Here is a 115,343-nt window from a genome sequence, read left to right on the forward strand (position 1 = left end):
CGGCCAGCACCAGGGGTTCTGTTTGACCGTCAACCAGACGGCAATGACACCGAGGGTGGCGGCAAACAGTTCAAGCCCGGACATGGGGGTTCCTTGGGAGAAGTCGAGAGGAGGGGGATTGTAACGGGTAGGCACGGAGTTTGAAGATCAAAAAATCGCAGTTTTGTGGCAGATCTTACGCCGTGTACATATCCCCATCGCGCGGCCCGACTGCTATCCACTCCGGTTTCTTGTTCCTGTAATAAATGATCGTCAACCTCCAACCGCACGTTGCCGGACAGGCCTGGAAGACCTCAAGTCCATAAACGCGGCAGCGTTAATCGGGCTTGTCTGATAGGATTTCGGCCCCGCGCGGAAAAACCTGAGTCCAAGATGATTTTTCACGGAATTTTTATGGTTTTGTGGGGGAATTGTGCGCGCGGGACTTCATCTGCACTGATCACAGTGGCGTTCTGAAAATATTAACGGGGCATGCCGTTGGCGCATCGCTTCTTGGGGGATTGATGGATCTTTGGACCGCCTTTCAGGCATTGATACTTGGCGTTGTTGAGGGATTGACAGAGTTTTTGCCCATTTCCAGTACCGGGCACCAGATCATCGTGGCCGACCTGCTCGACTTCGGGGGTGAGCGGGCCATGGCCTTCAACATCATCATCCAGCTCGGCGCGATCCTGGCGGTGGTGTGGGAGTTTCGCCGCAAGATTTTCGATGTGGTCGTCGGCTTGCCGACCCAGCCAGGCGCTCGACGCTTTACCGCGAACCTGCTGATCGCCTTTATGCCCGCGGTGGTATTGGGGGTGATTTTCGCCGACCTGATCCACCATTACCTGTTCAACCCGATCACGGTGGCCACGGCGTTGGTCGTGGGCGGTGTCGTCATGCTGTGGGCTGAACAGCGTCAGCATGAAGTACATGCCCACACCGTCGACGAAATCACCTGGAAAGATGCCCTGAAAATCGGCTTTGCCCAGTGTCTGGCCATGATCCCGGGCACCTCGCGCTCCGGTTCGACGATCATTGGCGGTTTGCTGTTCGGCTTGTCGCGCAAGACCGCCACCGAGTTCTCGTTCTTCCTGGCGATGCCGACCATGGTCGGCGCGGCGGTGTACTCGGGCTACAAGTATCGCGACCTGTTCGTGCCGGCTGATTTTCCGGTGTTCGCCATCGGCTTCGTCACTGCGTTCATCTTCGCGATGATTGCCGTGCGCGGCCTGCTCGTGTTCATCGGCAGTCACAGCTACGCGGCGTTCGCCTGGTATCGCATCGTGTTCGGCCTGTTTATCCTCGCCACCTGGCAGTTTGGCTGGGTTGACTGGACCGCTGTCCAGCCATGAACGATTCCAGCGCGCGCAACAACCCCGGACGCCGGTCCGGGGGCGAGATTCGCCATCTCCGGCTGAAACTGCTGGTGTTTGCGATCCTGTGCGCGCTGCCGCTGTCAGGTTCGATGACGATGTGGCTGGGTGGCATTTCGCGGGTGCCCCTGGCGGCCTATGGCATCGTCAGCGTGCTGGCGTTCCTGTTGTACGGGAGCGACAAGCGCAAGGCTCGGCTCGATCGCTGGCGCGTACCGGAGAACGTGTTGCATGCGGTGGAACTCGCCGGTGGCTGGCCAGGCGCCTTGCTGGCCCAGCAGGTGTTTCGGCACAAGACGCGCAAGCTTTCGTTTCAGCTGCTGTTCTGGGTGATCGTGCTGCTGCATCAGGTGTTCTGGATCGATCAGTTGTTTCTGGGGGCCTATCTGATGGACTTGCCACATTGATCATGAGCCGCGGACGCTTTAGTTATTGCCGCCGGACTTTGATCTATTGTAGGGATTATTTACACTCTTCGTGCCAGATGCATTGTCAGCTTTTGTTGCTGTGAAACACAGTTACAACTGGGTGTTATGACGCCAGTTGTCTCCGTGCTAGTTTGCAATAACTTTAAATGCCTGGGGTTGGCAATGAAACTTAAAGCGATTACCACCGCCTGTGCCATGCGTAAGTTGGCACGATTTATTTCAAGTAAGCCCGCGAAAAAAGTAGCTTATGTCAGAAAGCGGTCTGTGATGCTGGGTGCTCCTGACCTTAGCGAGCTTTCAGATGAAGTATTGCTCGGCTATCTGGAAGCCAATGAAAGTCTGATGGGAAGATTTGTCGAGCAGTACGAAACAAAAAAACATACCATCACGCCAAGACTGGTCCTGAATAAAAAATTACTCGCGTTGACCAACGAGTTTGTCAACGTCGCCGTCGTGGCGGGAGTAGAGTCTATCCTGCTTGCCCTGGAATCCCGTGATAACGTGAGGCCTGCGCACAGTCAAGCCATAATCACCGCCATGGATTCGTTGTTTGACGACAGGGATCACCTGCAGGAAAAGCTCCAGTCCCTTTCCTCACTGATTAAAAATCCGGAGCTGGTTTCAGAGATTATTTATACCGACGTCAACACTTATAATAATGTTTATCATCCGGTTACCGGTAGCGACAGTCAGGTCGACAGTCTGGAATTAGAAGGGCTCTATGGCACCGCTTTTCTAGAATTCATGGGCGTGGATTTATGCATGTTGATACATGAGCGCTGCTTGGAGGCTAACAAGGTTTATATACCCAAGGTTTCCGGTTTTAATTATGAGTTTTACTTGTATGTTGTTCTGCACGAGCTTGTGCATTTGCTGCTCGATGCTGATGATAATTCTTACGTTTACAGCGATAAGGATAAGGTGCAGGATTATAATGTTTACTCAGTCGCCAACCTGAAGGCACATGAGATTAATAACGCAGACAACTACGTCACTTTAATTTTTGTTGCTTTGGCTGAGTTGCATAAGGAAGGACGCATGGACCTCTGTCGGTTCTAGCTTTGCTTCTGTTGCGCCCTGATGCCTTTTATAGCAACAGGCCGACCTGGGTGCGCTTGGGCAACTTGCGCACCACCAGTTGGTGGGAACGTTGCAACAAACCTTGCAGCTCTTCGGCGCCCAGCGGGTAGGGCGTTGCCATGATGATCCACTGCGCCCGTGCCAGATAAGGTGCCGGATGAATGCCCGGACGGTCGCAATGACCGAGAAACAGATCCTTGTCGACCTTGAACGCCAGGGATGCGCCCCGCAGGTTCTGCAAGGCGAACATCTTGTTTCCGGCAATCGAAAACACCCGCACGCCACCCCACTTGTAGTCTTCCCGCGCGCCGGGCAGCGCCAGGCAGAACTTTGCGACATCGTCTTCACTCATGCGTGCGGCCTTCATAGCAATCGCTCCCCACAGGCGTTGAATGATTCGATCAAATGGTCGATCCAGGCGCGCACCGCCGGCATCACCCCGCGCCGATGAGGGTAGACCGCTTGCAGCCAGCCGCCAGGCAATGACCAGTCAGGCAGCAACTGCACCAGTGAGCCGTCTGCCAGTGCCTGCTCGCAATACATCATCGGCAACATGGTAAAGCCCTGGCCGGCCAGGGTGCAGGCCTTGCGTACGATGAAATCGTCGATACCCAATCGCGCTTCGAGGCTTAACTCAACGCTTTTGCCCTGTTGGTCAAGCATGCGGATATGCACCATGCGATCGGCTTCCAGCGCGCCGAGCACCGGCAGGGTTTTCAGGTCTTCGGGGTGGTTGATCTCACGTCCGTGCAGGAAGGCGGGACTGGCGACCATCGCCATTTGCGCCTGACGCAGGCGCCGGGTGACCAGCAACGGGTCTTCGTCGCCCAACTCGCGCACGCGCAGAGCGACGTCGACGCCCTCGGTCACCAGGTCGACCCGACGATTGAGCAACATGACCTCCAGTTGAACCTGGGGAAACTTCGCCAGGAAATCACTGATAACGGTCGGCAGCATTTCGTGGGCCAATCCCACCGGGCAGGACACCCGCAAACGCCCGCGGGGTTCGCTGGACATGCTGGCCACGGCCTCATCGGCCATCTCGGCTTCCAGCAGCATGGCCTGGCAGTGCCGCAGATAACGCTCGCCCACGGCCGTCAACTTGAGTTGGCGGGTAGTACGTTGCAGCAAGCGAGCACCCAAGCGTTCTTCCAGCTCGGCGATCCGCCGCGACAGTCGCGATTTGGGAATCCCGAGCAAACGCCCGGCCGCTGCGAAGCCACCGGCTTCGACCACCTTGGCGAAATAATAGAGATCATTGAGGTCTTGCATACTGTCCACTCGACTGTTCTATCAGTGGGACGAACTATCGCATTGTTGCCATCTAATCAGCTATTGGTTTCGCCTGTAGGATTGTCTCCATCAGATCGCCATGAGCGGTCCTCACTTGGAGATCCCACATGAAACTGTTGCATATCGATTCGAGCATTCTTGGTGACAACTCGGCTTCCCGTCAGCTGAGCAGCGAAGTCGTTAAGGCCTGGCAAACCGCCGAGCCGAGCGCCGTGGTGACTTACCGTGACCTGGCTGGCGATGCCATCAGCCATTTCTCCGCCGCCACCCTGGTGGCTGCCGGTACCACGGCAGAACTGCGCAATGCCGCGCAACAGCACGAAGCCGAACTGAGTGCCCAGGCGCTGGCTGAATTTATCGCCGCCGATGCCGTGGTGATTGCCGCCCCGATGTACAACTTTACCATCCCGACTCAACTCAAGGCCTGGATCGACCGCATCGCCGTTGCCGGCCAGACCTTCCGCTACACCGAAGCCGGCCCGGAAGGCCTGTGCGGTAACAAGAAAATCGTGATCGTTTCGACTTCCGGCGGCCTGCATGTCGGTCAGGCCACCGGCGTTGCTCACGAAGAGTATTTGAAAGTCATGTTCGGCTTCCTCGGTATCACCGATATCGAGTTCGTCCGCGCCCACGGCCTGGCTTACGGTGATGAAGTGCGTACCAAGGCCATGAACGATGCCCAAACGCACATCAGCGAGCAGTTGTTCGTCGCTGCGTAAGGCTTGCGTAAAGACGTCAAACAGCACGGGCAACAGCCAAAAAACTCTGTATTCTGATCACGCAAGTGCCAGATGCGGAGTTTTTTGTTTCTGGCTGTTGCCAGTCCTGGCCCGGGTTATGCAGTCGAGGGTTACTGTCTCCGGTCAAGCAACAAGGTGGGGCATCCCATGGTGCGTCTTTGTGCAAGCTTACTGATGTGTCTGCTCGGCAGCCTGAATTCAGTGCACGCCGCACCTGCGCCGCATCCGCACTGGAGCGTCGGCTTCCATGAGATGAGCTTTCTCGATCCGCTCGACCTGCAGCCGATGCGCGCCATCGCCTTCTATCCTTCCAGCGACAAGGAACACACCAGCACACTCGAGGGCTATACCGTCGAAGCCGGTGAAGACACTCGCGTCGCCATCGGTCGTTTCCCGATGCTGATGTTGTCCCATGGCAACACCGGAACCCCGCTGGCCCTGCACGATCTCGCCACCTCGCTGGCGCGCAAGGGTTTCGTCGTGGTAGCGGTGATCCATCCCGGCGACAACTCCAGGGACCATAGCCGCCTGGGTACCTTGAGCAATCTGTACGGCCGACCGATCCAGATTTCCCAAGCCATCACAGAGACCTTGGGCGATCGCATGCTTGCGCCCTTCGTCAACGCCAACCAGGTCGGCGTGATCGGCTATTCGGCGGGTGGGGAAACTGCATTGATCCTCTCCGGTGCGACGCCTGACCTGGACCGTCTGCGCCGCTACTGCCAGGAGCGTCCGGATGATCGCGATGCGTGCAACACTCAAGGCGAATTGATCGTTGACCGCGATGACCTGCAGCCGGTGGCTGACCCTCGGGTTCATGCCTTGCTGCTGATGGCGCCGCTGAGTCTGAAGTTCGGCCGCCATACCCTGGCTGATGTGCACGTGCCGGTACTGCTGTACAGCGGCGACGGCGACAAACTGGTGGCATTCGACAAGAACGCCGCAGCGCTGGCGCGCAAACTGCCGATCGCGCCGGACTTCAAGTTGCTGGCCGGGGCCGGGCACTTCGTGTTCATGGCGCCTTGTACCGAAGAACAACTGGCGGCGATGCCTGCCCTGTGCACTGACGCTGACGGCGTCGATCGCAAGGACATTCACCGCACCATGACCTCTGAAGCCAGCCGGTTCTTTTCCCATGCACTGGGCAATTCAGGCAGGGCAGGGATGCAAACTGCCGATCAATGAAGGGTGATCGACAGTTTTTGTTATCGGTAAACCTACTGTACAGCCTGAGCGATCAGGCCTGTATCGGCTTGGTCGCTTTTATTCCAGTTGAGCGTTACACCGTGCAGTTTGAGAGGGTTATCCGTTGGGTTTTCCGGGCGCTGAACGTTGTTGTTCGCGGGTTCAACGCTGAAAGGGCAGCACGGACTACCAATGTCGCCCGGGCCACCGATGTCCCAACATACACCGTTATGGCAGAACTGCTGTTGAGCCGAGTTTTCCGCATGTGCAGTGGAGTAAAAGGTAAATGCCAGCGGGACCAGGAGGGCTAAAGGCAATATGCGCATTTTCAATGTTCCTTGTTGTCGATTTCCGTAAGTGCAGCGCAAGACATTCTGGCGAAGTCAGTCATTAAAACAACGCTGGCACTTTGCATTAATCGAGTAGAAATGTTGCATGTTGCTGGCATTTGAAGTGGCTTCGTTTTTTTGTAACTTGCCTGTTCCAGCGGGCTTTCAACTCATTGCACGTGCGGCTCGTCGGGACAGCAACAACGTCAGGCCAAGTCCGCTCACCGACAACAGCGCCGCACTGAAGAAAATCCACGAATACCCCAGGTTCAAGGCGATTGCCCCCATCAACGGTCCGGCAATCGCCAGCGCCAGGTCGAAGAACACCGCATAGGCGCTCAACCCCGCGCCGCGACTGGAATTGGGCACCTGCTTGATCGCCTCCACACCCAGTGCCGGGTACACCAACGACAAGCCGAAGCCGGTCAGCCCTGCGCCGATCAATGCATAAGTGGTCGAGGGCGCAAGCCACAGCAGCACCAGGCCCAAGGTTTCGATGCTCATGCAGGCAATCGCCGAGGTGAATCCACCAAAGCGGCCGATGCTGGAAATGAACAACAGCCGCGCCAGAATGAAACAGACGCCGAACACCGTCAGGCAGTAGGCCGCGCCCGCCCAGCCGCGGCTGACGTAATACAAGGTGATAAATGTGGTCAGGGTGCCGTAGCCGATGGAGGCCAGGCTCAGGCTCGCGCCAAACGGCGCAATGCGCCCGAACACCGCCCGGAATGGCAGGCGCTCGCCGCGAATCACCGGCACCGAGGGTTTGTTGCGAATCAGCAGCAATGCAGCCAGCGCCAGCAGTGACAGGACAATCCCCAGGCTTTCAAAGCCGTACTCGGCGACCATCACCACCCCAAGCGGTGCGCCAAGGGCGATGGCGCCGTAGGACGCAATCCCGTTCCAGGAAATCGAGCGCGCGGTATGTTCGGCACCGACCTGACCCATGCACCAACTGATGGTGCCGACCCCAATCAGGCCTTGGGCGATCCCCAACAGCAGGCGGCCGGCGATCAGGATCAACAGACTCAACAACGGAAAGCTTTGCAGCAACGTCGACAACAGCGTCAGCACGCCGCTCAACACGATCCCCGACAAGCCGTACACAATCGCCCGCTTGGTGCCAATACTGTCCGACATGCGCCCGGCCATGGGGCGGCTGAGCAGAGTAGCCAGGTACTGGCAGCCGATGGTCAACCCCGCGACGATCGCGCTGAAACCCAGCTGTTCGTGGACATACCCCGGTATCACGGCAATCGGCAGGCCAATGCACAGGAAGGCAATGAAGGTATAGAAGACGATGGAAACGATCTGCAGGGTGATCGCCATGGAGCTTTGCGGGGGCAGTTGCTGCATAGACATGAGAGCTCGTTCGCGGGCGGCGGTAGGAGAACTGCATCATGGCTTGGGTCGGAAATAAAAGGAAGCAGGCTAACTATATTCATTGAGCTTGAGGGCCTCTTCGCGGGCAAGCCTCGCTCCTACAGGATCAAGGTCGTCCACAACAATTGCGCACGACGCAAATCCTGTAGGAGCGAGGCTTGCCCGCGAAGAGGGCCTCTGCACCGAAAAATATTCAGCCCTGAAATGCAAAAAGCCCCGTCACAAGGACAGGGCTTTTCAGTTTCAGCAGCTATTTAGAACACAACGCCCTGGCTACGCAGGTAATCGTCATAGGTGCCGCTGAAATCGATCACGCCGCTAGGGCTGAGTTCGATAATGCGGGTGGCCAGAGACGATACGAACTCACGGTCGTGGCTGACGAAGATCAGCGTGCCCGGGTAGTTCTCCAGCGCCAGGTTCAGCGCCTCGATCGATTCCATGTCCAAGTGGTTGGTCGGTTCGTCCATGATCAGCACGTTCGGCTTTTGCAGGATCAGCTTGCCGAACAGCATGCGACCTTGCTCGCCGCCGGAGATGACCTTGACCGACTTGAGGATCTCGTCGTTGGAGAACAGCATCCGGCCGAGGGTGCCGCGAACGATTTGCTCGCCGCCCTGGGTCCATTGGCCCATCCAGTCGAACAGGTTGCAGTCGTCTTCGAAGTCGTGCGCATGGTCCTGGGCGTAGTAGCCCAGTTCCGCGGCGTCGGTCCACTTCACTGTACCGGCATCCGGGGTCAGTTCGTTGACCAGGGTGCGCAGCAGGGTGGTTTTGCCGATACCGTTCGGGCCGATGATCGCCACGCGCTCGCCGGCTTCAACAACGAAGCTGAAGTCCTTGAACAGCGGCTTGCCGTCGAAGCCTTTGGCCATGCGCTCGACGATGACCGCCTGGCGGTGCAGCTTCTTGGTTTGTTCGAAACGGATGAACGGGCTCACACGGCTCGAAGGCTTGACCTCGGCCAGTTGGATCTTGTCGATCGCCTTGGCGCGGGAGGTCGCTTGCTTGGCTTTCGAGGCGTTGGCCGAGAAGCGGCTGACGAACGATTGCAGTTCCGAAATCTGTGCTTTCTTCTTGGCGTTGTCCGACAGCAGTTGCTCGCGGGACTGGGTCGCCACGGTCATGTACTCGTCGTAGTTGCCCGGGAACAGGCGCAGCTCGCCGTAATCCAGGTCAGCCATGTGGGTGCACACGCTGTTCAGGAAGTGACGGTCGTGGGAGATGATGATCATCAGGCTGGAGCGCTGGGTCAGGATGTTTTCCAGCCAGCGGATGGTGTTGATGTCCAGGTGGTTGGTCGGTTCGTCGAGCAACAGCACTTCCGGATCGGAGAACAGCGCCTGAGCCAGCAATACGCGCAGTTTCCAGCCTGGGGACACTTCGCTCATCGGGCCGAAATGCTGCTCGATGCCGATACCCAGGCCCAGCAACAGTTCACCGGCACGGGATTCGGCGGTGTAGCCGTCCATTTCGGCAAACTCGGTTTCAAGTTCCGCCACGGCCATGCCGTCTTCTTCGGTCATTTCCGGCAGCGAGTAGATGCGATCGCGCTCGGCCTTGACCTTCCACAGCTCTTCGTGACCCATGATCACGGTATCGATCACGGTGAATTCTTCGTAGGCGAACTGGTCCTGGCGCAATTTACCCAGGCGCACGTTCGGCTCGAGCATAACCTGGCCGCCCGACGGCTCGAGGTCGCCACCGAGGATTTTCATGAAGGTCGATTTGCCGCAACCGTTGGCGCCGATCAGGCCATAGCGGTTGCCCGCGCCGAATTTGACCGAAACGTTTTCAAATAGCGGCTTGGCGCCGAACTGCATCGTGATGTTAGCTGTAGAGATCAAAGGTTTTTCCTGCGAAGCTTTAAGAGTAGCAAGGGTTGCGGCAGTACCGATTCAGTACCCGTTTCCGATATCCGAACCACGGCAAATTCATCCCGGTCAGAAGCGGAAGGTCCATCTGGCAATAAGTGGACAGCAGCATAAGGAGCGCTTGGCCCGAGTCGAAGTGCGCTGAGGCGGGGTTCATTCCCGTCATCAACCAAGGGGGGCGCATAATGTTTGGCGGCGATTGTACTGGTCTGGCTCTTTAAGCGATAGGGCGTTGAGGCCGTACGGCCGCTTTGAGGCCATCAGCGGGCAGATTTTCACCCCTGAATGCTAACAGCTTGTTACAAGAGGAGGCTAAAATGCCATCTTTGCTCCTGAGGCCGACAGTCGGCCTGCGCTCAGGGGCGCGCCGCCGGCACCGCCGTTTCGATATCAGACGCTGCACAAGGCCCCTCGCCGCAACGCATCCAGGGGCCGCAGTTTGTTCACTTCTGACGTGTGACAATTTTCGTGAAACTCATCATTGCTGTTATTTATGTTGTATCGATCGCGTACGTTCATCTGCGCGGGCACGTGCGCCACAAATTGGGCCGCCAGCTGAGTGATCACTCGACGTTTCTGGCACCGGTCAATTGCTTCCTTTATCTGTTCTCGAAAATCCCCAACAGGCCTTATCTCGACACCGCCGATTTCCCTGACTTGAGTCCGTTGCAGACCCATTGGCAAGACATTCGCGCCGAAGGCCTGCACCTGCTCCGCGCCGGCGAGATCAAACGCTCCAACCAGTACGACGATGTCGGCTTCAACTCGTTCTTCAAGACAGGCTGGAAGCGCTTTTATTTGAAGTGGTACGGCGACAGCCACCCTTCGGCGATGAAACTCTGCCCGCGTACCACTGCACTGGTGCAGAGTATCGGCTCGATCAAGGCTGCGATGTTCGCCGAACTGCCGCCGGGCTCCAGGCTGGTCCGTCACCGCGATCCGTACGCCGGTTCCTATCGTTATCACCTGGGTCTGGACACGCCGAATGATGCCGGTTGCTACATCAACGTCGATGGCGAGCACTACCACTGGCGCGATGGTGAGGCGGTCATGTTCGACGAAACCTTCATTCATTACGCCGAAAACACCACCCAGCACAATCGCATCATTTTGTTCTGCGACATTGAGCGGCCAATGAAGTATCGCTGGGCGACAGCGTTCAATCGCTGGTTCAGCCGCACTGTGATGGCGGCGGCGGGCGCGCCGAACGCTGTGGGCGACAAAACCGGCGCCATCAACCGCCTGTTCGGCAGAATCTACAAGCTTCGCCTGCGGGGCAAGGCGCTCAAGAAGCGCAATCGCAAGCTTTACTACCTGGAGAAATGGGCGATCCTGGGTGGGTTGCTGGCATTGTTCGTGCTGATCTGAGTTCAGCGTTGTTGCATACGGCCTCATCGCGGGCAAGCCCGCGATGAGGCCGGAACATCCACGAAAAATCGTAAGTACCTGATAATCGATCAGCCACTCGAACGCTTTGAAGTTTTTTTGGCCGGCGCCGGCTTGTCGCTCGATTTAGCTTTCGCTGCAGGTTTGGCAGCCGCCTTGCCCCCCAAACTACGCTTGAGCAGTTCAGTCAAATCAATCACATCCGCCGTCTTGCGTTCCTCTTCACCCGTCGCCGTTTCCACGTCCTCGATCTTGCCTTCATGGGCCTTTTTCTCCACCAGCGCCATGATCTTGTCTTCGAAGCTGTCGCGATAGTCTTCAGGGCTCCACTCGGCGCTCATGTCCTCGACCAGCCGTTTGGCCATGTCCAGCTCGCCCTTGACCAACGTCGGGCTGGTGACTTCGCTGCCCAGTTCGAGCGTGTCCAGACTGCGCACTTCGGCCGGCCAGCGCAGCATCACCAGGACCATGGCCGACTCCAGCGGCATCAGTGCGGCCAGGTGCTGGCGCGTATGCAAAACCACATGGGCGAGGGCGACCTTGTTGGTTTTGCTGAGGGTTTCGCGCAACAGCGCGTAGACCTTGCCGCCGCGTTTATCGGGTGCAAGGTAGTAGGGGGTGTCGATGTTTTGCAGGGGAATCTGTTCACTGTCGACAAAGGAAAAGATGTCAATGGTTTGCGTGGACAGCGGGTGCGCCGACTTGATCTCCTCTTCACTGAGCACCACGTAGCGACCCTTTTCGTACTGCACACCTTTAACGATGTGCTCCTTGGTAACTTCCTTGCCGGTGACCTTGTTGACACGCTTGTAGCCCACCGGCTCCATGCTCCGGCTGTCGAGCCAGTCGAAATCCACCCCTTGGGACGAGGTCGCCGAGACCAGTGCGACGGGGATATGCACCAGCCCGAAACTGATTGCGCCTTTCCAGATTGCCCGTGCCATCGTCGTCTTCTCCCAAGTGATGATCAGGTGACCCGTGGCCCGGCGCAAAAGTTTCAGCCGCTTTGGGCCGCGTCTCCTGGGCGGATCAGCGGTACGGTCAAAGGGTGTTACATCTGCCGGGGAGGTTTTGATTAACAAATGCGAACCCCGGGCGTAGCGTGCTATCGAAGACTCTATCCACGCTGACGTCGAGAGGCTCCCAATGAACCGATTAATGCTGGGCATCACCGCGTTGGCATTGAGTGGCGTGCTGAGCCAGCCAGCCCAGGCAGACGCTTCATCATTACGGCTGGCACAGAGCCCGACAGGCCATTCAAGCAACCCCTACAACAGCCCGATTCGCCGGGCCAATCCCAACAGCATGCAGGGCACCCAACCCGGCGCTCCGACCATTCGCGGGCCAAACACCGTACCTGTGCCGCGACCACCGACCCTGGACAACGGCGGGATCGGCAACCGCTATCCCCAGAACCGAACGGTTCCGGCCAACCCACCGACATTCATACCCAATCCGCCTCATCGAGACGCAGGCACCAGCAACCGTTGAACGGCAAGACGCAGGTCTGCCAGCCATTCTGACGACAAAAGGAATCGTGCATGTTGCGTAAAACCCTCCTGGCCACACTCTGTGCCAGCACATTGATCACTGCGGCCGCACCTGTGTCCGCCGCCCCCGCCCAAGAATTAAAAAGTGAACAGGGCACCCTCGAAGTCACCCCGATCGTCGAAGGCCTCGATCACCCCTGGGCCTTGGCGTTTCTGCCCGATCGCCAGGGGATGCTGGTGACCGAACGCCCCGGCAACCTGCGAGTGGTCAGCGCTGACGGCAAACTGTCGGCCCCGCTCGACGGCGTGCCGAAGGTCTGGGCCAAGGGGCAGGGCGGCTTGCTCGATGTGGTGCTGTCGCCCGATTTCAAGCAAGACCGCACGGTCTATCTGTCTTACGCCGAAGGGGGCGGCAAGGGCGACAAGGCCGGGACGGCGGTCGGCCGCGGGCAATTGTCGCAAGACCTGAAGACAATCAACAACTTCAAGGTGATCTTCCGCCAGGAGCCCAAACTGTCGGTCGGCAACCACTTTGGGTCGCGCCTGGTGTTCGACCGCGACGGTTACCTGTTCATCACCCTGGGCGAGAACAACGACCGGCCGACGGCCCAGGACCTCGACAAGCTGCAGGGCAAGGTCGTGCGCATCTACCCCGACGGCAAGGTACCGGACGACAATCCCTTTGTCGGCCAGGCCGGCGTGCGTCCGGAAATCTGGTCCTATGGCCAGCGCAATTCACAAGGCGCGGCGCTCAACCCCTGGACAGGCGTCCTTTGGGAAAACGAACACGGCCCCCGGGGCGGCGACGAGATCAACATTATCGAGCGTGGCAAGAATTACGGTTGGCCCCTGGCAACCCACGGCATCAACTATTCCGGCCTGCCGATTCCGGAAGCCAAGGGCAAGACCGCCGAAGGCACCGTCGCGCCACACCATGTCTGGGAAAAATCCCCTGGCCTGAGCGGCATGGCGTTCTACGATGCCGATCGCTTCAAGGCCTGGCAACATAATGTGTTTATCGGCGCGCTGGTCAGTCGGGAGTTGATTCGCTTGCAGTTCGACGGCGACAGGGTGGTTCACGAAGAACGCTTGATGGGTGAACTGAACAAACGCATTCGTGATGTGCGGCAGGGGCCGGACGGGTATTTGTATGTGTTGACCGACGAGGATGACGGGGTGCTGTACAAGGTCGGCCTGAAGTGAAACATCCTCCTGCCGAAGATTCAGCCCGACGGTAGTGATATAGGTCAAAGAACCCGTGGTGTGGCCTTGCGTGTGTGTGGCGTCGGCAGATACTGAGTCAGCGTCGTTACAATTTTACCGCCGTGAATCTTGCAAATTGCAAGGCCGCAATAGGCCTTTGTTGCATTTTGCATGAAAAGGTCTGCTGTCACTACCTGCATGTCATTGAAATAACCGATGAGCTGCACGGCGAAATTCGCGGCATGTTTTATGCTGTAGCAGGCCTTGAGCTGACCGGCTTTTCTTTGAGTCAGCGGCTAAACCGCAAAACGGTCAGATGAAGACTTGATAGAGCCTGCAAGAAACATGAGCGGGGAATTTAGTACTGATCGACGTGGATGTTTGATTGGCATTCTCAAATTAAGGAGAGGGTCGTAATGTTTCTTTCTGCCTTGGAACTTCGAAACATCATCGAAAGCAGTTTTCTTCCGAAACGTTGTCAATGTACGCTGTCGCCAGACCTGTCGATGACCGTCAAAGTGTATTCCGATCGTACAACCGATCACCTCGATCTGATGGTGACCGGGATAAATGCCAAACAGCTCAACGGCTGCAGGGAAATCAACGACCTGATTGCCGAGTTGCGTGTAGACATGCAAAACAGGGCCGATGTCCAGACGCTGCATCCAGCCAGAAAAGCGCTTTAAACCTACGGTTTCAAGACTCGCGCCGGGCCTGGAGAAAGTCCAGGCCCGGCGCCAGTCCAACCATCAGCAAGCCATATGCCCGGACCGGCATGGCGATCGAGCCATAAGCCGATGTAGCCGGACTTCCTCGTTAGCTTTGCATGCTGCAAGCGTCGGACAGTTTTCGATAAGTGATTTGCGCAGGTTTGCCTGACGTGTCGATGTACTTCATTTCAGCGGTGATGACTTCGCAATACAGGGTCGAGGGCTCGGTCAGTGAGATGACCTTGGCCACGTGCAATGGCATCCCGTAGTAATACGCAGGGATTTGGGCTGGGGTCGAGGACGTATCGTCGGCCAGCGCAAGACCGGCAAAGGCGGTGCAGGCGAGGGCGGCTGTCGACAGCAAGGCGCGCGTGTTCATGAACGATCTCCAGTGCAGGCGAAGAGTCAGCTCGACTTAGGGTCGAACCTGCCGCACTGGGCGTCAGAGAGTTCTGAGGGCGTGCGGTCCAGTAAAGTTTTGGACCACAGCATTAAGAGATGGTTAACCCGGCTGAATGCCACCTGTCGGCAGTTTTCTTTCAGTCCATTGCCAACTGATGCCGATACGGCAAATCCGGCCCGGTCTTGCTGCACGTCAGCGCCGCCGCCTGCACCGCAAACCTTAGCATCCCGTCAATCTGCTCACGCCCCAATTGTTGCAGGCCTTCAATCGAATCCAGCCGCTGCTCGGTCAACCAGGCAATCAGCGCCGCCTGGAACGTATCGCCAGCGCCCACGGTATCGGCGATTTTCACCGAACACGCCGGCACCGACCACGAACCGTGATGCTTGCTGAACACGGTCGCGCCCTCACCGCCACGCGTCAGGAACACCAACTGACAGCGATGCGCCAGCCAGCCTTCGATCACCCGCCGGGGATCCTGCCCGGGATACAACAGGCTCAAGTCTTCATCGCTGACCTTGATCAGATCGGCATGCTGAACCAGCTCGGCAATTCGCCAGCGCCAGCGCTCGATATCCGGTTCAGGGTTCAGGCGCACGTTCGGATCAAGACTGATCAGGCGTTGACCGCTTTCCCGGCGTACCAACGCCAGCAACGTGTCGGCAATCGGCTGCACTACCAGGGAAAACGAGCCGATGTGCAGCCCACGCACTTCAGGTCCCAGCGCCGGTAGATGCTCCGGTTGCAGCTGCCGATCCGCACAACCCTCCCCACGGAAGCTGTAGTGGGGCGAGCCATTGGTGCCGACGGCCACCATCGCCAGGGTGGTGGGTGCCGCAAAATCCACCTGGTAATCCAGGCTTACCCCTTCATCCTGCAGCACCTGCTGCAAGCGCCGGCCGAGGTAGTCGGTCGATAACCCGGCCAATAGCGCCGACGCCACACCCAACCGACGTAATCCCACCGCCACGTTGAACGGCGAACCGCCGGCAATTGCCTTGAAATTCACGGTCGACGCCGGGCCGCTGGCCTCGTCTTCGCTGAACACATCGAACAGCGCTTCACCACACACCAAATACATAGTTGTTCGCTCTTTAAAGGATGGTGACATGTTGTTGATAGCGTTCGTAGGCCAGCTCACAGGCCGCCACATTGTCTGCAATCGGCAGGGTTTCGCTGGCCGGATCGAGCTTCACGCAGCGCTCGCACAAGTCCGCCAGGCTGTGTTCATCGCCGTTTGCCCAAGACATGCACCACGCCGCCTGAATCGCAGCGCCCAGCGCCGCGGCTTCGCTGTGCCCGGTGCAGATCACGGGCGTGTTCATGATGTCCGCGACCATCTGCCGCCACACCGGGCTTTTCGAGCCGCCGCCGATCAGGCGGATGCTGCGGCTTTGCAGGCCGTTGCGGCGCAACAGGTCCAGCCCATAACGCAAACCGAAGGTCGTACCCTCCACCACGGCGCGACACAGGTTGGCCTGGGTAAGGTTGGTCATGGTCAGCCCCAGCAGGCTGCCCGTGGCATGGGGCAGGGCAGGCACCCGTTCACCGTTGAGAAACGGCAGCATGCACACGCCTTCGGCACCGATCGGCGCCTGCGCGACGAGTTCGTTGAAGCGCAGGATATCCAGTTCGAACAACTCGCGGATCACCCCGGTGGCATTGGTCAGGTTCATGGTGCAGATGAGCGGCAGCCAGCCACCGCTGGATGAACAGAAGGTCGCGACCGAGGCGTCCGGACTGACATTTGGCTGGTCGGCATAGGCGTACACCGTTCCCGAGGAGCCGAGGCTCATGGTGATAGCGCCGGGCTTGATGTTGCCGGTGCCGATGGCGCCCATCATGTTATCGCCACCGCCGCTGGACACCCATGCCCGCGGGTTGAGGCCCAGGTGCTCGGCGATGTCCGGCAGAAGGGTGCCAACGGCCTGGTGAGCGTCGATCAGTTCCGGCAACGCGGCTTGCAGGCGGCCGCTGGAATCGATGTCGCGCAGCAGTTGCAAGTCCCACTGGCGGGTGCGCACGTTGAAATAGCCGGTGCCCGAAGCATCGCCATACTCGCTGCAACTGCGGCCGGTGAGCCAGAAATTGAGGTAGTCGTGGGGCAGCAGGATGCGAGCGATGCGGGAAAAAATTTGCGGGTGCTGTTCTTTGGTCCAGAGCAGCTTTGAAACGGTGTAGCCCGGCGCAATGACCACGCCGAGCCGTTCCAGCGAGCCTTTTTCGCCGCCCAGGTGGGTCAGCAGGCGGTCGTTCTGCGCAGTGGATTCGGTGTCGCACCAGAGTTTGGCCGCACGCAATACCTGGCCTTGATCATCGAGCAGGACCAGGCCGTGTTGCTGGCCCGAGACGCCGATGCCGAGGATGTCCTGGCCGTCGACGCCGGCCGCGATCAGCGCCTGGCGAGTTGCGCAAGTGAATGCTTCCCGCCATTGCGCCGGGTCCTGCTCGCGCCGGCCATTGGCGCCGCTGATCAGGCTGTGCGCAGCGGCGCCCTGGCCGAGGACCTCACCGCTGTGCGCATCAAGGATGAGGGCCTTGGTGCCTTGGGTGCCGCAGTCGATGCCGAGGAAGAGTTGTTGGTTTGCCATTGAGGATCCTTGGTGTGTCAGGTCGATCTCAGTGAACCTATTCGCCGGCTTGCCGGCGAAGACGGAAGCGGATTCACCACCGCATTCAAGCCAGCACCCGCTCCAGGGTCCGCGTCACCCCAACCTCGCGCAAGCTGTTGCAGCACCACTCGAACGCCGCCACAAACTCCGGCGAATGAGGTATCGCGGTACCAAAAATCTCCTCGACCGCCAACAACCGCTGGGTGATCAGCGCATCATCGGCCACCAATGCCTGACAAAACGCCGCACGCGGATCCGGAATCGAGTACGTATCGCTCTGCTCATCCACCCCCTTCAAATACAACGCCCAGGCCGCCACCACCAACGCCGCACGCTTTGTCTCCCGGCCATCGACAATCAAGCGATTGATGGTCGGTACGGTGAATTTTGGAAACTTCGACGAACCGTCGGAGCACACACGCTCCAGCTGATCGGCAATCGCCTGGTTGGAGAACCGTGCGACCAGGGTGTTCTTGTATTCGGTCAGGTCGATTCCCGGCACGGGCGACAGCTGTGGCGTCACGTCCAGATCCATGTACGCGCGCATGTACCGGACAAACAGCGGGTCGTTCATGGTTTCGTGGACGAAGCGGTACCCCTTCAGGAACCCCAGGTACGTCAGGGCCAGGTGGCTGCCGTTGAGCAGTTTGATCTTCATGTCTTCGTAAGGCGTGACGTCGTCGGTAAACTGCACGCCGACCTGTTCCCAGGCCGGGCGCCCGTTGACGAACTTGTCTTCCAGCACCCATTGCGCAAACGGCTCACAGACCACCGGCCAGGCATCATCGACGGCGTGCTTGTCGGCCAGTTGCAGGCGATGTTCCGTGCTGGTCATCGGCGTGATGCGGTCGACCATGGCGTTGGGAAAACTGACGTTGCTGTCGATCCAGTCGCGCAACTCGGCATCGCGCAGGGCAGCAAAAGCCAGGAGTGCCTTGCGGGTAACCGCGCCGTTGTGGGGCAGGTTATCGCAGGACATCAAGGTGAATGCAGGCGTGCCGGCGGCGCGGCGCTTGAGCAGGGCGGCGCAGAGAAAGCCGAACACGGTTGTCGGTGCGTCCGGATGGGCCAGGTCATGTTGGATCTGCGGCAAATGGGCCATGAATTCGCCGTTGCTGTCATCAATGCAGTAGCCGCCTTCGGTGATGGTCAGGGAGACAATGCGAATCTCGGGGCTCGCCAGTTTGTCGATCAGCGCCTGGGCGCCGTCTTCGGCCAGCAGCATGTCGCGGATCGCGCCGATCACCCGGACTTCGGTGTCGTCGGTGTCGCCCAGTTCAACCAAGGTGAACAGGTAATCCTGCTCCCTCAGATCATCCCGGGCGCGACGGTCTTCGGCGCGCAGGCCGACGCCGCAAATGGCCCAGTCCAGGTCCTTGCCGGTATTCATCAAGGCGTCGGTGTAATACGCCTGATGCGCGCGGTGGAAACCGCCGACGCCGATGTGCGCGATGCCCTGGCGGGTGTCGCTCAAGGTGTAGGCGGGCAGGACCACCTCGGGGGCGAGGTGATGCAGGTTCGGTTTATTCAGTTTCATCACAGGCTCTCTGAATTCAGGCGGCAACGCGCAACGGACGGGTCAGCGCCACGCCGTCGGTATCGAATAAATGGCAGTGTTCGGCATCCAGGTGCAGGCTCAGGGTTTCGCCATAGCGGCTGGCCAGGTCACCGCGCACACGCATGGTCAAGGCTTCGCCGGACGCCGTCACCACGTGGCAGAAGGTATCGCTGCCCAGGCGCTCGCTGACGTCGGCGGTGACCTGCAAGCTGCAGTCGCCGGTTTGTGCCAGCTCCAAGTGTTCCGGGCGGATGCCCAGGGTGACCGCGCCGCCGACGCTCAGGTTGACGCCGCTCAATGGCAGGTTGATGCGGGTGCCGGCATCCAGCAGCACGTCGCAGCTCTGGCGCTCGACGCGGGTGACCTTGCCTTTGAGGAAACCCATCTTCGGTGTGCCAAGGAAGCCGGCGACGAACAGGTTGGCCGGCTGGTGATAAAGCTCCAGCGGCGAGCCGACCTGTTCGACCTTGCCGCCGTTGAGCACCACCACCTTGTCGGCCAGGGTCATGGCTTCGACCTGGTCGTGGGTCACGTAGATCATGGTCGCTTGCAGTTCCTTGTGCAGCCGCGACAGTTCCAGGCGCATCTGCACCCGCAGGGCGGCGTCGAGGTTGGACAGCGGTTCGTCGAACAGGAAGATTTTCGGGTTGCGCACGATCGCCCGGCCGATGGCCACGCGCTGGCGCTGGCCGCCGGAGAGCTGCTTGGGCTTGCGCTCCAGCATCGGTCCGAGTTCGAGGATGCGCGCCGCGTCGTTGACCTTTTTCTCGACTTCGGCTTTGGGCACGCCGGCCAGGTCGAGGGCAAACGACATGTTCTTGCGCACGCTCATGTGCGGATACAGGGCGTAGGTCTGGAACACCATGGCCAGGTCGCGCTTGGCCGGGCTGACTTCGGTGATGTCGCGGCCATCGAGTTCGATGGTGCCGCCGCTGACTTCTTCCAGGCCGGCGATCAGCCGCAGCAGGGTGGACTTGCCGCAACCCGAGGGGCCGACGAAGACCACGAATTCCTTGTCGCGCACTTCCAGGTCGATGCCCTTGATGATGGAAAAGCCTTCGAAGCCTTTTTGCAGGTTTTTGATTTTCAGGTTGGCCATGGTGGTGGGCCTCCGTTTGTTGTTATTCAATATGGGCCGGGCCGGGCTTTTCCTGTAGGAGCGAGCTTGCTCGCGAAAAACCCCCAGGCGCCGCGTTCTTCCAGGCAACACGCGTTATCGTTCACGTCCATCGCGAGCAAGCTCGCTCCCACAGGGGGCCAGCTTCATTTCACCGCGCCAAACGACAGGCCGCGGACCAGTTGTTTCTGGCTGATCCAGCCGAAGATCAGGATCGGCGCGCAGGCCAGGGTCGAGACCGCCGACAACTTGGCCCAGAACAGTCCTTCGGGGCTGGAGTACGAGGCGATCAGCGCGGTCAGCGGTGCGGCCTGGGACGAGGTCAGGTTCAGCGACCAGAAGGCTTCGTTCCAGCACAGGATCAGCGACAACAGCACGGTGGAGGCCAGGCCGCCCTTGGCGATCGGCAGCAGCACCCGGACCATTTCCTGCCACAGGGTCGCGCCGTCCAGGCGTGCGGCTTCGAGGATGTCCTTGGGGATGTCCTTGAAGTAGGTGTAAATCATCCAGACCACGATCGGCAGGTTGATCAGGGTGTAGATCACGATCAGCGCGATGCGCGTGTCGAGCAGGCCAAAACTCTTGGCCAGCAGGTAGATCGGCATCAGCACGCCCACCGGCGGCAGCATCTTGGTCGAGAGCATCCACAACAGCGTGCCCTTGGTGCGTTGGGTTTCGTAGAACGCCATGGAGTAGGCAGCCGGCACCGCGATCAGCAGGCACAGGGCGGTGGCACTGAACGAAATCACCACCGAGTTCCAGGCAAAGCTGAAATAGTCGCTGCGCTCGTTGATGTGCAGGTAGTTCTCCAGGGTCGGGGTGAAAATGAACTGCGGCGGCGTGGCGAAGGCGTCGATTTCGCTCTTGAAGCTGGTCAGCACCATCCAGAAAATCGGGAAGAAGATCAGGATCGCGATGGCCCAGGCCAGGGTGCCCAGCAGCAGGCTTTGCAGACGACGGGATTGTTGAAGAGTCATGGCAATGGCCTCAGGCTTTGTCGGTCAGGTTTTTGCCGATCATCCGCACCAGGACGATGGCCGCGATGTTGGCGATCAGCACCGCGATAAGGCCGCCGGCGGAGGCCATGCCGACGTCGAACTGCACCAGCGCCTGGTTGTAGATCAGGTAGGCGAGGTTGGTCGAGGCGTAGCCGGGGCCGCCGTTGGTGGTGGTGAAGATTTCGGCGAACACCGAGAGCAGAAAGATGGTTTCGATCATCACCACCACCGCGATCGGGCGGGCCAGGTGCGGCAGGGTCAGGTGCCAGAAAATCGCGATGGGACCTGCGCCATCGAGGCGCGCGGCTTCCTTCTGCTCCTGGTCGAGGGACTGCATGGCGGTCATCAGGATCAGGATCGCGAAGGGCAGCCATTGCCAGGACACGATGATGATGATCGACAGCAGCGGGTAATGTGCCAGCCAGTCCACCGGCTGCGCGCCGAACAGTTTCCAGACGTAGGCGAGAATCCCCGACACCGGGTGGAAAATCAGGTTCTTCCAGATCAGCGCGCCGACGGTGGGCATGATGAAAAACGGTGAGATCAGCAGCACCCGTACGATGCCGCGCCCGAGAAACTCACTGGCCTCCAGCAAGGCACTGATCAACACGCCGAACACCACGCTGATCAGCAGCACGCTGCCCACCAGCAACAGGGTGTTGGTGGCGCCGGGCATGAACCCCGAATCGCTGAGGAAGTAGCTGAAATTTTCCAGGCCGACGAACTGGTTTTCACCGGGGTAGAGCAGGTTGTAGCGGATCAGCGAAAAATACACGGTCATGCCCAGCGGCACGATCATCCACAGCAGCAACAGCGCCACCGAGGGGCTGACCAGGAACCAGCCGGGGTTGGCCAACCGGCTTTTACGCACGGGTTGGGGAAGGTCGATGTGAGCTTTGGCAGTTGAAGTATTCATGGCGATAGAACCGATTAAGAACAGACGACGCGGAACCTGTGGCAGCGGGCTTGCCCGCGAAGAGGCCGGTACATCCGACACATCCGCGTGACTGAACCATTGCTATCGCGGGCAAGCCCGCTCCCACAGGGGAAAGGAGCTGGCTATTTGGGATAACCGGCGCGCTTCATTTCACGTTCGGTGGTTGACTGGGCGGCGGTCAGGGCCTGGTCGACCGTGGTCTGGCCGATCAGCGCCGCCGAGAACAATTTGCCGACCTGGGTGCCCACGGCCTGGAATTCAGGAATGGTCACCAACTGAATGCCGATGTACGGCACCGGTTTGGCGCTCGGCTTGCCAGGGTCCGCCGCGTTCAGTGACTCCAGCGTCACCCTGGCGAATGGCGCAGCCTGCAGATAGGCCTCGCTGTAGGTCGAGGCCCGGGTGCCTGGCGGCACGTTGGCGATGCCGTCTTTTTCCGCAACCAACGCCCCGTACTCCTTGGAAGTGGCCCAGGCACTGAAGGTCTTGGCGGCGTCCTTGGCCTTGGAACTGGTCGGGATCGCCAGCGCCCAGGAGTACAGCCAGGCCGAGCCCTTGTCGGTGGTTTCGTGCGGCGCGTAGGTGAAGCCGACGTGTTCGCTGACCCTGCTCTGGGTCTTGTCGGTGACAAAGGAGCCGGCCACGCTGGCATCGACCCAGATCGCGCACTTGCCGCTGTTGAACAGCGCCAGGTTTTCGTTGAAACCGTTACTCGAGGCACCCGGCGGGCCGGATTTCTTCATGGTGTCGACGTAGAAATTCAGCGCGTTCTTCCATTCGGGACCGGTGAACTCCGGCTTCCACTGCTCATCGAACCAGCGCGCACCATAAGCGTTGGCGACGGTGCTGATCAGCGCCATGTTCTCGCCCCAACCGGCCTTGCCGCGCAGGCAGATCCCGTACTGTTCCTTATCCTTGTTGGTGAGCTTGCCGGCGAATTCGCCGATCTGGGTCCAGGTCGGGCGTTCGGGCATGGTCAACCCGGCGTCCTTGAACAGGTCGGTGCGGTAATAGGTGATGGAGCTTTCGGCGTAGAACGGCAGGGCATAGAGCGACCCCTTGACGGAGAGGCCTTCACGCACCGAAGGGAATACATCGTCGAGGGCGTAGCTGGCCGGCAAGTCCTTCATCGGCTCCAGCCAACCCTTGGCGCCCCAGAGTGCGGCTTCGTACATGCCGATGGTCAGTACATCGAACTGTCCGCCCTGGGTGGCGATGTCGGTGGTCAGGCGCTGGCGCAGGACGTTTTCTTCCAGCACCACCCAATTGAGCTTGATGTCCGGGTGCTCGGCCTCGAAGGTTTTCGAGAGCTTTTGCATGCGGATCATGTCGCTGTTGTTGACGGTGGCGATGGTCAGGGTCTGGGCGCCGAAGCTGACGCTGCTGAGGGTCATGCAGGTGAGGGCTAGCAGAGCGTTTACAGAAGGTTGCATCGTGCACTCCTTTTCTGCTCCCGGCGGGTTGCAGAAGGATGGTTATTGTTTTGTGTCTTCCTGCGGAGGGAAGAATGTGCACTGATTACAACGTTCAATTGATGGCGTGACAAATCATCGGTCGCACTTGAATTGATACTATTTTGCACTGGGGGTGAGGGCGAGAGGTGCTGGGGACGGGTTTTGTGCGCTCGTTCTCGATCGAATCCGTACAGGTTTTAGCTGGAAAAGTTGACTTGCACCGCAGTACCTGTGGGAGCGAGCCTGCTCGCGAAGGCGGTTTAACGTTCGAGGAATAGGGTGACTGAACGAACGATTTCGCGAGCAGGCTCGCTCCCACAAGGAGTTTGGGCGTTAGCCGAGGTTCTGTTCGGTCAAACGCTGCACCGCCAACTTGCGATAGTGCGACGGCGTCATGCCCTTCAACTGCTGAAAACGCCGATTGAAATTGGAAATATTGTTGAAACCCGACTCGAAACACACATCGGTCACCGGTTTGTCGCCGTCGGCCAATAGTTCGCAGGATTTGCTGATGCGCAGGCGATTGACGAATTCGATGAAGCAACGCCCCGTGGCTTGTTTGAACACCCGGCTGAAGTAGGTCGGCTTCATGCCCAGGTGCTCGGCCACTTCCTCCAGCGGCAGATCACGGGCGTAGTGGGCGAAGATGTAATCCACCGCCCGGTTGGTACGATCGATGTTGTGCTCGTCGGCCAACTGTGGCGTCGTGGCGCCGGAGAGCGTTTGGTAATCGTCGCAGGAGGCCAGCAGTTCCAGCAGAATGAAAAAGTGCCCGAGCCGGGTCACGCCCTTCGAATCGGCGATACGCTGCATCAGCCCCATCGCCTGGCGGATGGTGCGTTTGCAGCGGAATTCGATGCCGTACTGCGCACGCTCCAGCAACGGTGCCAGGGCCTTGAGCTCTGCGAACACCAGATGGCCGCTGTCGAACAATTCGTCGGTAAAGTTGACCAGCATGTCGCGCTTGGGCACCACTTCGTCTTCGGCGACCTGGCTGATCCAGTTGTGGGGCAGGTTGGGGCCGGTGAGAAACAAGGATTCGGGGTAGAAGTTGCCGATGTAATCGCCGATGAACACCTTGCCGGAACTGGCGACGATCAGGTGCAGTTCGTATTCCTTGTGGAAGTGCCAACGCACCAGGGGGCAGGGAAAACCATGTTGGCGATAGATGATGGACAACCCGTTGTGGTCGTCCATCAGCTCATAGGAAGGGTCGGTAACTCTGGCAGTCCGGGTCATTTCAGTGCGCTTTTGTTGTTATCGCCCGCTGATCATGCCTCGTTCCAGCCGGTTAATGCTACCCGGTGGTTCGTCATGTGATCAGACGGTTCTTCGCTTCAATCCATTGCGACATGTATTGAGTGCTCTTGTGCTGATGATGGCGCAGCATGCTGCCGGTGAAGTTATCCCTTCTGATCGACGAGAGATGCAGGCGGCATTCGTTGATTCGGGCGATCAATGCAGGGCCATGACTTGTGCGCTGGTAACGACTGGCCAGCAGTTGCAATCCTTGCGCCTGTGCATCCAGCCAGCGGGTCTTGTCTTTATAAAGTTGCACGGCGCTGTCGGCGAACGCCTGGGCCGTCCGGGCCACCGCGCCTGGCCATGGCTCGTCGCCGTGCATGGCTTCTGCGCCGATCGGCGTGGTGACATTCGGCGTACCGCAGAGCATCGCGTCAACGAGCTTGCCCTTGATGCCCGCCCCGAATCGCAACGGTGCCAGGCACACGCGCGCCGCCGACATGACTTGCAAGGCATCTTCTGCCCAGTTCATCACATGAAACCCCTGGGCCGCATTGTGCAACGCAGTCGCCTTGGGCGGGGTGTAAGCGCCGTAGATATGCAACTGAGCAGCGGGCAGCTGCTCGCGGATCAGCGGCCACAGGGTGGTTTTCATCCAGAGCACCGCATCCCAGTTCGGCGCATGGCGGAAGTTGCCGATGCTGAGAAAGTGCGCCCGATCCTCAAAGGCCGCTGGCGGTGCAGTGGGCAGGTCGACCATCAGCGGGCACCCGTGCAGCAAGTTGCGCGGCACCTTGAATTGTTCGATCAGCAACTCGATTTCCACTTCGGAAATCATCAGGTTCAAGTCACAACGATAAATCGCGGCGATCTCCCGTTTGGCCAGATCGGTCTCGGCCATGAACTCGAACTCTGCACGCAAAGCCTTGGCGAACAACTCGCTGAAATCATGGGTGTCGTCACTCGCCTTCAGGCGCTCCTTGAGGCGTTGATGGCGGGCATCGCGCAGGCTTTGCAGATCGGAAGTCTCCAGCACACGCAGGGCGTCAGGACACTGTTGTTCAACACGCCAGCCGAACTGTTCCTCCATCATGAACCGATCGAACAGTACGACGTCCGGGGCCAGTTGGCTGATGAAGCTGTCGAAACTGCTGTTGTTCAATTCGATTGGCACTTCGCGAATGCCCAGGGCCGTCAGGTCGGCCCGGTGTTCGCCAGTGCCGGCCGGACTGCTGAAGGTGATGTCCCAGCCTTGCTCCAGGAACGTCTCGAGAATTTGCATCATATGCCCGCCAGCCGCGGAAGAGCGGGGCTCGGGCCAGACGTAACCAATGACCAGGACTTTGGTTGCGCGGGGCTGACTCATGAATGGACATTCCTTGAAACGGGGCAGGGGACGAAGTCGGGGTGCGATTAAACCACAGGCGATGGCAAACCCCGCTGCCCCTTCAGGCCGATCGGGCGTTGGCGAGAATACCCTTGACCTTGTCGCGCAGCTGGTCGATGGAGAACGGCTTGCCAATCACATGCATGCCCGCAGGCACCTCGATGCTTTCGGCATAGCCACTGGCGAACAGGATCGGCAGTTCAGGACGCAGCATCCGCGCCTGCGTGGCCAGTTCGCGGCCATCCATCACCGGCAGGCCGACGTCGGTCATCATCAGGTCGATGTACTGATCTTCGTCGTTGAGAAATTCCAGGGCCTGTTCGCTGCCATCGGCCTCGAGCACTTTGAACTCCAGTTCCTCCAGCACATCGACGATCAGCATGCGAACGATGGCATCGTCTTCGACGACAAGGATGATGGACGCATCAGCGGACATAGTAAGGGTTCTCAAAGGTTGAAAAGGCGGTGGCCGGTCGATCGAAATTGCCGGGCTCTTGCATGAGTAAGTAGCGGATCCCGACAAGTTCCCGGCGCTGATGAAAAAAGGATAGCTGGCAAGGATAACCGCTCCTTCGCGCCGGAGCAGCTGAATGTAGGATTTTGCCGGAAAACCTGTCAGAAAGTTGGATCATCGTGGCGGTTTTGGGGCAAACTCCGTGGTTTTCAACAGATCGACAAGGCTTCCTCATGACATCCGCGTCTTCGGTTGACGAGCAACGATTTCGTAAACTCCTGAGCCGCAACGTGAGTCTGCCGTTGGGTGTCGGCGTGCTCAGTGCCGTGTTCTTCGCTTCGCTGATCGCTTATCTGCTGTCGGTGATCCAGTGGGTCGAGCACACCGACCGGGTGATCAATAACGCCAACGAATCGATCAAACTGACCGTCGATCTGGAAACCGGGATGCGCGGCTTCCTGCTCACCGGCGACGAGCAATTCCTCGAACCCTACGAAACGGCGAAGCCGCGGATCGCGGTCGCCTTGAGGACCTTGCTCGAACTGACGGCGGATAACCCGGTGCAGACCGACCGCCTGCACCGGCTGCAGGCTTTGCAGGATGAATGGGCCGTTTACGCCACGACAATGATCGATTTGCAGCGCGCTCGCGGCGACTATCGTAGCGCGCTCCAGGCCGGGCAGGGCAAACGCCTGACCGACGAGATCCGCAAGCAATTCGAAAGCGTGATCGACATGGAGCAGCAGTTGCGCACCGCGCGCAACGAGGAAGTACGGCGCACCACCGTCTGGAGCATCGGCCTTTATATGGTGTTCATCGCTTGTATCAGCGCATTGCTGGCCTACATCGGCCGCCGGGATCTGCTCAACCTTTCGCAAAGCTACAGTGCCAACCTCGCCGGGCAACAGGCCAGCGCCCGTCGCCTGGAGCAGCAGGCCTGGCTGCGCAATGGCCAGACCGAACTGGCCGAACAAGTGCTGGGGCAGCTGTCACTCAATGTGCTCGGGCGCAACATTCTGCAGTTTTGCGCGCAGTACCTCGGTACGGCGGTGGCCGCCATTTATGTCCGTGAAGAACACGGCGGTCTCAAGCGCGTTGCCTCTTATGGTTTCTCCCGGGAACAGGAAGCGCGTGAACAACAGATCCACAGTGGCGAAGGCATTGTCGGCCAGGTCGCGCAACAGGCTCGCTTGATCCGCCTCGACCACGTACCGAGTGACTATTTCAAGGTCAGCTCCGGCCTCGGCGAAGGCTTGCCCCATAGCGTGCTGGTGGTGCCGACCAGTGACGATGACCGGATCAACGGGGTGATCGAGCTGGGTTTCCTGCGTCCGCTCGACGAGCGCGATGTCGAACTGCTTGAACTGATTGCCGGCAACATCGGCACGTCCATCGAAGCCGCGCGCTACCGCCAACGCCTTCAGGAAGTGTTGGCCGAAACCCAGCAGCTCAACGAAGAGCTGCAGGTCCAGCAGGAAGAACTGAAGACCGCCAACGAAGAGCTGGAAGAGCAATCGCGGATTCTCAAGGAGTCCCAGGCTCACCTGGAAACCCAGCAGGTCGAGCTTGAGCAGACCAATGAGCAACTCGCCGATCAGGCGCAGATCCTGGCCGATCAGCGCGACGCCATGGACCAGAAAAACACTGAGCTCAATCAGGTGCAGATCCAGCTCGAAGAACGCGCCGAAGAGTTGCAGCGTTCAAGCAAGTACAAGTCCGAATTCCTCGCCAACATGTCCCATGAGCTGCGCACGCCACTGAACAGCTCGTTGATCCTGGCCAAGTTGCTGGCGGAAAACCCTCAGCAAAACCTCAGCGCCGAACAAGTCAAATTCGCCGAGTCGATCTACTCCGCCGGCAATGACCTGCTCAACCTGATCAACGATATTCTCGACATCTCCAAGGTCGAGGCCGGCAAGCTCGAGGTGCGTCCGGAGAACACCAGCGTCGCGCGTCTGGTGGAGGGGTTGCGCGGGATGTTCCAGCCGCTGGCCGCAGACAAGATGCTGGACCTGCAAGTCGAATTGCAGCCGGGCGCGCCGACGATGATCTATACCGACCGCCAGCGCCTGGAGCAGGTCATCAAGAACCTGCTGTCGAACGCGGTGAAATTCACCGAAAAAGGCGCGGTCAGCCTGACAGTGGCCAACCAGCCTGGCGACGGTATCGCTTTTATCGTTCGCGACTCCGGGATCGGCATTGCCGCGGACCAGCAGGACAGTATTTTCGAAGCCTTCCGCCAGGCCGATGGCACCACCAACCGCCGCTACGGCGGCACTGGCCTGGGCCTGTCGATTTCCCGCGACCTGGCGGCATTGCTCGGCGGTTCCATCAGCGTCACCAGCGAGCCAGGGCGGGGCAGTGTATTTACCCTGGTCTTGCCTCGGCAATACGTAGAACCGGGGGATGAACCGGTCGAGCCGATGAAGGCCTCACCGGTGGCCATGCTCCCCAGAGTCACGCTCGCCGCACCGGTGCCGCTGATCGCCGCCGTCGATATCCCGCGTTTCGACGACGATCGCGCAAAGGCGCCCTTCGCCACACGTTGTATCCTGGTGGTGGAGGATGAGCCGAACTTTGCGCACATCCTCTACGATCTGGCGCATGAATTGGGTTACCAGTGCCTGGTGGCCCATGGGGCCGACGAAGGCTACGACCTGGCCAGCGAGTTCATCCCGGACGCCATCCTGCTGGACATGCGTCTGCCGGATCATTCCGGATTGACCGTCTTGCAGCGACTGAAGGAGCACGCGCAAACCCGGCACATTCCGGTGCATGTCATTTCTGTGGAAGATCGCGTCGAAGCCGCCATGCATATGGGCGCCATCGGGTACGCGGTCAAGCCGACCACCCGTGAAGAACTCAAGGACGTGTTTGCCCGCCTCGAAGCCAAGCTGACCCAGAAGGTCAAGCGTGTGCTGCTGGTTGAAGACGACGACGTGCAACGCGACAGCATTGCCCGGCTGATCGGCGACGATGACATCGAAATCACCGCCGTTGGCCTGGCGCAGGAAGCGCTGAACCTGCTGCGCACCACGGTTTTCGATTGCATGATCATTGACCTGAAGCTGCCGGACATGCTCGGCAACGATCTGCTCAAGCGCATGTCCACCGAGGATATCTGCTCGTTCCCGCCGGTGATCGTCTACACCGGGCGCAACCTGACCCGGGACGAGGAAGCCGAACTGCGCAAGTATTCGCGTTCGATCATCATCAAGGGCGCGCGCTCGCCCGAGCGTCTGCTGGATGAGGTCACACTCTTTCTGCACAAAGTCGAATCCGGGTTGTCCCATGAGCGGCAGAGGATGCTCAAGACCGCGCGCAGCCGCGACAAGGTCTTCGAGGGCCGCAAAGTACTGCTGGTGGACGATGATGTGCGCAACATCTTCGCCCTGACCAGTGCGCTGGAGCACAAGGGTGCGGTCGTGGTCATTGGCCGTAACGGCCGTGAGGCGATTGAACGCTTGAATGAAATCGAGGACATCGATCTGGTGTTGATGGATGTGATGATGCCGGAGATGGACGGCTTCGAAGCCACCAGCCTGATCCGCAAGGACCCGCGCTGGCGCAAGCTGCCGATCATTGCGGTGACGGCCAAGGCCATGAAGGACGATCAGGAACGCTGCCTGCAGGCCGGCTCCAACGATTACCTGGCCAAGCCCATTGACCTGGATCGCCTGTTCTCGCTGATACGTGTGTGGTTACCGAAGATGGAACGCATTTAGTGGAAAGCATTTATCCAGGGGAGAGAAATAGCGAAATCGAATTGCGCTTGCTGATCGAGGCGATTTACCTCAAGTACAGCTACGATTTTCGCGATTACTCCGGCGCGTCGATCAAGCGTCGCGTCCACCACGCGTTGAGCCAGTTCGAGTGCGCCACCATCTCGGCGTTGCAAGAGAAGGTGCTCCACGACCCGACAGCGTTCATGCAATTGCTGCAATTGCTGACGATTCCGGTCAGTGAAATGTTCCGCGACCCTTCGCACTTCCTCGCCATCCGCCAGGAAGTGGTGCCGTTGCTCAAGACCTATCCGTCGATCAAGATCTGGATCGCCGGTTGCAGCACCGGCGAAGAAGTCTATTCGATGGCGATACTGCTGCGCGAGGAAGGCTTGCTCGATCGCACCATCATCTACGCCACCGACATCAACCCGCGTTCGCTGGACAAAGCCAAGCAAGGGATTTTCTCCATGGAAAATGTCCGCGCCTACACTCATAACTACCAGCAGGCAGGTGGCCAGCAGTCGTTTGCCGACTACTACACGGCCGCCTATGGCTACGCCATTTTCGACAAGACGCTCTGTGACAACGTGACCTTCGCCGACCACAGTCTGGCGACCGACAGTGTCTTTTCAGAGACTCAATTAATTTCATGTCGTAATGTATTGATTTATTTCAATAAAAAACTTCAGGATCGCGCTTTCGGATTGTTTCACGACTCGCTTTGCCATCGAGGATTCCTGGTGCTGGGCAGTAAGGAAACCCCGGATTTCTCGGCGTACGGCAACCAGTTCGAACCCTTGATCAAACAAGAACGGATCTATCGCAAATCATGAACAGTGCAAAGGAATTGCCGTGCATAGAGGCTATTGTGATCGGCGCCTCGGCGGGCGGCGTGGAAGCGTTGCTCACGCTCCTCGGCCCGCTGCGCCAAGGCTTCGTCCTGCCGATCATTGTGGTGTTGCACCTGCCTGAAGCAGGTCGCAGCCAACTCGCCGAAGTCTTCGCGCGAAAAGTGTCCTTGCCGGTGCTGGAAGCCCGCGACAAGACGCGGATCGAACCCGGGACCCTGTATTTCGCCGGGCCTGGCTATCACTTGTCGGTGGAGCAGGACCGCAGCTTTTCCTTGAGCCTGGAAGACCGCGTGCATTATTCGCGTCCCGCCATCGATTACCTGTTCGAGTCGGCTGCCGACGCGTATGGCCCGGCGCTGGCCGCGGTGTTGCTGACCGGCGCCAATCGCGACGGCGCGCGTGGCCTGGCCCAGGTCAAGCAGTGTGGCGGCCTGACCATCGTGCAGGATCCGGACGAAGCCCAGGTCGCGACCATGCCCCTGGCCGCGCTGGATATCGGTGCGCCAGACCACATCCTCCCCCTGCGCGGCATCGGCCGTCTGTTTGTCGAGCTGGAACGAATAGCATGCTAAGTAACATCAAAGCCAAACTGCTGATCGTCGACGATTTGCCGGAAAACCTGTTGGCCCTCGAAGCATTGATCAAGCGCGAAGACCGTATCGTCTACAAAGCCTTGTCCGCTGATGAAGCCTTGTCCCTGCTGTTGCAGCACGAATTCGCCATGGCCATTCTCGACGTGCAGATGCCCGGCATGAACGGTTTCGAACTGGCCGAGCTGATGCGTGGCACGGAAAAGACCCGAAACATTCCAATCGTGTTCGTCAGCGCTGCCGGCCGCGAGCTCAATTACGCATTCAAGGGCTACGAAAGCGGTGCGGTGGACTTCCTCTACAAGCCGCTGGATATCCACGCGGTCAAGAGCAAGGTGAACGTGTTCGTCGATCTGTTTCGCCAGAGCAAGGCGATGAAACAACAGGTCGAAGCGCTGGAGCGAAGCCGGCGCGAACAGGAAGCCCTGCTTGAACAGTTGCAGAGCACCCAGCTCGAACTGGAACAGGCGGTGCGCATGCGCGATGATTTCATGTCGATCGTCGCTCACGAAGTCCGCACGCCGCTCAATGGCCTGATTCTCGAAACCCAGCTGCGCAAGATGCACCTGGCCCGGGATAACGCCGCGGCGTTCACCCTGGAAAAGATGCACGCAATGGTCGATCGCGACGAGCGGCAGATCAAAAGCCTGATCCGACTGATCGAAGACATGCTGGATGTGTCGCGAATTCGCACCGGCAAGCTGTCGATCCGGCCGACGCGCTTCGATTTGTCGGCGCTGGTTGAAGATTTGTTACAGAACTTTGCTCCACAGATCGAAGCCGCCGAGTCCTCGGTCACCCTGCAGGCCGGGCATCCGGTGGTGGGGCACTGGGACGAGTTTCGCATCGAACAGGTGATTTCCAATTTGTTGACCAACGCTTTACGTTACGGCGCCAAGAGTCCGATCACCGTGAAGGTGTACAGTGAGAGCGGCCAGGCGCTGGTGGAGGTGCAGGATCTGGGAATCGGTATTGGCGAAGAGAACCAGAAGCGCATTTTCCAGCAGTTCGAGCGGGTTTCGGCGAAACACGCCGTCGCCGGATTGGGCCTGGGGTTGTTTATTTCAGAACAGATTGTGACCGCCCATGGCGGTTCCATTACCGTCGAGAGCCGGATTGGCGAAGGCGCCTTGTTTCGCGTTTGTCTGCCGCTGTAGGAAAACAGCCAGGTAAACGCAACCTCTGATCGACCCCACGGTCGTATCAGCAGCAATTGACCGAACAAAGGCTTCCCATGAGTGAAGATGCACAAGACGTCGTACTGATCGTCGAAGATGACCCCTCGATATTGATGGTGCTATCGGCCTATCTGTCGGGCGAGGGCTACCGGGTGCTGCAGGCCGAAAACGGCGAGCAGGCCTTCGAAATCCTGGCGAGCAAGCCGCATCTGGATATGATGATCACGGACTTCCGCCTGCCTGGCGGGATCTCGGGCGTACAGATCGCCGAACCCGCCGTGAAACTGCGACCTGAGCTGAAAGTGATTTTCATCAGCGGTTATCCGCAGGAAATCCGCGAGACCGACAGCCCGATCACGCGCAAGGCGCCGATCCTGGGCAAGCCGTTCGATCTGGATGTGTTGCAGGAGCTGATGCAACAGATGCTCTCGTAGGAGCGAGCGGTGCGGCGATCCGACTTGCCCGCGAAGAACGATAACGCGGTGTGTCAGACGTGACGCCTTCGCGAGCAAGCTTCGCTCCTACAAGAGAGGGGCTTCAACTCCGGATCATCTCCCGCACCTTCGCCGTCAACAGGTCGAAGGTAAACGGCTTGGTGATCATCTGCATGCCCGGGTCAAGGAATCCGCCGCGCACTGCGGCGTGTTCGGCGTAGCCGGTGATGAACAGCACTTTGAGTCCAGGTCGGTACTGCCGGCCGATTTCCGCCAGCTGCCGGCCATTCATGCCGGGTAAGCCGACATCGCTGATCATCAGGTCGATCCGCTGCGCCGAATCCAGGATCGGTAACGCGCTGTCGGCATCACCAGCCTCGACAAAGGCATAACCCAGGTCGCTCAACACGGTGCTGACCAACACTCGCACCGCCGGGTCGTCTTCGACGATCAACACCGTTTCGCCGTGTTGCGCGGATGGCGCGTGCGGCACGTCTGCCGGGACGTCCCGGGGCAGATCGCCACCGAACCGCGGCAGGAACAAACTCACCGTGGTGCCATTGCCCACTGCGCTCTGAATGGCGACGTGGCCGCGCGATTGTTTGCTGAAACCATAAATCATCGACAACCCGAGGCCGGTGCCCTGGCCGATCGGCTTGGTGGTGAAGAACGGGTCAAAAGCCCGGTTGATGGTGCTTTGCGGCATGCCACACCCGGTGTCGGTGACGCTCAGCATCACATAGTCGCCCGGGTCGAGGTTGCTGTGGGCCTGGGTGAAACCGGGGTCCAGATGCTGATTGCTGGTCTTTACGATCAGTTGGCCGCCACCGGGCATGGCATCCCGGGCATTGATCACCAGGTTGAGCAGGGCGCTTTCCAGTTGATTGGGGTCGGCCTCGGCCACCCACAACTGCTCGCCCAGTTGGATGTCCAGATGAATGCTTTCGTTGATACTGCGCTGCAGCAACTCACCCATGGAAACCACCAGGGTGTTCATCTGCACGGGTTTCGAATCCAGCGACTGGCGGCGGGAGAAGGCGAGCAGGCGATGGGTCAGGCCCGCCGCGCGGTTGGCCGAGGTCACCCCCAGGTCGATCAGGCTGTCCAAGTCTTCGGTACGGCCACGGGCCAGGCGTCGGCGCAGCAACTCCAGGCTGCCGATGATGCCGGTCAGCATGTTGTTGAAGTCATGGGCGATGCCGCCGGTGAGTTGGCCGACCGCTTCCATTTTCTGTGACTGGCGCAAGGCTTCTTCGTTGTTGCGCAGCTGTGCGGTGCGCTCCTCGACCTGCTGTTCGAGGGTTTCCAGGGTGTTCTGCAACCGCAGTTCGCTTTGACTCAGGTCGATCAGCCGATCCCTGGCTTCGTACTGTCGTCGACGCCCGCGCAACGCGGTGGTCACCAGGCTGATCAGGGTCACGGGATGAAAAGGGCGCTCGAGAAAGGTGACATTGCCCAATTGCGGACCGAAGCGCGACGCGGGGTTCTGCTCCGGGCCGCCATGATAGGTCAGCAACACAATCGGCAAATCCGACCAGGCCGGCTGTTGCTCGATCAGGCCGAACAGCGGTTCAAGATCACTGCCCAGCAACGCCTCGGAAGAGATCAGCAGCAAGCCCGCGCCTCGCGTCAACTCGCGGCAAAGGCCCGCCAGATCGCGAGTGATGACGCCGTTGTACCCCGCCTCATTGAGCATCATCAGGGCAATCTGGCTGTCACGTCCCAGCGGCGCGAGAATGATCGCGCGCTCGGACATTGCTTCCAGGACCGTCACGGGCTCTCTTCCCCGAGCAACGGATTGCTCGCGCCCATATACGTGGGCACACCGCGCAGTACGCCCTGGAACGCGTCCAGCGGTTCGCCGATCGTCATGCCCTGGCCGCTGATGCGGTATTCACGAATGGTCGATTCATGGCTGCCGGTACGTTTCTTGATGATCGAAATCGCCCGGCGCACCTTGCCCAATGCTTCGAAGTAACGCAACAGGATGACCGTATCGGCCAGGTAGGTGATGTCTACGGGGGCCTGCATGTCACCGACCAGTCCGTGCTGGGCGACGGTCATGAAGGTCGCGGCGCCCCGGCGATTGAGGTACAGCAGCAACTCGTGCATGTGCAGCACCAGGGCGTTTTCTTCAGGCATCGCCGCCTGATAGCCATTGATGCTATCGATCACCACGGTCTTGATATCACGCTGGTCGACGCAGCGACGGACCCGGTGGGAAAACTCGCCGGGGGACAGTTCGGCTGCATCCACTTGTTCGATCAGCAGGTTGCCGGTGTCTTGCAGGGCTTTCAAATCGATGCCCATGTTATTCATGCGTTCGAACAGCAACCCCAGTTCTTCATCGAAAATGAACAATGCCGCTTTTTCGCCCCGGGCCACGGCCGCCGCGGCGAAGATCATCGAGATCAGCGATTTGCCGGTACCGGCCGGGCCGAGGATCAAGGTGCTGGACCCGGTCTCGATGCCGCCGCCGAGCAGGGCATCCATTTCCTTGATGCCGCTGGTCAACTGTTGACGGACATACACCCCGCGATGTTCGGCGGCGACCAGGCGCGGGAACACGTGGACGCCATCACCCATGATGGTGAAGTCGTGGAAGCCGCCACGGTACTTCTGGCCGCGATACTTCACCACGCGAATCCGCCGCCGCTCGGCGCCATAGTTGGGGGTCAGTTCTTCCAGGCGAATCACGCCGTGGGCGACACTGTGCACGGTCTTGTCGAGAGATTCGGTGGTCAGGTCGTCGAGCAACACCACGGTGGCGTCATAGCGCACGAAGTAGTGTTTGATCGCGAGGATCTGGCGCCGGTAGCGCAGGGAGCTTTGGGCCAGCAGGCGGATCTCGGACAGGCTGTCGAGTACCACGCGAGTCGGCTTGACCCGCTCGACCACTTCGAAAATCTGCTTGGTGGCTTCGCCAAGTTCCAGGTCCGAGGAGTACAGCAGGCTTTGCTGATGTTCGGCATTGAGTAGGCTTTCCGGGGGGGTCAGCTCGAAGATGTGGATGTTTTCATCCAGCTCCCAGCCATGGGACAACGCACCCTGGCGCAGTTCGCGCTCGGTTTCCGACAAGGTGATGTATAACGAGCGCTCGCCGGCTCGCGCACCGGCCAGCAAAAAATGCAGGGCGACGGTGGTTTTACCTGTGCCGGGTTCACCTTCGAGTAAAAACACATGGCCGCGGGACAATCCACCGGCCAGGATGTCATCCAGACCTTCGATGCCGGTGGCGGCTTTTGCACTGAACAACTCGTTAGATGTAGACAAAAAATGCCCTCTCAAGATCAGGGGAAACGAGGCAGCAGGCCTGAAGTGCCTGAATGGACTGCCTGATCACTTGACCTTTGGCCGCGAAGAGCGTTCAACACTTTTTGCCGGCGCCGTGCGGGGGCTTGGTTTACACCCCCGATACCCCGTTGGATCGTTGCCGGACGCAGGATGTGTGTACGCCCGATTTTCTGTAGGAGCTGGCTTGCCAGCGAAGGCGGCGTTACAGGCAACAATGATATTGAATGTGCCGGCCCCTTCGCTGGCAAGCCAGCTCCTTCATTGGGTCTTTGCCGGGCACGGGATTTGTGTGAGCCCTAAAGGCCCTGTTGCAACGCCGGGTCGTCGGGGTTGAGCTGTTCCAGTTGCGCCAACAGAATCTGCACGTTCTGCAGTTGCCCGCTTTCCTTCCAGTAATTGATCAACAACACACGGGCCCTGCGGTCGGCCGGGTGGCGTTGGACGATTTCCTGCAGCTGCTTCTGCGCCGCTTCCAGCTCCAGTTCGCCGTGCAGCGTGGTCGCCAGGTCGTAGCGGTAATCTTTGTTGTCCGGCTCCAGTTCCACCGCCTTGGACAGGCCGAGCAGGGCGAATTCACTTTGACCGTGATGCAGCAGCCAGAGCCCCAGGGCATGTTGCAGGTAGGCCGAATCGGGTTGAGCCTTCAACTGTTTGGCCAATAGCAGGCGGGCGGCTTCGCTCTGACCCTGTTTGTCCAGCACTTCAATTTGCATCACCAGCGCGGGCAGGTTGCCGGGCGCAAGACGCAAGACGTTCTCCAGTGCCTGTTGTGCTTCTTTCAACTCGGCATTGTGCAGGTGCAGCCGAGCCAGTTGATATTGGTTGTCGGCGCTTTCTGGCTGGCCTTTCAGGTCCTGCTCCCAGGCGTCGATGGCATGTTGCAGTGGCCCGAAATACAAACCGAGATCGTCGGGCGAAAGCCCCAGCAAGGCGTTCACGGCGGCATAGCGCACGCGCTGATCGTCGTCGTCGAGCAGCGGGCCCAGCAGCAGGCTGCGCTGGCCGTTGGGCACCAGGGCACTGATGCTGTTGATTGCCGCGACGCGCACGTCGGGCGATTCATGCTGCAAGTCTGCAGTCGCCAGTTTCAGCGCCACGGAGCTGGGGTAATTGGGCAGTTCCGCATGCAGCCAGATGCGGCGTTTTGGTGAAAGGTCCGGGCGTGCCAATTGCTGGTACAGCACCCGCGCCGCACCCGGTTGACCCGCGCGCGCCTGGTCGAGAGCTACGGTGTAGCCGCGCTTGATCGCTGCCGGCACCTCGGGGGTGGTACTGCGCAGGAAAAACCAGGCAAGGGCGATGGCAAACAGGGCGCAGAGGCCGATGATCAGGTAGCGGCGGGACTGGGGCATGCAGGAATCCGGGAGCTGGCAAGCTGTTGCAGAGCCGTCAGCTTCGGTCAGGCGGGGCCGTGAGTCAAACCCTGACGCCATTCGATCCATCGTGACTAAACCTGTCGAGGCCCCACGGCAATGACTACGCTTGCTGGAGATGACCCAACGGGCATGCCCATGCAACCGCTGCTTTTATACTTCAAGGCGATGCTCAACCCCGGGCGCGGGGTGCTGTTGTTCGCCTTGCGGACGATCACTGCCGGGTTGTTGACCCTGTACCTGGCTTTCCTGTTCGACCTCGACCAGCCCAAGTGGTCGATCATGGCCGTGGTCATCGTCAGCCAGCCGTTGGGGGGCATGGCCCTGGCCCGCAGTTTCGGCCAGGTCATCGGTACGACGCTCGGGGCGGTCGTGGCGGTGGTGATCATGGCGATCTTTCCCCAGGCGCCGCTGCCTTTCATCCTCACCCTGGCCCTGTGGCTGGCGCTGTGTACCGCCGGCGGCACCTTGTATCGCTACACCAGTTCCCAGGCGTTTGTGTTGAGTGGCTACACGGCGGTGATCGTGGCATTGCTGGCGGTACCTGATCAGGGCGGCACCTTCCTGTTGGCCGTGACCCGCGTGACCGAGACGCTGTTGGCGGTCGCCTGCGTGTGCGTGGTCAGCCTGCTCACCGCCCGGCCGGAAACCGTGGCCCGGGACTACTTTGCCAGGATCGATCAAGTGATCAAGCTGCTCGCGACCCATGCGGCCGCCGTCATTCGAACTGAGGAGAGCGAGGCCGATTTCCGCCAGCGGCAGATGAAGCTGTTAGGCGAGATCAGTGCCCTTGAAGGTGTACGGCGGCATTTGTACTTTGACGCGCCACGTCTGCGCAGCGCCAATGGCCTGGTGCAGTTGCTCGGCAATCAATTGGTGCTGCTGACTTCACGGTTGACGGCGTTGCGCCACCAGCGGGAACTGTTGCTCGAACGCTGGCATGGCGCACTGCCCGTCGACTCGCAGCGCTTGCTTGCCGAAGAGCTGGTGTTCCTTGATGAAGTGGCCCGGGAGGGGCGCTCGTTATCGACCGAGGCGCGCCACCATTTTGCAGCGCTGCAAAAGCGCTTCGATGAACTGGCCTACAGGTCTGAACGACTGGCCGAGACGATGCCGGCCACGTTGCGCTCCCTGGCGTGGTCGCTGCGTTGGGAACAGGCCCGGATGCTGGAGCAGATGAACCAGATCCTGGACCTGAGCGACGCGATTCAGGAGGGGCGTGAAGCCAGTTGCTGTTCCGTGGCCTGGACAATCCCTTGCATCTGGATTTCACCCTGGCGGCGATGAACGCGACCCGGGCATTTTCCGCGCTGGTGATGGCCGGTCTGATCTGGATCGAAACCGCGTGGGACGGGGCGAGGGGCGGGATGATTGTGGTAGGGGTCCTGTGTTCCTTGATGGCGACTTTTCCGCGGCCGCTGCTGGCCGCCCAGAGTTTTGCCAGAGGGCTGGCTCTGGCGCTGGTGGTCTCGGCGCTCTATCAGTTCATGCTGGTGCCCATGATCAGTGATTTCGAGCTGCTGGCCTTGCTGCTGGCGCCGTTGTTGTATGCCGTCGCGGTGGGGTTGGCCAGTCCGGCAACCACGGGCACGGGCATTGGTCTTGGGCTGTTGACGTTTCTGTTGCTGGGGCCGCAAAACACAGGGACTGGCCAGAACACCGCGATTCTGTGGTTCGAATTTGCGGGTGCCTATGTCTACGCCGTCACGCTGGCGTTGAGTGTCTACGTCCTGATCTTTCCGTTCAGGCCCGATTTGCGGATGCGTCGGCTGTTCACCGAGAACCGCGAGCAGGTCTACGCTTTGCTGAAGACGCCGGCAACCGATGAGCAGCAATTTGCCTTTGAAAGTCGCATGGTCGATCGCCTGACCATGATGTTGGGACTGTTGCCGGCGGCCCGTGACCCACAGTCCGGCGAGTTGTTCGAAGTCAGCCTCAGGTGCATGGCACTGGGTGTTGCCCTGAACCAGCTCAGGCAACAGGGGCAAAGCAACACGCTGCTCAGTACCGATCAACAACACCGTTTGCTGGCAGCCGTGCGTGAAACAGGAAGATGGGTCGCCGGGCGCCCCGGCATTGACCTTGAGCAGCTGCTGGAAAACTTGCGTGCCCTGGGCGATGAAATGGACGACCTGCATACAGACGTGCATGAGCACCTGTGGTCGGTATTCAGGATTCGCGTGGCGCTGCTGATCGTGGTGTCGTTTGCGCAGCGATACCACGACTATTTCCAACCCTCGGACGTGGAAGGAGTGCCGGCCCTTGCCCATTGATCTGGAAGTGGGTGGCGTCTACTTGCCACCGATCGCCCAGGCCCTGCTGCTGGCCTTGCCGATTTTCCTGCTGCTGGACTGGGCCTTGCGCCGCCTGGGCGTGCTGCGTTTCGTCTGGCATGAAGCCTTGTTCGAAGGCGCGTTGTACGCCTGCGTGTGCGCGACGCTGATTCTGCTGATGGGAGCCTGATGCATTGAAGAAGATTATGCCCCGACTGGTGACGGCGGCGGTGGTAGTGCTGGCCTTTGTGCTCGGCTGGTTCGCCTGGGAACATTACACCCGTGCGCCCTGGACCCGGGATGCGCGGGTGCGCGCCGATGTGGTGACGTTATCGGCGGACGTCGCGGGTCGCATCGTCAGCCTCGCTGTCCACGACAATCAACACGTGGAGAAAGGTCAGTTGCTGCTGGAGATCGACCCGGCGCGTTATGTCCTGGCGGTGGAGCACGCCAGGCGCTCGGTGGAAGTGGCGAAAGCGGCCCTGGGTCAATCCGAAGCGACGATCGTCGCCAGCGGCGCACTGCTCAGACAGCGGCAAAGCGAAGAGCGCCGACGTCGCACCCTCAAGGATCGCGCCGCGATCTCTGGCGAGGAGTGGGAGAAATCCAGCACGGACGTGGCCGTGGCGCAGGCCGAGTTGCTGCGCAACCAGGCCATCCTGGGGCTGGCCCAGGCCAACGTGCAACTGGCCATCGCGGCATTGACCCAGGCTGAACTGGATTTGCAGCGCACCCGGGTCGAAGCGCCTGTCACCGGGTACGTCACCAACCTGCTGACCCGCCAGGGCGACTATGCCACCGCCGGCGGGGCTCTGTTGGCGCTGGTGGACAGCGACTCGTTTTATGTCAGCGGCTACTTTGAAGAAACCAAGTTGCCGCGGATCGAGGAGGGCGACCGCGTCCGGATCGAGTTGATGAGCGGGGAAACCTTCGGCGGCACGGTGAAAAGCATTGCCTTCGCCATCGCCGACCGGGAAAACCTGCCCGGCGGCCGCCTGCTGGCCAACATCAATCCCAGCTACACCTGGGTCAAACTGGCGCAGCGGGTGCCGGTGCGGATACAGATCGATGCCGACTACGCCGGAAAAAACCGCCTTCGCGCCGGGACCACGGCCACCGTGACCGTCCAGGAAAACCACAATGACGCAGGCACCCACAACCCCCTGTAGGAGCTGGCTTGCCAGCGAAGGCGTCATCAAAGTCAATGCAAGACTTCGAGGCTGATGCAAGATTCAAGGGCCCCTTCGCTGGCGAGCCAGCTCCTACAGGGTATGTGCTGTGCGCAGACTCTGTGACTGACGCAGAATCTGTAGGAGCCCGGCTTACCGGCGAAGGGGCCCGAACAGACACCACAAAACCTTCAGGAAAAAAAAGCCCCGCGACCGAATGCGGCGCGGGGCAAAGAATCGGATTGGTTGCGGCCAACCGAAGGAGCTCGTTGCTACGTTACTTGATGGCGACCGTCTCGGGTTGCCAGCCACCGCCCAATGCCTTGTAGATCGCGACAATGCCGCGATACAGATCGACCTCGGCCTGGGCCTGGGTATCTTCCGCCGCCAGGCGCTCACGCTGGGCATCGAGCAGGACGAGGAAGTCCGCCGTGCCTTCGCGGTAGCGGATTTGTGCCAGGTCGGCCGCGGCGCGGCTCGATTCACTCTGGCGAATCAGCGAAATCAGGCGCTGCTGGCGTTTGCCGTAGTCGCTGAAGGCGTTTTCCGACTCTTCCAGGGCCAGCAACACTTGCTGTTCGTAGGTCGCCAGGGCGCCTTCGGCTTCGGCATCGGCGCCGCGCAAACGGGCGCGCACGCTGCCCAGGTCGAACGCCGCCCAGGTGATGCTCGGGCCCAGTGCCCAGGCGTTGGCCGCCGAGGAACCGATCTGCGAACCGCGCCCGGCGGTGAAGCCGAGGAAGCCGCTGAGGCTGACCCGTGGGAACAGGTCGGCCTTGGCCACGCCGATACGCGCCGTGGCCGCAGCCAATTGGCGTTCGGCGCTGCGGATGTCCGGACGACGTTGCAGCAGTTCACCCGGATCACCGATCGGCAGTGCTTTGGCAATCGCCGGCAAGTCTTTGGGACTGAGGTCGACGCTCAGCTTGTCCGGACGTTCACCGAGCAAGGTGGCGATGCGGTTTTTCTGCCGGACCTGTTCCGCCTGCAGTTGCGGCACGCTGGCTTCCACAGACGCCAGGCGTGCATCGGCACGGACCACATCGAGCTGATCGCCGACACCGGCATCACGCAGGCTTTCGGTGATCTTGCGCGATTCCTGCTGGTTGTTCAGGTTGGCCAGGGCAATCTTTTCCCGCAGTTGCGCACCGCGCAGTTGACCGTAGGCGTCCACCAGTTCTGCAATCATGCTGACTTGCAGCTGGTACAGATCGGCTTCGGCGGCCTGCTGCTCGGCGTCGCTGGATTCCAGATTGCGCTGGATGCGCCCGAACAGGTCCAGCTCCCAGGCCATGTCCAGTCCCAGGTCGTAGCGCTCGCTGTTGACCCGGTCGGTGGTCTGGCCAGGAATCTGTCCCTTGCCCAGATTACTGCTGGCGCGACTGGTGATGGTCGGCATGGCGTCGTTGCTGGCATCGTCGCGGATCGCCCGTGCCGCTTTCCAGCGGGCGAAGGCGACGCGCAGATCACGGTTGCCTTGCAGCGATTGCGTCACCAACCGGTTGAGGGTCGGGTCTTCGAACTGCTGCCACCAGATGCCTTCGAAGCGAGCGCGGTCGAAGTTCTTCTGCCCGGCGGCGCCGTCGGTGGCGGCGGTGATGTTGGCCGGTTCGGTGGCCGGGGTCTTGTAGTCCGGGCCGACGGCACAGGCACTCAGGGCCAGCACCAGCAGACTCGGCAGAAAGGCTTTCAGGCTCATTGTTGCGCCTCCAGTTTCAGGGCCCTGGCCGCCTTGCGCTTCTCGCCGCGTTCCACGAAATTACGAATCAACACGTAGAACACCGGCGTCAGCAACAGGCCGAAGAAGGTCACCCCGAGCATCCCGGAGAACACCGCCACACCCATGGCATGACGCATTTCGGCACCGGCACCGCTGGAGAACACCAGTGGCACCACACCCATGATGAACGCGAAGGAGGTCATCAGGATCGGCCGCAGACGCAGGCGGCACGCTTCGAGTACTGCTTCGAGCGGGCTCATGCCTTCGTCCTGCTGTTTATCCTTGGCGAACTCGACGATCAGGATCGCGTTCTTGCACGCAAGCCCCACCAGTACGATCAAGCCGATCTGGGTGAAGATGTTGTTGTCGCCTCCCGAGGCAATCACTCCGGTGATGGCCGACAACAGGGTCATCGGTACGATCAGGATCACCGCCAGTGGCAGGCTCCAGCTTTCGTATTGAGCCGCGAGCACCAGGAACGCCAGCAATACGCAGAGCGGGAACACGAACAGCGCGGTGTTGCCGGACAGAATCTGCTGGTAGGTCAGGTCGGTCCATTCGTAGGTCATGCCGTTGGGCAGTTCTTCCTTGAGCAGTTTCTCGATGGCTTTTTCGGCCTGGCCTGAGCTGTAGCCAGGGGCTGCCGCACCGTTGATTTCAGCGGTGATGAAGCCGTTGTAGTGCATCACGCGGTCTGGACCCGAGGTGTCGCTGACCTTGATGAAGGTCGCCAGCGGGATCATCTCGCCTTTGTTGTTGCGCACTTTCAGCTGACCGATCTGGTCCGGCTCGAGACGGAACTGCTGCTCGGCCTGAACGTTGACCTGGTAGGTACGACCGAAGCGGTTGAAGTCGTTGGCATACAGCGAACCCAGGTAGATCTGCAGGGTGTCGAAGATGTCACTGACGGCCACGCCGTGGGTCTTGGCTTTTTCCCGGTCGATGGCGGCATCGACCTGCGGCACATTCACGGTATAGCTGGTGAACAGCGCGGCCAGTTCCGGCACGTTGTGGCTTTTGTTGATGATGTTCATGGTTTCTTTGTACAGCTCGTCGTAGCCCAGGTTGCCCTTGTCTTCGATCTGCAGGCGGAAACCACCGATGGTGCCCAGCCCCTGTACTGGCGGCGGCGGGAAGATCGCCATATAGGCTTCCTGAATCCCGGCGAACTGACCGTTCAAGGCACCGGCAATCGCACCGGCGGACATGCTCGGGTCTTTACGCTCGTCGAAGGGTTTCAGGGTCACGAACACGATGCCGGCGTTAGGACTGTTGGTGAAGCCGTTGATCGACAGGCCCGGGAAGGCCACTGCGCTTTCAACACCTGGCTGTTTCAGGGCCAGGTCGGACATGCGTTTGATCACGTCTTCGGTGCGGTCCAGGCTCGAAGCGTCCGGCAGTTGCGCGAAGGCCACCAGGTATTGTTTGTCCTGGCCGGGTACGAAACCGGTCGGGGTATGGGCGAAACCGAAGAAGGTCAGCACCATCAGCCCTGCGTACAACAGCAGGGCAATACCGCTGCTGCGGATAACCCGGGCTACGGTGCCGACATAGCCATGGCTGGCGCGTTCGAAGAACCGGTTGAACGGACGGAACAGCCAACCGCCCAATAGTTTATCAAGCACTTTGGTAAAGCGATCTTTCGGCGCACTGTGGCTCTTGAGCAGCACGGCGGCCAGGGCAGGGGACAGTGTCAGCGAGTTGAACGCCGAGATCACGGTCGAGATGGCAATGGTCAGGGCAAACTGTTTGTAGAACTGGCCGGTGAGTCCGGAAATGAACGCCGCCGGGATAAATACCGCACACAGCACCAGCGCCGTCGCGATGATCGGCCCGGTCACCTCTCGCATCGCTTTCTTGGTGGCTTCTACGGGCGTTTCTCCCAGCTCGATGTGCCTTTCCACGTTCTCCACCACCACGATGGCGTCGTCCACCACGATACCGATGGCCAGTACCAATCCGAACAATGACAAGGCGTTCAGCGAGAACCCGAACAAATGCATCACCGCGAAGGTACCGATCAGCGACACAGGCACAGCGACCAGTGGAATGATCGAGGCGCGCCAGGTCTGCAGGAAGAGAATCACCACCAGCACCACGAGGATCAGCGCTTCGAACAGGGTGTGAACCACCGCCTCGATGGAACCGCGCACGAAGATCGTCGGGTCATAGACGATGCTGAAGTCCATGCCTTGGGGGAAGCTCTTCTTCAGCTCCGCCATCTTGTCGCGCACTTCGTTGGAAATTTCGATCGCGTTGGAGCCAGGGCGCTGGAAGATCGGGATTGCCACCGCCGGCTGGTTGTTCAGCAAGGAACGCAGGGCGTACTGGCTGGAGCCCAGCTCAACGCGAGCGATATCCTTCAGACGGGTGATTTCACCGTTGTCGCCAGAGCGAATGATGATGTTCTCGAACTCTTCCTCACTGACCAAACGGCCCTGGGTGTTGACCGACAGCTGGAACGCCGTGGCATTCGGTGCAGGCGGAGCGCCCAACGCACCGGCCGCCACTTGCCGGTTCTGTTCGCGAATCGCGGTCACCACATCGGTGGCGGTCAAGTTGCGCGAAGCGGTCTTGTTCGGATCGAGCCACACTCGCAGCGAATAATCGCCCATGCCGAACAGCTGCACGTCACCGACCCCGCCCAGGCGCGCCAGCTCGTCCTTGATGTTGAGCAAGGCGTAGTTGGACAGGTAGAGCATGTCGTAGCGTTTGTCCGGCGAGGTCAAGTGCACGACCATGGTCAGGTCGGGCGACGCCTTGTCGACGGTGATACCGATGCGCGTCACTTCCTCGGGAAGTTTCGGCTCGGTCCGGGTCACCCGGTTCTGCACCTGCACCTGCGCGTTGTCCAGGTCAGTGCCCAGGGCGAAGGTGATGGTCAAAGTGATCTTGCCGTCGGCGGTGGACTGCGAGGACATGTACAGCATGTTCTCGACGCCGGTGATGGCTTGCTCCAGGGGAGCGGCCACGGTTTCACCGATGACTTTAGGGTTGGCCCCCGGGAAGTTGGCGCGGACCACCACGGTCGGCGGCACCACTTCCGGGTATTCGCTGATCGGCAACTGGAACAGCGAGATGGCACCGGCGATCAGGATCAGCAGCGACAGCACCGCTGCGAAGATCGGGCGTGAAATGAAGAATTGGGAAAAATTCATCGTAGGGATCCCTTAACCGCGTGGTGTCGCAGCAGCCACTTTCACAACCGCACCCGACGCGACCCTGGCAGGTGCGACTTGGGGCAGGTTGCTGGCTTCCAGCGCTTGTCGTTGTTGAGCCAGAGCGGCGAGGGTTTCCTGGCTGGCCATCGGGATCACTTCAGGGGTGACCGGCGAACCAGGACGTACACGTTGCAGGCCCTTGACGATGACGGTGTCATCCTTGTTCAGGCCGTTGCGCACGATGCGCAGGCCTTCGATCTTCGGCCCCAGTTCGACCGAGCGATACACCGTCTTGTTGTCGGCATCCATCACCAGCACGAACTTCTTGCCCAGGTCGGTGCCGACCGCTTCGTCGTTGATCAGCACCGCGGAATAGGTGCCGCTGCCGACCAGTTTCAAGCGTGCGTAGAGGCCCGGGGTGTAGGTGCCATCCGTGTTATCGAACACGGCGCGGCCGCGGATGGTGCCGGTCTTCGGGTTGACCTGGTTGTCGACGAAGTTCATCACGCCCTGGTGCGGGTTGCCGTCTTCGTTGGACAGGCCGAGGTAAACCGGGGTGGTGGCGCCACGTTTACCCTCGCGGGCGAGGGCGGTGTACTTGAGGAACACGCGCTCGTCGGCGTCGAAGTAGGCATAGACCTTGTCGGTGGAGACGACGCTGGTCAGCGCGGTGGTATCGGCGGTCACCAGGTTGCCGGCGGTGATCTGCGCACGGCTGACGCGACCGCTGATTGGCGCGGTGACGCGGGTGAAGCTCAGGTTCAATTTCGCCAGGTCAAGCTGCGCCTGGAGGGCGCCGACGGCGGCACGGGCTTCCTGGGCAGCGCTGGTGCGCGAATCGGCCAGCTCGGCGGAAATCGCGTTGCTGGTACGCAAGCGTTCACCGCGCTGGGCTTCGTTTTCGCTGCGGGTCGCGTTGGCGCGGGATTGGGCAACCAGTGCTTCGAGTCGGCGGACCTCAGCCTGGAACGGACGCGGGTCGATCTGGAACAGCAGGTCGCCTTTCTTGACCAAAGCGCCTTCGGTGAACGCCACTTCATCGATCTGGCCGGAGACCCGAGGCCGGATCTCCACGGTTTCCGGGGCTTCGAGGCGCCCGGTGAATTCGTCCCACTCGTTCACCGGTTGTTCCAGCACCTTGGCCACGCTGACCTTGGCGGCGGGCAGCGTGGCGGCCGTCTCCGGAGCCTTGCCGCAGGCGCTCATCACCAACATGGCCAACAGGGCCAAGGGGAAGCGCAAATGTTTGAGTGATTGTTCCATGGATGCATCCGCCAATGTATTGAGAATGGACGGATGATGCTCGGCGAGGGGGTATCTCACGAATCGAATGAAGCAAAGGTAACTATCATTCGGAATGATATAAACGGGAAGTGAGCCCTCTAGTCTGCAGCTTTTGTTAGGGGGCTATCAATCAGGTTGATGACAATTCAGTGTTGCGGGGAATGCAAAGGATGGGCTTGAGACCGAGTCGCGGCCTTCGCGAGCAAGCCCGCTCCCGCAGGGATTTCATCAACACCACAAATCCCTGTGGGAGCGGGCTTGCCCGCGAATAGGCCATCAGCCCCAACACAAAATCCGGATCATGCCTGTTCGTAGGCGGCGCCTGCGTCCGACCGCAGACTCAGCGCAAGTGCACGTAAGTACCCGGCGCAGCCTCGGCAGCGCCATAAGCCTTGTTGCCCAGTTTACGGGGAGCCTTTTTGCGACTGCCCGAGCGTGCCTGCAACCAGGCCAGCCAATGGGGCCACCAGGAACCCGCCTGTTCACTGGCCGATTGCATCCACTCCTGAGCCTCGACTGGCAGCTCGCTGGCGGTCATGAAGCGCGCCTTGGGGTTGCCCGGCGGGTTGAGGATGCTCTGGATATGCCCGCTGTTGGACACCACGAACTCGCCCTGACCGCCAAACAGATGCATGGAGCGGTAGCAGGCGTCCCACGGGGTGATGTGGTCGGTCAGGCCCGCGACGCAGTAGAAGTCACTGGTGACCTGACCGAGGTCAATCGGTGTGCCGCAGACCTCCAAAGCACCGGCGCGGGCGAGCGGATTGGTCTGGTACATGTCAATGAATTCGCCGTGCAGCGTGGCCGGCAGGTTGGTTGTGTCGTTGTTCCAGTAGAGGACATCGAATGCCGGCGGCTCGTTGCCAAGCAGGTAGTTGTTGATCCAGTAATTCCAGATCAAGTCATTGGGGCGCATCCAGGCGAAGACTTTGGCCAACTCGCGACCCTTCAGCACGCCAGCCTGACAGGAACGGCGTTTGGCGGCCACCAGCGACCTCTCGTCGGCGAAAAGCCCGACCTGGGTGTCAGGACGTATGTCCAGCATACTGACCGCCAGGGTAAAGGCATTGACCTTTTTCTCGTCCAGGGCAGCGTAGTGGCCCAACAGCGAGGACAGGGTGCAGCCTCCGGAGCAGGCTCCGAAGGTGTTCAGGTCAGCGCTGCGGGTTATCGCAAGAACCGCGTCTATCGCTTCCTTCAGGGCTTCTACGTAGCTGGACAACCCCCATTCACGCTGTGCCTTGCCCGGATTGCGCCAACTGACAGCGAAGGTCTGGATGCCGCTGTCGAGGAGAAAACGGATCAGGCTCTTCTCCGGCGTCAGATCAAACAGGTAGAACTTGTTGATCTGTGGCGGTACCACCAACAATGGACGCGCCTGCACCTGCTCAGTACGGGGCTTATACTGGATCAGCTCCAGCAACTCATTGCGAAACACCACCGCACCTTCGGTGATGCCCAGATTGTGGCCCACTTCGAAAGCCGTCTTGTCCACCTGGCTCGGCATGCCGCCGTTTTCGATCAGGTCCCGGGTCAGCTGCGAGAAACCATCCAGAATGCTCTTGCCGCCGGTTTCAAAGAAGCGCTTGAGCGCTGCCGGGTTGGCCAGGGTGTTGGTCGGCGCCATTGCCTCGGTCAGCAGGCCAATGACGAACTGACCACGGTGAGCGTCCTGTTCGCTAAGGTTGCTGGTGCTGATCCAGTCGCTCATCTCCTGACACCAGGCCAGGTAAGTCTTCATGTAGCGACGGTATAGCGGGTTGCGTTGCCAGGTCTGCTCGTCGAAACGTTTGTCTCCCGCCGCTGGCTTGAGCTGCGAGCGGTCGAGCAGGACATTTTTCAGCTCAACGCCGAATGCCGCCATATGCCGAGCGCTATGCACGGGTTGCTTCAACACTTGTCGCAGGACCATGCGGGCGGTGCCGAGCAGATCGCGCCGGCGAGGACCGAACGCCGGATTCAGGCTCAACGTGTGCATTGCAGTTTGCTGGGAGAGGTCTTTGTTTTTCTTGTTCATCATGACACCCGGTAAGGCACCCAAGACGGGCGCCCGGAAGTTGTATGGCTGCGGGCAAGCGGCCGGGCTAGCCGCCAAAAGGCAGGGCTTGCCACGCAGATCTTGAGAAGTTTATAGACGGGGGGGTGGCCAGCATTTCATTGGGCGACAACGCTTTTTCATTTCATGACAATCCATGACCTTTGATCCGGGATTGAGCATGGCGTTGCCCCTGAATACTAAGCGGGCCGCGGTGCTTCAACAGGCGGGGTGCCGTCGTGAAACATCGTCTTCAGTTGAGCACGCAGTTCCGGTGAGTCGGTGTGCTTGTGAACACTGACGGCATGCTGTGCGGCAGCCTCGAGCAGTTCGTTTTCAGAGTCTGCGGACAATGCGACTGAGCATTGGGTATCGCTCGGAAACTCGCGGCAGTCGATGTATTTACGCGCCATGATATGTTCCTCCCTACGACGAAGGCAGGCCGTGGCCTGCGTGAACGATCGCTCGCAGCGTCACCCCATGCATCAAACACAATTGCGTGTCACATCGAGTGTGCCGACCCTTGAAGTATAGGCCCATCGGATGTCAGGGTCGTTGTGCCAGGCATGGAAATCGGTCGTGCGCAAACAGGGAGCAGATCACTCATTGTCACGGTGCTGAAGCTTCAGGGGTGGCACCCGTAATATCCGGCGATTGCCGCCAGGACGAACCCGAGTTGCGCCCCCCGGTTAGCCCACTTCTTCCAGTCGATGCCCGCGAGGGCTTTTCTGAAGTTCATCGGGTTCTGGACTCGCTCCAGTCGTTTCGCGTGGCTGTGATCAATGCATCCCAGTCATCGGGAGGGTTGCCCCGGCCCAACATCTTCTCGAACACGGCATAAGGATCGGATTTGCTGTCTGCCGACCTCAAGGTGTGTTCGTCGTTGACCCATGCATAGACGATAACCCTGGACTTCGAGTCGTAGCGAAAGAACAGCCGAAACCGCCTACCGATCTTTGCCCGCCGCCAATGGCGATAAGCTGTTCCAAGCGTATTGCCTTGGCGGAACTCATCCCGTGCAGGATCGCCGGGCACGCCATCCATGATCAGATGACTCAAGGCCCGGAACAACTTGACGTTGGCATTGCTTTCAAAGCCTTGCGGGTCGTTCTGTTCAGCCTGGGCGACAGCCTCTTGCAGTTTGCGCAGCTGTACGACCACACCTTCATGGAACAACAGTGTCCAGCCATGTCGCTGCATCAAAGCGCGACCTCACCGTCAATCTCTTCATCCAGATTCACACTGTGGCCCGCGTTGGCGAGCATGGTCTGCGCCAGATCTTCTGGCAGTGCGGTGATGTTTCGTCCGCTTCGAATGTCGGCCTCCAACAAGACCAGGAATGCGGCGATGGCAGGGTCTTCGTGGACAGTGTCCACACGACTGACCACCACTTCACCCGCGCGTACGTCAAATGCGATCTTGCTACCGGTATCCAGGCCCAGTAGCTGCCGAACGGATTTGGGAAGCGTTACCTGGCCCTTCGAGGTCAGCGTGGCGATTTCATGAATGGCAGGCATGAGGGTTCTCCCGAATAAGGAAGTCAGATTGTAAGGAATATTCCTTACTTGGTCAATCTGGGTGCCCGACGACGCCTAGAGACTTTCAGGATCCCCGAAAAACATTTGAATCCGCGACCTCAACCACCGCTCCCCCGGATCATTGTCCTGGGACCCGCGCCAGGCCATGTGCAGTTCAAAACTGCGCACCGGCAATGGCGGCTCTTCAGCCCGCACTCCGCCAGCCGCCGTCAGCGCTTCAGCCGTGTAATCCGGCACGGTCGCGACAATATCGGTGCCGCTGAGCAGGGTGCTCAGCCCGTTGAACTGCGGTACCGCGAGCACCACATGGCGTTTGCGCCCGAGCTTTTCCAGTTCTTCATCGATAAAGCCGCTCAAGTCACCGGCGAACGACACCAGCGCATGGGGCCGCGCGCAGAAGTCGTCCAGGCTCAAGGGCCCCGGCACGGTGTCGGCGCGCAGCAGCTTGGGCATGCTGCGGCGCAGCACTTTGCGCTTGGCGTTTGCCGGCAGGTCCGCGGTGTAGCTGACGCCGATGGAAATCTCGCCTGAGGCCAGCAGGCTCGGCATCAGAATGTAGTTGGCCCGCCGCACCACCAGTACGATCCCCGGCGATTCGGCGCGCAGGCGCTTGAGCAGCATAGGCAGCAGGGCGAATTCGACATCATCTGACAAACCGATGCGAAATACCGCGGTGCTGGTCGCCGGGTCGAATTCCGCCGCACGGCTGACGGCGGTGGAAATCGAATCGAGGGCCGGGGAGAGCAGGGCGAAGATCTCCACCGCCCGCGCGGAGGGCTCCATGCTGCGCCCGGTGCGCACGAACAATGGATCGTCGAACAGCCCGCGCAGGCGCGAGAGCGCCGCACTGATGGCCGGCTGGCCGAGGAACAGCTTCTCCGCAGCGCGGGTCACGCTGCGTTCGTGCATCAATGTTTCGAATACGATCAACAGGTTCAGGTCGACACGACGCAGGTCATTACGATTCATCTGGAGTCCTGGCAGAGTCTAGGCTTGACGAGAGCGACCATTTAAGAACAATGGCCGGCATGAATCTTACGGGGAAAGGCTGCTACTCTGCACCGAATAATTCAGTTTCGCTGGAACGGCGGCGGCGACCGTTGATCCAGTCGATGCTGCGGAATCAATGACAGGCATGTCGACTATTAATAGCCACTGATGGTCTTGGGTACAAAGCCCGGATAGAGTTCAGGGCATTAGAGGTTTCTTTTGACGAGGTTTGCGATGTCACGCACGATCCGTTTTCACAAGTTTGGTCCGGCCGAGGTGCTCAAATGCGAAGAGCATGCGGCCGCTCTGCCTGCGCCGGGCGAAGTGCAGGTGCGCGTCGAGGCAATTGGCATCAGCTGGTACGACATACTCTGGCGCCAGAACCTGGCGTCGTCCCATGCTCGCCTGCCTTCAGGGCTTGGCCATGAAATGGCCGGCGTGGTCACGGCGCTCGGCGAGGGTGTCGATGACCTGGAAATCGGTGACAAGGTCGCCAGCTTCCCGGCCGAAAGCCCCAACGACTATCCGGTGTACGGCGAACAGATCGTTCTGCCGCGCTCGGCGCTGACCCGTTACCCGGACGTCCTCAGTCCGATCGAAGCCAGCGTGCATTACACGCCGCTGTTGATCGCCTATTTCGCCTACACCGATCTGGCACGGGTCAAGCCCGGGCAATTTGCCCTGGTCACCGACGCCAGCCACTGCGCCGGACCTTCGTTCGTCCAGTTGGGCAAAGCCTTGGGTGTGCGGGTGATTGCCGCGACCAAGACCGCGGATGAACGGGAATACCTGTTGTCCCTCGGCGCCGAGAAAGTCATCGTCACCGAAGAACAGGATCTGCTGATGCAAATCAACAAGATCACCGATAACCATGGCGTGGCCGTGGTGTTCGATGGACTTGGCGGCCCACAGATGTCGTTGCTTGGCGATGTGCTCGCACCCCGTGGCAGCCTGGTGCTCTACGGCCTGCAAGGCGGCAACCAGACGCCGTTCCCGGCCTGCGCAGCGTTCCAGAAGAACATTCAGTTCTTTGTGCACTGTATCGGCAACTTCACCGGCAAGCCGGAGTTGGGCATCATTCAGGACCAGGCAGCGCTGCAACGGGCCTTGCGCGATATCAACCAGCTGACCGCCGACCGTGTGCTGCTGCCGCTCAAGACCCGGGTCTTCCCGTTTACCGAGTTTGTCGAAGCGCACCGCTACATGGACGAATGCCCTTGTCGCGAACGGGTCGCCCTCCAGATCGAACCTGCGTAACCCCCCTGCAAGAGTCCGTGCCCGCACGGACTCGCTCGTTTCTGCCTCCCGCCCCTGAAAATGAGACCTCCCATTGCCCTGTCGGTGGGTCAGTTCAGCAACTGAGCTGGTTTTTGCTCTCAATCTGTATCTTCTAATCAGCTTATAAGCCCTGATAATTGAATGATTACTTTCATCTCAAGGAATGAGTCATGGCCGGTTTTCAGGCTGATACTTATCAATACGCCTCATTGATGTATGTTCGAGCAATAACGGCTCGTAAAGCAGTTGCCAAAAAAACATGGGTAACTTCCTTCTTTATTTCTTGTACTAAATGTCTGTGGGACGCTGTCGGACATTTCCTAGGACGTCCAGCGGTGCCGCATGGCACCGTATCTATCGGGCTTCGCGGCAGTCTGTCCTTGCTCAACGCTCGGGCAGTCGTCACCCATTCCAGATAATTGCCAAAAATTTAAGTGTTAGCATTTTGCAATAAAGCCCGGCACGTCAGGCACGGGCTGGCGATCCATTGCACGGTGCCTATGTTTGTTTGTGCACTGTCGAACTTACGCGTACCAGGTAAATGAAGATGACCAATATCCATGATCAAGCGATGACCTATGTCTATCAACAAGTACTGCAACGATTGCTGAGTTACTTCTCTCGCGCCGAACGCACCGCATTGCAGCTGTTGATTCAGCGCCTGGTGGTGGCTGCGGGGGGGATGGAGCGTATTGGCGATTACAAGGTGCTGGCGATCCAGTCCGGATCACGGGACAGTTGCTACACCCTGGCGCTGCTGCGTGCGGCGCAACTGAGTATCGCCGGCCGCGCGCCCGCGACGTTCCAGTTGCGTGTCGCCACCCTGCGCCTGAACGGCGACAGCACCACGGCCCTGGAAAACATCCACCGCAGCCACAGTGCATTGTTCCTCTATGACGATCCGCGGGTCGAAGTCCTGATGGTCGATCATCGGGAGGTCCTGCCGTTCAATCACCTGGCGCCGGTCTCCGAAGCCGGCCGGGAATTCAATCGGCTCAACCTGCTGATGGTCGGGCATCGTCGAAGCTGGGACGGGCCGCTTGATCTGTGGGACGACGGGTACCTGGCCACCGGCGAGTTCCATGGGCAAATCGCCCGCTGGGACCGCGGCGTCGATGCACTGCTCAGCAGCGACAGCCCTCGCCAGCAAAAGCGCTTTATCGAGGGGTTGCGGCGTGCGGCGGCGAAGGCCGGGCTCCGGCCCTCGAATCACCACGAGCCCGGCTACGAAGGGCTGTTCACGCTGCTCGATGAACTGGGCAGCGACAGCTATCGCGTGTTGCACCCCGAGGACGATCGGGCTGCATGGCGTCCCGCCGAGCAATTTGAAGCCTGCCGTCGCACGACCTATATCGACATTCACGACCTCTTGGTCAGCAATCTGGAGGAGCGTTGGCCGCTGTTGACCGAGTTTCTCGGATTTCAACCGGACGAGCTGTCGGCCCAGCTGCGCGACAACGATTACGCCAGCCTGTCTGTCTGCGCGCACCTGCAGGGGTTGCAAGCGTGTTTCGTGCACGCTCGCAGCTACGAGTCGGGCGTTGCCGACTACCTGCGACGCGCCTTGGTGATGATGCGCCGCAAGCAACTTCCCCAGCGATTGGGCGAGCAGGCGGTGGCGGCGTTTGGCAACCCGGCGACCTCGGCCGAGCAGCGCGCACGGGCAGCGGCCGAGGCACAGAAAAATCTTGGTTTGAGCGAGGCGCAACTGGTGTGTCTGTTGTTCGCACCTTTCAGCGACAACGGAGCGGCCCTTGAGCGCTTTCTGCGCCAGTGCCACCCCGGCATGCTCGTGGCGCTGCCTGACTTGCACCGGGCCATGCAGGGCAATCCGGTGCCGGAGCAAATCGCGCAATGGATGGTCGACGTCAGCGGGCTGCCGGTCAGTCTGATCGGCACGCTTTATCGCCTGGGTCCGATACCTGCCCCGGCGTTGCCCATGCAGGCCACCCTGTATGACGATAACTGCGCCGTGGGGGGCGAATGGTCGGCGGGACAGTGAAAGGGCCAAGAGAAACCGACTTCGCCTATCAGGCGGTGTACCGTTACCTGACCAACCTGATCGAGGAACCGGCCAGCGACACACGCGTGCGCCTGCCATCGTTGCGCCAGTTGGCGGACCGCCTGAGTGTGTCGATCTCGACGATTCAGTACGCTTACTCGCTGCTGGAGAAGGAAGGGCGCGTGTATTCGGTCGCCAAGTCCGGTTATTACGCGTTGCCCGTGTCCTGCGTCATCGTGCCCGGCAGTGGTCATGACCTGCTCGAAACGGTTTATGTCAATGCCAGACGTCCCGGCATGCTGGTCTTGAGCGCCGATGAGCCGGCGTTGTTGCAACCCCTGGACCGGCCGTTGCTGCTGCTGGAAAGGGAATTGCTGCGCCAGTATCCGCGCCAGCCGCAATCGTCTTCGCAGCCGTGCGGTGAGCTGGAACTGCGTGCGGCGCTGGCAGCGCGCTATACCTCGTCGCCCCTGCGCTGTTGGCACGCCGATGACGTGTACATCGGCGCAGACCTGCGTGGCGTGCTGGAAATACTGATCGCCGTGCTGCGCCTCAAGGACGCCGCGGTGGTCGTCGAGTCGCCCTGCGACTGGGTGATTCTGCGCCTGCTGCAGGCCGCGGAGGTGGAAGTGATCGAGCTGCCGCTGCAAACCTGCGGCGGTCTGGACGTCGAGCGGCTCAAGGGGTTGCTGGAGACCAGGCCGGTGCGCCTGGTGATGCTTTCATCGGCAATGAACATGCCGCGTGGCAGCCTGGCGCCCGACGACAACCGGCACATCATCGCGCAGCTGCTGGCGCAGCATGGGACTTGGGTCCTGGAAAACGACTGCTACGGTGAACTCGGATTCGAACCGGGCGGCCTGCGGTTTCGCGATCTGCTGGACCCTGACCGGCTGCTCGTGTTTTCCACGTTCGAAAAGATCATCGGGCCCGAGGCACCCTATGGCTATCTGCTTTCGCGGCATCTGAGGGTTGAACTGCAACGGCAGTTTTTGCTGCGCTCGTTTCGCCTGTCACCGATCCGTCAGAAAGCCATCGCCCGCTTGTACGGCAATGGCCGTATCGACCACCATCTGCAGGTGTTGCGTCGGTTGCTCAAGGATCGCAAAGTGCAGATGACCCAACTGCTGCAGGAGCGCCTGGGCGATGCCTTGCAGTTCGTCGATCCCCATGGCGGTGCGACAATCTGGGCTCGCTCGCTGCGCCAGGTCGATGTGCATCGAGTGTTTCAGCGCCTGCTCAAGCACCAGGTGGTGATCGCGCCGGGAGAACTGTTCAGTCTGCAAGGGCTGCACTCGCAACATCTGCGCCTGAGCCATACGTTCGGCGGTGACCATGATCTGGCCGCTGTACTGGGTGTGCTGGGGGATGCATTGCGTCTGGAATCGATCGACTGATCCGTTTCGCGAAGCCGTCGCGTGTATGGCGTCGCTTCCGGGATCGATAATATCGCGCTGCGGTCAAACTGCCAGTAAACTGCGTCCCTATTCCTGACCCACTCTATTCCCGAGGTTTTGCAATGACACTCAGTCCTTTTGCGGGCAAACCGGCACCGGCAGAACTGTTGGTCGACATCCCGCGACTGGTGACGGCCTATTATACTGGCCAGCCTGATGCCGCCATCTCCACCCAGCGCGTAGCCTTCGGCACGTCCGGGCACCGAGGCAGCTCGTTCGACTTGAGTTTCAACGAATGGCACGTACTGGCGATCAGCCAGGCGATCTGCCTGTACCGCGAAGCCCAGGGCATCGATGGCCCGCTGTTCGTCGGCATCGACACCCACGCGCTGTCCACCCCGGCGGGTGCCAGCGCCCTCGAAGTGCTGGCCGCCAACGGCGTGACGGTAATGATCGCCGAAGGTGACGAATACACCCCTACGCCGGCCATTTCCCATGCCATCCTCTGCTACAACCGCGGGCGTACGTCGGGCCTGGCGGACGGTATCGTGATCACTCCGTCCCACAACCCGCCGCAAAGCGGTGGCTATAAATACAATCCTACAAACGGTGGCCCGGCCGATACCCACATCACCAAGTGGATCGAAGCCAAGGCCAACGAACTGCTGGGCAACAAGCTGGCCGGCGTCAAGCGCATCAGTTACGAGCAGGCGCTGAAGGCTGGCACCACCCATCGTCACGATTACCTCAACACGTATGTCGCCGACCTGATCAACGTGATCGACTTCGATGCCATTCGCGATGCCGGCTTGCATTTGGGCGTCGATCCGCTGGGCGGAGCAGGGGTGCGCTACTGGTCGGCGATTGCCGAGCATTACCGTCTGGATCTGGAAGTGGTCAACAAAGAGGTGGATTCCACGTTCCGCTTCATGACCGTGGACTGGGACGGGCAGATCCGCATGGACCCCTCGTCCCCCTATGCGATGCAAGGTCTGATCGGCCTGAAAGAACGCTTCGACGTGGCATTTGCCTGTGACCCGGATCACGATCGCCATGGCATCGTCACCCCGTCCGGTGGCCTGCTGGCACCGAACAATTACCTGGCGGTGACCATCGATTACCTGTTCCAGAACCGACCGCTATGGCGCGCCGATGCCGCCGTGGGTAAAACCGTGGTCAGCAGCGGCTTGATCGATCGCGTCGCCAAGCGTCTGGGGCGGCGGCTGTACGAAGTACCGGTCGGCTTCAAGTGGTTCGCTGACGGGCTGTTCGACGGCTCTCTGGGCTTTGGTGGCGAAGAAAGCGCCGGCGCTTCGTTCCTGCGCAAGGATGGCAGCGTCTGGTGCACCGACAAGGACGGCTTGATCCCGGCCTTGCTGGCAGCGGAAATGACCGCCCGCACCGGCCGCGACCCAAGCCAGGCCTATCGCGCCCTGACGGATGAACTGGGCGAACCGTTCTCGGTGCGGGTCGACGCCAAGGCCAATCCGGAGCAGAAAGCCTTGCTGAGCAAGCTGTCGCCGGATCAGGTCACCTCGACCCAACTGGCGGGCGAAGCCATTCAGAGCATTCTTAGCCATGCGCCAGGTAACGACCAGGCCATCGGCGGTTTGAAAGTCATGACCGAAAATGGCTGGTTCGCGGCGCGGCCGTCGGGTACGGAAGACATCTACAAGATCTACGCCGAGAGCTTTGTCAGCGACGAGCACCTCAAGCAGTTGGTGGCCGAGGCTCAAACCCTCGTGGATGGCGCTATCTCCGCGAAGTGACTGAGTACGCCATCGCGGGCAAGCCCGTTCCCACAGGATTGTGCACCCCCCTGTAGGAGCTGGCTTGCCAGCGAAGACGTCGGTACAGTCACCACCGTTTATTCGGCTGTCCCATCCTGAAACAGGTGTAAACCTTATTCAGGACGGGACAGGCTAAACAAAAAGGGCGACCCATTACGGTCGCCCTTTTTGTTCCCTGCATTCACAGGATCAAGCCAGATCCACCAGCACGATCTCACTGTCTTCAATCGCCGTCACCCGCAACACCTGCTCATCGACAATCGCCACCCCGTCTCGAGCTTGTGCACGCAAGCCATTGACTTCAATGACACCGGTCGCCGGTACCAGGTAGGCGCGACGGCCGTTGTCCAGATGATACTCGGCGGATTCGCCGGCCTTCAGGTTAGCGGCCACCAGTCGCGCATCGGCACGAATCCGCAGGCTCTGATCGTCGCCGGACTTGCCGCTGGCCAGGGTCACGAAACCTTCGCGCTGGCCCTTGGGAAAAGGCTTGGCGCCCCAGGACGGTGCCAGACCGGATTCGTTGGGGATGATCCAGATCTGGAAGATCCTGGTCGCGGTGGCTTCCAGGTTGTACTCGCTGTGGGCGATACCGGTACCGGCGCTCATGACCTGAACGTCACCTGCTTCGGTACGCCCCTTGTTGCCCAGATTGTCTTCGTGAGTAATCGCGCCTTCCCGGACATAGGTGATGATTTCCATGTCCCGGTGCGGGTGTTTCGGGAAACCGGTACCGGGGGCGATCACATCGTCGTTCCATACCCGCAGGTTGCCCCAGTTCATGCGTTTTGGATCGTGGTACTCGGCGAACGAAAAGTGGTGGTGGGCATCCAGCCAGCCGTGGTGGGCGCCGCCCAGGGAGTTGAAGGGTCTGAGTTCAAGCATGATCGTCTCCGCAAAAGGTGGTTGATGGCGAGCATCATCTGCCAGGTACTGATCGATAAAAAGCGTAAAAAATGCCTGAATACAATCGAATTAGCCGATGATTTAGCCGCTCGACCCGTTCTTGTCCAGCCTTCACTTTCGCGCATAAGCCAATGACCTGTAAGCATTTCACTAGAACTCAATGGCAAATGCAGACACCATAGCCCTCAACAGCCTCACACCCTGGAGTCAGTCCGCGTGCCGCAACACACCCCCGATCTTCCTCCTGAACTTCGTCCACTGGCCGAAATGCCATGGCTCAAGCGTCTGGCCGCCCGGTTCTTTGGCCATGGCCTGACGCGTCTACGGGCGCAACATCGCGCGTCCTGGCTGCACGGCCAGGCCGACGGCTTTCGCAGCGGGCATAGCGCCGGCGTCGATTACGGCTATAAGGAAGGCAAGCTTGAAGGGCTCGAGGAGGGCCGGCAGGTATTGCTGATTCGCGATTCACGCTCCACCGAGCACCGTCCGCCCGCTGTCGATGACCATCTCTTCGACGACTGGCGCCTGCCACTGAGTGCCGAGTTGAAGAAGCGCATGAAGGCTGATGTCGCCCGGTTGCTGCCGCCATACGCACAGCCCAGCGCCGCTCAGTGGAAGATGATCTTCAGCGACACCCCCTCGACCTCGGTGATTGCCGGGGCGGGCGCGGGCAAGTCGACAACGCTGGTGCTGCGGATTGTGCTGTTGAGCCACTATCTGGGCTTCGAGTTGAGTTCGATGACCGTGGTGACCTTCACTCGAGAGTCGCGCAAGGACTTCATCAACAAGCTGGTCGAACTGTTTGCGCTCTGGGGGCGGGCGCTCAGTCTCAAGGAGGCGCGGGATCTGGTGCGCACCTTTCACTCGCGCATCCTGCCAATGGTTCGCAGCCTGCCGGGCTTCGAGCGGCTGCAAGCCTTTGAAAACCTCAGTCACCGTGTACAAGGCGGGGAGGAGGAAGTCGACAGCAACCCGTTCGACCTGCGCATCAACGATGCCCAACGCCAGCAGCTCAACGCCTGCTATCACGGCCTGCACACCCGGGATGAGCGTTTTCGTGACCTGATCAAGCCTTTGTCGCGTCACGCCTTGCAACTCAAGGAGCTGGAGCGCGATCACCCGGACGTGCAAAAACGCATGGCCGTGACCGAACTGGCGGCCAAGCGTGATGAAGAGCTGTGCGATGTCATTGAAGATCTGTGGTTTCGCGCCGGTGCCTGGCCGATCAAAGGCATCGAGCCCAATCGCCAGGCGTTCGATATCAACGGCGCCACCTTCCATTGCCACGGCTATATTCCAAGCCTGGACGCCTGGGTGGTGCTGGGATTCGATCCCCGGGAAAACCCGCAGGTCAGTCGTCCGAACGCCAAGCTTTCCGTGCGCGCAGAATGGGCGGTTAAGCGCACCCTGTTTCAAGCTTTCTGCCGTAAACCATTGATATGGCTCGATAGTTATGAGTCTTCTAAGCGGGTGTTGGCGTCGCTTGCCGGCGATGCCAGCGCCGGCCCCGGCTTCGACTACAAGGTCAAGGGCGAGCTTGCTTCGGCACCGCTGCTGGATTGCTTCGTGGCGGCGGCGGGGTTTATCGAGAATCTCGGGCTGGATGTTCCGAACGCGGTAGGGCAAATGAGTTTTGCCAAGGACGACCCGGACCGGTTCTTCTTCGAGGCCTTGAGCCTGTACTGGCGAGCGCTGGAAGACCATCTGCTTGACCAGAAACCGCCGGTGATGACTTACAACCGGATGTTCGCCTTGTTCAGCGAGCATTCCCCGGAAAATCTGAAACTGCTGAGCGATGAGCTGCTGCGGCCGATGTCGCACCTGATGATCGATGAATTCCAGGACGTTTCGCCACAGATCGTTTCCTGGATTCGCGCCAGCCTGGCCGAGATTCGCGGTCGTGGGCCAGCCATGCATGTGGGGCGTGGTGCGCAGCGGTCGTCGTTGCTCTGTGTCGGCGATGACTGGCAGTCCATCTATGGTTGGCGCGGCAGTTCGCCGAGCTATTTCATGGAGTTCAGCAAGGAATTCCCGTCACCGGGCACGACCAGGGTCATGCTCAGCGACAACTACCGCAGTCACCAGCACATCATCGATGCTGCCGAACATATCGTGCGCGCCGCACCGGCGATCGCGGGCAAGAAGGCCAAGGCCAGTGGCGAACCTAAGGCGCTGCTACCGGTCAATGTGCTCGATCGGGATGATCAAGGCATGGCCGCGCGCTTGATGGAGCACTATGGAAAGGGCGATACAATCTTGATGCTTTATCGAAAAAGTAGCGATAAGGCATTGATAGAAAAGCATATTCAGCCTGTAGTTAATGTAGATTCTAGCTTGCCGTATGACGCCCGGCGATTGAAACAATTGACCTACCACAGTGCCAAGGGGCTTCAGGCGGACGCGGTGTTTCTGCTGGGGGATTGTCAGCACCTGACCAGTTCCCCCTACAAGAACCAGGTCTATCGCATGGCGGGTCTGGGCAAGGCGGGCGACAGCGAAGCCTATGACAATGCGCAGAAAGACGAGATCCTGCGCCTGGCTTATGTCGGCATCACTCGGGCGGTGAGTCATTGCTACTGGTACGTCGACGGTCAGGACACCCAGGCGGCCAACCTGCCGAAGGCCTCCGACCGGATCGGCAAGGGCAAGGCCTTCTTCGTCGATCACCGCCAAGGCAAGGCATCGGCGTGAACCTCAAAGCAGCTGCCCCAGGTGGACGCAAACCCCTGTAAGAGCTCGCTTGCCAGCGAAAGCGTCAGGTCAGGCGCCTTCATCATCGGCCGTGCGGACGTCTTCGCTGGCGAGCCAGCTCCTACAGTGGGCTATTCGGTCTTCAGGCATAACTCCTGAGCGCCATCGGTGGAATGAAAGCCTCCAGCTCATCCTCCACCGCTTCGATAATCCGCTCTACATCCGCCGCATTCATGACCGTCGCGCAGGGAATACCGGCGATGGCGATCATGGTCTCGCCACTGGCACGGTCAAACAGACGGGCAATCATACTGCCCGGCGCATCCATGCTCGCCTCGAAACCCATGGGATGAAAATGCCAGCGCATCAGCTGGCAGGCATTTGGAAAGGTGACTTTGTTACTAAACCCTTTATTCATGTGTAGCCCGCCTTCTTCATCGAGCGCTTCCGTTAGCTCATGTTAGGAGGGAAGAGCCTTCATTGGCTCAACCGGTGACAGTCTTTAAAAGTAGCATCTGCATGTGAAAAAAATGTGGATTTTTCAGGCCGTTTAGCGATTGGTTCAGTTTTTTTTGACGCAAGTCATCCTTGACCGATTTTTTCGGTCAAGGGTCGTCACGGATCGGGCATTGAAGCCGGGGCGGAATTTCGGCAAGCTCGGCTTTTTTCGTCGAGTCCCTTATGCATGCCGATGATGATGGTCCGTTGCAAACCCAGGCTACGGGCGAGACGGTGATGCGTTACCACCTGCGCTGGAAACACCGGGATCTGGACGGGGTCATGGCGCTGTTTCACCCCGATGTGCAATACAACGACTTTTTCCAGAACCGGGTGATGGGCCTGGACGAATTGCATGACTATGTAAGCAGCAGCATGCCACGGGACCCGGATGAAGCCCTGGAGCACTCCGACCGTATTCGCCTGGACGGCAACACCGCATTCATTCAATACCGCATCACCCTGCGCGGCGGCGAAGGCCTGGCGTCGTTCCGGGCCAGCGAGGCGATTACCGTACGTGACGGGCTGATCTGGCGGGTCAACGAATACGCTTCCCTGGTACATGAGCAGCCCGCCGGAAAAACCGCCGGCAGCCCGCGCCCGGCCGCCAGTCGGCTCGGTCTGTCGCCACGGCAACTGAGTTTCATGGCCCACGACCTGCAACAGTATTTCCAGAAGCGCCAGCCTTATCTGGATCCCGAACTCGACCTGCAGCGGGTGGCCAATGAATGCGGGTACAGCCGCAACCAGATGTCCTATCTCCTGAACCAGGTGCTCGGCCAGAGCTTCTATCGCTACGTCAACCAGGCGCGACTGCACCATCTGCTCGCGGCGCTGGAGGGCGCCACGCCGCCGCTGCGTATCGACGAACTGGCCTTCGACGCCGGCTTCAACTCCCTGTCGGCGTTCTATAAATGCTTCCGCCAGCACACCGGCCTCTCGCCCAAGGCCTACGCCAGACAAATTTCTTTGCGTGCACGCGCGCAAGACAACCTGTAGGGCCACGCACTAGGATCGACGCCATCGAAGATTGAGTGGCGGAGTCTTGCATGCCGGCGTGGCGCACTATCAGTTTGTGGATGGACCAACTCGACGAGCCCTTGTTGGCGCGTCCGGCGCTGGAACGGGATCTGGATGTCGACGTGGCGATCATCGGCGCGGGGTACACCGGCCTCTGGACCGCGTATTACCTCAAGCGCCAGGCTCCCGAGCTGAACATTGCCATCGTTGAAGCGCAGACCGCCGGTTTTGGCGCCTCGGGACGCAATGGCGGCTGGTTGATGGGGAACCTGCTGGGCGAGGATCGCTTGCTCGCCGGCCTGCCGCCCGAGCAGCGCCGGGCTTCTGTCGATCTGTTGCACGGTATCCCGGACGAAGTGGCGACTGTCCTCGAACGTGAAGGCATCGATTGCGATTACCGTAAAGGCGGAGCCTTGTATTGTGCCGCCCGTTATCCGGAGCAGGAAACCAGCCTGCGCCATTACCTGGACGCGCTTTACCGCCAGGGCCTGACCGAAAGCGATTATCGCTGGCTCAACCCCGAGCAGCTGGCGCAACAGATCCGGATCGCCAAACCTTACGGCGGTATCTACGCGCCGCACGTCGCGACCCTTCACCCGGCCAGGCTGGTGCGGGGGCTGGCCCGGACGGTCGAGCGCATGGGCGTTGCAATCTACGAGAACAGCCCGGTCACCCACTGGCAGTCTGGTGGCCTGCGCACGGCGAAAGCCGGGGTTCGCTGCCATTGGATCGTGCCGGCGGTGGAAGGCTACGCGGTCACGCTGCCGCCGTTGGGGCGCTATCAGTTGCCGGTGCAAAGCTTGATAGTCGCCACTGAACCATTGTCCGCCGCGACCTGGGATGACATCGGCCTCAGTCGCGGCCAGGCCTTCAGCGAAAGCAGTCGTCAGGTCACCTATGGTCAGCGCACGGCGGACAACCGCCTGGTGTTCGGCGCACGCGGCGGTTATCAGTTTGCCGGCAAGCTACGCCACGACTTTGACCTGACCCGCAGTGAGGTCGAGTTACGGCGCTATCTGTTCAGCGAACTCTTCCCGTCACTCAAGAACGTGCGAATCACCCATGCCTGGGGCGGCAATCTGGGCATGTCCCGGCGTTTCCAGCCGCACATGCTCTGTGACCAAGCCAGCGGCATTGCCTTGTCCGGCGGTTACGGCGGGGAGGGGGTGGGCGCCAGCAACCTCGGCGGGCGGACGCTGGCCGACCTGATTCTGCAGCGCGACAGCGAGCTGGTACGCCAGCCGTGGGTCATCTCCCAGGGCGGTCTCGAAGCGCTCAAGGCCTGGGAGCCGGAACCCTGCCGCTGGCTCGGCTACAACGCGATCATCCGCAGCTTCGTCCATGAAGACCAGACCCTGGCCAACCCGGCCACCGCACCTTGGCGGCGCAAACTGGCCAGCGGCGTGGCGGGGTTCATGGAAGGTTTCATGCAGTAAACGGCGCTCTTCATCTATATAGGCTTTATCGACAGGTACCCCCATGGGCATTACTCAATTCAAGAACACCGCAACCCTGAAGCTGGAAGAGTCGAACCCGGTCGCCGTGCCATTGGGCACACCGGTGGCGGTGGCCTCGACTACCAGTGTCGAACGCGACGACGGCGTGGAAACCGGCGTCTGGGAATGCACGCCGGGTCGCTGGCGACGGCAGATCGTTGCCCAGGAATTCTGTCACTTCATCCAGGGACGCTGCACGTTCACCCCGGATGATGGAGAAACCCTTTTCATAGAAGCCGGCGATGCACTGATGTTGCCTGCCAACAGCCTCGGTATCTGGGACATCCAGGAAACCGTGCGCAAAACCTACGTCTTGATTTTTTGATCCTCTGATTGCCTGCAACCATTCCAATAAAAAGAACACAACCCCTACAGGAATCGACTCATGATCCGAAAGACCCTGACTCTGGCCCCCTTGGCACTCGTTGCGACCCTCAGCCAGGGGGCCGAAACCGTCAAGATCTACAACTGGTCGAGCTACATCGCCCCGGACACCACGAAAAACTTCCAGAAGGAAACCGGTATCGGGTTCAGTTACGACGTTTATGACAGCAACGAAACCCTGGATGGCAAGCTGATGACCGGCAACTCCGGTTACGACGTGGTGTTCCCGTCCAATCACTTCATGGCGCGGCAGATTCAGGGCGGGGCGCTGAAGACGCTCGACAAGCGTCAGTTGCCGAATTGGAAGAACCTCAATCCGGTACTGCTCAACGCCTTGCAGACCAACGATCCAGGCAACGAACACGGGTTCCCGTACCTGTGGGGCAGCACGGGCATCGGCTATAACATTGCGAAGGTCAAGGCGGTATTGGGTGATGACGCGCCAGTGGATTCCTGGGACCTGATCTTCAAGCCGCAGTACATGGAAAAACTGCAGAAGTGCGGCGTGGCCATCCTCGACAACGGTCCGGAACTGCTGCCGGCAGCGCTGAACTACTTGGGGTTGCCGCATCACAGCAAGAACCCGGAGGACTATAAAAAGGCCGAAGCGCTGTTGATCAAAGTCCGGCCGTACGTCAGCTACTTCCACTCGTCCAAGTACACCGGCGACCTGGCCAATGGTGACATCTGCGTGGCTGTCGGTTTCTCCGGCGACATCCTGCAAGCGGAAAGTCGTGCCAAAGAAGCCAACAACGGTATCGAGATCGGTTATTCGATTCCCAAGGAAGGCTCCGCCATCTGGTTCGACATGGTTGCCATGCCTGCCGATGCTCCGGATGAAAAGGCCGGCTATGCCTTCATGAATTACCTGTTGCGGCCGGACGTCATGGCCAGCATCAGTAATCATGTGCGCTACGCCAACGGCAACCAACAGGCCGACAGCCTGATCGACCCGGTGATCAAGAACGATACCAAGGTCTACCCGAGCCCGGAGATGATGGGGAAATTGTTTGCGCTGGAGGCGATGCCGCTGAATGTCGATAGGGTTCGCACGCGGGTGTGGAACAAGATCCGGTCGGGGAGCTGAAAAACACGTCGCCTGATACACAGCCTTCGCCGGCAAGCCGGCTCCTACAGGGTTGGGCGTTGACCACAAGTCATCGGCACGCAGGTGATCCCTGTAGGAGCTGGCTTGCCAGCGAAGGCGGCCTCGAGTCTTGCAGCGCCAATGCAGACGCCTTCGCCGGCAAGCCGGCTCCTACAGGGTTTGACGTTGACCACAAGTCATCGGCACGCAGGTGATCCCTGTAGGAGCTGGCTTGCCAGCGAAGGCGGCCTCGAGTCTTGCAGCGCCCATGCAGACGCCTTCGCCGGCAAGCCGGCTCCTACAGAGACCCAATCAACGTCGATCCAGCCACACCGTCTGGGCGTTGCAGAACTCGCGGACACCGAAATGCGACAGCTCCCGGCCAAAGCCGCTTTTCTTCACGCCGCCGAAGGTTACGCGCGGGTCGCTGGCGCAGTAGCCATTGATGAACACGCCGCCGGTTTCCAGTTCGCCGGCCATCTGCTGCGCCAGTTCGACATTGCGCGTGTAGATGGTCGAGGCCAGTCCGAACTCACTGTCGTTGGCCAGCGCCAGGGCATGGGCGGCATCTCGGGCGGTGATGATCGAGGCGACCGGGCCGAACAGTTCCTGCTTGAACGAGGTCATCTGGTCGGTGACATCGGCGAATACCGTAGGCTCATAATAGTTGCCAGGACCTTCGGCCTTCTTGCCGCCCAACAGCAAGGTCGCGCCTTCTTCCAGGGTGTCGCGAACTTGTTGATCCAGTTCATCGCGCAGATCAAAACGGGCCATGGGACCGATATAGGTCTCGGCGGCCAGCGGGTCGCCGACCACCAGTTGGCGGGTGGCTTCGACGAACTTGCGCGTGAATTCCTCGACGATGTCCTGCTCGACAATCAGCCGCTTGGCCGCCGCGCAGACTTGCCCGGTGTTCTGGTAACGGCCAATCACGGCGGCTTTGACTGCTTCGTCCAGATCGGCGTCATTGAGCACGATGAACGGGTCTGAGCCACCCAGTTCCAGCACGCACTTCTTCATGGCGGCACCGGCCTGGGCGCCAATCGCCATGCCGGCGCGCACGCTGCCGGTGAGGGTTACCGCGGCGATGCGTGGATCGGCAATTGCCGTGGAGACGCCGTCCGGCGTGACATTGATCACCTCGAACACGCCTTGCGGGAAGTTGGCGCGTTGCAAGGCATCGCGCAGCAGGTAGGCCGATCCCATTACGTTTGGCGCATGCTTGAGAACGTAGGTATTGCCGGCGATCAAGGCTGGCACCGCACCGCGCAGCACCTGCCAGATCGGGAAGTTCCACGGCATCACCGCAAGAATCGGCCCCAGCGGGCGATATTCGATGCGCGCCTTGCCGCCTTCGACCTGCGTCGGCTCGGCGGTCAGCATGGCCGGGCCGTGTTCGGCATACCATTCACACAGCTGTGCACACTTTTCGATTTCGCCGCGGGCCTGGGCGATGGGCTTGCCCATCTCCACGGTGATCATGTTCGCCATCGTGGCGGCGTTGTCGCGCAGTGTACGGGCGAGTACGACCAGGGCCTGGGCACGTTGCTCGACAGGAGTACGGCGCCAGATCGAGAATCCGGCAGCGGCGCGGGCCAGGGCAGCGTCCAGCTCCGATGCGGATTCAAAAGGGTAGTGGCCGATCTGCTCGCCATTGGCGGGGTTGATCGAAATGGCATGGGTGAGGCTGGAAATCTGGGTCATGGCACCGTCCTGCTGGGTGGGTATAGGCTCAGATTAAAGTGGCGCCAGGATTCTGGAAACTGAATAATACTGAGCATATCGTTCACGTATGGAGAATGACTTTGGATCTGGTACAGCTCGAGATTTTCAAAGCCGTGGCCGAGCACGGCAGTATCAGCGTGGCCGCCCAGCACATTCACCGGGTGCCTTCGAACCTGACGACGCGGATCAAGCAGCTGGAGCTGGACCTGGGCGTGGACCTGTTTATCCGCGAGAAGAGCCGTCTGCGCCTGTCTCCGGCCGGGTGGAGTTTTCTCGATTACGCCCGGCGCATCCTCGACCTGGTCCAGGAAGCCCGTGCCACGGTGGCGGGCGAGGAACCCCAGGGCTCGTTCCCCCTGGGGTCGCTGGAGAGCACTGCGGCGGTACGCATCCCCGAGCTGTTGGCCGCCTATAACCAGCGTTACGCCAAGGTCGAGCTGGATCTGTCCACCGGACCTTCCGGGACCATGATCGACGGAGTGCTGTCGGGCCGGCTGGCTGCCGCCTTTGTCGACGGTCCGGTGTTGCATCCGGCCCTGGAAGGGGTACCTGCGTTCGAGGAAGAGATGGTGCTCATCGCGCCGCTCAACCATGGCCCGATTCTTCGCGCACAGGACGTCAATGGCGAAAGCATTTATGCCTTCCGCTCCAATTGTTCCTATCGGCATCACTTCGAAAGCTGGTTTGCCAAGGACGCCGCGGTACCCGGGCGGATTTTCGAGATGGAGTCCTATCACGGCATGCTGGCCTGCGTCAGCGCCGGAGCCGGCCTGGCGCTGATGCCCCGCAGCATGCTCGAGAGCATGCCGGGGTGCGGCACGGTAAGTGTCTGGCCGTTGTCGGAGTCGTTCCGGTTCCTGCGCACCTGGCTGGTGTGGCGCCGGGGCACGGTGTCGCAAAGCCTGACCATGTTTGTGCGCCTGCTGGAGGAGCGAGGGGTGGTGCAGGAAGAGGCGTAGCAAACGGGAGCTATTGCTGCTCCCGTTGCATACGCAGCGTTGAAAAACCTTGTGCTAGCTCGCGCGCGCGAGGATGGCTTGAGCGCGACCGATGACTGGCGCATCGACCATTTGCCCATCCAGCACGAACACCCCTTCGCCCGAGATCGCGGCCTCCATGATGCGCCGTGCCCAGTGCAGTTCTTCAGGGCTGGGTGTCAGCGCTTGATGGATGATCGCCACCTGACTCGGATGGATGCACAGCGCGCCGCCAAACCCCATGTCGCGGGCAAACTGAACGGCGTCATGCAGACCTGCGGTGTCCTGGATCGAGGGGAAGACTCCGTCCAGCGCCGGGGCCAGGCCGGCAACCCGGGTGCCGAGCACCACCGCGTAGCGGGCGTGGCTGAGGAATGCTTCGGCGGCGCGGCTACCGGTGGTCAGGTTCAGGTCCAGGCCGAGGTCGAGGCTTCCGAACAATAAGCGCTCGACACCCGGGGCGCCGGCAATGTCGTTGATTGCAGCCAGCCCCTTGGCGCTCTCGATGATCGGCCAGACCGGTTTGCCAGTGCTGGCCGCGGCATGCACCTGTGCCGCGCTTTCCGCCTTGGGCAGCAAGATCCCGATCACCCCGGCATGCTGACGGCACAGCTGCAGGTCCGCGGCATGCGCCCGGTGATCCGGGGCATTCACCCGGACCAGGATCCGCGCCTGCCGGTTTTCATTCAAGAAGCATTGCAGATTGTCCCTGGCCTGTTCCTTGAGGCTTTCCTGCACGGCATCTTCCAGGTCGACAATGACCCGATCCGCGCTAGTGGCGATGGCTTTGGGGATGCGTTCAGGGCGCGTGGCCGGCACAAACAGGGCGGAGCGAACGATTGATGGATTCATGATGTCTCTCCCTGGCTGAACTCGACTTCTCCGATTTGTGCGGTGCCGTCCTGATTGCCCGCCCAGACCTGCGCCTTGCCGCTGCCAAGCAAACGCCCGCCGACCTCGAAAGGTTTGGGTGAAATCAGCGGTCGGAGTCCACGGAAGGAGAAACGCTCCAGTCGCGCGTTCGGGTGCGCCCGGGTGAACGCACGCAAGTTCAGGGTGGCGATCAATGGCCCATGCACCACCAGTCCCGGATAGCCTTCGGCCTCGGTGACATAGGGCCAGTCATAGTGAATCCGGTGGCCATTGAAGGTGACCGCGGAATAGCGGAACAGCAGGGTCGGGGAGGGTTCAACCTGCTCCTGCCACTGGCCCTCGGGGAGTGCTTCGGTGCCGCTCAGTTTAGGCGGAGTGGGTTCGCGGTAGACGATGTCCTGTTCATCCTGCAGGGCGCGTTGACCGTCCTGGAAATACTCGTGGCGTACCGTGACGAACAGCAACGACCCGGTGCGGCCGTGCTTCTCTTCGACGTTGATAATGGTCGAGACACAGGTCACCTGCGCCTCCACCTTCAGTGGCTGGTAGAACTCGAGGCGGCTGCCGGCCCACATGCGATTGCGGTTGTGGGCCGGCGGCAGGAAACCGCCGAGCGCTGGATGACCGTCCGGGCCCAGTTCGCAGGCTGCTACCGGTTCCTGAAAGAAAGCCCAGTGCCATAAGGGCGGAAGCGGTTCGCCGGGCTGTGGTGCAGCTTCGCTCAAGGTCGCGGCAATGCGTTTCACCAGGGTCAGACTGATCCGGTCCTGGCATTCCTGGCGACGTCCAATCCAGGCTGAAAAATCTAAACGGCTCATCGCTATTTCTCCTGTCGGTCAGTGGTCGTGGTCGCGGCTAGATCGCCCCGGCCGCACGCATTTGTTCGATGCGGCCCGTCCCCAGCCCCAAATCCCTGAGCACCTGTTCGGTGTGTTGACCCAGGTCCGGGACGGCATCCATGCGTGGCTGGAACGCGCTGTTGGTACCGGGTGGCAACAGGCTCGGAATACTGCCCGCTGAGGTCTGGACTTCCCGCCAGCGCTCGCGGGCCTGGAGTTGTGGATGATCCCAGACCCCTTGCATGTCATTGACCCGGGCGTTGGCAATCTGCGCGTGGTCCAGGCGATCGATGACCGCATCGAAGTCGAGGGTGGAGAACGACTCGACGATCAACTCACGCAGCGCGTGACGGTTTTCCACCCGTTTGAAGTTGGCGCAAAAGCGTTCGTCCCTGGCCAGTTCCGGCGCCAGCAGCACCTTGTCGCAGAACAGCTGCCATTCACGCTCGTTCTGCAAACCCAGCATGACCGTGGTGCCGTCGCCGATGGGGAAGGGGCCATAGGGGTAAATGGTGGCGTGGGCGGCGCCGGCGCGAGGGGGCGGAGGTGCGCCGTCGTAGGCGTAGTACATCGGGTAGTTCATCCACTCCACCAGGCTTTCCAGCATCGACACATCGATGTGGCTGCCTTCGCCGGTTCGCCCCCGCAGCAGCAGTGCGGACAGGATGCCGGTGTAGGCGTACATGCCGGCGGCGATGTCGGCGATCGAGCAGCCGGCCTTGGCCATTTCTTCTTCGCCCGAGCCACCGGTCACCGACAGAAATCCACCTTCACTCTGAATCAGCAGGTCATAGGCCTTTTTCTTCTCATAGGGCCCACCCACGCCATAGCCCGAAATGTCACACACAATGAGCTGCGGAAAACGCTGATGCAGCACCTCGAAAGACAGCCCCATTCGCGCAGCGGCGCCGGGCGCCAGGTTCTGCACAAACACATCCGCGGTGGCCAGCAGACTGTCCAGGACCTCGATGGCGGTGTCTTGCTTGAGGTCGAGGGTCAGGCTTTCTTTCGAACGATTGGTCCAGACGAAGTGCGAGGCCAGGCCGTTGACCCGCTGGTCGTAGCCCCGGGCAAAATCGCCGACGTCCGGGCGTTCGACCTTGATCACCCGGGCGCCCAGGTCGGCCAGTTGTCGGGTGCAGAAGGGCGCTGCGATGGCATGCTCGAGGCTGACGACGGTCAGGCCATCGAGCGGACGGATAGCGTTGGGCTGGCTCATGTGGGTATCTCTCTTGTTATTAGAAAGAGCGCGGCAGCTCGAGCAGGTGTTCGGCAACGTACGACAGGATCAGGTTGGTGGAGATGGGGGCGACCTGATACAGGCGGGTTTCGCGGAACTTGCGCTCGACGTCGTATTCGCAGGCGAAGCCGAATCCGCCGTGGGTCTGCAAGCAGGCGTTGGCGGCTTCCCAGGAGGCTTTCGCCGCCAAGTACTTGGCCATGTTCGCACTGGCCCCGGCATTGAGGCCGCTGTCGTATTCTTCGCAAGCGCGCCAGCGCATCAGGTCGGCGGCCTCGATTTCGATGTGCGCCTCGGCGATGGGGAACTGCACGCCCTGGTTCTGCCCGATCGGACGGCCGAACACCACGCGGTCGCGGGCATAGGCACTGGCCTTCTCGATAAACCAGCGACCGTCGCCGATGCATTCGGCAGCGATCAGGGTGCGCTCTGCATTCAGGCCGTCGAGGATGTACCGGAAGCCTTTGCCTTCCTCGCCGATCAGGCTGTCCGCGGGGATTTCCAGGTTGTCGAAGAACAGCTCGTTGGTCTCGTGGTTGACCATGTTCGCAATGGGTTGCACGGTCAGGCCATTGCCGATGGCTTCACGCAGGTCGACGAGAAAGATCGACATGCCATCGGACTTTTTCTTCACCTCGGTCAAAGGCGTGGTACGCGCCAGCAGGATCATCAGGTCGGAATGCTGGACCCGCGAGATCCAGACCTTCTGGCCGTTGATCACGTACTTGTCGCCGCGCTTGACCGCCGTGGTCTTGATCTTGGTGGTGTCGGTGCCGGTGGTAGGCTCGGTCACGGCCATCGATTGCAGGCGCAATTCACCGCTGGCCAGTTTCGGCAGGTAATAGCTCTTCTGCGCCTCGCTGCCGTGACGCAGCAGGGTGAACATGTTGTACATCTGCCCGTGAACGGTGCCGGAGTTGCCGCCGCAGCGGTTCACTTCCTCGAGGATCACCGAGGCTTCGGCCAGACCGAGGCCGGAGCCGCCGTATTCGACAGGGATCATCGCCGCGAGCCAGCCAGCATCGGTCAGGGCCTTGACGAAGATTTCCGGAAAGCCTTTTTCTTCGTCGACCTTGCGCCAGTAAGCCGCATCGAATTCAGCGCACAGGGCACGTACGCCCTCGCGGATGGCAGTGAGTTCTTCGGAATTACGGTCAGTCATTATTATTCTCCTCAGCGCGTCACGCACGGTCTCTGCCCTGCGTGAGCGGGTCCGGGCAAAGAGCAATCAGATCGGGTTGAAACCCAGGGCAGCACGAAAGCGATTCTTGACGTAGTGACCGTCACGGGGTGGCAGCACCCGTGGCGGGTTTTGCGCCTTGATCTTGATCGTCGCGAGCTTGACGCCATCGCGGGTTGCAAAGCGTTCGCGCAGGTTATGCACGCCTTCCATGTCACGGATTTCATCGGTCCAGCTGAATCCGCAAGTCTTCGCCACCTGGTCCAGGGAAATACCAAAACCGGCGTGACTGACCTGCATGCCGGTCTCACCGAAGTGACCGTTATCCAACACTGCGATGGTCAGGTTGGCGGGTTTTTGCAGCGCTACTGTGGCCAGCGCCCCGAACCCCATGAGCAGCTCGCCGTCACCGGTGACCACCACCACCGACTTGTTCGGCTGCGCATTGGCCAGGCCCAGGCCCACCGTGATTGCGCTGCCCATGGCGGCCCAGAGGTAATAATTCAGATCGTTGTCGCCGGCGGCCATGACGTCGTAGGACGCCGAACCGAGACCCGTCACGACCAGCACGTCTTTGCGGTCGGCCAGCAAGGCCTTGACCACTTCGCGGCGGCACAGGCTGTGGTTTGCGCTTACTTGACCCATTTCTTTTCTCCAATCAGGCGCTGACCGAGCAGCAGGGCAGTGGACGAATCACCGTTGAAGGCCATGGTCGCGGCACCATGCAGCAGCGGGGCGACATCTTCCGGGACGTCCGCGCGCCAGGTCATGACCTTCATCAGGTTCAGGGAGGCTTCAGTGGCCTGGCCCATTGGGTTCTGCCAGGCGTTGAACTCGGCCCAGTCGCCGCGCATGGTGACCACCATCAACAGCGGGAAGCCGGCACAGACTTGAAGGGCCAGGGTGTTGATGCAGTTCCCGACGCCACTGGACTGCATCAACAGCGCGCCGCGTTCTCCGCCCAGCCAGGCGCCGGCGAGGTAGCCGATGCCTTCTTCTTCGGTGGTGAGGACGACGGCCTTGATGTCCGGATCGGCATAGGACATACGGATGGCCGCCGAGTGACCTGCATCCGGGACGAAGACCACGTGTTTGACGTCGTGGGCCTTGAGTACGCGGAACACGTCCTCCTGCCAGTCTTGTCCTACGGTGTGTTCAGCTTCTGTTGACATGCCCATCTCCCAAGCAGTGCTGCTTTTGTGTTTTCACACAGTCTGGGAGTGCCGGAGCTGAACTGCGACTACCGTTTTTGTCTTTGAGATATGCCCGTTTGGTATAGCTTGGCTGACCCCTGATCAACACTGACTGTAGGAGCTTGCTCGCGATGGACGTTAACGATAACGCGGGTTTCCTGGATAAACACGGCGCTCTCAGGTTCTTCGCGAGCAAGCTCCTACATTTACAGGGGATGACGCACGGCGCTGCAGAACCGGCGAATCGCCTCGCACGCCTGGCGCAACGATGCCTCATCCAGCGCATAGGCAATGCGAATATAGGGACCAAGACCGAAGGCGCTGCCCTGCACCACGGCCACATTCGCTTCATCGAGCAGCGCGAGGGCAACCTCTTCATCGGTGTGCAGCTCTCGGCCACCTGGTGAGGTGCGGCCGATCAATCCGGCACAGGAAGCGAACGCATAGAACGCCCCGGCTGGACTGACGCATTCAAGGCCCGGGGTGTCGTTCAGCAGCGACACCATCAAATCGCGACGACTCTGGAAGGCAACGCGGCTGTCGCGAATGAAGTCCTTGGGGCCCTCCAGCGCAGCGAGTGCGGCCTGTTGCGAAATCGAGCAGGCGCCAGAGGTTTGCTGACCCTGCAGTTTTTCCATGGCCTCCAGCAACCAGCGCGGCCCCGTGGCAAAACCGATGCGCCACCCGGTCATGGCATAGGCCTTGGAGACACCGTTCATGGTCAGGGTTCGCGGCGCCAGCCGTGGTTCGACCTGGGCCAGGGTATGGAATGCCTGATCGTCGAAGATCAGGTGTTCATAAATGTCATCAGCCAGAATCAGCACGTGGGGGTGGGCCAGCAACACATCTGCCAGGGCGCGCAATTCTTCGCGACTGTACACCGCGCCGGTCGGGTTGGAGGGTGAGTTGAGGATCAACCAGCGAGTCTGCGGGGTGATCGCCGCGGCCAGTGCCCCAGGCGTCAGCTTGAAGCCGGTATCGGCCTCGCAGGTCACGATCCGTGTTTCACCGCCGCACAGTTGCACCATCTCCGGGTAACTGACCCAGTACGGCGCCGGTACGATGACCTGGTCACCCTCGTTGAGGGTCGCGGCCAAGGCGTTGTAGATCACCTGTTTGCCACCGTTGCAGACCAGGGTGTCTTGCCAGGCGACGTCCAGGCCATTCTCGCGGCGGAACTTGGCGGCGACCGCTTCGCGCAGCGATCGTACACCGGCAACCTGGGTGTAGCGGGTGTGCCCGTGTTCAATGGCATCAATGGCCGCTTCGCGTACATGCCCTGGCGTATCGAAATCAGGCTCTCCGGCGCACAGCGAAATGATCTTCGCACCTTGCGCCCGGCGCTCCGCCACCCGATCCATGATTCGGTAAGTCGCCGACGGCTGCGCACTGGCCAGGCGCTGGTTCAGACGCTGGATATCGGCGCTCATGCGCGGGTTCTCCACTCAGTCAGGTTCATCAGCTCCAGGGTCGAGCGGCCTTCGCTCAATGCCAGCATCATTTGCGTTTCCTTGTCCGCACGTGCTTCACCTTCTGCCAGGGTGCGTGCGGCATCTGCCTTGGGAATGATGATCACACCGTCATCGTCGGCCACCACCCAGTCGCCCTGTGCCACGAAGGCACCGTTGAAATCGAACGCTTGACCCACCGAAGGTGCACTGGCCTTGACTGTGCCTTTGACCGAGATGCCGCGGGCAAACACCGGGAACCGGCGTTTCTTCAGGGCGGCAATATCGCGTACGCCACCATCGATCACCAGCCCGACAACGCCAGCCGCTTCAGCCGCCACGGTCAGCACTTCGCCCCAATAACCGGCGATGAAACTGCCCGTGCCCACGACCAGCACGCTGCCACGGGGGACACGTTCCATGGCCAGGTGCAGGGCGAGGTTGTCGCCCGGCGAACATTGCAGAGGGTAAGCGGGGGCGCAGATGAAGGCGCCGTCCCAGATCGGGCGGATCGCACTGTCGACCGCGCAAGGCAGATGTGACGCTTCATACAGTGTCGAACTGCCCAGTACTTTTGCCCGTGCATGAAAATCCAGGGGGAGGGGGAGCGTGGTCATCAGACTTTCCTCTGCAGGCTGTGGTAACCCAGTGCGGTCCGGGCTTCTTCAAGGGTTTTGCCTTGGCTGATCAGGGCGCGAATGTCGGCTTCGACCGATTCGATCTGACGGGCACACGCCGCCACTTCAGCTGCACGAGCGCGAGGGACGATCACCACGCCGTTGGCGTCGGCAACCACGATGTCGCGGGCACACACCCGGACGGAGCCGATGGACACCGGCTGGTTGAGCGATTGAACCTGTACGCGATCTTTGCCGGTGCGCATGAAGCGGCCTTTGCTGAAGATCGGATAGCCATCGCCCAGTGCTTTGTTCACGTCACGGCAAACACCGTCGATGACCGTGGCAGCGATCTGCCGGGTGCCGGCGTACTGGGTCATGATGTCGCCCCACACGGTGCAGTCGGTGCGGCCGCCGTTGTCGATGACCACCACATCGCCAGGCGCCACCTCTTCGATGAAATCGCCCACGGTACCGGGAGGTACGCTGGCCGAGACATACTGCACGGTGAACGCCGGGCCGACGGTGACTTTGCTGTAGTTGTCCAGCGGCGAGACGCCGAGGCATTGCCCGGGCAGGCCGAGTTTGTCCAGCGCATCGGAAACGCCCGGGGTATCCAGGCCTTCAAACAAGGCGACCAGTTCTTTGTCTTCAAGATTCATCAGGCGTGCTCCACGTGGATCGCTTCGAATTGGCTGTCATGCATCACGTCGGCTACCGAGCGACCGCTGCGAACAGCCTCGACCATGCCGTCCTGGCGGCGGGCAATACGCTCGCCAAGGTCGACCACGTTCTCGATACAGGCTGAGGGCACGAACACGGTGCCGCAGGTATCGGCGATGACATAGTCGTTCTCGCTGACATCGACGCCGGCCACTTTGATGGTCACGGCGGCATCGATCTGCACCACCCGATTGCGGGCACTGATCATGGTCACGCCGCGGCCATAAACCGGGTAACCAATCGACTCGCTGCCGTCGATGTCCCGGCTGAATCCGTCGATCACCGTGCCGCGCACTTTCTTGCAGGCCGCTGCATTGGCGAGGATATCGCCCCAGCAGGAGATGCCTTCGATGCCACCGGCGATCACCAGCACACGGTCATCGCTGTCGATCTGTTCCAGCACGGGGGTAATCAGATGCACAGTGGGCACGTTGTCGGATTTAGGCGCCAGCAGCACGGTGCTGGCACGGCCGACAATCCTTGGGCAGTTCCACAACGGGCGAAGCCCGACGGTGGCACCCGGCAGTCCGAGGAAGTCGAGCGCATCGGAGACGGTGTTGGTATCCAGCGCTGCCAGGCGATCCAGCAAACTCTTGTTGATCATGCTCTTGTTAATCACGGGAGAGCCCCTGTGGTGACGGAGGGGCCCAGTGTCGGCGAGTCAATTTGATAGGTATATTACTAATCACAGAAGCCTTACATACGTTAAACCTATGGATTAGCCATGATCAATTTCCGACTGATTCGTCACCTCTGGTTGTTCCTGGCCGTTGCCGAAGAACAGAATTTCGGTCGGGCGGCCAAGCGTCTGGGCATGTCCCAGCCACCGCTGAGCGAGCAGATCCAGGTGCTGGAGCAAGCGCTCAAGGTCAAGCTGTTTGATCGTTCGAAACGCGGAGCGAAGCTGACTCCGGTTGGAGCGGCAATTCTGCCAGCCGTGCGCAAGTTCGCCGACCAACTGGAGCGCCTGGAGCTGGCCGTGGAGGAGGCGGTGGCGGGGCAATCGGGGATGTTGACCATCGGCGCGATTTCCACGGCCATGTTCGATGTGTTGCCGGGTTTGATCGAGCAATTAAAGAGTGATTACCCGCACCTGACGGTGTCCGTGCGGGAGATCGACAGCGTCGAAGCTTTACCGGCACTGGAAGCCGGCGACATCGACCTGGCCTTCGCCCGGCTGGACGGTGACCTCGGGGCTTCGGTCCAGTCGCTCCCGCTGTTGGAGGATCGCCTGGTGGTAGCGCTGCCCAGCGATCACCCCTTGGCTTCGCGCACCCGGATCAGCCTGTCCAGCCTGTCCAACGAGCCGTTGGTAATGTTTTCCCGCAAGGTCAGTCCGGTGTACTTCGACAATCTGATCGCCACCTGCCGGGCCAGCGGTTTCTCCCCCCGGGTGCTGCATGAAGTGCGTTCCGTCGCCTCGCAGATTGCCTTTGTCAGCTATGGCCAGGGCATCGCACTGGTGCCGGCATCCTTGAAAAAACTGGCACCGGACAATGTGGTGTTTCGAGCGCTGACCCAGAAGCTCAATGTCGTCACCACCGCGGTGGCCTGGAATGCGGATCGGCCCAATCCGGTGGTGGAGGAAGTGGTTGCCAGGTTCAGGGCCAGGGCCCTGTAGGAGCAAGCTTGCTCGCGATGGACGTTAACGATAACGCGTATTTCCTGAACAAACGCGTCACCCTGTTGCTCATCATCGGAACGCCGCCCGGAGCAAGCTCGCTCCTGCACAGAGGCCATTGCCTTAAATTGTGCCGATTTTCCTGTCAGCCCCTCGCCACGTGCGGCTTCGTGTATCCCTTAAATCCGGTCCGCTCTTCGATCTCTCCGGAACCGCTGATGAACCCATAACGCGACAGGTTCGGCATCAGCATCGAGGCGATGAACGTGATGCTCACAATCGCCGCGACGTAGAAGAAAAAGTACTCCTCGACCCCCTGTGAACGTAGCGACAAGGCCACATATTCCGCTGTGCCGCCGAACGCCGCATTGCCGACGGCATACGGAAAGCCCACGCCCAGTGCGCGCACCGCAGGCGGGAACAGTTCGGCTTTGACGATCCCGGCGATCGGGGTGTAGAGCGACGCGATGGCCAGGCCGCCGAACACCAGCAGGAACGCCATGAACGGGCTGCTGACCGACTGCAGCGTATAGAGCAGGGGGATCACCAGCAGCATGGCCAGCCCGGAAAACATCAGCATGTGCGCCTTGATCCCGATACGGTCGGCAAGCAGGCCAAACAGCGGCTGGCAGAACATGAAGCCGACCAGGGCGGCGGTCATGATGAAGCTCACCGTTTCCGGACTGAACCCTGCGGAGATCACCAGGAACTTCTGCATGTAGGTGGTGAAGGTATAGAAGTACAGTGACCCGCCGATGGTGAAGGCCACCACCAGGGCGACAGCGCGTTTGTGCTTGAACATGCCGCGCAACGAGCCGGCATCCTTGCGGTTCATGTCTTTCTTGGTCGCAGTTTCATGCATCGCACGGCGCAGGTAGACCACAACGATCGAGCTCAGCGCGCCGATGAAGAAAGGAATCCTCCAGCCCCACTCGCGTAATTCCTCGCCGGTGAGGGTTTGCTGGAGAATGACCACGGTCATCAAGGCCAGCAGCTGCCCGGCGATGATGGTGAAGTACTGGAAGGAGCCATAGAAGCAGCGCCGACCCGGTGTGGCGATTTCACTGATGTAGGTGGCGCCGGTGCCATATTCCGCACCCACGGACAGCCCTTGAATCAACCTGGCGACTACCAGCATCACCGGCGCGGCGACGCCGATCGTTTCATAGGTCGGCATGACCGCGATCAGCAGCGAGCCGGCGCACATCATGAATACCGAGATGATCATCGAGACCTTGCGGCCGCGAGTATCGGCAATCCAGCCGAAAATCCAGCCGCCCAGAGGGCGCATGAAAAAGCCGACCGCGAACACGCCGGCCGTTGCGAGCAGTTGGCTGGTGGTGTCGCCCTTGGGGAAAAACGAAGCCGCAAAGTAGATGGCGGTGTAGGCATAAATGAAAAAGTCGTACCACTCCACCAGATTGCCTGAGCAGGCGCCCATGATGGCCCTGACGCGATTCGGGCTTTTTCCCGGATCGTTCTCGGCGGTGTGGCTGGTTGAGTCAGTGGTTGATGCGGACATGATGTTCACCCTTTCTTCAAGGCGAGGCGATACGAGGAGCACCTTGCGGCGCCTGCAACGTTGCTGGCTCGACGGGTTGATGTGCTTAACGCAGTGGCTTTGAACCGTATGGGGACGGCGCACCGGAAGAGGGGAAACGTTGGTCGGAATTCAGCTGCTCGCTGCCCGGATCAATCGGATGGCTCAGGTAAAGAGAGGCGTGGTAAGTCATGGCGCAAACCCTCGAATCTTATTCTTGTAGTAAGTCATGCGCTTTGGCGCCGACGTTGACTGCAAACTACCCCAGAGTCCGGATGCGAATAAGCCGTCAGCCCGGCCTAACTGATATACCGAAATTCTATAGCTCCCTTGCAGCCCCGGCGGGCTGGAGGACAGGCTCTGCTCGACAAGCGCCAGGCCTCACGCGACGCGGGTCTGGGGCATTCCAAGGGGCGCCATTGCGTTTACACTGACCACCACGTTCGACCATTTCGCGCCGAACCCGACTCTGACTGGCCTGGCAATGGATGTCGTTCAACTCAAGACCCTGATTCACGTGGCCGAACTGGGCAGCCTCAGCAAGGCCTCCGACCGGCTGCACATCGCGCAACCGGCACTTAGCCGCCAGATTCGATTACTGGAAAAAGAACTCGGCACCTACCTGTTCGACCGGCATGGCCGCGGCATGGAAATTACCGATGCCGGCCGCGAAGTGTTGGCGCATGCCACCCGGATCATGGAAGAAATGGAGTCCATTCGAAGTTCGGTGGTGGGGGGCAAGGCTTCTTTTCGCGGAACGGTGGTCATCGGTACGACACCGACGGTAGCCGAAATCGTCACCGTGCCCCTGGTGCGCAAAATCAAGGAGGCACATCCGGATCTCGCCATCCGGTTTTCCTCGGCCTTCAGCGGTTACCTGCTCGATTGGGTGCAACGTGGCGAACTGGAGCTGGCGATCTCCTACGATCCGCAACCCCTGCATACGCTGCGGATCGTGCCGGTGATGATGGAGAATTTGCTGCTGGTGGGTCCCGCCAGCGCCAACCTGTGCCTGGATACGCCGGTGTCGTTCGAGTCGCTGGCCGAGCAGTCGCTGGTGTTGCCGAGCGCCAAACACAGCCTGCGGGTGATTCTGGATAATTGCGCGCGGGAAGTCGGGATCAAGCTCAGGACCAGCGTCGAAGCCGACTCCTTTGGCGCCATGATCGACCTGGTCCGCAATGGCTTCGGTTTCACTGCGTTGCCTTTGGCCTCGATTTACCGGCAGATCGAAGCGGGCGTGCTCAGTGCCGCGCCCCTGGTCGACCCCGTTCCGATGCGCAAACTGGTCCAAGTCTTTCCCGCTGACAGGCGAGTCAGTCCGGCGGCGAAATTTGTCGGGGATGCGTTTATAGAGATTGCCGCCGATCTGGTCAATCGCAAGATATGGGCCGGGTACCTGCTCTGAATACGTTGCCGATCACATTGATAGCAATGCACTGGCACTTGCAATAACCAAGTCGGAAAACAGAGACCTGTTCTACAAAAATAACTTGCCGGTATTTAATATTTAAATTGCTGATTGTCGGACAATTACTTTGATTGGGTTAGTCCGGAAATTATTTTTCGACAGCGCATGCGTTGTTCTCAGGCGTTTGCGGGCGCAACTCGATTTGACTTCAAAAAAACACTAGACGGTTGATTTAAAATTGTGTCAGTTTTCTTTCGCCTTCATTGGGCGAGTGATAGGACGATCTCGCCAGAGATTGTCGTCATCCAAAAAAAAACTGCTCCATAGCCAAACAAAGCTCTACGGTACCAACACCAACACCAACACCAACACCAACACCAACACCAACACCGGAACCCGGGACACCACCTACGACTTCAACGCCGACGCCGGCCGATAGCATTATAGGTCGCGGAACAATAAGTTGTTATTAAGTTGTAAGCAGTACTCACAATAAAAAGATCGGGCAGACCTCGCCAGCCATGGCAAGGGCTGACACCTCAGGAAGAACCCATGAAGATGGCAAAGAGCCCGGCTACTACGCCGTTAATCAAGTCGCTGGGCGACTATAAGAGCATCCTGATCAGCGCCGGTTGTTTTACGGCATTGATTAACGTGCTGATGCTGGTTCCGTCGATTTATATGCTCCAGGTGTATGACCGCGTATTGTCGTCGCAAAACGAAACGACGCTGGCCATGCTGACTTTAATGGTCGTCGGGTTCTTTGCGTTCATCGGGCTACTGGAGATTGTGCGCAGTTTTATCGTTATCCGTATCGGTAGCCAACTGGAGCGTCGTTTCAACGTGCGGGTCTATCAGGCCGCGTTCGAGCGCAACCTGTTCAAGGGCGAAGGCAACGCCGGGCAAGCCCTGGGCGACTTGACCCATATTCGCCAGTTCGTCACCGGCCCGGCATTGTTTGCCTTCTTCGATGCGCCGTGGTTTCCGGTTTATCTGTTGGTGATTTATCTGTTCGATGTCTGGCTCGGCGTGTTTGCCACGGTGGGCGCGGTGTTGCTGATCGGCCTTGCCTGCCTCAACGAAACGATGACCAAAAAGCCCTTGGGCGAAGCTGCCGGCTTTTCCCAGAAGTCCAGCCAGCTGGCCACCAGTCACCTGCATAACGCCGAAACCATTCAAGCGATGGGCATGCTCGGAGCGCTGCGCAAGCGCTGGTTTGAGGTGCATTCACGCTTTCTCGGCTTGCAGAATCAGGCCAGTGACACCGGCGCGGTCATCAGCTCCCTGAGCAAGACCTTGCGGCTGTGCCTGCAATCCCTGGTGCTGGGCCTCGGCGCGTTGCTGGTGATCAAGGGCGACATGACCGCCGGGATGATGATCGCCGGCTCGATCCTGATGGGCCGGGTGCTCAGCCCCATCGATCAGCTGATCGCCGTGTGGAAACAGTGGAGCGGCGCCAAACTCGCTTACCGCCGGCTTGATGACTTGTTGCGCGCCTTCCCGCCGAGTGACGAGGCCATGGCGTTGCCGGCTCCGAAAGGCCAGATCACGTTCGAGCAGGTCAGCGCCGGTCCACCGGGACAACGGGCGGCGACCTTGCACCTGGTGAGCTTCAGCCTGGGCGCCGGTGACGTGCTAGGCGTGCTCGGAGCGTCCGGTTCTGGTAAATCGACCCTGGTCCGGGTGCTGGTTGGCGTCTGGCCGACGCTGGGCGGCACCGTGCGGCTGGACGGCTCGGACATTCATCGCTGGAACCGCGACGACCTCGGCCCCCACATCGGCTATCTGCCGCAAGACATCGAGCTGTTCAGCGGCAGCATCGCCGAAAACATAGCGCGCTTCCGTGAGGCAGATCCGCAACAAGTGGTCGAAGCCGCGCAACAGGCCGGTGTCCATGAATTGATCCTGCGCATGCCCCAAGGCTACGACACCGTACTCGGCGAAGACGGCAGCGGTCTGTCCGGCGGCCAGAAACAGCGTATCGCCCTGGCTCGCGCCTTGTACGGCAAGCCACGCCTGGTGGTGCTGGATGAGCCGAACTCCAACCTCGACACCGTCGGCGAGGCCGCATTGGCCGGCGCCCTCGTCCAAATGAAAGCCCAGGGCACCAGTGTGATTCTGGTGACCCATCGCTCCTCGGCACTGGCCCAGGCCGACAAGTTGTTGGTGCTCAACGACGGGCGCCTGCAAGCCTTCGGACCGAGTCAAGACGTGCTCAAGGCACTGTCCGGCGCTCAGGAACAGCCGCGGGAGAAAACCGCGCAGGCACCGGGCGGGCTCAGCATGAGCCGGCAGTACCAGCCCTCGACCAGGATTTCGGGTGTATGAGCCAACTCAGTGAAGCCAGCATGGAACACGACTACATCGCAGAACGCCCCGAGCGTGACGCGCACTTTTTTGCACGCCTGGGCTGGATGCTGGCGATCGTCGGCGCCGGCAGTTTCTTCACCTGGGCCAGCCTGGCGCCGCTCGATCAGGGCATCCCGGTGCAAGGCACCGTCGTCGTCTCGGGCAAGCGCAAAGCTGTGCAAGCGATGAGCAGCGGTGTCGTCAGCCAGATCCTGGTACGCGATGGGCAGGTGGTGAAGCAGGGCCAGCCCCTGTTCCGGCTCGATCCGACCCAGGTCGCGGCCGACGTGCAATCGTTGCAAGCGCAATACCGCATGGCCTGGGCCAGTCTGGCCCGCTGGCAGAGTGAACGGGACAACCTCGAGCAGGTGAGCTTTCCTGCCGAATTGAGTAATGATCCGGACCCACGCCTGGCCCTGGTGCTGGAAGGTCAGCGGCAATTGTTCAGCAGCCGCCGCGAAGCGTTTTCCCGCGAGCAGGCCGCGTTGCGCGCCAGCATTGAAGGGGCCAGTGCGCAACTGGCCGGCATGCGCCGCGCCCGCACTGACTTGAGCGCCCAGGCCAGCTCCCTGCAACAACAGTTGAACAATCTTCAGCCGCTGGCGGATAACGGCTACATCCCGCGCAACCGGCTGATGGAGTACCAGCGCCAGTTGTCGCAAGTCCGGCAACAGCTGGCAGAGAACAGCGGCGAAAGCGGCCGGGTGGAGCAGGGCATTGTCGAATCGCGTCTCAAGCTGCAACAGCAGACCGAGGAGTATCAGAAAGAGGTCCGCACTCAGTTGGCCGACGCCCAGCTCAAAAGCGTCACCCTGGAAGAGCAACTGACCGCCGCCGGGTTCGACCTGCAACACAGCGAGATCATCGCTACCGCCGATGGCATCGCGGTTAACCTTGGGGTTCACACTGAAGGCGCGGTGGTACGCCAGGGCGACACCCTGCTGGAAATCGTGCCCCAAGGCGCCCGCCTGGAAGTGGAAGGACACCTGCCGGTCAACCTGGTCGACAAGGTCGGCACGCACCTGCCGGTGGACATCCTGTTCACTGCGTTCAACCAGAGCCGCACGCCGCGGGTGCCCGGCGAAGTCAGCCTGATCTCCGCCGACCAGATGCTCGACGAGAAAACCGGTGCGCCGTATTACGTATTGCGCAGCAGCGTCAGCGACCAGGCCATGGAAAAGCTCAACGGCCTGGTGATCAAGCCCGGCATGCCCGCGCAAATGTTCGTGCGCACCGGTGAACGTTCTCTCCTCAACTATTTGTTCAAACCGCTGCTCGACCGGGCAGGTTCCGCGTTGACCGAGGAATAAGGATGTTCGGCAGTATGAATAAGCTTTCGATGCTCGCCGTGACCCTGGCGTTGCTGACGTGCAGCAGTGCGCTGGCCATGGGACCGTTCGACATTTATGAACAAGCGTTGCGCAACGACCCGCAGTTCCTCGGCGCGATCAAGGAGCGCGACGCCGGCCTGGAAAACCGCGCCATCGGCCGTGCCGGACTGTTGCCGAAGCTGGGTTACAACTACAACAAGGGCCGCAACGCCTCGAAGGTCACCTACCTCAACGATCGCGGTCGCAGCCAGAGCGATGATCGCAACTACAGCAGCTACGGCTCGTCATTGACCCTGCAACAACCCTTGCTCGACTACGAGGCCTACGCGACGTATCGCAAAGGGGTGGCGCAAGCGCTGTTCGCCGACGAAGACTTTCGCGACAAAAGCCAGCAATTGCTGGTGCGCGTGCTGGAAAGCTACACCCAGGCGCTGTTCGCCCAGGACCAGATCGACATTGCGTTGGCCAAAAAGAGCGCCTTCGAACAGCAGTTCCGGCAGAACGAGCACATGTTCCGCCAGGGCGAGGGCACGCGCACCGATATTCTCGAGGCAGAGTCACGTTACGAACTGGCCACCGCCGAGGAAATCGAAGCGCGCAACGAGCAGGATGCGGCCCTGCGGGAACTGGGCGCGCTGATCGGCGCGCCGGCCATCGACATCGACGACCTCGCGCCACTGGACCAGCGCTTCCAGACCCTGACCCTGCAACCGGCCAACTTCGACACCTGGCACGCCATGGCGGTGGCCAGTAACCCCGGCCTGGCTTCCCAGCGCCAGGCCGTGGAGGTCGCGCGTCATGAAGTCGAACGCAACCGCGCCGGGCACCTGCCCAAAGTCAGCGCCTACGCCTCGGTGCGCCAGAACGAATCGGAAAGTGGCAACACCTATAACCAGCGCTACGACACCAACACCATCGGCATCGAAGTCAGCGTGCCGCTGTACGCCGGCGGCGGAGTATCCGCCTCGACGCGTCAGGCCAGCCGCACCCTGGAGCAGGCCGAGTACGAACTGGACGGCAAGACCCGCCAAACGCTGATCGAACTGCGTCGCCAGTTCAGCGCCTGCCTGTCGGGCGTGAACAAATTGCGCGCCTACCAGAAAGCCCTGAACGCTGCCGAAGCGCTGGTGGTGTCAACGCGGCAAAGCATCCTGGGCGGTGAACGGGTCAACCTCGATGCGCTGAACGCCGAACAACAGCTCTACACCACGCGCCGCGACCTGGCCCGGACCCGATACGACTATTTGATGGCCTGGATCAAATTGCACTACTACGCCGGGACCTTGAGCGAGCAGGACCTGGCCCGGGTGGACGAGGCGTTTGGCCAGGGGCCGACGACTCGGTAGCGCCTGAAAAATCTCTGACAAATCCAACAACAAGAGAGGCAAGACCATGGGTGTGTATGACTATAAAAACCTCGGTACGGAAGACGCCAAAGCGTTGTTCAGCGACGCCATGGCGATCACGCTGTATTCCTATCACAACCTCGACAATGGCTTTGCCAGCGGTTACCAGCACAACGGCTTCGGCCTGGGCTTGCCGGCGACCCTGGTCACCGCGCTGATTGGCGGCGCCGATTCCCAGGGCGTCATCCCCGGGATCCCCTGGAACCCGGATTCGGAAAAAGCCGCCCTGGATGCCGTGCAAAAGGCCGGCTGGACGCCAATCAGCGCTGCGCAACTGGGCTATGACGGCAAGGTCGACGGGCGCGGAACCTTCTTTGGCGAGAAAGCCGGTTACACCAGCGCCCAGGTGGAGATCCTCGGCAAGTACGACGCCCAAGGGCAACTCAGCGAAATCGGCATTGCCTTTCGCGGCACCAGCGGGCCTCGGGAAACCCTGATCAGCGATTCGATCGCCGACGTGATCAACGACCTGCTGGCAGCAATTGGGCCGAAGGACTATGCGAAAAACTACGTGGGTGAAGCCTTCGGCGAGCTGCTCGGCGACGTCGCCGCGTTTGCCCGGGCCAATGGCCTGTCGGGCAAGGACGTGCTGGTCAGCGGTCACAGCCTCGGCGGGCTGGCGGTCAATAGCCTGGCAGACCTGAGCAACGACAAATGGTCGGGGTTCTATAAGGACTCCAGCTACATCGCCTACGCTTCGCCCACCCAAAGCAGCACTGACAACGTGCTCAACGTCGGCTATGAAAACGACCCGGTGTTTCGGGCCCTGGACGGTTCCTCGTTCAACCTGTCCTCGGTGGGCGTACACGATGCCGCCAAAGCCTCGGCGACTGACAACATCGTCAGTTTCAACGATCACTACGCCTCGACGGCGTGGAACGTCTTGCCGTTTTCCATCCTCAACATCCCGACCTGGATCTCGCACCTGCCCACCGCTTATGGCGACGGCATGAACCGGGTGCTGGCGTCGACGTTCTACGACCTCACCGGCAAAGACTCGACGATCATCGTCGCCAACCTGTCGGACCCGGCCCGGGCCAACACTTGGGTCCAGGATTTGAATCGCAATGCCGAACCCCACAAAGGCAGCACCTTCATCATTGGCAGCGACGGCAACGATCTGATCCAGGGCGGCCAGGCCAATGACTATCTGGAAGGACGTGCGGGCAACGACACCTTCCGCGATGGCGGCGGCTACAACATCCTCTTGGGCGGGCAGGGCAACAACGTACTGGAGCTGCAGCAGTCGGTAAAAAACCTCGACTTCGCCAATGACGGTGCTGGCAACCTGTATATCCGCGACGCCCATGGCGGCATCAGCATTACGCGGGACATCGGCAGCATTGTCAGCAAGGAACCGGGGTTTCTGTGGGGGTTGTTCAAGGATGACGTGACCCACAGTGTGACAGCCAATGGCCTGGCGGCCGGCAATGACCTGACCCAATACGCTTCATCGCTAAAGGGTGGCGCAGGTGCCGATACGCTCACGGCACACACTGGCGGCGACTGGTTGTTTGGCCATGAAGGCAACGATCATTTGATCGGCGGCAAGGGCAACGATGTGCTTGTCGGCGGGGCGGGTAACGATCTGATGGCGGCGGGGGGCGGGAGCGATACGTTCCTGTTCAGTGGCGGGTTTGGGCAGGATCGGGTGGTGGGTTACCAGGCGGACGACCAGCTGGTGTTTCTGGGGGTTCAAGGGGTGAAGCCGAACGATGATTTCCGGGCGCATGCCACGACGGTGGGGCAGGATACGGTGCTGACGTTTGGCGGGGATTCGGTGACGCTGGTCGGGGTTGGGCTGGATAGCCTGGCTGGTGGGGGGATTGTTATCGCCTGAGGGTGATGCGGCGCTTTTAAGGGCCTCTTCGCCGCCAAGCCGGTCTCGCTCCCACACTGGATCGGGGTGTCCACAGATGCTGTGTTCACTGAAGACCAAATGTGGGAGCGAGCTTGCTCGCGAAGAACGATGACTCGGTTGTCAGTCTTTCTTGGACGATGAACGATAACGCGGTCTTCAGTCTTCCTTGCGCACGTTAGCCACTTCAGCAGCCCTGACCTTCACCTTCGCTCCGGAGATATCTTCAAACTCGTAAAAACCGTCCCTGGTCTCGGTGTCCGGTATGTCCTTGGTCAAATACCGGGTGCCGTTCTGCAGGGTCACCACCGTCGGCGTCGAGCAACCGGCCAGGGCCAGAAAGGCCGCCACGGCAAAGGGCAAACCCAGAGTCTTGATATTCATACCCACCTCTCATCCTTTAAAAGAACAACGCACTGTCTCGTCGAGCGTTATCGTCACTGTACCTCTAAGGCAATTGGTGCGAAGGAATGATGGAAAGTTCGACAGACGGCAAAAAAATAAGCCGATTGTCCGCCGCTTATCCTTTTCCGTTTGCACCGCACCGGGGGTAGCTGGTATCTGTACGCATAACCAGTATTCGCTCGCCATGGCCCTTTTTCCTGTGACTGCAAATCCCCTCGACGACCCGCTCTACTACTTGAACAACTTCATGCAAGTGCTTGATTGGCTTGAGCAACGCTATGCCGATGTGTTGAGTCTTGAGGAGCAGCGGTTCATCGGCGATTTCTACCTACTGCCCCGGCCGTCCAAGGCGCTGCTGGTGCGGATGGTGATGCGCAGGGGCATACACTTTCGGGCGAGCAAGCTGCAGTACGCCGAGATCGGCGACACCGCGAGCGCTGCCGGCCCGCTGCTGGCGCTGGGCTGGATCGACGAGCAGGCGCCACTGTCGGTCGAAGCACTGTTCGAGGTGCTGCTCAAGGCGGAAATCCTCCAGTGCCTTGGCGCGGCCATCGATCAGCCCAAGGCCAAGAAGACCGATTGGCTGCCGGCATTGAGCGAACGGTTTCCCGAGGCCCGGTGCTTCAGCCACTGGTGCGTGCCCTTGGATGACCGCCTGTTCAGCCTGACCATCATGGGGCTGTGTGATCGCCTGCGCCTGATGTTCTTTGGCAATCTTTACCAGGGCTGGTCGGAGTTCGTGCTGGCTGACCTCGGCATCTTTACTTATGAAAAAGTCGAGTTCTGCGCCGACTCCCGGGGCTTGCGCAGCCGCGAGGACGTGGACGCCTGCGTTTTCCTGCATGACTGTCAGCAGCGTTTCGAAGCCGGCGAAGCGCTGGCCGGCATTGTCGAGCAGGTCAACGGGCTGGCGCTGGGCAATCCCTGGCTGCAGCGACGTCGCGACAAGCTGTTATTCCAGATGGGTCAATATTGCGAGCGCACCGCCGATTTAGCCATGGCCCTGAGCATCTACCGCGAGTGCGCCTGGCCCGGCGCGCGGTTGCGCCTGATACGCGTGCTGGAGCGCTGCGGTGAATATCAGATGGCGCTGGACCTGGCCAATCATGCCGAGCAATCCGCGCAAAGCGCCGCCGAACAGCAGCACTTGCTGCGAGTGTTGCCCCGACTGCGGCGCAAGCTCGGCGGGCCGCCCATCAAGCGCTTGTCACCTCGGGAAATGCTGCGCCTGGACCTGCAATTGCCCAGGACCGATCCGGCGCTGTCGGTGGAATATCATGTCCAGGCACACCTGGCACAAGAATCGGCACCGGTGCATTTCGTAGAGAACAGCCTGGTCAACTCGCTGTTCGGGCTGCTGTGCTGGCCGGCGATCTTCGCGCCCTTGCCGGGAGCGTTTTTCCACCCGTTCCAGCGGGGGCCGGTGGACTTGCTCAATGAAGATTTTCATCTGCGTCGGGCTGACCTGTTCCAGGCCTGCCTGGCCGAACTCGATGACGGACGTTACCGCCAGACCATCCGTGACCGTTATGCCGCCAAGTGGGGCGTGCAATCACCGTTCGTGTTCTGGGGCGTATTGAGCGAGGAATTGCTCGACCAGGCCCTCGATTGCCTGCCGGCCGACCACCTCAAGCACTGGTTCCATCGTCTGCTGCTGGACATCAAGGCCAATCGCGCCGGCATGCCGGACCTGATCCAGTTCTGGCCGCAAGACAAGACCTACCGCATGATCGAAGTCAAAGGCCCCGGCGATCGCCTGCAGGACAACCAGTTGCGCTGGCTGGAGTTCTGCCATGAGCACCAGATGCCGATTGCCGTCTGCTACGTGCAATGGGCGGAACAGAGCGCGTGAGCTACAACATCGCGGTACGCGCGTTGTGCGAGTTCACCGCCAAGGTCGGCGACCTTGACCTGCGCTTCACCCCGTCGCCGACTGCGCTGGAAGGCATCGTCGGGCATCGCACCGTGGCATCCCGGCGCAGCGAGGGTTACCTGAGTGAAGTCGCTCTCGAAGGCCGGTATCAAACGTTGACGGTCAAGGGCAGGGCGGACGGCTACGACCCGGGGCAAAACTGCCTGGAAGAGGTCAAGACCTATCGCGGCGACTTGAGCAAGCAGCCCGCCAACCACCGTCAACTGCACTGGGCACAGGCGAAGATCTACGGCTGGCTGATGTGCCAGAAGCTGGACCTGACCGGGATCAACCTGGCACTGGTGTATTTCGACATCGTCAGCGAAAAGGAAACCTGCCTGGTGGAGGCCTTCGGCGCGCCAGAACTGGAGCTGTTTTTCCAGCACCACTGTCGCCTGTTCCTGCAGTGGGCCGAGCAGGAAATGGCCCACCGCGAAGCACGCAATCGTGGGGCGCAGCAACTGGCATTTCCCCATGCCGACTTTCGTCCGGGGCAGCGTCATCTGGCTGAATCGGTATTCAAGGCGGTCAGTACCGGTCGCTGCCTGATGGCCCAGGCACCTACGGGGATCGGCAAGACCGTCGGCACCTTGTTTCCAATGCTCAAGGCCCTGGCGCCGCAGCAACTGGACAAGGTGTTCTTCCTGACCGCGAAAACCCCGGGCCGCAAACTGGCGCTGGATGCCGCGCAAGTCATTCTCGACAGTGCCGAAGCGCCACCCCTGCGGGTTCTGGAAATGATCGCCCGGGACAAGGCCTGCGAGCATCCGGACAAAGCCTGTCACGGCGAATCCTGCCCCTTGGCCCAGGGTTTCTATGACCGATTGCCCGCGGCGCGCCAGGCCGCCAGCGAGCTGACCCTGTTGAACCAGGGCGCCTTGCGCGAGGTGGCGCTTGAACATGACGTGTGCCCGTATTACCTGAGCCAGGAAATGGCCCGCTGGGCCGATGTGGTGGTTGCCGACTACAACTATTATTTCGATTTCAGCGCGCTGCTGTTCGGGCTGGCCCAGGCCAACAACTGGAAAGTCGCGGTGCTGGTGGACGAAGCGCATAACCTGGTGGAGCGGGGGCGGCAGATGTACAGTGCCAGCCTCGACCAATCGACCCTCAACGCGGTGCGCAAAACCGCCCCGCCAGCGTTGAAGACAGCCTTGCAGCGGGTCAACCGGCAGTGGAATGCCCTGCATGACCTGCAGCCTGGCGCCTATCAGGCGTACGACAAGGCGCCGGAAAAACTGCTCCAGGCTCTGTCGTCCTGCAGTGCGAGTATTGGCGATTACCTGAACGATCATCCTCAAGGCCTGGACAGCGCCTTGCAAAGTTTTTACTTCGACATGCTGCAGTTTTGCCGGGTCGCCGAACTGTTCGACGAACAGTTCCTGTTCGACATCAGCAAGCGCGACCTCGAGCGCAAGAAAAACCTCTCGCAGCTGTGCCTGCGCAACGTGGTGCCCGCCGGCTTCATCCGCCCACGCCTGACGGCGGCGCGCAGCACCGTGTTGTTTTCCGCGACCCTGAGCCCGCGCCATTACTACGCCGATCTGTTGGGCACGCCAGCGAACACGGTGTGGATCGATGTCGAATCCCCCTTTCATGCCGATCAGTTGCAAGTGCACATCGTCAGCCAGATCTCCACCCGGTTCGTTCATCGCCAGTCGTCCCTGGCGCCGATCGTCGAGCTGATCGCCAGGCAGTTCAGCCAGCGCCCCGGCAACTACCTGGCGTTTTTCAGCAGCTTCGATTATTTGCAGCAAGTGGCGCAGTTGCTGGCGCAAAGACATCCCCATATCAATCTATGGGCGCAGTCCCGAGGCATGGCGGAAGGGCAGCGCCAGGATTTTCTCGATCAGTTCACCGTCGACAGCCAGGGCATCGGTTTCGCCGTGTTGGGCGGGGCGTTTGGCGAAGGCATCGACTTGCCCGGTGCGCGCCTGATCGGTGCGTTCATTGCGACCCTGGGGCTGGCGCAACTCAACCCGGTCAACGAGCAGGTGAAATATCGCATGGCGGCGATTTTCGGTGCCGGGTATGACTACACCTACCTGTTCCCCGGGGTGCAGAAAGTGGTCCAGGCGGCGGGCCGGGTGATTCGCACCCAGCAGGACCAAGGGGTCGTCATGCTGATCGATGACCGGTTTGGCGACAGCAAGGTCAAGCAACTGCTGCCGCGCTGGTGGACGATTGCGGCAACGAATCTTCACGCTGTCGAGTAGGAATTTTCGCAGTAAAAACATTGATATACATTGAAAAACTCAACCATTTGAACAAGTGAGGAATGTGCGCTTTAGTCATGGAGCACGTCATCACTTCAATCAAATCTTTGATAAGGAAATCAAGGTATGTCAGTAGCATCGAACTACACCTACACCCCTGAACAGGTCACGGCAGCGTTTGACGAAATAAAAGCGACGCTGTTCAGTGGCATCAAGGTCGAGGCAGTCCCCAAGATACTGGTGGTTGCCGGGATAGAGGGGGCAGGCAAAACCTATCTGCTGGAAAAAAGCCTCTTGCCCTCAAAACGTTACGACAACTATGTTCGTCTGTATCTGCCCGAATACCGAAAAAAACACCCTCAATACCAGGATATGATCAAACTCGGCGTGTTGCATGCCTATGAGCATACAGAGGCATTTGTCCGTGAAGTCTCCACGAAGATTTTTGCCCACGCGTTTACAGGCAAATACAACATCATCCTGGAATGCGTGTTCGAAAGTTTCGAGTTCGCGACCTTTCCTCCCACAGCAACCGCCGTCGGTTATCAGTTCGAGATTCATATCGTTGGCTGCACACAGGAGTTCGCTTACCTGTCGAGCATCAAGCGAGCACTGAAAAGCCTTGAAGATCGGGAGATGGAAAGGTTTCTCACCCTGCCCAGGCTGAAGGCGAGCATGTGTTATTCGCAAGCGGTCATCCTGGCCTTCGAGACGGCTGCAAAGGCGATCAGCGGCTCGCAAATCAACCTGTACGAGCGCGGCTTCGGCGCGTTGAAAGAGCGGGCACTGATCGCTCAAAGTACCTACACAAAGGCGGCCGATGGTTCCGTTACCTCTACGTCCACCGAGATAAATTTTACCTATGGCGTTTACTCCAGCATCATCGATAATCACGTCTTCGCGACTCGAGAACGGGACGAGGTTTTGAAGGAATGTCACCTGGCGCTGCTCAAAACCCAGGCCCATGCCCAGCAGGTCCCTGATTTTGTCTACAACGCTCTGTACGCCTTCATCACCAAATACGTAAATCGATGACACTGGCGACGAATTTCGGTTTTCGTCTTTCCAAACTGGCGCTTTGTCGCATACTCCACAAAAGCAATGATGATGTGAGGGATCAATGAGCGTAGATCGTAGGAAAGCCACCACCATAGATGACAGTCGTTTCCGTCTGTTGATCGATGCTGTGATTGACTATGCGATCTACATGATTGATCCCGATGGCGTCATCACCAGCTGGAACGCCGGCGCCAGGCGTTTCAAGGGGTACGAGGAGGCGGAGATCCTCGGCAAGCACTTCTCGCGTTTCTACACCGAAGAGGATCGACGCGCGGGTATGCCCCAGCGCGCATTGAACACGGCTATCACCGAAGGGCGTTTCGAGGGCGAAGGCTGGCGGGTGCGCAAGGACGGTACGCACTTCTGGTGCCACGTGGTCATCGACCCGATTATCGACCCGTCGGGCACGTTGCTGGGATTCGCCAAGATCACCCGGGACCTGACCGACCGCAAGATGGCCGAAGAGACCCTCAAGCAAAGCGAGCAGCAATTTCGCCTGCTGGTGCAAAGCGTCACGGATTACGCGATCTATATGCTCGCCCCGGACGGACGCCTGACTAACTGGAATCTCGGGGCCCAGCGGATCAAGGGCTACTTGCCCGAAGAGGTGATCGGGCAACATTTTTCGATGTTTTATACCCCGGAGGACCGCGAGGCCGGCGAGCCGCAACGGACCCTGTCCATTGCCATCCGTGATGGGCGGTTCGAAAACAAAGGCTGGCGCGTGCGTAAGGACGGGACGCGGTTTTTGGCGCACGTCGTGGTCGATCCGATCTGGGGCGATACCGGCACTTTGCTCGGTTTTGCCAAGATTACCCGTGATATCACCGAGGTCACTCAGGCCCAGCAAGTCCTCGAGCAAACACGCGAGGCGCTGTTCCAGGCGCAGAAGATGCAAGCCATCGGCCAGCTCACCGGGGGCATTGCCCATGACTTCAACAACCTGTTGACGGTGATCCTGGGCAATCTGGAAATAGTCCGCAAGCGCATGGGGGACGATACGCGCATTGCCCGGCTGGTGGATAACGCCACCCAGGGCGCGTTACGTGGCGTATCGCTGACCCAGCGCATGCTGGCGTTTGCCAGGCGCCAGGAGCTCAAGGCCGAACCCATCGAGATTCCGACGCTGATCCAAGGCATCTCCGGCTTGTTGCGCAGCTCCCTGGGGCCTTCCGTGGTCCTTGAAACCCGATTTTCACCCGAACTCGAACCGGTCCTCGCCGACGTCAATCAGCTTGAACTGGCGGTACTGAACCTGGCGACCAACGCCCGGGATGCCATGCCCCATGGCGGGAAACTGGTGATCAGCGCCCGAACGGAAGAGGTTCGCGACCAACTCCAATTTACCCCGATGAAGGGCCGCTATGTCTGCCTGAGTGTCAGTGACACGGGGGAAGGCATGGATGAGACTACGCTGGCCTCGGCGATGGACCCGTTCTTCACCACCAAGGGGGTGGGTAAAGGCACGGGCCTGGGGTTGTCGATGGTGCATGGTTTTATCGAACAACTGGGCGGGCGATTCATACTCAAGAGCGAGAAAGACGCAGGCACGACGGCAGAACTGTGGATACCCGTCGCCACGACCGGTTCGGTTGTCATGCCCGCTACCGACGAAGACACCGCACCGCCGGTGCCTCGCCTATGTGTGCTGGTGGTGGACGACGACAGCCTGGTGTTGACCAGTACCTGCCTGTTGCTCGAAGACCTCGGGCATCGGGTGATCAGCGCGGTGTCCGGGGCGCTGGCGCTGAAAGCGCTCGACGCCGAGCCAGCCATCGACCTGGTCATTACCGACATGGCCATGCCGCAGATGAATGGGGCGCAACTGGCGCAGGCCATCCGTACCATCAAACCCGACCTGCCGATCATTCTCGCCACCGGCTACGCCGAACGACTGGAAGGCTTTGCGACCCAACTCCCGCGGCTGTCCAAACCCTATACCCAACTCAATCTGGTGGAGATCATCGCCTCGACCATGAAATGATCACCGCACCACTGCATACCGCTGGATTGTGGAAAACGCCAAACCCCTGTTGTAGGAGCCGGCTTGCTGGCGAAGGCGTCTGCATGGGCGCCGCAAGGCTCAAGGCCGCCTTCGCTGGCAAGCCAGCTCCTACAGGGATCACCTGTGTACAGAACATCAGGTCGCGGAGTGCGCATTCTTCCTGAAACCGCGCAGGTTCATGGCGCACAGGCAAAACTGCAACACGATCAGGGCATAGGCCTGGGTGTGGTAGCCCCATATCACCCATAACACGTTGCTCACGATAAAACAGATGAAGCCCGAGACCCGGCGTTCGGAATTTTGCGAACCGATCAGCCACGCTGCCAGCACCGTGACCAGCATGGCTGGCCATTGCACCCAATCGAGATAGTCCATTGCTGACCCCTTGTGTTGTCAATCCAGCTGAACTTGTCGGCAGCGGTTTCTTCTAAAGGTCTTTGCAGCCTTCGGGTGATTCCTGTGCCAAGAATACTGACCGAGACCCCGGCCGAAGAAACCCTGACCGAACACAATGCCAAAATGTTTGGTTCGCCCAAGGAGCGCCTGGATTTCTATCGCAGGGAAATCCAGTACGAAACCAGCATTCTGGCCAATCGCACCGACGCCTACCTGGCCGCGCAATCGTTTTTGCTGATCGCGTTCGCTTCCTGCATGTCTAACCTCAATCCGGAATGGGGCAAGCTCTTTACCCTGGTGGTGCCGCCATTCCTGGCATTGTTGGGGGTGCTCAGTTCGCTCAACGCGTGGCCCGGCATTCGCGCGGCATACGACATTATTGATCATTGGCATTTCAAGCAGAGTGAGTTGTTGCGTAGCGAACCCTTGATGGGCCTCGCCTATGATGAATCGCCGTTGTTCAGCGAGATGGAATCGTCCCATAAGGGCTACCGCAAATCCTTGTTGTTTTCGGTGCGTACGCCGTGGATTTTCGCCACCTTCTGGGTGTTGCTGGGCAGCTATGCGGTTTATATCCAGGTGACGAATCCCGGTGGATGAACCGAGCGGAAAAAGGTCGGTGGGTCATCTGGAGAACCCCTGTAGGAGCCAGCTCGCGATGGACTAAAGAACAGCGCGTTCATTCAGACAACACGCATTATCGTTGTCGTCCATCGCTAGCAAGCTAGCTCCTACAAGTGTCCGCCCGCTTTGCCAGAGGCAGAACGCACCATCAAGCCGCCAGGTTGCCCGCGCTCATTTCTTTCTTGTACTGGGCCTTCAAGGTTTCCATTTGCGCCCCCAGCTCTTCGAGGGTGGCTTTACCCAACAGCTTTTTCGCCTGAGGAAACATCTCAGTCTCTTCCTCTTCGATATGATGCTCCAGCAGTTCCTTGACCACTTTCACCCGACCGGCGAATTCGGGAGTAGAGGGGTCGGTGACTTTCAAATCGGGCAGCACCAGCGAATCGACCGTGCGATGTTCTTCCTTGGCTTCGTAATACATCACGTCCTGCTCCTTGCCCCCGGCTTTCTTGTACGCCGGGTACAAGACTTCTTCTTCCAGACGGGTATGAATGGCGATCTCCATTTCCAGCTTGGCCAGCAGTTCACCGCGTTTCTTGATACCACGCTCGGTGGATTCGCTTAATTGGGTCAGGATGCCTTTTACGCGTTCATGGTCGGCTTTCAACAGGTCAATGGCGTTCATGGTCGAGTCTCTCAACTAGTCAGGGGGATGAGCGCGAACGGTCTCAAGGCCGAAGGTCGCTCCTGGTACTGGAGCATTTGTCGTGCCGGTTATTGTTGTTTTTTAATTTATATATAAATCAATAAGATAAGTCAGTTGATGGCAAACTGAAGTCGTGCAGGCTGCATGAGTCTGGAAATTGACTCATGCACTTCGCGGCGTCGCCTTTTACCCCTGTTCATAGCGTGATTTCAGCCTTGACCGCTGATCTGATTCGCCAATCATGCAACTGAACTCGCGGTTCTGCCTCGCTCCCTTAATACAGACAACCGATGTCTTTATTGACCAGTGAGGATGTAGCCATGCGCGCAATGACTTACCACGGAGCCCATGACGTCAAAATCGAAACGGTGCCCGATCCCGCTATTGAAGCACCCGACGACATCATTCTGCGGGTGACGGCCACCGCCATCTGCGGTTCGGATTTGCATTTGTATCGAGGCAAGATTCCGACCGTGGAGCACGGCGACATTTTTGGTCATGAGTTCATGGGCATCGTCGAAGAAACCGGCTCGGCGGTGACGGCCGTGCAGCGCGGTGATCGGGTGGTGATCCCGTTCGTGATCGCGTGCGGCGAGTGCTTCTTTTGCCAGCGTGACTTGTTCGCCAGTTGTGAAACCACCAATACCGGCCGTGGCGCCATCATCAATAAAAAGGCGATTCCACCACCCGCGGCCTTGTTCGGCTTCAGTCGCCTGTACGGCGGCATACCGGGAGGGCAGGCCGAACTGGTTCGGGTGCCGAAGGCCAACACCGGGCCCTTCAAGATTCCCGGGCTGCTGGCGGACGAGAAAGTGTTGTTCCTGTCGGACATCCTGCCGACAGCGTGGCAGGCGGTGCTCAACACCGGGATCGGGCCGGGTTCGAGCATTGCGATCTATGGCGCCGGGCCGGTGGGGCTATTGAGTGCGGCGTGCGCGAAGATGTTCGGTGCCGAGCAAATCTTCATGGTCGACCATCACGACTATCGGCTGGCCTATGCCCAGCGCACCTATGGTGTGATTCCGATCAACTTTGATGACGATGATGATCCCGCTGACACCATCATTCGGCAGACGGCGGGCAGCCGGGGGGTGGACGCGGTGATCGACGCCGTAGGGTTCGAAGCCAAGGGCAGTACCACGGAAACGCTGCTCGCCACGCTGAAACTCGAAGGCAGCAGCGGCAAGGCGCTACGCCAGTGCATCGCCGCCGTGCGCCGGGGTGGGGTGGTGAGTGTGCCAGGCGTCTATTCCGGTTTTATCCACGGTTTCCTGTTCGGCGATGCCTTCGACAAGGGCCTGACGTTCAAAATGGGCCAGACCCATGTGCAGCGCTATTTGCCGGAGCTGCTCGGGCACATTGAAACCGGACGCCTGCAACCGGAGGCGATCATCACTCACCGCATGTCCCTGGAGCAGGTGGCCGAGGGATACAGGATTTTCGACAAGAAACAGGAGGAATGCCGCAAGGTGATTCTCACGCCGGGGTCCAGTGATGTGCCGCTGACCGAAACCGTGGAGGTCACCCCGATACCAGCGTTATAGGTTCCATTCACTCCTGGCGCCGAATCGACTGTAGGAGCTGGCTTGCCAGCGAAGGCATTTTTATAGGCGCTGTATGGCTCAAGGACGCCTTCGCTGGCAAGCCAGCTCCTACAAGGGATCTTTGCCGGCTCGGGATCTTTACGGCCCCGAGTACTTGTGGGAGCGAGCCTGCTCGCGAAGAGGCCGCGTACAACCGCCGTTAAACCCTGGATTCGGTTTCCCGGTGCAACCGTTGCGCATTTTGCGTTGACGCCGAAACCGGCGGGAAATCTGCGTTGAGCACGCGCAAGTGTTCGATCGCTTCCTGGAACTTCAGGTTGGCCTTCCTGCGTATTTCCAGATAGCGATCGAACAGCTCCCCATCCATGTCGCTGTCCTCAAGCAACTCGAAGGCGCTACGGCTGAGCGCCTGGGCCTCGGCAAACATCTGACGATTGCGTTCCAGGGCGAAGGCCCGGCAGGCTTTGATTTCTTCGCAGGTTGAATAGTGAATCATGACCAGCACCTTATTTTTCGAGGTCCCTTTTAATAGGCTTGGAGCCTCAGGGGAACCAAACCTGCACCATCGCGCCATACGAAAGTCGGGCGGGACTAAGCGTGTGACCCGCCGGATCGCCCAAGGATTTCAAATTTATGAAGGCGAAAATTCGATAATTCCGGTGGTAAAAGCCCGGGGGTAAAATCAAATATCCTGTTTTTTTCGCCGTTCATACCGAGCCAGAATCGGTTGGGTGCTGATCCCGTGGAGCAGGATGCTCAACGCGACCACGGACAAGGTCAAGTCAATGCACAGCGTTGCTACAGACGGCGCCAACCCGTGGTTCAAGGCATAAAACAGATAAAACAGACTGCCAATCCCGCGTATGCCAAACCAGCCGATCAACAGGCGCTGGCGCCTGTCCAGCAAACCACCCCAAGGCATGGCGACTACGCTCAAAGGTCGAATCAGGCAGAACAACCCGCCGGCAATCGCCAGTGCGCGCCAGTCCCAGTGAGCGATCAGCACCACGCCGAGCAGCGTCACCAGGAAAACCTCCATGGCACGCTCCACCAGCCCTCCGAAGGCAAGCATGTCGCCCATCATGATGCCCGCTGCAACCTGAGTGTCTTCCAGGCGGGTGGTATCGCCATGCACGGCATGCTGCGGCTCGACGTTCTGATGCCCGACAACAGGTTGAACCAGGTGCTCGGCGGGAAGCTCGTCGTTACCCGTGGACTTGACCTCTTCCTGGCGCAGACCCAGGCCCGCCGCGAACACCGACAGAAAGCCGTAGCCGTGAATCGACTCGGCCACTACATACGACAGGGCGATCAAGGCCAGGGCCAGGTAATCGTTCGGCGATAGGGTGCTGTCGTCATTTCTGATCCGCAGCGACAGGGTCACGCGGCCGATACCGCGTCCCATCCAATAACCGGTGAGTAAACCCGCGGGGACAGCCCACAGCACACTACGCAGGACCCAATCGCTGAGCCAGCCGGGGTTGCCGTCGTGTTGCACCAGCAGCAGGCCGAGGATCACGAAGGGAAAGGCGATGCCGTCATTGAGCCCGGCCTCACCCGACAGGCCGAAGCGCACGCTGTCGTCATCCCGGGCGTCGTTGACTTGCACCAGGGAGGCAAGAACCGGGTCGGTGGGTGCCAGGATCGAGCCGATCAGCACCGAAGCTCCCCAAGGCAGCTGGAAGGCGTAGTGCAACAACAGACAGACGCCAGCAATGGTCAACAGCATCACCGGTCCGGCCAGTCCAAATGCGATCCGCCAGTTTTTTTCCCTGAGCGGCGAGCGCAACTTCAGGCCGCAGACGAACAGCGAAAACAGCACCGCGACTTCAGTCAGGTGCTCCATCCAGATGGACGCGTCGGTCGTATCCAGTTTCAGCAGCCCGAGCCCCGCCGGCCCGATGGCCACACCCAGCACCAGGCACACGGCGGAGGTGGTCACCGGCATCCAGCGCAGGTACGACGACGTCAGTGCCAACGTCAGCAGCACAGCGCCCAATACCGCCACCCAGACGATGAAACTCATGATCGGGGTTCACTGCAGGCGGCGCGGGCCTCAAGGGCCGCGGTCATCAACTGACAGTCGCGCGCAGGTATTCAGGCGTCAACACGTTGAACCAGATCAGGATCATTTCCACCAGGATGGTGACCAGCACCAACAACCCGACGCCCCAGACGCAGGCCGCATTCAACAGGCCCTGTTCCTTGCGCTCGTGCATGAAGGTCGGAAGGCCGATGAACAGCAGGAAGGTCGAATAGAGCGAGGCGGCGCCCAGCACGGTGATCGCCAGCCAGCGGCTCGGGTACAGGCCGGCAACGATGGTCACGTAGAGCAACCCGCACAGTTGCAAGGCACTGCCGGAGCTTAGCTTGACGATTTCATTTTCAGCCAGGCTCCAGCCGACATAGGTGGTCCCGATAAAGAGGCACACGGCGGGGATCAAGGCCAGCAGCAATAAATGAGCGAGGTAATGGCGCTGATGCGCTTCCTCTTCCTTGCGGATATCCGTCCACGCGAAGTTCGGTTGGGTAAACAGCTTGACGATAGGTGCGGACATGACGACCTCCTGAGCCGGAGCTGCCCGTGACAGGGGCCCCTGAACGTATTGAGGGGCAAGTTTTGCCAGGGGTTCATTTTTTCTCCGAAGGGCGGGGGAGGCTCCGATAGAGGGAATGTTTGCAGTTGGCGAAGGTCAACCGAGCAGTTCCCTGCCTGGATGATCTGCCATGAACGTCAGCCAATCGGTGGTCGAGTATCTGCGCCAGAACGACTTGCTGCTGACCACCGCAGAGTCCTGTACGGCCGGCAAGATCATCACGCTGCTGGCTGAAGTGCCGCACAGCGGGGAACTGATCGAAAGCGGGTACGTGGTGTATTCCCCCGAAGCCAAGCAACGGTTGCTCAACGTCAGCCCCAAGACCATCGAAACCTTCAATCTGACCAGTTGCGAGGTGGCTCGGGAAATGGCCTCGGGTGCCCTGCGCGACAGCACGGCCAATGTCGCCGTGGCGACCACCGGCATTCTCGGCCCGGAGGACGTCGATGGCATTCCGGCAGGTACCATTTGTTTCGCCTGGGCCTTCCAGACCGCGCAGGGCCGCCGTGTTTTCAGTCAGCAACAGCGGTTCTTCGGGACACGTTCCGAAGTCCAGCTATTGGCCGCCGAGCATGCTCTGAAACGGCTGGTGCATTTCCATCAACGGGTATTGGCCGGTGTACAAGGCCGGGGAGCACCCGATGAACGATGAATCCGGCCATACCGATTACCGCAGCCGCGACTATCCCGTGCGTGAAGACATGGTGCATCAGGTCAAGGTCTGGCGATTCGAGCGTTGGGGCTGGTACGTCCTGGTGCTGTTGGTGGTGCTGGCCCTGCTCGGACTGTTTTCACGCGGGCCGTTGAGCACCCGGGACGTTCAGGGCAGCGATGGCAAGGTCAGGGTGCAATACGAGATGTTTCACCGCAACGGATCGACCAACCCGATGCAGCTCAGCGTGATAGGTACGCCTGATGCCATGGTCGAGCTGGAACTGGCCGGAGCGCTGCTGGACGGCTTCAGTATCGAAAGCCTGCAGCCGGAGCCCCTCCGTGCCGTCAGTGCCGGGCAAGGCATGAAGCTGTGGGTGCGGACCGACGCGCAAGGCCGGGCCAACCTGCATCTGACCTTGCGCGGGGACGGGCTGGGGCTGTTTCACAGCCGCATCGCTTCGCCCGGCGCCACTGCGGTGGACGTCGATCAATTCATTTTCCCTTAGGTGACCTATGGACTCGGTATTGCGCGCGGCCGCGATGTATCTGGCGTTGATGGTGCTGTTCAAGATTGCCGGCCGGCGCTCACTGGCCGAGTTGACGACCTTCGATTTCGTGCTGCTGATGATCATCGGCGAGGCGACGCAGCAGGCGTTGCTGGGCGATGACTTTTCCCTGACCAATTCGATGCTGGTGATCGTCACGCTGATCGCCATAGACGTCGGCCTATCGCTGCTCAAACAGCGCTCGCAATGGGTCTCGCAGCTGATCGATGGCGGGCCGACGATCATTGTCGAGAACGGCAAGCTGCTGCACAAGCGCCTGCGCCATGCGCGATTGATCGAGGCCGACGTCATGGAGGCCGCACGTTCGAGCCAGGGCATCGAAACCCTGGCTCAAATCAAGTTCGCGATCCTGGAGCGCAACGGCAAGATATCGGTGATTGCCGTGTAGGAGCGAGCGGTGCGGCGATTCGACTTGCCCGCGAATCGGGCGCTGCGGTATATCTGTTGTACCGCGTTATCGTTCTTCGCCTGTAGGAGCGAGGCTTGCCCGCGAACCAGGCGCTGCGGTATATCTGTTGTACCGCGTTATCGTTCTTCGCCGGCAAGCCTGGCTCCTACAGGGCCAGGCGTGGCGTTGGCATTCAAAGCATCGGTTTACCGCCGGTAATACCATAACGCTGGCCCGTGATGTAGCTGGCTTCATCCGACGCCAACAGCACATAGATCGGCGCGACTTCAACAGGCTGCCCCGGCCGCCCGAGCGGCGTCTGCCCGCCAAAGTTCTGCACTTCTTCATCGGGCATGGTCGAGACGATCAACGGCGTCCAGATCGGCCCCGGTGCCACGCAGTTCACCCGGATGTTCTTCTCGCCCAGCATCTGCGCCAGGCCGGCGGTGAAGTTGGCGATTGCGCCCTTGGTCGTGGCGTAAGGCAGGAGGGTCGGTTTGGGCATGTCCGAATTGACCGAACTGGTGTTGATGATCGAACTGCCGGGTTGCATATGCTTCAGTGCGGCCTGGCAGATGCGGAAAATGGCCGTGATGTTGACATCGAAGGTCATCACCCATTCTTCGTCGGGGATGTCTTCGAAGCGTTCGTGGGTCATCTGGAACGCGGCGTTATTGACCAGCACATCGATCCGGCCGAAGCGTTCGACCGTCTTGTCCACCAGGGCCTGGCAGTGCGCTTTTTGCGCCAGGTCGCCGGACAGCAACAGGCATTGCCGGCCGGCCTGCTCGACCCAGCGTGCGGTTTCCTGCGCGTCCTCATGTTCGTTGAGGTAGGCCACGACGACATCCGCGCCTTCTCGGGCGAATGCAATGGCGACGGCGCGACCGATGCCGCTGTCGGCGCCGGTGATCAGGGCGATCTTGCCCTTGAGCCGGCCCGAACCTTTGTAGCTCTGCTCGCCGCAGTCCGGGTAGGGGTCCATTTTTTTTTGGGAGCCGGGGACGGGCTGGCCTTGTTTGGGAAAGGGTGGTTTTGGATAGTCATTCATTGGGAAATCTCCGTTCTCGAGGCAGAAGAGTCAAAGGGTTGACCCTGGTGTTTTGCCTTGAGTTCGGTTGGATTTCAGGGCTGTGCGGTTACCTTGGCACCACACAAATCCCCTGTAGGAGCTGGCTTGCCAGCGAAGAGGCCCTTCCAGTCGACATCATTGTTGGCTGAAAGGACGCCTTCGCCGGCAAGCCGGCTCCTACAGGGGCTGCGATGCTTTTAGCGAGTGCGATTGATCAGGCTGCGCTCCATCCGCGCAATGCCTTCTTCCAGCAACGCCCGCGGGCAGCCAAAATTCAGGCGCACGAACTGTTGGCCGTCATCGCCGAAATCCAGGCCGGCACTGAGCCCGACCTTGGCCTGTTCGAGGAAGAATTGCTGCGGGTTGTCCAGCCCCAGCGCCGAACAATCGAGCCACGCCAGGTACGTGCTCTGCGGCACATTCATGGTCACGCCCGGCAACCGGGTGCGAACGGCGTCGACCAGGTAATCGCGGTTGCCTTGCAGATAAGTCATGAGCCCGGCCAGCCACGGGCCGGCTTCGCTGTAGGCGATGCGGGTGGCTTCCAGGCCCAGCGGGTTGACGCTGTCGACCAGGCCGCAGCGCGCGTGGTTGACCCGCTCGCGCACGGCTTTGTCCTGAATGATCATGAACGAGGTTTTCAGCCCGGCAATGTTATAGGCCTTGCTCGCCGACATCAGCGTGATGGTGCGCTTGGCGATGTCCGGGCTCAGGGTGGCGATCGGCAGATGCACACGCCCGTCGAAGCACAGTTCGGCGTGGATCTCGTCGGAGATGATCCAGGCGTCCTGCTCCAGGCAGATATCCGCCACCGCTTGCAGTTCTTCCCGCGGGAAAACTTTGCCCAGCGGGTTGTGCGGGTTGCTCAACAGCAGGGCACCACCGCCTTGCAGGGAATGGCGCAAGGCCTCCAATGGCGTGGCATAGGTGCCGTCAGGCAGGGCGTCGAAACCCAGTTCGACCTTGTTCAGTCCCCAATGCCCCGGTGCATGGCGCAACGGTGGGTAGTTGGGAGTCTGGACCACGACATTCTGTTGCGGCCGGACCAGCGCGTGCAGGGCCATGTTGAAGCCCGACTCCACGCCCGGCAGGAAGATCAGTTCCTGGGGCTCGACGCGCCAGGCGTACTTCTTCCACAGGTCGGCAACGATGGCATTGCGCAAGTCGTCCTGCGCCACGCTGTAGCCGAGCAATGGGTGTTCCAGACGTTTTTGCAGGGCCTGGATGATCACCGGCGGTGCGGCGAAGTCCATGTCGGCGACCCACATCGGCAATACGTCGGCCGGGTAACGGCTCCATTTGGTACTGCCGGTGTCGTGGCGGTCGAACACCTGATCAAAATCGAAAGTCATGCTCATCTCATAAAGGCCGGGATTAATTCGGCAGACATGATAAGCGCCAAACCCCTGTGGGAGCGAGACCGGCTTGCCGGCGAAGAGGCCGTCACAGCCAGCATCAATGTCGACTGGCGCGCCGCCAACCCCCTGTAGGAGCTGGCTTGCCAGCGAAGACGGTGGCACAGGCAATGAAGATGTTGGATGCGACGGCCTCTTCGCTGGCAAGCCCCTGTAGGAGCTGGCTTGCCAGCGAAGACGGTGGCACAGGCAATGAAGATGTTGGATGTGACGGCCCCTTCGCTGGCAAGCCAGCTCCTACAGATCGGGGCGAGGCAGGAAGATAGGGATTGCCCGACTGTCGGTTTTCACACAATGCACCACAGCATTGTCTACAGTTTCCAGTGTCGGTAGCTACGCTGCCGGCACCGTGATCGTCCAGAAAAACCCGGCAAAGTACCGGGTCTCCACCTGATCAGGAGTGCACGATGGACCTCAACCGTCGTCAGTTCTTCAAGGTCGCTGGTATCGGCCTTGCGGGCTCGAGCCTCGGCGCGCTGGGCATGGCCCCCGCGACTGCCTTCGCCGAGCAGGTGCGCCACTTCAAGCTTGCCCACACCCATGAAACCCGCAACACCTGTCCGTATTGCTCGGTCGGCTGCGGGTTGATCATGTACAGCCAGGGCGATGCCGCCAAGAACGTCGCGCAAAACATCATCCACATCGAAGGCGATGCCGACCACCCGGTCAATCGCGGCACCCTGTGCCCCAAAGGCGCCGGCCTGCTCGACTTCATCCACAGCCCCGGTCGCCTGCAATACCCCGAGGTGCGCAAACCGGGTAGCAGCGAGTGGACGCGGGTCTCCTGGGACGAAGCGCTGGATCGCGTGGCCGACCTGATGAAGGCCGACCGCGATGCCAACTTCGTCGAGAAGAACGACGAGGGCGAAACAGTGAACCGCTGGCTGACCACCGGTTTCCTGGCGGCCTCGGCGGCGTCCAACGAAGCGGGCTACATCACCCACAAGGTCATTCGCAGTCTCGGCATGCTGGGGTTCGACAACCAGGCGCGTGTCTGACACGGCCCGACGGTGGCAAGTCTTGCCCCGACGTTTGGCCGTGGTGCCATGACCAATACCTGGACCGATATCGCCAACGCGAACCTGATCCTGGTGATGGGCGGCAACGCAGCAGAAGCACACCCGTGCGGCTTCAAATGGGTGACCGAAGCCAAGGCGCACAACGCCGCCAGGCTGATCGTGATCGACCCGCGATTTACCCGGACCGCTTCGGTGGCCGACTATTACGCGCCGATTCGCACCGGTACCGACATCGCCTTCATGGGCGGGCTGATCAATTACCTGCTGACCGAGGACAAGATCCAGCACGAGTACGTGCGCAACTACACCGACCTGTCGTTCCTGGTCGACCCCGGTTTCACGTTCGAGGACGGGATCTTCAGCGGCTATGACGCGGCCAAGCGTCGTTATACCGACAAGACCACCTGGAACTATCAATACGCCGATGACGGGTTCGCCATGGTCGATCCGACCCTGCAAGACCCGCGCTGCGTCTACCAGCTGCTCAAGCAGCACTACAGCCGTTACAACCTGGAACTGGTGAGCCAGATCTGCGGCATGCCAACCGAATCGATCCAGAAGATCTGGGAAGAAATCGCCACCTGCTCGGCACCGGGCAAGACCATGACGATTCTCTATGCGCTGGGCTGGACCCAGCATTCGATCGGCTCGCAGATCATCCGCAGCGCGGCGATGGTGCAACTGCTGCTGGGCAACGTCGGCATGCCCGGTGGCGGGGTCAATGCCTTGCGCGGACACTCCAACATCCAGGGCCTGACCGACCTCGGGTTATTGTCCAATACCTTGACCGGCTATCTGACCCTGCCCAGCGACAGCGAGCAGGACTACGACACCTACATCTTCAAACGGGCCCTCAAGCCCCTGCGCCCCGGGCAGATGTCCTACTGGCAAAACTACGGCAAGTTCCACGTCAGCCTGATGAAGTCCTGGTACGGCGCCAATGCCACGGCAGACAACCATTGGGGCTACGACTACCTGCCCAAGATCGACGTTCCCAGCTACGACATCCTGAAAATGTTCGACATGATGGGCCAGGGCAAGGTCAACGGCTACATGTGCCAGGGCTTCAACCCGATCGCCGCGCTGCCGGATAAAAACCGGGTGACAGCGGCACTGGCCAGACTGAAGTGGCTGGTGATCATGGACCCGCTGGCCACCGAAACCTCGGAGTTCTGGAAAAACGTCGGGCCGTACAACGATGTGAAGAGTGCCGACATCCAGACCGAAGTGATTCGCCTGCCCACCACCTGCTTTGCCGAGGAGGACGGCTCGCTGGTCAACAGCAGTCGCTGGCTGCAATGGCACTGGAAAGGCGCCGACGGCCCCGGATTGGCGCGGACCGACATCCGCATCATGAGCGAATTGTTCCTGCGCCTGCGCCAGCGTTATCAGGCCGATGGCGGTGCCTATGCCGAGCCGATGATGAAATTGTCCTGGCCCTACAAGGTACCGGAAGAACCGTCGCCGGAAGAACTGGCCAAGGAAATCAACGGCAGCGCCACCGCTGACTTCACTGACGCCACGGGCGCGACTATCAAGGCCGGCGCGCAACTGGCCGGGTTCGGTCAGCTCAAGGATGACGGTAGCACCGCGTCCGGTTGCTGGATTTTCTGCGGCAGCTGGACCGAGGCGGGCAACCAGATGGCCCGACGCGACAACAGCGACCCGTATGGCACACACCAGCACCAGGGCTGGGCCTGGGCCTGGCCGGCGAACCGGCGGATTCTCTACAACCGCGCCTCGTGCGACCCGCAAGGCAAACCTTGGGCCGAGAACAAGCGCCTGGTGTGGTGGAACGGCAAAACCTGGGCCGGCACCGACATCCCGGACTACAAGGCAGATTCGCCACCGGAAGCCGGGATGAATCCGTTCATCATGGCGCCCGAAGGCGTCGGGCGGTTTTTTACCCGGGACAATATGGCCGAAGGCCCTTTCCCGGAACACTACGAACCCTTCGAAACGCCGATCGGCATCAACCCGCTGCACCCCAACAACAAGGGTGCCACCAGCAACCCGGCCGCGCGGATCTTCGATTCGGTGTGGGACACCCTCGGCGTGGCCAAGGACTATCCGTACGCGGCGACAAGCTACCGGCTGACCGAGCATTTCCACTTCTGGAGCAAGCATTGCAAGCTCAACGCCATCACCCAGCCCGAGCAGTTCGTGGAGATCGGCGAGGTACTGGCCAAGGAGAAAGGCATCGTTGCCGGTGACAAGGTGCGAGTCAGCTCCAGGCGCGGCTTCATCGAAGCGGTGGCGGTGGTCACCAAGCGCATCCGGCCGCTGCAGGTCAACGGCCAGGTGGTGCACCACATCGGAATTCCGTTGCACTGGGGCTTCACCGGCCTGACGCGCCACGGCTACCTGACCAACACCCTGGTGCCGTTCCTCGGCGATGGCAATTCCCAGACCCCGGAATCCAAGTCATTCCTGGTCAACGTGGAGAAAGTCTAAATGGCCAGCCAAGACATCATCGCCCGTTCGGCCACCACCACGGTTTCGCCTTCGGTGCGCACTCAGGACGAAGTGGCCAAGCTGATCGATACCACCAAGTGCATCGGCTGCAAGGCCTGCCAGGTCGCCTGCTCGGAATGGAACGAGCTGCGTGACGACGTTGGCCATAACCTCGGCACCTACGACAACCCCAATGACCTGAGCGCAGACACCTGGACCCTGATGCGCTTTACCGAGCATGAAACCGATGCCGGCAACCTCGAATGGCTGATTCGCAAGGACGGCTGCATGCACTGTGCCGAACCGGGTTGCCTGGCGGCGTGCCCGAGCCCGGGAGCGATCATCAAGCACGCCAACGGCATCGTCGATTTCGACCAGGACCATTGCATCGGCTGCGGTTACTGCATCACCGGTTGCCCGTTCAATATTCCGCGCATCTCGCAGAAGGATCACAAGGCCTATAAATGCACCCTGTGCTCGGACCGGGTGGCAGTGGGCCTGGAACCGGCCTGCGTGAAAACCTGTCCCACCGGGGCGATTGTGTTCGGCACCAAGGACGACATGAAAGAACATGCCGCCGAGCGCATCGTCGACCTCAAGAGCCGTGGCTTTGCAAACGCCGGCCTGTACGACCCCGCCGGTGTCGGCGGCACGCATGTCATGTATGTATTGCATCACGCGGACACGCCGGTGCTCTACGCCGGCTTGCCGGATCATCCGACGATCAGTCCCTTGGTCGACCTGTGGAAAGGGGTGAGCAAACCCCTGGGATTACTGGCCATGGGCCTGGCGGTGCTGGCCGGCTTCTTCCATTACGTGCGAGTCGGGCCGCAACTGGTGGAGGAAGATGAGCTCCCGGGCGTCGTCGATCCTGCGGTGCATGAGGTCGATCCGTCGGTGCATACCTTCGATCCGCGCGGGGAGGACAGACCATGATCCGCAGACAGATCCTGCGCTACACCGCGAACCAGCGCACCAATCACTGGCTGGTGGCGATCTTCTTCTTCCTGGCGGCGCTGTCGGGGCTGGCGTTGTTTCATCCGGCGCTGTTCTGGCTCAGCCACCTGTTCGGCGGCGGACCCTGGACGCGCATTCTGCATCCGTTCATGGGCGTGGTGATGTTCGTCCTGTTTCTGGGCCTGGTGCTTCAATTCTTTCGGGCGAACTTCTTTATCAGCAATGACCGTCTGTGGCTGCGCCGTGTCGGGCGGGTGATGCGGAACGAGGAGGAGGGCGTGCCGGCGATCGGCAAGTACAACCCGGGGCAGAAGCTGCTGTTCTGGACATTGTTGCTGTGCATGTTGGTGTTGCTGTTCAGCGGACTGGTGATCTGGCGCGCGTATTTCAGCGTGTACTTCGGCATCACGGCGATTCGCTGGGCGATGCTGCTGCACGCGGTGGCCGGTTTGATCCTGGTGCTGAGCATCATCGTGCACATTTACGCCGGCATCTGGATCAAGGGTTCGGTCAGCGCGATGATGCAGGGTTGGGTCAGTCGCGCCTGGGCGAAAAAACACCACGAACTCTGGTACCGGGAAGTGACCCGGGACGAACACCCCGAGCGACCGGTCAACAGAAAAGGATAACCCCTTGGCGACCATTCTTGAGCCTGGCGACATCGAAGCGGCGGCGACTTCACCGCCGTTTCTGCACCTGCCACCGAACAACCTGTTCACGTTGCGGGCGCAGCGCCTGGAGCGGTTGGCCGCAGGGCATCCCTTGGCCGATTACCTGCGGCTGGTGGCCAGCCTGTGCCATGTCCAGCAACAACTGATGGACGATCCGCCGGCCGCTGCAGCGCCGGACCCCGAACGCCTGCGGGTCTGCCAGCAACATGGGCTGCCACCGTTCGCCGCCGACAGCCTGGTACGGGAGGGCGGTTGGTTGCCGTTCCTTGACGCGTTGTTGCAGCGGTACCCGCGACCTGCACAACCTGCGGTCGAGAAAGCCCTGGCATCGTTGCGCAATGCCAACGTCGGGCAGCTCAAGGCCTGGGCGGTTGCCCTGGTCAGCGGCCAGTTCACGTTGCTGCCAGCGGCACTGGTTCCTTTTCTCGGCGCTACGTTGCAGGCAGCGTGGAGCTATTGGTTGTTGGGCACACCGAATCTGCACCTGAAACCCGGCGACAGCCTCAGCCAATGCCCGGCCTGTGGTTCGCCGGCCATGGCCGGGGTGATTCGTCATCGCGGCAAATACAACGGCCTGCGTTACCTGGTGTGCTCGCTGTGTGCCTGTGAATGGCACGTGGTGCGGGTCAACTGCGTGTACTGCGAGCAAAGCAAAGGCCTGGAATACATCAGCCTCGAGGATGACCGCCATGCCGCCGACCAGGCGCCCTTGCGCGCGGAAACCTGCCCCGGCTGTCACAGCTACCTGAAGCTGCTGTACCTGGAAAACGACGCCGAAGCCGAAGCGCTCTCGACCGACCTGGGCAGCCTGCTGCTCGATATGCGCCTGGAGCAGGAAGGCTACCAGCGCCCCGCACCGAATCTGTTGTTAGCCCCCGGAGGCGACTGAACCTGTGATCCTGTAGGAGCCGGCTTGCCGGCGAAGGCGTCTGCTTGGGCGCTGCAAGTCTTGAGGCCGCCTTCGCTGGCAAGCCAGCTCCTACAGGGGGGTGGTGTTGGGCATGGCAGGTGTGCACGGCGCGATTCCTGTAGGAGCCGGCTTGCCGGCGAAGGCGTCTGCATGGGCGCCGCAAGGCTCGAGGCCGCCTTCGCTGGCAAGCCAGCTCCTACAGGGGGGTGGTGTTGGGCATGGCAGGTGTGCACGGCGCGATTCCTGTAGGAGCCGGCTTGCCGGCGAAGGCGTCTGCTTGGGCGCTGCAAGTCTTGAGGCCGCCTTCGCTGGCAAGCCAGCTCCTACAGGGGGGTGGTGTTGGGCATGGCAAGTGTGCACGGCGCGATTCCTGTAGGAGCCGGCTTGCCGGCGAAGGCGTCTGCATGGGCGCCGCAAGGCTCGAGGCCGCCTTCGCTGGCAAGCCAGCTCCTACAGGGGGGAGTCAGGCATGATAGTGCGCACGGCAGCGATTCCCCTGTGGGAGCGAGCCTGCTCGCGAAGCGGTTCAACGGCTACACTCAGGCGGTCAGCGTTCGCGGGAGCCCTTGATGCCCTCCAGATCCGCCAGCCAGACCTTGCGGCTACCTTCCATCGACAGTTTGCTGCGTCATCCGGCGTGCCAGCCACTGGCCCAGCGCTATGGGCGCGACGCGCTGCTGGCCAGCTTGCGGCAATTGCTCGATGACCTGCGCGAGGCGGTGCATGACGGGGCGGTGGAGGGGGTGGAAATCACCCCTCAGGTATTGGCGGGACGGGTCGGCGAACGTTTGGCGATCCAGCATCGCAGCCATGTCCGCCGAGTGTTCAACCTCACCGGCACCGTGCTGCACACCAACCTCGGTCGCGCGCTGTTGCCGGAGGAGGCGATTGAAGCCGTGCAACTCGCTGCGCGCTACCCGCTCAACCTCGAATTCGACCTGGACAGCGGCAAGCGCGGCGACCGTGACGACCTGATCGAAGGCCTGGTCCGCGAATTGACCGGCGCCGAAGCCGTGACCGTGGTCAATAACAATGCCGCCGCGGTGTTACTGACGCTCAACAGCCTGGGCGCCCGCAAGGAAGGCATCATTTCCCGGGGCGAGCTGATCGAGATCGGCGGCGCGTTCCGGATTCCCGACATCATGGCCCGGGCCGGGGTGAAGCTGCACGAAGTCGGCACCACCAATCGCACCCATGCCCGGGATTATGAAGCGGCCATCGGTCCGCGCAGTGGCCTGGTGATGCGGGTGCACGCGAGCAACTACGCCATCGAAGGCTTCACCGCCCGGGTACCGACCGCCGAGCTGGCGCAACTGGCCCACAAGCACGGATTGCCGTTGCTGGAAGACCTCGGCAGCGGCAGCCTGCTGGACCTGACGCGCTGGGGTTTGCCCGCCGAACCGACGGTGCGCCAGGCGCTGCTCGATGGCGCGGACATCGTGACCTTCAGCGGCGACAAGTTGCTCGGCGGCCCGCAAGCCGGGTTGATCGTCGGCCGCAAGGACCTGATTGCGCGTATCAAAAAGAACCCGCTCAAACGCGCCTTGCGGGTCGACAAACTGACCTTGGCCGCCCTTGAAGCCGTGTTGGGCCTGTACCGCGATCCGGACCGACTGGCTGAACGCCTGCCGAGTCTGCGCCTGCTGACCCGGCCACAAGCGGACATCCTGGCCCAGGCCGAGCGCCTGCAGCCCGCACTGGCCAGGGTGCTCGGCGACGGCTGGAGCGTCAGCGCAGTGGTCGCGCTGGGCATGATCGGCAGTGGCAGCCAACCGGTGGCGCGCTTGCCGAGTGCCGCGTTATGCATTCGCCCCGCCACGTCCAAACGTTTGCGCGGACGACGCCTGCACGGTCTGGAAACCGCGCTGCGCGGCTTGCCGATCCCGGTGCTCGGACGCATCGATGACGACGCCTTGTGGCTCGACCTGCGGCAACTGGACGACGAGGCGGCGTGGCTGGCGCAACTCGAGCGATGGCCGCAGGAGGGCGCACCAGGGTGATAGTCGGTACCGCAGGGCACATCGACCACGGCAAGACGGCCTTGCTCCAGGCCTTGACCGGCCAGGCCGGCGATCGTCGCCGGGAAGAACGCGAGCGCGGCATGACCATCGACCTGGGGTATCTATACGCGGCGCTGGAACCCGGAGCGGCCCTGACCGGTTTTATCGACGTGCCCGGTCATGAGCGTTTCACTCACAACATGCTGGCCGGGGCGCAGGGCATCGATCTGGTGCTGCTGGTGGTGGCGGCCGACGACGGTGTCATGCCGCAGACTCGCGAGCATCTGGCCATCGTCGAACTGCTGGGCATTCCCCGGGCACTGATCGCCATCACCAAATGCGACCGGGTGGATCCCGCCAGGGTGCAGGCCGTGCGCGGCCAGATCGAAGCGTTGCTGGCGCCCGGACCTTATGCCGGCGCGCCGCAGATTGCGCTATCGAGTGTGACCGGGGCGGGAGTCGAGACCCTGCGCCAGGCCTTGCTCCAAGCGCAACATGACGTTATGCAACGCAGCACCCATGGCGGGTTTCGCCTGGCCATCGATCGAGCATTCAGCGTGGCCGGCGCCGGTATCGTGGTGACCGGTACCGCGTTGTCCGGGCAGGTCGTGGTGGGTGATACGTTGATGCTCGGTCCCCAGGGAAAACCGGTACGCGTGCGTGGCTTGCATGCGCAAAATCAAGCCGCGAACAGCGCGGTTGCCGGCCAGCGCGTGGCGTTGA

Annotated in this window: 100 protein-coding genes and 1 pseudogene (2 of these 101 running past the window's edge); 50 read left to right on the top strand and 51 right to left on the bottom strand. The window is 60.4% G+C overall.

Features of this window, described 5'->3' with window-relative positions:
* Positions 1–84, bottom strand: the beginning of a protein-coding gene (gene pnuC / locus F8N96_RS10905; protein ID WP_150797805.1) for a nicotinamide riboside transporter PnuC. The gene continues 480 nt to the left of window position 1, outside the view; 84 of the gene's 564 nt are visible here — the first part of the coding sequence; the start codon lies at positions 82–84; its stop codon lies off the left edge, out of view.
* Positions 85–503: 419 nt separating this feature from the next.
* Here pnuC and F8N96_RS10910 point away from each other — a divergent pair, with 419 nt between their 5' ends.
* The 3 genes from F8N96_RS10910 to F8N96_RS10920 all read left to right on the top strand — a co-directional run bounded on the left by F8N96_RS10910 (position 504) and on the right by F8N96_RS10920 (position 2,842).
* Positions 504–1,334, top strand: coding sequence for an undecaprenyl-diphosphate phosphatase (locus F8N96_RS10910; RefSeq protein ID WP_150797806.1), 831 nt, complete (start codon positions 504–506; stop codon positions 1,332–1,334).
* Positions 1,331–1,762: a DUF1294 domain-containing protein gene (locus F8N96_RS10915; RefSeq protein WP_150797807.1), complete on the top strand. Its 432-nt coding sequence runs from the start codon at positions 1,331–1,333 to the stop codon at positions 1,760–1,762. The genes F8N96_RS10910 and F8N96_RS10915 overlap by 4 nt, the downstream gene beginning before the upstream one ends.
* A 183-nt stretch (positions 1,763–1,945) precedes the next feature.
* Positions 1,946–2,842 carry a hypothetical protein gene (locus F8N96_RS10920; RefSeq protein WP_150797808.1) on the top strand — a complete coding sequence of 299 codons (897 nt, stop codon included), beginning with the start codon at positions 1,946–1,948 and terminating at the stop codon, positions 2,840–2,842.
* A 28-nt stretch (positions 2,843–2,870) separates the two neighbouring features.
* Here F8N96_RS10920 and F8N96_RS10925 read toward each other — a convergent pair whose 3' ends face one another.
* Together F8N96_RS10925 and F8N96_RS10930 are read right to left on the bottom strand one after the other, a co-directional pair.
* Positions 2,871–3,230: an MmcQ/YjbR family DNA-binding protein gene (locus F8N96_RS10925; protein WP_150797809.1), complete on the bottom strand. Its 360-nt coding sequence runs from the start codon at positions 3,228–3,230 to the stop codon at positions 2,871–2,873.
* A complete protein-coding gene (locus tag F8N96_RS10930) occupies positions 3,227–4,135 on the bottom strand; it encodes a LysR substrate-binding domain-containing protein (protein WP_150797934.1) in 909 nt (302 codons plus the stop codon). Before F8N96_RS10930 ends, F8N96_RS10925 begins: the two co-directional genes overlap by 4 nt.
* Before the next feature lie 128 nt (positions 4,136–4,263).
* Here F8N96_RS10930 and F8N96_RS10935 point away from each other — a divergent pair, with 128 nt between their 5' ends.
* Positions 4,264–4,875 carry an FMN-dependent NADH-azoreductase gene (locus F8N96_RS10935; RefSeq protein WP_150797810.1) on the top strand — a complete coding sequence of 204 codons (612 nt, stop codon included), beginning with the start codon at positions 4,264–4,266 and terminating at the stop codon, positions 4,873–4,875.
* A gap of 168 nt (positions 4,876–5,043) precedes the next feature.
* Complete coding sequence (locus F8N96_RS10940) at positions 5,044–6,081, top strand: alpha/beta hydrolase family protein (protein ID WP_150797811.1); 1,038 nt, start codon at positions 5,044–5,046, stop codon at positions 6,079–6,081.
* Positions 6,082–6,113: 32 nt separating this feature from the next.
* On the opposite strand, the gene F8N96_RS10945 is transcribed toward F8N96_RS10940, so the two are convergent.
* The 3 genes from F8N96_RS10945 to F8N96_RS10955 all read right to left on the bottom strand — a co-directional run bounded on the left by F8N96_RS10945 (position 6,114) and on the right by F8N96_RS10955 (position 9,637).
* Entirely contained in the window at positions 6,114–6,407 is a 294-nt protein-coding gene (locus tag F8N96_RS10945) for a hypothetical protein (protein WP_150797812.1), read from the bottom strand.
* A gap of 168 nt (positions 6,408–6,575) precedes the next feature.
* A complete protein-coding gene (locus F8N96_RS10950; protein ID WP_150797813.1) occupies positions 6,576–7,772 on the bottom strand; it encodes an MFS transporter in 1,197 nt (398 codons plus the stop codon).
* Positions 7,773–8,047: 275 nt separating this feature from the next.
* Entirely contained in the window at positions 8,048–9,637 is a 1,590-nt protein-coding gene (locus tag F8N96_RS10955) for an ABC-F family ATPase (protein ID WP_109630940.1), read from the bottom strand.
* A 495-nt stretch (positions 9,638–10,132) separates the two neighbouring features.
* Here F8N96_RS10955 and lpxO point away from each other — a divergent pair, with 495 nt between their 5' ends.
* Positions 10,133–11,032 carry a lipid A hydroxylase LpxO gene (gene lpxO / locus F8N96_RS10960; protein WP_150797814.1) on the top strand — a complete coding sequence of 300 codons (900 nt, stop codon included), beginning with the start codon at positions 10,133–10,135 and terminating at the stop codon, positions 11,030–11,032.
* An 89-nt stretch (positions 11,033–11,121) separates the two neighbouring features.
* Here lpxO and F8N96_RS10965 read toward each other — a convergent pair whose 3' ends face one another.
* Positions 11,122–11,994 carry a Ku protein gene (locus F8N96_RS10965; RefSeq protein WP_150797815.1) on the bottom strand — a complete coding sequence of 291 codons (873 nt, stop codon included), beginning with the start codon at positions 11,992–11,994 and terminating at the stop codon, positions 11,122–11,124.
* Between the two features lie 202 nt (positions 11,995–12,196).
* Here F8N96_RS10965 and F8N96_RS10970 point away from each other — a divergent pair, with 202 nt between their 5' ends.
* The 3 genes from F8N96_RS10970 to F8N96_RS10980 all read left to right on the top strand — a co-directional run bounded on the left by F8N96_RS10970 (position 12,197) and on the right by F8N96_RS10980 (position 14,429).
* Positions 12,197–12,541: a hypothetical protein gene (locus tag F8N96_RS10970; protein ID WP_150797816.1), complete on the top strand. Its 345-nt coding sequence runs from the start codon at positions 12,197–12,199 to the stop codon at positions 12,539–12,541.
* Between the two features lie 50 nt (positions 12,542–12,591).
* On the top strand, positions 12,592–13,743 hold the full coding sequence (locus F8N96_RS10975; RefSeq protein WP_150797817.1) for a PQQ-dependent sugar dehydrogenase: 1,152 nt from the start codon (positions 12,592–12,594) through the stop codon (positions 13,741–13,743).
* Between the two features lie 416 nt (positions 13,744–14,159).
* The gene (locus F8N96_RS10980) at positions 14,160–14,429 is read left to right on the top strand and encodes a DUF1652 domain-containing protein (RefSeq protein WP_150797818.1); all 270 of its coding nucleotides are present in this window, start codon (positions 14,160–14,162) and stop codon (positions 14,427–14,429) included.
* Positions 14,430–14,559: 130 nt separating this feature from the next.
* On the opposite strand, the gene F8N96_RS10985 is transcribed toward F8N96_RS10980, so the two are convergent.
* From F8N96_RS10985 to F8N96_RS11040, 11 genes are all read right to left on the bottom strand, one after another.
* A complete protein-coding gene (locus tag F8N96_RS10985; protein WP_150797819.1) occupies positions 14,560–14,832 on the bottom strand; it encodes a DUF2790 domain-containing protein in 273 nt (90 codons plus the stop codon).
* A 160-nt stretch (positions 14,833–14,992) separates the two neighbouring features.
* Positions 14,993–15,937 carry a carbohydrate kinase family protein gene (locus tag F8N96_RS10990; protein WP_150797820.1) on the bottom strand — a complete coding sequence of 315 codons (945 nt, stop codon included), beginning with the start codon at positions 15,935–15,937 and terminating at the stop codon, positions 14,993–14,995.
* 13 nt (positions 15,938–15,950) lie between these two features.
* Positions 15,951–17,447 carry a xylulokinase gene (gene xylB / locus F8N96_RS10995; RefSeq protein WP_150797821.1) on the bottom strand — a complete coding sequence of 499 codons (1,497 nt, stop codon included), beginning with the start codon at positions 17,445–17,447 and terminating at the stop codon, positions 15,951–15,953.
* Positions 17,448–17,532: 85 nt separating this feature from the next.
* Positions 17,533–19,005, bottom strand: coding sequence for a mannitol dehydrogenase family protein (locus tag F8N96_RS11000; protein WP_150797822.1), 1,473 nt, complete (start codon positions 19,003–19,005; stop codon positions 17,533–17,535).
* A 16-nt stretch (positions 19,006–19,021) separates the two neighbouring features.
* Complete coding sequence (locus F8N96_RS11005) at positions 19,022–20,125, bottom strand: ABC transporter ATP-binding protein (protein WP_150797823.1); 1,104 nt, start codon at positions 20,123–20,125, stop codon at positions 19,022–19,024.
* A 164-nt stretch (positions 20,126–20,289) separates the two neighbouring features.
* A complete protein-coding gene (locus F8N96_RS11010; protein WP_128873487.1) occupies positions 20,290–21,120 on the bottom strand; it encodes a carbohydrate ABC transporter permease in 831 nt (276 codons plus the stop codon).
* A gap of 10 nt (positions 21,121–21,130) precedes the next feature.
* A complete protein-coding gene (locus F8N96_RS11015; RefSeq protein WP_128873486.1) occupies positions 21,131–22,057 on the bottom strand; it encodes a carbohydrate ABC transporter permease in 927 nt (308 codons plus the stop codon).
* Positions 22,058–22,200: 143 nt separating this feature from the next.
* Positions 22,201–23,511 carry an ABC transporter substrate-binding protein gene (locus F8N96_RS11020; RefSeq protein WP_150797824.1) on the bottom strand — a complete coding sequence of 437 codons (1,311 nt, stop codon included), beginning with the start codon at positions 23,509–23,511 and terminating at the stop codon, positions 22,201–22,203.
* A gap of 354 nt (positions 23,512–23,865) precedes the next feature.
* Positions 23,866–24,771, bottom strand: coding sequence for an AraC family transcriptional regulator (locus tag F8N96_RS11030; RefSeq protein WP_150797825.1), 906 nt, complete (start codon positions 24,769–24,771; stop codon positions 23,866–23,868).
* A 73-nt stretch (positions 24,772–24,844) separates the two neighbouring features.
* Positions 24,845–26,140 (bottom strand): glycosyltransferase, encoded by a 1,296-nt coding sequence (locus F8N96_RS11035; protein WP_150797826.1) that lies wholly within the window; start codon positions 26,138–26,140, stop codon positions 24,845–24,847.
* Between the two features lie 82 nt (positions 26,141–26,222).
* Positions 26,223–26,597, bottom strand: a complete 375-nt coding sequence (locus F8N96_RS11040; RefSeq protein ID WP_150797827.1) for a response regulator — start codon at positions 26,595–26,597, stop codon at positions 26,223–26,225.
* 251 nt (positions 26,598–26,848) lie between these two features.
* Between F8N96_RS11040 and F8N96_RS11045 the strand changes: the two genes are divergently transcribed.
* The 5 genes from F8N96_RS11045 to F8N96_RS11065 all read left to right on the top strand — a co-directional run bounded on the left by F8N96_RS11045 (position 26,849) and on the right by F8N96_RS11065 (position 33,393).
* Positions 26,849–30,340 (top strand): response regulator, encoded by a 3,492-nt coding sequence (locus F8N96_RS11045; RefSeq protein WP_150797828.1) that lies wholly within the window; start codon positions 26,849–26,851, stop codon positions 30,338–30,340.
* A complete protein-coding gene (locus F8N96_RS11050; protein ID WP_150797829.1) occupies positions 30,340–31,173 on the top strand; it encodes a CheR family methyltransferase in 834 nt (277 codons plus the stop codon). The genes F8N96_RS11045 and F8N96_RS11050 overlap by 1 nt, the downstream gene beginning before the upstream one ends.
* On the top strand, positions 31,170–31,763 hold the full coding sequence (locus F8N96_RS11055) for a chemotaxis protein CheB (protein WP_150797830.1): 594 nt from the start codon (positions 31,170–31,172) through the stop codon (positions 31,761–31,763). Before F8N96_RS11050 ends, F8N96_RS11055 begins: the two co-directional genes overlap by 4 nt.
* The gene (locus F8N96_RS11060) at positions 31,757–32,938 is read left to right on the top strand and encodes a hybrid sensor histidine kinase/response regulator (protein ID WP_150797831.1); all 1,182 of its coding nucleotides are present in this window, start codon (positions 31,757–31,759) and stop codon (positions 32,936–32,938) included. The genes F8N96_RS11055 and F8N96_RS11060 overlap by 7 nt, the downstream gene beginning before the upstream one ends.
* 77 nt (positions 32,939–33,015) lie before the next feature.
* Positions 33,016–33,393 carry a response regulator gene (locus F8N96_RS11065; protein WP_054046198.1) on the top strand — a complete coding sequence of 126 codons (378 nt, stop codon included), beginning with the start codon at positions 33,016–33,018 and terminating at the stop codon, positions 33,391–33,393.
* 103 nt (positions 33,394–33,496) lie between these two features.
* Here F8N96_RS11065 and F8N96_RS11070 read toward each other — a convergent pair whose 3' ends face one another.
* The 3 genes from F8N96_RS11070 to F8N96_RS11080 form a co-directional block, all read right to left on the bottom strand.
* On the bottom strand, positions 33,497–35,167 hold the full coding sequence (locus F8N96_RS11070; RefSeq protein ID WP_150797832.1) for a response regulator: 1,671 nt from the start codon (positions 35,165–35,167) through the stop codon (positions 33,497–33,499).
* Positions 35,164–36,666: an ATPase domain-containing protein gene (locus F8N96_RS11075; RefSeq protein WP_150797833.1), complete on the bottom strand. Its 1,503-nt coding sequence runs from the start codon at positions 36,664–36,666 to the stop codon at positions 35,164–35,166. Before F8N96_RS11075 ends, F8N96_RS11070 begins: the two co-directional genes overlap by 4 nt.
* Positions 36,667–36,983: 317 nt before the next feature.
* Positions 36,984–38,039, bottom strand: a complete 1,056-nt coding sequence (locus tag F8N96_RS11080; protein ID WP_150797834.1) for a tetratricopeptide repeat protein — start codon at positions 38,037–38,039, stop codon at positions 36,984–36,986.
* 159 nt (positions 38,040–38,198) lie between these two features.
* Here F8N96_RS11080 and F8N96_RS11085 point away from each other — a divergent pair.
* The 3 genes and pseudogenes from F8N96_RS11085 (at position 38,199) to F8N96_RS11095 (ending at position 41,502) form a co-directional block, all read left to right on the top strand.
* Positions 38,199–40,333 (top strand): annotated as a pseudogene (locus tag F8N96_RS11085) (FUSC family protein).
* Positions 40,323–40,523, top strand: a complete 201-nt coding sequence (locus F8N96_RS11090) for a DUF1656 domain-containing protein (protein WP_150766515.1) — start codon at positions 40,323–40,325, stop codon at positions 40,521–40,523. The pseudogene F8N96_RS11085 and the gene F8N96_RS11090 overlap by 11 nt, the downstream one beginning before the upstream one ends.
* 4 nt (positions 40,524–40,527) lie before the next feature.
* On the top strand, positions 40,528–41,502 hold the full coding sequence (locus tag F8N96_RS11095; protein ID WP_150797835.1) for an HlyD family secretion protein: 975 nt from the start codon (positions 40,528–40,530) through the stop codon (positions 41,500–41,502).
* 277 nt (positions 41,503–41,779) lie between these two features.
* Here the strand turns inward: F8N96_RS11095 and F8N96_RS11100 are convergent, their stop codons facing one another.
* From F8N96_RS11100 to F8N96_RS11135, 8 genes are all read right to left on the bottom strand, one after another.
* Positions 41,780–43,201, bottom strand: coding sequence for an efflux transporter outer membrane subunit (locus F8N96_RS11100; protein ID WP_150797836.1), 1,422 nt, complete (start codon positions 43,199–43,201; stop codon positions 41,780–41,782).
* Complete coding sequence (locus tag F8N96_RS11105) at positions 43,198–46,380, bottom strand: efflux RND transporter permease subunit (RefSeq protein WP_150797837.1); 3,183 nt, start codon at positions 46,378–46,380, stop codon at positions 43,198–43,200. The genes F8N96_RS11100 and F8N96_RS11105 overlap by 4 nt, the downstream gene beginning before the upstream one ends.
* Before the next feature lie 12 nt (positions 46,381–46,392).
* Positions 46,393–47,646, bottom strand: a complete 1,254-nt coding sequence (mexE, locus tag F8N96_RS11110) for a multidrug efflux RND transporter periplasmic adaptor subunit MexE (RefSeq protein WP_150797838.1) — start codon at positions 47,644–47,646, stop codon at positions 46,393–46,395.
* A 361-nt stretch (positions 47,647–48,007) separates the two neighbouring features.
* Positions 48,008–49,687: a class II poly(R)-hydroxyalkanoic acid synthase gene (phaC, locus tag F8N96_RS11115; RefSeq protein ID WP_150797935.1), complete on the bottom strand. Its 1,680-nt coding sequence runs from the start codon at positions 49,685–49,687 to the stop codon at positions 48,008–48,010.
* A gap of 215 nt (positions 49,688–49,902) precedes the next feature.
* On the bottom strand, positions 49,903–50,115 hold the full coding sequence (locus tag F8N96_RS11120; RefSeq protein ID WP_150797839.1) for a DUF1059 domain-containing protein: 213 nt from the start codon (positions 50,113–50,115) through the stop codon (positions 49,903–49,905).
* 322 nt (positions 50,116–50,437) lie between these two features.
* A complete protein-coding gene (locus tag F8N96_RS11125; RefSeq protein ID WP_150797840.1) occupies positions 50,438–50,902 on the bottom strand; it encodes a type II toxin-antitoxin system YhaV family toxin in 465 nt (154 codons plus the stop codon).
* The gene (locus F8N96_RS11130; RefSeq protein WP_150797841.1) at positions 50,902–51,219 is read right to left on the bottom strand and encodes a type II toxin-antitoxin system PrlF family antitoxin; all 318 of its coding nucleotides are present in this window, start codon (positions 51,217–51,219) and stop codon (positions 50,902–50,904) included. The genes F8N96_RS11125 and F8N96_RS11130 overlap by 1 nt, the downstream gene beginning before the upstream one ends.
* Positions 51,220–51,294: 75 nt before the next feature.
* Positions 51,295–52,209 carry a LysR family transcriptional regulator gene (locus F8N96_RS11135; RefSeq protein ID WP_150797842.1) on the bottom strand — a complete coding sequence of 305 codons (915 nt, stop codon included), beginning with the start codon at positions 52,207–52,209 and terminating at the stop codon, positions 51,295–51,297.
* Positions 52,210–52,464: 255 nt separating this feature from the next.
* Here F8N96_RS11135 and F8N96_RS11140 point away from each other — a divergent pair, with 255 nt between their 5' ends.
* From F8N96_RS11140 to pgm, 5 genes are all read left to right on the top strand, one after another.
* Positions 52,465–53,487 carry a zinc-dependent alcohol dehydrogenase family protein gene (locus F8N96_RS11140; RefSeq protein WP_150797843.1) on the top strand — a complete coding sequence of 341 codons (1,023 nt, stop codon included), beginning with the start codon at positions 52,465–52,467 and terminating at the stop codon, positions 53,485–53,487.
* A gap of 191 nt (positions 53,488–53,678) precedes the next feature.
* Positions 53,679–53,927, top strand: coding sequence for a hypothetical protein (locus F8N96_RS11145; protein ID WP_150797844.1), 249 nt, complete (start codon positions 53,679–53,681; stop codon positions 53,925–53,927).
* 128 nt (positions 53,928–54,055) lie between these two features.
* Positions 54,056–55,510 (top strand): hypothetical protein, encoded by a 1,455-nt coding sequence (locus tag F8N96_RS11150; RefSeq protein ID WP_150797845.1) that lies wholly within the window; start codon positions 54,056–54,058, stop codon positions 55,508–55,510.
* On the top strand, positions 55,507–56,907 hold the full coding sequence (locus F8N96_RS11155) for a PLP-dependent aminotransferase family protein (protein WP_150797846.1): 1,401 nt from the start codon (positions 55,507–55,509) through the stop codon (positions 56,905–56,907). The genes F8N96_RS11150 and F8N96_RS11155 overlap by 4 nt, the downstream gene beginning before the upstream one ends.
* 122 nt (positions 56,908–57,029) lie before the next feature.
* Positions 57,030–58,676 carry a phosphoglucomutase (alpha-D-glucose-1,6-bisphosphate-dependent) gene (gene pgm / locus F8N96_RS11160; protein ID WP_150797847.1) on the top strand — a complete coding sequence of 549 codons (1,647 nt, stop codon included), beginning with the start codon at positions 57,030–57,032 and terminating at the stop codon, positions 58,674–58,676.
* 210 nt (positions 58,677–58,886) lie between these two features.
* Here pgm and F8N96_RS11165 read toward each other — a convergent pair whose 3' ends face one another.
* The gene (locus tag F8N96_RS11165) at positions 58,887–59,582 is read right to left on the bottom strand and encodes a pirin family protein (protein WP_150797848.1); all 696 of its coding nucleotides are present in this window, start codon (positions 59,580–59,582) and stop codon (positions 58,887–58,889) included.
* Between the two features lie 237 nt (positions 59,583–59,819).
* On the opposite strand from F8N96_RS11165, the gene F8N96_RS11170 reads away from it, so the two are divergent.
* Positions 59,820–62,294: a UvrD-helicase domain-containing protein gene (locus F8N96_RS11170; RefSeq protein ID WP_150797849.1), complete on the top strand. Its 2,475-nt coding sequence runs from the start codon at positions 59,820–59,822 to the stop codon at positions 62,292–62,294.
* Between the two features lie 142 nt (positions 62,295–62,436).
* Here the strand turns inward: F8N96_RS11170 and F8N96_RS11175 are convergent, their stop codons facing one another.
* Positions 62,437–62,712: a DUF1652 domain-containing protein gene (locus F8N96_RS11175; protein ID WP_150797850.1), complete on the bottom strand. Its 276-nt coding sequence runs from the start codon at positions 62,710–62,712 to the stop codon at positions 62,437–62,439.
* A gap of 263 nt (positions 62,713–62,975) precedes the next feature.
* On the opposite strand from F8N96_RS11175, the gene F8N96_RS11180 reads away from it, so the two are divergent.
* The 4 genes from F8N96_RS11180 to F8N96_RS11195 are packed head-to-tail and all read left to right on the top strand — an operon-like array spanning position 62,976 to position 66,779.
* A complete protein-coding gene (locus F8N96_RS11180) occupies positions 62,976–63,791 on the top strand; it encodes a helix-turn-helix domain-containing protein (RefSeq protein WP_150797851.1) in 816 nt (271 codons plus the stop codon).
* 50 nt (positions 63,792–63,841) lie between these two features.
* Positions 63,842–65,248, top strand: coding sequence for an NAD(P)/FAD-dependent oxidoreductase (locus tag F8N96_RS11185; protein ID WP_150797852.1), 1,407 nt, complete (start codon positions 63,842–63,844; stop codon positions 65,246–65,248).
* Between the two features lie 43 nt (positions 65,249–65,291).
* Complete coding sequence (locus tag F8N96_RS11190; RefSeq protein ID WP_150797853.1) at positions 65,292–65,633, top strand: cupin domain-containing protein; 342 nt, start codon at positions 65,292–65,294, stop codon at positions 65,631–65,633.
* A 60-nt stretch (positions 65,634–65,693) separates the two neighbouring features.
* On the top strand, positions 65,694–66,779 hold the full coding sequence (locus F8N96_RS11195; RefSeq protein WP_150797854.1) for a polyamine ABC transporter substrate-binding protein: 1,086 nt from the start codon (positions 65,694–65,696) through the stop codon (positions 66,777–66,779).
* Between the two features lie 312 nt (positions 66,780–67,091).
* Here the strand turns inward: F8N96_RS11195 and F8N96_RS11200 are convergent, their stop codons facing one another.
* Positions 67,092–68,483 (bottom strand): aldehyde dehydrogenase family protein, encoded by a 1,392-nt coding sequence (locus F8N96_RS11200; RefSeq protein WP_150797855.1) that lies wholly within the window; start codon positions 68,481–68,483, stop codon positions 67,092–67,094.
* Positions 68,484–68,584: 101 nt separating this feature from the next.
* On the opposite strand from F8N96_RS11200, the gene ptrR reads away from it, so the two are divergent.
* Positions 68,585–69,463 (top strand): putrescine utilization regulator PtrR, encoded by an 879-nt coding sequence (ptrR, locus tag F8N96_RS11205; protein ID WP_150797936.1) that lies wholly within the window; start codon positions 68,585–68,587, stop codon positions 69,461–69,463.
* A 54-nt stretch (positions 69,464–69,517) separates the two neighbouring features.
* Here ptrR and F8N96_RS11210 read toward each other — a convergent pair whose 3' ends face one another.
* From F8N96_RS11210 to F8N96_RS11255, 10 genes are all read right to left on the bottom strand, one after another.
* Positions 69,518–70,333 carry an HpcH/HpaI aldolase/citrate lyase family protein gene (locus F8N96_RS11210; protein ID WP_150797856.1) on the bottom strand — a complete coding sequence of 272 codons (816 nt, stop codon included), beginning with the start codon at positions 70,331–70,333 and terminating at the stop codon, positions 69,518–69,520.
* A complete protein-coding gene (locus F8N96_RS11215; RefSeq protein ID WP_150797857.1) occupies positions 70,330–71,172 on the bottom strand; it encodes a MaoC family dehydratase N-terminal domain-containing protein in 843 nt (280 codons plus the stop codon). The genes F8N96_RS11210 and F8N96_RS11215 overlap by 4 nt, the downstream gene beginning before the upstream one ends.
* Positions 71,173–71,209: 37 nt before the next feature.
* Positions 71,210–72,412, bottom strand: coding sequence for a CaiB/BaiF CoA transferase family protein (locus F8N96_RS11220; RefSeq protein ID WP_150797858.1), 1,203 nt, complete (start codon positions 72,410–72,412; stop codon positions 71,210–71,212).
* Positions 72,413–72,431: 19 nt separating this feature from the next.
* Positions 72,432–73,595: an acyl-CoA dehydrogenase family protein gene (locus F8N96_RS11225; RefSeq protein WP_150797859.1), complete on the bottom strand. Its 1,164-nt coding sequence runs from the start codon at positions 73,593–73,595 to the stop codon at positions 72,432–72,434.
* 66 nt (positions 73,596–73,661) lie between these two features.
* Positions 73,662–74,258, bottom strand: coding sequence for a thiamine pyrophosphate-dependent enzyme (locus tag F8N96_RS11230; RefSeq protein WP_138966464.1), 597 nt, complete (start codon positions 74,256–74,258; stop codon positions 73,662–73,664).
* Positions 74,246–74,785, bottom strand: a complete 540-nt coding sequence (locus F8N96_RS11235; RefSeq protein ID WP_003442221.1) for a thiamine pyrophosphate-binding protein — start codon at positions 74,783–74,785, stop codon at positions 74,246–74,248. Before F8N96_RS11235 ends, F8N96_RS11230 begins: the two co-directional genes overlap by 13 nt.
* 227 nt (positions 74,786–75,012) lie before the next feature.
* On the bottom strand, positions 75,013–76,236 hold the full coding sequence (locus F8N96_RS11240) for a pyridoxal phosphate-dependent aminotransferase (RefSeq protein WP_150797860.1): 1,224 nt from the start codon (positions 76,234–76,236) through the stop codon (positions 75,013–75,015).
* Positions 76,233–76,871: an RraA family protein gene (locus F8N96_RS11245; protein WP_150797861.1), complete on the bottom strand. Its 639-nt coding sequence runs from the start codon at positions 76,869–76,871 to the stop codon at positions 76,233–76,235. The genes F8N96_RS11240 and F8N96_RS11245 overlap by 4 nt, the downstream gene beginning before the upstream one ends.
* Positions 76,871–77,533, bottom strand: coding sequence for an RraA family protein (locus F8N96_RS11250; RefSeq protein WP_150797862.1), 663 nt, complete (start codon positions 77,531–77,533; stop codon positions 76,871–76,873). Before F8N96_RS11250 ends, F8N96_RS11245 begins: the two co-directional genes overlap by 1 nt.
* Entirely contained in the window at positions 77,533–78,198 is a 666-nt protein-coding gene (locus F8N96_RS11255) for an RraA family protein (protein ID WP_150797937.1), read from the bottom strand. The genes F8N96_RS11250 and F8N96_RS11255 overlap by 1 nt, the downstream gene beginning before the upstream one ends.
* A 120-nt stretch (positions 78,199–78,318) precedes the next feature.
* Here F8N96_RS11255 and F8N96_RS11260 point away from each other — a divergent pair, with 120 nt between their 5' ends.
* Complete coding sequence (locus F8N96_RS11260; RefSeq protein ID WP_150797863.1) at positions 78,319–79,215, top strand: LysR family transcriptional regulator; 897 nt, start codon at positions 78,319–78,321, stop codon at positions 79,213–79,215.
* 145 nt (positions 79,216–79,360) lie between these two features.
* Here F8N96_RS11260 and F8N96_RS11265 read toward each other — a convergent pair whose 3' ends face one another.
* Entirely contained in the window at positions 79,361–80,737 is a 1,377-nt protein-coding gene (locus F8N96_RS11265; protein ID WP_150797864.1) for an MFS family transporter, read from the bottom strand.
* Between the two features lie 502 nt (positions 80,738–81,239).
* On the opposite strand from F8N96_RS11265, the gene F8N96_RS11270 reads away from it, so the two are divergent.
* The 6 genes from F8N96_RS11270 (at position 81,240) to F8N96_RS11295 (ending at position 89,092) form a co-directional block, all read left to right on the top strand.
* Entirely contained in the window at positions 81,240–82,163 is a 924-nt protein-coding gene (locus tag F8N96_RS11270; RefSeq protein ID WP_150797865.1) for a LysR substrate-binding domain-containing protein, read from the top strand.
* Between the two features lie 298 nt (positions 82,164–82,461).
* The gene (locus F8N96_RS35035) at positions 82,462–82,605 is read left to right on the top strand and encodes a hypothetical protein (protein ID WP_191635342.1); all 144 of its coding nucleotides are present in this window, start codon (positions 82,462–82,464) and stop codon (positions 82,603–82,605) included.
* A gap of 113 nt (positions 82,606–82,718) precedes the next feature.
* Positions 82,719–84,494 carry a type I secretion system permease/ATPase gene (locus tag F8N96_RS11280; protein WP_150797866.1) on the top strand — a complete coding sequence of 592 codons (1,776 nt, stop codon included), beginning with the start codon at positions 82,719–82,721 and terminating at the stop codon, positions 84,492–84,494.
* Positions 84,491–85,825, top strand: a complete 1,335-nt coding sequence (locus F8N96_RS11285; RefSeq protein ID WP_150797867.1) for an HlyD family type I secretion periplasmic adaptor subunit — start codon at positions 84,491–84,493, stop codon at positions 85,823–85,825. Before F8N96_RS11280 ends, F8N96_RS11285 begins: the two co-directional genes overlap by 4 nt.
* A gap of 2 nt (positions 85,826–85,827) precedes the next feature.
* Positions 85,828–87,192 (top strand): TolC family outer membrane protein, encoded by a 1,365-nt coding sequence (locus F8N96_RS11290; protein WP_150797868.1) that lies wholly within the window; start codon positions 85,828–85,830, stop codon positions 87,190–87,192.
* A 46-nt stretch (positions 87,193–87,238) separates the two neighbouring features.
* Positions 87,239–89,092, top strand: coding sequence for a polyurethanase (locus tag F8N96_RS11295; protein ID WP_150797869.1), 1,854 nt, complete (start codon positions 87,239–87,241; stop codon positions 89,090–89,092).
* Positions 89,093–89,269: 177 nt separating this feature from the next.
* On the opposite strand, the gene F8N96_RS11300 is transcribed toward F8N96_RS11295, so the two are convergent.
* Entirely contained in the window at positions 89,270–89,494 is a 225-nt protein-coding gene (locus F8N96_RS11300; protein ID WP_150797870.1) for a YgdI/YgdR family lipoprotein, read from the bottom strand.
* 205 nt (positions 89,495–89,699) lie between these two features.
* Between F8N96_RS11300 and F8N96_RS11305 the strand changes: the two genes are divergently transcribed.
* The 4 genes from F8N96_RS11305 (at position 89,700) to F8N96_RS11320 (ending at position 96,686) form a co-directional block, all read left to right on the top strand.
* Positions 89,700–91,367: a VRR-NUC domain-containing protein gene (locus tag F8N96_RS11305; RefSeq protein ID WP_150797871.1), complete on the top strand. Its 1,668-nt coding sequence runs from the start codon at positions 89,700–89,702 to the stop codon at positions 91,365–91,367.
* The gene (locus F8N96_RS11310; protein ID WP_150797872.1) at positions 91,364–93,643 is read left to right on the top strand and encodes an ATP-dependent DNA helicase; all 2,280 of its coding nucleotides are present in this window, start codon (positions 91,364–91,366) and stop codon (positions 93,641–93,643) included. Before F8N96_RS11305 ends, F8N96_RS11310 begins: the two co-directional genes overlap by 4 nt.
* 126 nt (positions 93,644–93,769) lie before the next feature.
* Complete coding sequence (locus F8N96_RS11315) at positions 93,770–94,678, top strand: zeta toxin family protein (RefSeq protein ID WP_150797873.1); 909 nt, start codon at positions 93,770–93,772, stop codon at positions 94,676–94,678.
* 85 nt (positions 94,679–94,763) lie between these two features.
* Complete coding sequence (locus F8N96_RS11320; RefSeq protein ID WP_150797874.1) at positions 94,764–96,686, top strand: PAS domain-containing sensor histidine kinase; 1,923 nt, start codon at positions 94,764–94,766, stop codon at positions 96,684–96,686.
* Positions 96,687–96,842: 156 nt separating this feature from the next.
* On the opposite strand, the gene F8N96_RS11330 is transcribed toward F8N96_RS11320, so the two are convergent.
* Positions 96,843–97,082: a hypothetical protein gene (locus F8N96_RS11330; RefSeq protein ID WP_150797875.1), complete on the bottom strand. Its 240-nt coding sequence runs from the start codon at positions 97,080–97,082 to the stop codon at positions 96,843–96,845.
* An 84-nt stretch (positions 97,083–97,166) separates the two neighbouring features.
* Between F8N96_RS11330 and F8N96_RS11335 the strand changes: the two genes are divergently transcribed.
* A complete protein-coding gene (locus F8N96_RS11335) occupies positions 97,167–97,703 on the top strand; it encodes a hypothetical protein (RefSeq protein WP_150797876.1) in 537 nt (178 codons plus the stop codon).
* A gap of 172 nt (positions 97,704–97,875) precedes the next feature.
* Here F8N96_RS11335 and F8N96_RS11340 read toward each other — a convergent pair whose 3' ends face one another.
* Positions 97,876–98,352 (bottom strand): hemerythrin domain-containing protein, encoded by a 477-nt coding sequence (locus tag F8N96_RS11340; RefSeq protein WP_150767771.1) that lies wholly within the window; start codon positions 98,350–98,352, stop codon positions 97,876–97,878.
* A 341-nt stretch (positions 98,353–98,693) separates the two neighbouring features.
* Here F8N96_RS11340 and F8N96_RS11345 point away from each other — a divergent pair, with 341 nt between their 5' ends.
* Positions 98,694–99,917, top strand: a complete 1,224-nt coding sequence (locus F8N96_RS11345) for a zinc-dependent alcohol dehydrogenase (RefSeq protein ID WP_150797877.1) — start codon at positions 98,694–98,696, stop codon at positions 99,915–99,917.
* A gap of 199 nt (positions 99,918–100,116) precedes the next feature.
* Here the strand turns inward: F8N96_RS11345 and F8N96_RS11350 are convergent, their stop codons facing one another.
* From F8N96_RS11350 to F8N96_RS11360, 3 genes are all read right to left on the bottom strand, one after another.
* Positions 100,117–100,413, bottom strand: coding sequence for a hypothetical protein (locus F8N96_RS11350; protein WP_150797878.1), 297 nt, complete (start codon positions 100,411–100,413; stop codon positions 100,117–100,119).
* 186 nt (positions 100,414–100,599) lie between these two features.
* The gene (locus tag F8N96_RS11355) at positions 100,600–101,943 is read right to left on the bottom strand and encodes a cation:proton antiporter (RefSeq protein ID WP_150797879.1); all 1,344 of its coding nucleotides are present in this window, start codon (positions 101,941–101,943) and stop codon (positions 100,600–100,602) included.
* A gap of 46 nt (positions 101,944–101,989) precedes the next feature.
* The gene (locus tag F8N96_RS11360; protein WP_150797880.1) at positions 101,990–102,475 is read right to left on the bottom strand and encodes a YIP1 family protein; all 486 of its coding nucleotides are present in this window, start codon (positions 102,473–102,475) and stop codon (positions 101,990–101,992) included.
* A 169-nt stretch (positions 102,476–102,644) separates the two neighbouring features.
* Here F8N96_RS11360 and F8N96_RS11365 point away from each other — a divergent pair, with 169 nt between their 5' ends.
* From F8N96_RS11365 to F8N96_RS11375, 3 genes are read left to right on the top strand one after another with little or no spacing between them, the layout of a single operon-like run.
* On the top strand, positions 102,645–103,166 hold the full coding sequence (locus tag F8N96_RS11365; protein ID WP_150797881.1) for a CinA family protein: 522 nt from the start codon (positions 102,645–102,647) through the stop codon (positions 103,164–103,166).
* Positions 103,156–103,674: a hypothetical protein gene (locus F8N96_RS11370; protein ID WP_150797882.1), complete on the top strand. Its 519-nt coding sequence runs from the start codon at positions 103,156–103,158 to the stop codon at positions 103,672–103,674. The genes F8N96_RS11365 and F8N96_RS11370 overlap by 11 nt, the downstream gene beginning before the upstream one ends.
* 7 nt (positions 103,675–103,681) lie before the next feature.
* Complete coding sequence (locus F8N96_RS11375) at positions 103,682–104,122, top strand: DUF421 domain-containing protein (RefSeq protein WP_150797883.1); 441 nt, start codon at positions 103,682–103,684, stop codon at positions 104,120–104,122.
* Positions 104,123–104,315: 193 nt separating this feature from the next.
* On the opposite strand, the gene F8N96_RS11385 is transcribed toward F8N96_RS11375, so the two are convergent.
* Together F8N96_RS11385 and F8N96_RS11390 are read right to left on the bottom strand one after the other, a co-directional pair.
* Positions 104,316–105,173: an SDR family oxidoreductase gene (locus tag F8N96_RS11385; protein WP_150797885.1), complete on the bottom strand. Its 858-nt coding sequence runs from the start codon at positions 105,171–105,173 to the stop codon at positions 104,316–104,318.
* A gap of 218 nt (positions 105,174–105,391) precedes the next feature.
* A complete protein-coding gene (locus F8N96_RS11390) occupies positions 105,392–106,546 on the bottom strand; it encodes a MalY/PatB family protein (protein WP_150797886.1) in 1,155 nt (384 codons plus the stop codon).
* Between the two features lie 470 nt (positions 106,547–107,016).
* On the opposite strand from F8N96_RS11390, the gene fdnG reads away from it, so the two are divergent.
* From fdnG to selB, 6 genes are all read left to right on the top strand, one after another.
* The gene (gene fdnG / locus F8N96_RS11395) at positions 107,017–110,082 is read left to right on the top strand and encodes a formate dehydrogenase-N subunit alpha (protein WP_150797887.1); all 3,066 of its coding nucleotides are present in this window, start codon (positions 107,017–107,019) and stop codon (positions 110,080–110,082) included.
* Positions 110,083–111,018, top strand: coding sequence for a formate dehydrogenase subunit beta (gene fdxH, locus F8N96_RS11400; RefSeq protein ID WP_150797888.1), 936 nt, complete (start codon positions 110,083–110,085; stop codon positions 111,016–111,018).
* The gene (locus tag F8N96_RS11405; protein WP_150797889.1) at positions 111,015–111,668 is read left to right on the top strand and encodes a formate dehydrogenase subunit gamma; all 654 of its coding nucleotides are present in this window, start codon (positions 111,015–111,017) and stop codon (positions 111,666–111,668) included. The genes fdxH and F8N96_RS11405 overlap by 4 nt, the downstream gene beginning before the upstream one ends.
* Positions 111,669–111,672: 4 nt before the next feature.
* Entirely contained in the window at positions 111,673–112,599 is a 927-nt protein-coding gene (fdhE, locus tag F8N96_RS11410) for a formate dehydrogenase accessory protein FdhE (protein ID WP_150797890.1), read from the top strand.
* 590 nt (positions 112,600–113,189) lie between these two features.
* The gene (selA, locus tag F8N96_RS11425) at positions 113,190–114,620 is read left to right on the top strand and encodes an L-seryl-tRNA(Sec) selenium transferase (RefSeq protein WP_150797891.1); all 1,431 of its coding nucleotides are present in this window, start codon (positions 113,190–113,192) and stop codon (positions 114,618–114,620) included.
* Positions 114,617–115,343: the 5' end (the start) of a selenocysteine-specific translation elongation factor gene (gene selB / locus F8N96_RS11430; protein ID WP_150797892.1), read on the top strand. Its footprint extends 1,181 nt past the window's final position; the window shows 727 of its 1,908 coding nt (coding positions 1–727); its start codon is at positions 114,617–114,619; its stop codon lies beyond the right edge, outside the window. Before selA ends, selB begins: the two co-directional genes overlap by 4 nt.

This window comes from Pseudomonas fluorescens (assembly GCF_902497855.1).
GTDB lineage: Bacteria > Pseudomonadota > Gammaproteobacteria > Pseudomonadales > Pseudomonadaceae > Aquipseudomonas > Aquipseudomonas fluorescens_BI.

Bases quoted from the DNA above. Each gene is read 5' to 3' on its own strand.
- F8N96_RS10910 (WP_150797806.1), top strand. From the start codon at position 504: ATGGATCTTTGGACCGCCTTTCAGGCATTGATACTTGGCGTTGTTGAG.
- F8N96_RS10915 (WP_150797807.1), top strand. From the start codon at position 1,331: ATGAACGATTCCAGCGCGCGCAACAACCCCGGACGCCGGTCCGGGGGC.
- F8N96_RS10920 (WP_150797808.1), top strand. From the start codon at position 1,946: ATGAAACTTAAAGCGATTACCACCGCCTGTGCCATGCGTAAGTTGGCA.
- F8N96_RS10925 (WP_150797809.1), bottom strand. From the start codon at position 3,230: ATGAAGGCCGCACGCATGAGTGAAGACGATGTCGCAAAGTTCTGCCTG.
- F8N96_RS10930 (WP_150797934.1), bottom strand. From the start codon at position 4,135: ATGCAAGACCTCAATGATCTCTATTATTTCGCCAAGGTGGTCGAAGCC.
- F8N96_RS10935 (WP_150797810.1), top strand. From the start codon at position 4,264: ATGAAACTGTTGCATATCGATTCGAGCATTCTTGGTGACAACTCGGCT.
- F8N96_RS10940 (WP_150797811.1), top strand. From the start codon at position 5,044: ATGGTGCGTCTTTGTGCAAGCTTACTGATGTGTCTGCTCGGCAGCCTG.
- F8N96_RS10945 (WP_150797812.1), bottom strand. From the start codon at position 6,407: ATGCGCATATTGCCTTTAGCCCTCCTGGTCCCGCTGGCATTTACCTTT.
- F8N96_RS10950 (WP_150797813.1), bottom strand. From the start codon at position 7,772: ATGTCTATGCAGCAACTGCCCCCGCAAAGCTCCATGGCGATCACCCTG.
- F8N96_RS10965 (WP_150797815.1), bottom strand. From the start codon at position 11,994: ATGGCACGGGCAATCTGGAAAGGCGCAATCAGTTTCGGGCTGGTGCAT.
- F8N96_RS10970 (WP_150797816.1), top strand. From the start codon at position 12,197: ATGAACCGATTAATGCTGGGCATCACCGCGTTGGCATTGAGTGGCGTG.
- F8N96_RS10975 (WP_150797817.1), top strand. From the start codon at position 12,592: ATGTTGCGTAAAACCCTCCTGGCCACACTCTGTGCCAGCACATTGATC.
- F8N96_RS10980 (WP_150797818.1), top strand. From the start codon at position 14,160: ATGTTTCTTTCTGCCTTGGAACTTCGAAACATCATCGAAAGCAGTTTT.
- F8N96_RS10985 (WP_150797819.1), bottom strand. From the start codon at position 14,832: ATGAACACGCGCGCCTTGCTGTCGACAGCCGCCCTCGCCTGCACCGCC.
- F8N96_RS10990 (WP_150797820.1), bottom strand. From the start codon at position 15,937: ATGTATTTGGTGTGTGGTGAAGCGCTGTTCGATGTGTTCAGCGAAGAC.
- xylB (WP_150797821.1), bottom strand. From the start codon at position 17,447: ATGGCAAACCAACAACTCTTCCTCGGCATCGACTGCGGCACCCAAGGC.
- F8N96_RS11000 (WP_150797822.1), bottom strand. From the start codon at position 19,005: ATGAAACTGAATAAACCGAACCTGCATCACCTCGCCCCCGAGGTGGTC.
- F8N96_RS11005 (WP_150797823.1), bottom strand. From the start codon at position 20,125: ATGGCCAACCTGAAAATCAAAAACCTGCAAAAAGGCTTCGAAGGCTTT.
- F8N96_RS11010 (WP_128873487.1), bottom strand. From the start codon at position 21,120: ATGACTCTTCAACAATCCCGTCGTCTGCAAAGCCTGCTGCTGGGCACC.
- F8N96_RS11015 (WP_128873486.1), bottom strand. From the start codon at position 22,057: ATGAATACTTCAACTGCCAAAGCTCACATCGACCTTCCCCAACCCGTG.
- F8N96_RS11020 (WP_150797824.1), bottom strand. From the start codon at position 23,511: ATGCAACCTTCTGTAAACGCTCTGCTAGCCCTCACCTGCATGACCCTC.
- F8N96_RS11030 (WP_150797825.1), bottom strand. From the start codon at position 24,771: ATGACCCGGACTGCCAGAGTTACCGACCCTTCCTATGAGCTGATGGAC.
- F8N96_RS11035 (WP_150797826.1), bottom strand. From the start codon at position 26,140: ATGAGTCAGCCCCGCGCAACCAAAGTCCTGGTCATTGGTTACGTCTGG.
- F8N96_RS11040 (WP_150797827.1), bottom strand. From the start codon at position 26,597: ATGTCCGCTGATGCGTCCATCATCCTTGTCGTCGAAGACGATGCCATC.
- F8N96_RS11045 (WP_150797828.1), top strand. From the start codon at position 26,849: ATGACATCCGCGTCTTCGGTTGACGAGCAACGATTTCGTAAACTCCTG.
- F8N96_RS11055 (WP_150797830.1), top strand. From the start codon at position 31,170: ATGAACAGTGCAAAGGAATTGCCGTGCATAGAGGCTATTGTGATCGGC.
- F8N96_RS11060 (WP_150797831.1), top strand. From the start codon at position 31,757: ATGCTAAGTAACATCAAAGCCAAACTGCTGATCGTCGACGATTTGCCG.
- F8N96_RS11065 (WP_054046198.1), top strand. From the start codon at position 33,016: ATGAGTGAAGATGCACAAGACGTCGTACTGATCGTCGAAGATGACCCC.
- F8N96_RS11080 (WP_150797834.1), bottom strand. From the start codon at position 38,039: ATGCCCCAGTCCCGCCGCTACCTGATCATCGGCCTCTGCGCCCTGTTT.
- F8N96_RS11100 (WP_150797836.1), bottom strand. From the start codon at position 43,201: ATGAGCCTGAAAGCCTTTCTGCCGAGTCTGCTGGTGCTGGCCCTGAGT.
- F8N96_RS11105 (WP_150797837.1), bottom strand. From the start codon at position 46,380: ATGAATTTTTCCCAATTCTTCATTTCACGCCCGATCTTCGCAGCGGTG.
- mexE (WP_150797838.1), bottom strand. From the start codon at position 47,646: ATGGAACAATCACTCAAACATTTGCGCTTCCCCTTGGCCCTGTTGGCC.
- phaC (WP_150797935.1), bottom strand. From the start codon at position 49,687: ATGATGAACAAGAAAAACAAAGACCTCTCCCAGCAAACTGCAATGCAC.
- F8N96_RS11120 (WP_150797839.1), bottom strand. From the start codon at position 50,115: ATGGCGCGTAAATACATCGACTGCCGCGAGTTTCCGAGCGATACCCAA.
- F8N96_RS11125 (WP_150797840.1), bottom strand. From the start codon at position 50,902: ATGCAGCGACATGGCTGGACACTGTTGTTCCATGAAGGTGTGGTCGTA.
- F8N96_RS11130 (WP_150797841.1), bottom strand. From the start codon at position 51,219: ATGCCTGCCATTCATGAAATCGCCACGCTGACCTCGAAGGGCCAGGTA.
- F8N96_RS11135 (WP_150797842.1), bottom strand. From the start codon at position 52,209: ATGAATCGTAATGACCTGCGTCGTGTCGACCTGAACCTGTTGATCGTA.
- F8N96_RS11140 (WP_150797843.1), top strand. From the start codon at position 52,465: ATGTCACGCACGATCCGTTTTCACAAGTTTGGTCCGGCCGAGGTGCTC.
- F8N96_RS11145 (WP_150797844.1), top strand. From the start codon at position 53,679: ATGGCCGGTTTTCAGGCTGATACTTATCAATACGCCTCATTGATGTAT.
- F8N96_RS11150 (WP_150797845.1), top strand. From the start codon at position 54,056: ATGACCAATATCCATGATCAAGCGATGACCTATGTCTATCAACAAGTA.
- pgm (WP_150797847.1), top strand. From the start codon at position 57,030: ATGACACTCAGTCCTTTTGCGGGCAAACCGGCACCGGCAGAACTGTTG.
- F8N96_RS11165 (WP_150797848.1), bottom strand. From the start codon at position 59,582: ATGCTTGAACTCAGACCCTTCAACTCCCTGGGCGGCGCCCACCACGGC.
- F8N96_RS11175 (WP_150797850.1), bottom strand. From the start codon at position 62,712: ATGAATAAAGGGTTTAGTAACAAAGTCACCTTTCCAAATGCCTGCCAG.
- F8N96_RS11180 (WP_150797851.1), top strand. From the start codon at position 62,976: ATGCATGCCGATGATGATGGTCCGTTGCAAACCCAGGCTACGGGCGAG.
- F8N96_RS11185 (WP_150797852.1), top strand. From the start codon at position 63,842: ATGCCGGCGTGGCGCACTATCAGTTTGTGGATGGACCAACTCGACGAG.
- F8N96_RS11190 (WP_150797853.1), top strand. From the start codon at position 65,292: ATGGGCATTACTCAATTCAAGAACACCGCAACCCTGAAGCTGGAAGAG.
- F8N96_RS11195 (WP_150797854.1), top strand. From the start codon at position 65,694: ATGATCCGAAAGACCCTGACTCTGGCCCCCTTGGCACTCGTTGCGACC.
- F8N96_RS11200 (WP_150797855.1), bottom strand. From the start codon at position 68,483: ATGACCCAGATTTCCAGCCTCACCCATGCCATTTCGATCAACCCCGCC.
- F8N96_RS11210 (WP_150797856.1), bottom strand. From the start codon at position 70,333: ATGAATCCATCAATCGTTCGCTCCGCCCTGTTTGTGCCGGCCACGCGC.
- F8N96_RS11215 (WP_150797857.1), bottom strand. From the start codon at position 71,172: ATGAGCCGTTTAGATTTTTCAGCCTGGATTGGACGTCGCCAGGAATGC.
- F8N96_RS11220 (WP_150797858.1), bottom strand. From the start codon at position 72,412: ATGAGCCAGCCCAACGCTATCCGTCCGCTCGATGGCCTGACCGTCGTC.
- F8N96_RS11225 (WP_150797859.1), bottom strand. From the start codon at position 73,595: ATGACTGACCGTAATTCCGAAGAACTCACTGCCATCCGCGAGGGCGTA.
- F8N96_RS11230 (WP_138966464.1), bottom strand. From the start codon at position 74,258: ATGGGTCAAGTAAGCGCAAACCACAGCCTGTGCCGCCGCGAAGTGGTC.
- F8N96_RS11235 (WP_003442221.1), bottom strand. From the start codon at position 74,785: ATGTCAACAGAAGCTGAACACACCGTAGGACAAGACTGGCAGGAGGAC.
- F8N96_RS11240 (WP_150797860.1), bottom strand. From the start codon at position 76,236: ATGAGCGCCGATATCCAGCGTCTGAACCAGCGCCTGGCCAGTGCGCAG.
- F8N96_RS11245 (WP_150797861.1), bottom strand. From the start codon at position 76,871: ATGACCACGCTCCCCCTCCCCCTGGATTTTCATGCACGGGCAAAAGTA.
- F8N96_RS11250 (WP_150797862.1), bottom strand. From the start codon at position 77,533: ATGAATCTTGAAGACAAAGAACTGGTCGCCTTGTTTGAAGGCCTGGAT.
- F8N96_RS11255 (WP_150797937.1), bottom strand. From the start codon at position 78,198: ATGATCAACAAGAGTTTGCTGGATCGCCTGGCAGCGCTGGATACCAAC.
- F8N96_RS11260 (WP_150797863.1), top strand. From the start codon at position 78,319: ATGATCAATTTCCGACTGATTCGTCACCTCTGGTTGTTCCTGGCCGTT.
- F8N96_RS11265 (WP_150797864.1), bottom strand. From the start codon at position 80,737: ATGTCCGCATCAACCACTGACTCAACCAGCCACACCGCCGAGAACGAT.
- F8N96_RS11270 (WP_150797865.1), top strand. From the start codon at position 81,240: ATGGATGTCGTTCAACTCAAGACCCTGATTCACGTGGCCGAACTGGGC.
- F8N96_RS11280 (WP_150797866.1), top strand. From the start codon at position 82,719: ATGAAGATGGCAAAGAGCCCGGCTACTACGCCGTTAATCAAGTCGCTG.
- F8N96_RS11285 (WP_150797867.1), top strand. From the start codon at position 84,491: ATGAGCCAACTCAGTGAAGCCAGCATGGAACACGACTACATCGCAGAA.
- F8N96_RS11290 (WP_150797868.1), top strand. From the start codon at position 85,828: ATGTTCGGCAGTATGAATAAGCTTTCGATGCTCGCCGTGACCCTGGCG.
- F8N96_RS11295 (WP_150797869.1), top strand. From the start codon at position 87,239: ATGGGTGTGTATGACTATAAAAACCTCGGTACGGAAGACGCCAAAGCG.
- F8N96_RS11300 (WP_150797870.1), bottom strand. From the start codon at position 89,494: ATGAATATCAAGACTCTGGGTTTGCCCTTTGCCGTGGCGGCCTTTCTG.
- F8N96_RS11305 (WP_150797871.1), top strand. From the start codon at position 89,700: ATGGCCCTTTTTCCTGTGACTGCAAATCCCCTCGACGACCCGCTCTAC.
- F8N96_RS11315 (WP_150797873.1), top strand. From the start codon at position 93,770: ATGTCAGTAGCATCGAACTACACCTACACCCCTGAACAGGTCACGGCA.
- F8N96_RS11320 (WP_150797874.1), top strand. From the start codon at position 94,764: ATGAGCGTAGATCGTAGGAAAGCCACCACCATAGATGACAGTCGTTTC.
- F8N96_RS11330 (WP_150797875.1), bottom strand. From the start codon at position 97,082: ATGGACTATCTCGATTGGGTGCAATGGCCAGCCATGCTGGTCACGGTG.
- F8N96_RS11340 (WP_150767771.1), bottom strand. From the start codon at position 98,352: ATGAACGCCATTGACCTGTTGAAAGCCGACCATGAACGCGTAAAAGGC.
- F8N96_RS11345 (WP_150797877.1), top strand. From the start codon at position 98,694: ATGCGCGCAATGACTTACCACGGAGCCCATGACGTCAAAATCGAAACG.
- F8N96_RS11350 (WP_150797878.1), bottom strand. From the start codon at position 100,413: ATGATTCACTATTCAACCTGCGAAGAAATCAAAGCCTGCCGGGCCTTC.
- F8N96_RS11355 (WP_150797879.1), bottom strand. From the start codon at position 101,943: ATGAGTTTCATCGTCTGGGTGGCGGTATTGGGCGCTGTGCTGCTGACG.
- F8N96_RS11360 (WP_150797880.1), bottom strand. From the start codon at position 102,475: ATGTCCGCACCTATCGTCAAGCTGTTTACCCAACCGAACTTCGCGTGG.
- F8N96_RS11365 (WP_150797881.1), top strand. From the start codon at position 102,645: ATGAACGTCAGCCAATCGGTGGTCGAGTATCTGCGCCAGAACGACTTG.
- F8N96_RS11370 (WP_150797882.1), top strand. From the start codon at position 103,156: ATGAACGATGAATCCGGCCATACCGATTACCGCAGCCGCGACTATCCC.
- F8N96_RS11375 (WP_150797883.1), top strand. From the start codon at position 103,682: ATGGACTCGGTATTGCGCGCGGCCGCGATGTATCTGGCGTTGATGGTG.
- F8N96_RS11385 (WP_150797885.1), bottom strand. From the start codon at position 105,173: ATGAATGACTATCCAAAACCACCCTTTCCCAAACAAGGCCAGCCCGTC.
- F8N96_RS11390 (WP_150797886.1), bottom strand. From the start codon at position 106,546: ATGACTTTCGATTTTGATCAGGTGTTCGACCGCCACGACACCGGCAGT.
- fdxH (WP_150797888.1), top strand. From the start codon at position 110,083: ATGGCCAGCCAAGACATCATCGCCCGTTCGGCCACCACCACGGTTTCG.
- F8N96_RS11405 (WP_150797889.1), top strand. From the start codon at position 111,015: ATGATCCGCAGACAGATCCTGCGCTACACCGCGAACCAGCGCACCAAT.
- selA (WP_150797891.1), top strand. From the start codon at position 113,190: ATGCCCTCCAGATCCGCCAGCCAGACCTTGCGGCTACCTTCCATCGAC.